At 63.4% G+C, this 113,890-nt stretch carries 107 protein-coding genes, 1 pseudogene and 1 riboswitch (2 of these 109 only partly in view); of the genes and pseudogenes, 28 read left to right on the plus strand and 80 right to left on the minus strand.

Annotated features, from left to right (window positions below):
• The 9 genes from CGLAU_RS07975 to gdhA all read right to left on the minus strand — a co-directional run.
• Positions 1-222: the 5' end (the start) of an alanine/glycine:cation symporter family protein gene (locus CGLAU_RS07975; RefSeq protein ID WP_095660233.1), read on the minus strand. Its footprint begins 1,335 nt before the window's first position; 222 of the gene's 1,557 nt are visible here — the first part of the coding sequence; it begins with the start codon at positions 220-222; its stop codon lies beyond the left edge, outside the window.
• Positions 223-274: 52 nt separating this feature from the next.
• Positions 275-736: a protein-export chaperone SecB gene (locus CGLAU_RS07980; RefSeq protein WP_095660234.1), complete on the minus strand. Its 462-nt coding sequence runs from the start codon at positions 734-736 to the stop codon at positions 275-277.
• The gene (locus CGLAU_RS07985; RefSeq protein ID WP_095660235.1) at positions 737-1,162 is read right to left on the minus strand and encodes a helix-turn-helix domain-containing protein; all 426 of its coding nucleotides are present in this window, start codon (positions 1,160-1,162) and stop codon (positions 737-739) included.
• A 71-nt stretch (positions 1,163-1,233) separates the two neighbouring features.
• Positions 1,234-1,581: a type II toxin-antitoxin system RelE/ParE family toxin gene (locus CGLAU_RS07990; protein WP_157731295.1), complete on the minus strand. Its 348-nt coding sequence runs from the start codon at positions 1,579-1,581 to the stop codon at positions 1,234-1,236.
• A gap of 43 nt (positions 1,582-1,624) precedes the next feature.
• Positions 1,625-2,446 (minus strand): bifunctional DNA-formamidopyrimidine glycosylase/DNA-(apurinic or apyrimidinic site) lyase, encoded by an 822-nt coding sequence (gene mutM / locus CGLAU_RS07995; RefSeq protein WP_095660237.1) that lies wholly within the window; start codon positions 2,444-2,446, stop codon positions 1,625-1,627.
• Positions 2,446-3,216 carry a ribonuclease III gene (gene rnc, locus CGLAU_RS08000; protein ID WP_095660238.1) on the minus strand — a complete coding sequence of 257 codons (771 nt, stop codon included), beginning with the start codon at positions 3,214-3,216 and terminating at the stop codon, positions 2,446-2,448. Before rnc ends, mutM begins: the two co-directional genes overlap by 1 nt.
• Positions 3,213-3,749, minus strand: a complete 537-nt coding sequence (locus CGLAU_RS08005) for a YceD family protein (RefSeq protein ID WP_095660239.1) — start codon at positions 3,747-3,749, stop codon at positions 3,213-3,215. The genes rnc and CGLAU_RS08005 overlap by 4 nt, the downstream gene beginning before the upstream one ends.
• A gap of 78 nt (positions 3,750-3,827) precedes the next feature.
• Complete coding sequence (locus tag CGLAU_RS08010; RefSeq protein WP_095660240.1) at positions 3,828-4,658, minus strand: DivIVA domain-containing protein; 831 nt, start codon at positions 4,656-4,658, stop codon at positions 3,828-3,830.
• Between the two features lie 59 nt (positions 4,659-4,717).
• Positions 4,718-6,064: an NADP-specific glutamate dehydrogenase gene (gdhA, locus tag CGLAU_RS08015; RefSeq protein ID WP_095660241.1), complete on the minus strand. Its 1,347-nt coding sequence runs from the start codon at positions 6,062-6,064 to the stop codon at positions 4,718-4,720.
• Positions 6,065-6,282: 218 nt separating this feature from the next.
• Between gdhA and CGLAU_RS08020 the strand changes: the two genes are divergently transcribed.
• Positions 6,283-7,488, plus strand: coding sequence for a glycerate kinase (locus CGLAU_RS08020; protein ID WP_095660242.1), 1,206 nt, complete (start codon positions 6,283-6,285; stop codon positions 7,486-7,488).
• Here CGLAU_RS08020 and CGLAU_RS08025 read toward each other — a convergent pair.
• Complete coding sequence (locus CGLAU_RS08025) at positions 7,458-7,856, minus strand: hypothetical protein (RefSeq protein ID WP_095660243.1); 399 nt, start codon at positions 7,854-7,856, stop codon at positions 7,458-7,460. The two genes, CGLAU_RS08020 and CGLAU_RS08025, sit on opposite strands and share 31 nt — an antisense overlap.
• A 44-nt stretch (positions 7,857-7,900) precedes the next feature.
• Here CGLAU_RS08025 and CGLAU_RS08030 point away from each other — a divergent pair, with 44 nt between their 5' ends.
• From CGLAU_RS08030 to CGLAU_RS08060, 7 genes are all read left to right on the plus strand, one after another.
• On the plus strand, positions 7,901-9,247 hold the full coding sequence (locus CGLAU_RS08030) for a DUF4921 family protein (protein ID WP_198304875.1): 1,347 nt from the start codon (positions 7,901-7,903) through the stop codon (positions 9,245-9,247).
• On the plus strand, positions 9,244-10,479 hold the full coding sequence (locus CGLAU_RS08035; RefSeq protein ID WP_095660245.1) for an amidohydrolase: 1,236 nt from the start codon (positions 9,244-9,246) through the stop codon (positions 10,477-10,479). The genes CGLAU_RS08030 and CGLAU_RS08035 overlap by 4 nt, the downstream gene beginning before the upstream one ends.
• Before the next feature lie 64 nt (positions 10,480-10,543).
• Positions 10,544-12,961 (plus strand): glycogen/starch/alpha-glucan phosphorylase, encoded by a 2,418-nt coding sequence (locus tag CGLAU_RS08040; RefSeq protein WP_095660246.1) that lies wholly within the window; start codon positions 10,544-10,546, stop codon positions 12,959-12,961.
• A 3-nt stretch (positions 12,962-12,964) separates the two neighbouring features.
• On the plus strand, positions 12,965-13,435 hold the full coding sequence (locus CGLAU_RS08045; RefSeq protein ID WP_095660247.1) for a nucleoside deaminase: 471 nt from the start codon (positions 12,965-12,967) through the stop codon (positions 13,433-13,435).
• 35 nt (positions 13,436-13,470) lie between these two features.
• A complete protein-coding gene (locus CGLAU_RS08050) occupies positions 13,471-14,238 on the plus strand; it encodes a hypothetical protein (protein WP_095660248.1) in 768 nt (255 codons plus the stop codon).
• 29 nt (positions 14,239-14,267) lie between these two features.
• On the plus strand, positions 14,268-16,166 hold the full coding sequence (locus CGLAU_RS08055) for a chorismate-binding protein (protein ID WP_095661124.1): 1,899 nt from the start codon (positions 14,268-14,270) through the stop codon (positions 16,164-16,166).
• Positions 16,159-16,914, plus strand: coding sequence for an aminotransferase class IV (locus CGLAU_RS08060; protein WP_095660249.1), 756 nt, complete (start codon positions 16,159-16,161; stop codon positions 16,912-16,914). The genes CGLAU_RS08055 and CGLAU_RS08060 overlap by 8 nt, the downstream gene beginning before the upstream one ends.
• Here CGLAU_RS08060 and CGLAU_RS08065 read toward each other — a convergent pair.
• The 15 genes from CGLAU_RS08065 to hisD form a co-directional block, all read right to left on the minus strand.
• Complete coding sequence (locus tag CGLAU_RS08065; protein WP_157731297.1) at positions 16,904-17,425, minus strand: hypothetical protein; 522 nt, start codon at positions 17,423-17,425, stop codon at positions 16,904-16,906. The genes CGLAU_RS08060 and CGLAU_RS08065 overlap by 11 nt on opposite strands.
• Before the next feature lie 81 nt (positions 17,426-17,506).
• Positions 17,507-19,930 carry an excinuclease ABC subunit UvrA gene (locus CGLAU_RS08070; RefSeq protein WP_095660251.1) on the minus strand — a complete coding sequence of 808 codons (2,424 nt, stop codon included), beginning with the start codon at positions 19,928-19,930 and terminating at the stop codon, positions 17,507-17,509.
• 113 nt (positions 19,931-20,043) lie between these two features.
• Positions 20,044-21,471 carry a pyruvate kinase gene (gene pyk / locus CGLAU_RS08075; protein WP_095660252.1) on the minus strand — a complete coding sequence of 476 codons (1,428 nt, stop codon included), beginning with the start codon at positions 21,469-21,471 and terminating at the stop codon, positions 20,044-20,046.
• A 72-nt stretch (positions 21,472-21,543) separates the two neighbouring features.
• On the minus strand, positions 21,544-22,539 hold the full coding sequence (gene lgt, locus CGLAU_RS08080; protein ID WP_095661125.1) for a prolipoprotein diacylglyceryl transferase: 996 nt from the start codon (positions 22,537-22,539) through the stop codon (positions 21,544-21,546).
• Positions 22,540-22,594: 55 nt separating this feature from the next.
• Positions 22,595-23,413: an indole-3-glycerol phosphate synthase TrpC gene (locus CGLAU_RS08085; protein WP_095660253.1), complete on the minus strand. Its 819-nt coding sequence runs from the start codon at positions 23,411-23,413 to the stop codon at positions 22,595-22,597.
• Positions 23,414-23,487: 74 nt separating this feature from the next.
• Entirely contained in the window at positions 23,488-24,153 is a 666-nt protein-coding gene (locus tag CGLAU_RS08090) for a TIGR02234 family membrane protein (protein WP_232507083.1), read from the minus strand.
• Positions 24,150-24,503, minus strand: a complete 354-nt coding sequence (hisI, locus tag CGLAU_RS08095) for a phosphoribosyl-AMP cyclohydrolase (protein ID WP_095660254.1) — start codon at positions 24,501-24,503, stop codon at positions 24,150-24,152. Before hisI ends, CGLAU_RS08090 begins: the two co-directional genes overlap by 4 nt.
• A complete protein-coding gene (hisF, locus tag CGLAU_RS08100; protein WP_095660255.1) occupies positions 24,504-25,277 on the minus strand; it encodes an imidazole glycerol phosphate synthase subunit HisF in 774 nt (257 codons plus the stop codon).
• Positions 25,278-25,311: 34 nt separating this feature from the next.
• Complete coding sequence (locus CGLAU_RS08105; protein WP_095660256.1) at positions 25,312-26,118, minus strand: inositol monophosphatase family protein; 807 nt, start codon at positions 26,116-26,118, stop codon at positions 25,312-25,314.
• A 1-nt stretch (position 26,119) separates the two neighbouring features.
• The gene (priA, locus tag CGLAU_RS08110) at positions 26,120-26,854 is read right to left on the minus strand and encodes a bifunctional 1-(5-phosphoribosyl)-5-((5-phosphoribosylamino)methylideneamino)imidazole-4-carboxamide isomerase/phosphoribosylanthranilate isomerase PriA (RefSeq protein ID WP_095661127.1); all 735 of its coding nucleotides are present in this window, start codon (positions 26,852-26,854) and stop codon (positions 26,120-26,122) included.
• 18 nt (positions 26,855-26,872) lie between these two features.
• On the minus strand, positions 26,873-27,517 hold the full coding sequence (gene hisH / locus CGLAU_RS08115; protein WP_095660257.1) for an imidazole glycerol phosphate synthase subunit HisH: 645 nt from the start codon (positions 27,515-27,517) through the stop codon (positions 26,873-26,875).
• 45 nt (positions 27,518-27,562) lie between these two features.
• Positions 27,563-28,894, minus strand: a complete 1,332-nt coding sequence (locus CGLAU_RS08120; protein ID WP_095660258.1) for an MFS transporter — start codon at positions 28,892-28,894, stop codon at positions 27,563-27,565.
• 6 nt (positions 28,895-28,900) lie between these two features.
• Entirely contained in the window at positions 28,901-29,527 is a 627-nt protein-coding gene (gene hisB / locus CGLAU_RS08125; protein WP_095660259.1) for an imidazoleglycerol-phosphate dehydratase HisB, read from the minus strand.
• Complete coding sequence (locus CGLAU_RS08130) at positions 29,520-30,614, minus strand: histidinol-phosphate transaminase (protein WP_095660260.1); 1,095 nt, start codon at positions 30,612-30,614, stop codon at positions 29,520-29,522. Before CGLAU_RS08130 ends, hisB begins: the two co-directional genes overlap by 8 nt.
• On the minus strand, positions 30,611-31,921 hold the full coding sequence (hisD, locus tag CGLAU_RS08135; protein WP_095660261.1) for a histidinol dehydrogenase: 1,311 nt from the start codon (positions 31,919-31,921) through the stop codon (positions 30,611-30,613). Before hisD ends, CGLAU_RS08130 begins: the two co-directional genes overlap by 4 nt.
• A gap of 93 nt (positions 31,922-32,014) precedes the next feature.
• On the opposite strand from hisD, the gene CGLAU_RS08140 reads away from it, so the two are divergent.
• Positions 32,015-33,052 carry a YbjN domain-containing protein gene (locus tag CGLAU_RS08140; protein ID WP_095660262.1) on the plus strand — a complete coding sequence of 346 codons (1,038 nt, stop codon included), beginning with the start codon at positions 32,015-32,017 and terminating at the stop codon, positions 33,050-33,052.
• Here the strand turns inward: CGLAU_RS08140 and CGLAU_RS08145 are convergent.
• Positions 33,049-33,597 carry a hypothetical protein gene (locus CGLAU_RS08145; protein ID WP_157731299.1) on the minus strand — a complete coding sequence of 183 codons (549 nt, stop codon included), beginning with the start codon at positions 33,595-33,597 and terminating at the stop codon, positions 33,049-33,051. The two genes, CGLAU_RS08140 and CGLAU_RS08145, sit on opposite strands and share 4 nt — an antisense overlap.
• Before the next feature lie 22 nt (positions 33,598-33,619).
• Entirely contained in the window at positions 33,620-34,345 is a 726-nt protein-coding gene (locus tag CGLAU_RS08150) for a nuclear transport factor 2 family protein (RefSeq protein WP_095660264.1), read from the minus strand.
• A 132-nt stretch (positions 34,346-34,477) separates the two neighbouring features.
• On the opposite strand from CGLAU_RS08150, the gene CGLAU_RS08155 reads away from it, so the two are divergent.
• The 6 genes from CGLAU_RS08155 to CGLAU_RS08180 are packed head-to-tail and all read left to right on the plus strand — an operon-like array spanning position 34,478 to position 42,844.
• On the plus strand, positions 34,478-35,029 hold the full coding sequence (locus tag CGLAU_RS08155) for a TetR/AcrR family transcriptional regulator (RefSeq protein ID WP_095661128.1): 552 nt from the start codon (positions 34,478-34,480) through the stop codon (positions 35,027-35,029).
• A gap of 40 nt (positions 35,030-35,069) precedes the next feature.
• Complete coding sequence (glgX, locus tag CGLAU_RS08160; protein ID WP_095660265.1) at positions 35,070-37,244, plus strand: glycogen debranching protein GlgX; 2,175 nt, start codon at positions 35,070-35,072, stop codon at positions 37,242-37,244.
• Positions 37,245-37,296: 52 nt separating this feature from the next.
• Positions 37,297-38,670 carry an exonuclease domain-containing protein gene (locus CGLAU_RS08165; protein WP_095660266.1) on the plus strand — a complete coding sequence of 458 codons (1,374 nt, stop codon included), beginning with the start codon at positions 37,297-37,299 and terminating at the stop codon, positions 38,668-38,670.
• Positions 38,671-38,713: 43 nt separating this feature from the next.
• Positions 38,714-39,259, plus strand: coding sequence for a hypothetical protein (locus CGLAU_RS08170; RefSeq protein ID WP_095660267.1), 546 nt, complete (start codon positions 38,714-38,716; stop codon positions 39,257-39,259).
• Between the two features lie 23 nt (positions 39,260-39,282).
• Positions 39,283-41,802, plus strand: coding sequence for a malto-oligosyltrehalose synthase (gene treY / locus CGLAU_RS08175; RefSeq protein ID WP_095660268.1), 2,520 nt, complete (start codon positions 39,283-39,285; stop codon positions 41,800-41,802).
• A gap of 7 nt (positions 41,803-41,809) precedes the next feature.
• Complete coding sequence (locus CGLAU_RS08180) at positions 41,810-42,844, plus strand: GTP pyrophosphokinase (protein WP_198304877.1); 1,035 nt, start codon at positions 41,810-41,812, stop codon at positions 42,842-42,844.
• A 45-nt stretch (positions 42,845-42,889) separates the two neighbouring features.
• Here CGLAU_RS08180 and CGLAU_RS08185 read toward each other — a convergent pair whose 3' ends face one another.
• The 3 genes from CGLAU_RS08185 to CGLAU_RS08195 are packed head-to-tail and all read right to left on the minus strand — an operon-like array spanning position 42,890 to position 44,159.
• Positions 42,890-43,273, minus strand: a complete 384-nt coding sequence (locus CGLAU_RS08185; RefSeq protein WP_095660269.1) for an RNA-binding S4 domain-containing protein — start codon at positions 43,271-43,273, stop codon at positions 42,890-42,892.
• A gap of 3 nt (positions 43,274-43,276) precedes the next feature.
• Positions 43,277-43,510: a hypothetical protein gene (locus CGLAU_RS08190; protein ID WP_095660270.1), complete on the minus strand. Its 234-nt coding sequence runs from the start codon at positions 43,508-43,510 to the stop codon at positions 43,277-43,279.
• A 10-nt stretch (positions 43,511-43,520) separates the two neighbouring features.
• Positions 43,521-44,159: an IMPACT family protein gene (locus CGLAU_RS08195; RefSeq protein ID WP_095661130.1), complete on the minus strand. Its 639-nt coding sequence runs from the start codon at positions 44,157-44,159 to the stop codon at positions 43,521-43,523.
• A 28-nt stretch (positions 44,160-44,187) separates the two neighbouring features.
• Between CGLAU_RS08195 and treZ the strand changes: the two genes are divergently transcribed.
• Positions 44,188-45,906, plus strand: coding sequence for a malto-oligosyltrehalose trehalohydrolase (treZ, locus tag CGLAU_RS08200; RefSeq protein WP_095660271.1), 1,719 nt, complete (start codon positions 44,188-44,190; stop codon positions 45,904-45,906).
• Between the two features lie 21 nt (positions 45,907-45,927).
• Here treZ and ilvA read toward each other — a convergent pair whose 3' ends face one another.
• Positions 45,928-47,208, minus strand: a complete 1,281-nt coding sequence (ilvA, locus tag CGLAU_RS08205; RefSeq protein ID WP_095660272.1) for a threonine ammonia-lyase IlvA — start codon at positions 47,206-47,208, stop codon at positions 45,928-45,930.
• A 115-nt stretch (positions 47,209-47,323) separates the two neighbouring features.
• On the opposite strand from ilvA, the gene CGLAU_RS08210 reads away from it, so the two are divergent.
• A complete protein-coding gene (locus CGLAU_RS08210; RefSeq protein WP_157731301.1) occupies positions 47,324-47,800 on the plus strand; it encodes a hypothetical protein in 477 nt (158 codons plus the stop codon).
• 35 nt (positions 47,801-47,835) lie between these two features.
• On the opposite strand, the gene dnaE is transcribed toward CGLAU_RS08210, so the two are convergent.
• The 7 genes from dnaE to lspA all read right to left on the minus strand — a co-directional run bounded on the left by dnaE (position 47,836) and on the right by lspA (position 57,401).
• Entirely contained in the window at positions 47,836-51,399 is a 3,564-nt protein-coding gene (dnaE, locus tag CGLAU_RS08215; protein ID WP_095660274.1) for a DNA polymerase III subunit alpha, read from the minus strand.
• Positions 51,400-51,432: 33 nt separating this feature from the next.
• Positions 51,433-52,704, minus strand: coding sequence for an ABC transporter permease (locus CGLAU_RS08220; protein ID WP_232507084.1), 1,272 nt, complete (start codon positions 52,702-52,704; stop codon positions 51,433-51,435).
• Between the two features lie 5 nt (positions 52,705-52,709).
• Positions 52,710-53,405, minus strand: coding sequence for an ABC transporter ATP-binding protein (locus tag CGLAU_RS08225; protein WP_095661132.1), 696 nt, complete (start codon positions 53,403-53,405; stop codon positions 52,710-52,712).
• Between the two features lie 250 nt (positions 53,406-53,655).
• Positions 53,656-55,326, minus strand: coding sequence for an efflux RND transporter periplasmic adaptor subunit (locus tag CGLAU_RS08230; RefSeq protein ID WP_095660275.1), 1,671 nt, complete (start codon positions 55,324-55,326; stop codon positions 53,656-53,658).
• A 110-nt stretch (positions 55,327-55,436) separates the two neighbouring features.
• Positions 55,437-55,979 carry a hypothetical protein gene (locus CGLAU_RS08235; protein WP_095660276.1) on the minus strand — a complete coding sequence of 181 codons (543 nt, stop codon included), beginning with the start codon at positions 55,977-55,979 and terminating at the stop codon, positions 55,437-55,439.
• A 1-nt stretch (position 55,980) separates the two neighbouring features.
• Complete coding sequence (locus CGLAU_RS08240; protein WP_198305099.1) at positions 55,981-56,862, minus strand: RluA family pseudouridine synthase; 882 nt, start codon at positions 56,860-56,862, stop codon at positions 55,981-55,983.
• Positions 56,863-56,906: 44 nt separating this feature from the next.
• On the minus strand, positions 56,907-57,401 hold the full coding sequence (lspA, locus tag CGLAU_RS08245; protein WP_095660278.1) for a signal peptidase II: 495 nt from the start codon (positions 57,399-57,401) through the stop codon (positions 56,907-56,909).
• Positions 57,402-57,536: 135 nt separating this feature from the next.
• Here lspA and CGLAU_RS08250 point away from each other — a divergent pair, with 135 nt between their 5' ends.
• Together CGLAU_RS08250 and CGLAU_RS08255 are read left to right on the plus strand one after the other, a co-directional pair.
• On the plus strand, positions 57,537-58,487 hold the full coding sequence (locus CGLAU_RS08250) for an oxidoreductase (protein WP_157731303.1): 951 nt from the start codon (positions 57,537-57,539) through the stop codon (positions 58,485-58,487).
• A complete protein-coding gene (locus CGLAU_RS08255) occupies positions 58,488-60,185 on the plus strand; it encodes an ABC-F family ATP-binding cassette domain-containing protein (protein WP_095660280.1) in 1,698 nt (565 codons plus the stop codon).
• A gap of 12 nt (positions 60,186-60,197) precedes the next feature.
• Here the strand turns inward: CGLAU_RS08255 and CGLAU_RS08260 are convergent, their stop codons facing one another.
• Positions 60,198-60,845, minus strand: coding sequence for a WKL family lipoprotein (locus CGLAU_RS08260; protein ID WP_095660281.1), 648 nt, complete (start codon positions 60,843-60,845; stop codon positions 60,198-60,200).
• Positions 60,846-60,939: 94 nt separating this feature from the next.
• Here CGLAU_RS08260 and CGLAU_RS08265 point away from each other — a divergent pair, with 94 nt between their 5' ends.
• Positions 60,940-61,851 carry an asparaginase gene (locus CGLAU_RS08265; RefSeq protein WP_095660282.1) on the plus strand — a complete coding sequence of 304 codons (912 nt, stop codon included), beginning with the start codon at positions 60,940-60,942 and terminating at the stop codon, positions 61,849-61,851.
• Here CGLAU_RS08265 and CGLAU_RS08270 read toward each other — a convergent pair.
• The 5 genes and pseudogenes from CGLAU_RS08270 to CGLAU_RS08285 form a co-directional block, all read right to left on the minus strand.
• On the minus strand, positions 61,840-63,213 hold the full coding sequence (locus CGLAU_RS08270; RefSeq protein ID WP_095660283.1) for a DNA polymerase IV: 1,374 nt from the start codon (positions 63,211-63,213) through the stop codon (positions 61,840-61,842). The two genes, CGLAU_RS08265 and CGLAU_RS08270, sit on opposite strands and share 12 nt — an antisense overlap.
• Before the next feature lie 78 nt (positions 63,214-63,291).
• The gene (locus CGLAU_RS08275) at positions 63,292-63,438 is read right to left on the minus strand and encodes a hypothetical protein (RefSeq protein WP_232507085.1); all 147 of its coding nucleotides are present in this window, start codon (positions 63,436-63,438) and stop codon (positions 63,292-63,294) included.
• Between the two features lie 6 nt (positions 63,439-63,444).
• Positions 63,445-63,510 (minus strand): annotated as a pseudogene (locus CGLAU_RS12590) (HNH endonuclease); the annotation flags it as partial.
• A gap of 106 nt (positions 63,511-63,616) precedes the next feature.
• Positions 63,617-63,946 (minus strand): ArsR/SmtB family transcription factor, encoded by a 330-nt coding sequence (locus CGLAU_RS08280; protein ID WP_095660285.1) that lies wholly within the window; start codon positions 63,944-63,946, stop codon positions 63,617-63,619.
• Positions 63,947-64,250: 304 nt separating this feature from the next.
• On the minus strand, positions 64,251-65,486 hold the full coding sequence (locus CGLAU_RS08285) for an MFS transporter (RefSeq protein WP_232507086.1): 1,236 nt from the start codon (positions 65,484-65,486) through the stop codon (positions 64,251-64,253).
• A 530-nt stretch (positions 65,487-66,016) separates the two neighbouring features.
• Here CGLAU_RS08285 and CGLAU_RS08290 point away from each other — a divergent pair.
• Positions 66,017-66,697, plus strand: coding sequence for a metallophosphoesterase family protein (locus tag CGLAU_RS08290; protein WP_095660287.1), 681 nt, complete (start codon positions 66,017-66,019; stop codon positions 66,695-66,697).
• Positions 66,690-67,178, plus strand: coding sequence for a carboxymuconolactone decarboxylase family protein (locus CGLAU_RS08295; RefSeq protein WP_095660288.1), 489 nt, complete (start codon positions 66,690-66,692; stop codon positions 67,176-67,178). The genes CGLAU_RS08290 and CGLAU_RS08295 overlap by 8 nt, the downstream gene beginning before the upstream one ends.
• On the opposite strand, the gene ileS is transcribed toward CGLAU_RS08295, so the two are convergent.
• From ileS to CGLAU_RS08400, 21 genes are all read right to left on the minus strand, one after another.
• Positions 67,179-70,337 carry an isoleucine--tRNA ligase gene (gene ileS, locus CGLAU_RS08300; protein WP_095660289.1) on the minus strand — a complete coding sequence of 1,053 codons (3,159 nt, stop codon included), beginning with the start codon at positions 70,335-70,337 and terminating at the stop codon, positions 67,179-67,181.
• Positions 70,338-70,552: 215 nt separating this feature from the next.
• Positions 70,553-71,548, minus strand: coding sequence for a DivIVA domain-containing protein (locus tag CGLAU_RS08305; protein ID WP_095660290.1), 996 nt, complete (start codon positions 71,546-71,548; stop codon positions 70,553-70,555).
• Between the two features lie 71 nt (positions 71,549-71,619).
• Positions 71,620-71,931 carry a YggT family protein gene (locus tag CGLAU_RS08310; RefSeq protein WP_095660291.1) on the minus strand — a complete coding sequence of 104 codons (312 nt, stop codon included), beginning with the start codon at positions 71,929-71,931 and terminating at the stop codon, positions 71,620-71,622.
• A 47-nt stretch (positions 71,932-71,978) separates the two neighbouring features.
• Entirely contained in the window at positions 71,979-72,470 is a 492-nt protein-coding gene (locus CGLAU_RS08315; RefSeq protein WP_095660292.1) for a cell division protein SepF, read from the minus strand.
• Positions 72,471-72,516: 46 nt separating this feature from the next.
• On the minus strand, positions 72,517-73,218 hold the full coding sequence (locus CGLAU_RS08320; RefSeq protein ID WP_095660293.1) for a YggS family pyridoxal phosphate-dependent enzyme: 702 nt from the start codon (positions 73,216-73,218) through the stop codon (positions 72,517-72,519).
• The gene (pgeF, locus tag CGLAU_RS08325; RefSeq protein ID WP_095660294.1) at positions 73,215-73,943 is read right to left on the minus strand and encodes a peptidoglycan editing factor PgeF; all 729 of its coding nucleotides are present in this window, start codon (positions 73,941-73,943) and stop codon (positions 73,215-73,217) included. The genes CGLAU_RS08320 and pgeF overlap by 4 nt, the downstream gene beginning before the upstream one ends.
• A gap of 10 nt (positions 73,944-73,953) precedes the next feature.
• Complete coding sequence (gene ftsZ, locus CGLAU_RS08330; protein ID WP_095660295.1) at positions 73,954-75,216, minus strand: cell division protein FtsZ; 1,263 nt, start codon at positions 75,214-75,216, stop codon at positions 73,954-73,956.
• 156 nt (positions 75,217-75,372) lie between these two features.
• Positions 75,373-76,107 (minus strand): cell division protein FtsQ/DivIB, encoded by a 735-nt coding sequence (locus CGLAU_RS08335; RefSeq protein ID WP_095660296.1) that lies wholly within the window; start codon positions 76,105-76,107, stop codon positions 75,373-75,375.
• A gap of 10 nt (positions 76,108-76,117) precedes the next feature.
• The gene (murC, locus tag CGLAU_RS08340) at positions 76,118-77,554 is read right to left on the minus strand and encodes a UDP-N-acetylmuramate--L-alanine ligase (RefSeq protein ID WP_095660297.1); all 1,437 of its coding nucleotides are present in this window, start codon (positions 77,552-77,554) and stop codon (positions 76,118-76,120) included.
• Positions 77,555-78,649 carry a UDP-N-acetylglucosamine--N-acetylmuramyl-(pentapeptide) pyrophosphoryl-undecaprenol N-acetylglucosamine transferase gene (locus CGLAU_RS08345; RefSeq protein ID WP_095660298.1) on the minus strand — a complete coding sequence of 365 codons (1,095 nt, stop codon included), beginning with the start codon at positions 78,647-78,649 and terminating at the stop codon, positions 77,555-77,557.
• 22 nt (positions 78,650-78,671) lie between these two features.
• Positions 78,672-80,225, minus strand: a complete 1,554-nt coding sequence (locus CGLAU_RS08350; protein ID WP_095660299.1) for an FtsW/RodA/SpoVE family cell cycle protein — start codon at positions 80,223-80,225, stop codon at positions 78,672-78,674.
• A 46-nt stretch (positions 80,226-80,271) separates the two neighbouring features.
• Positions 80,272-81,639, minus strand: coding sequence for a UDP-N-acetylmuramoyl-L-alanine--D-glutamate ligase (murD, locus tag CGLAU_RS08355; RefSeq protein ID WP_095660300.1), 1,368 nt, complete (start codon positions 81,637-81,639; stop codon positions 80,272-80,274).
• Positions 81,636-82,742 (minus strand): phospho-N-acetylmuramoyl-pentapeptide-transferase, encoded by a 1,107-nt coding sequence (mraY, locus tag CGLAU_RS08360; RefSeq protein ID WP_095660301.1) that lies wholly within the window; start codon positions 82,740-82,742, stop codon positions 81,636-81,638. Before mraY ends, murD begins: the two co-directional genes overlap by 4 nt.
• Positions 82,743-82,753: 11 nt before the next feature.
• Complete coding sequence (locus tag CGLAU_RS08365) at positions 82,754-84,292, minus strand: UDP-N-acetylmuramoyl-tripeptide--D-alanyl-D-alanine ligase (protein WP_095660302.1); 1,539 nt, start codon at positions 84,290-84,292, stop codon at positions 82,754-82,756.
• 4 nt (positions 84,293-84,296) lie between these two features.
• Positions 84,297-85,814: a UDP-N-acetylmuramoyl-L-alanyl-D-glutamate--2,6-diaminopimelate ligase gene (locus CGLAU_RS08370; RefSeq protein WP_095660303.1), complete on the minus strand. Its 1,518-nt coding sequence runs from the start codon at positions 85,812-85,814 to the stop codon at positions 84,297-84,299.
• Between the two features lie 61 nt (positions 85,815-85,875).
• A complete protein-coding gene (locus CGLAU_RS08375; RefSeq protein ID WP_232507262.1) occupies positions 85,876-87,789 on the minus strand; it encodes a peptidoglycan D,D-transpeptidase FtsI family protein in 1,914 nt (637 codons plus the stop codon).
• Between the two features lie 143 nt (positions 87,790-87,932).
• A complete protein-coding gene (gene ftsL / locus CGLAU_RS08380) occupies positions 87,933-88,655 on the minus strand; it encodes a cell division protein FtsL (protein WP_095660304.1) in 723 nt (240 codons plus the stop codon).
• A 5-nt stretch (positions 88,656-88,660) separates the two neighbouring features.
• Positions 88,661-89,671: a 16S rRNA (cytosine(1402)-N(4))-methyltransferase RsmH gene (rsmH, locus tag CGLAU_RS08385; protein WP_095660305.1), complete on the minus strand. Its 1,011-nt coding sequence runs from the start codon at positions 89,669-89,671 to the stop codon at positions 88,661-88,663.
• 191 nt (positions 89,672-89,862) lie between these two features.
• Positions 89,863-90,297: a division/cell wall cluster transcriptional repressor MraZ gene (gene mraZ, locus CGLAU_RS08390; RefSeq protein ID WP_095660306.1), complete on the minus strand. Its 435-nt coding sequence runs from the start codon at positions 90,295-90,297 to the stop codon at positions 89,863-89,865.
• A 440-nt stretch (positions 90,298-90,737) separates the two neighbouring features.
• Positions 90,738-91,130, minus strand: coding sequence for a DUF3040 domain-containing protein (locus CGLAU_RS08395; RefSeq protein ID WP_095660307.1), 393 nt, complete (start codon positions 91,128-91,130; stop codon positions 90,738-90,740).
• A 128-nt stretch (positions 91,131-91,258) separates the two neighbouring features.
• Positions 91,259-91,693, minus strand: coding sequence for an SAV_6107 family HEPN domain-containing protein (locus CGLAU_RS08400; RefSeq protein ID WP_095660308.1), 435 nt, complete (start codon positions 91,691-91,693; stop codon positions 91,259-91,261).
• Between the two features lie 138 nt (positions 91,694-91,831).
• Here CGLAU_RS08400 and CGLAU_RS08405 point away from each other — a divergent pair, with 138 nt between their 5' ends.
• Positions 91,832-92,398 (plus strand): GNAT family N-acetyltransferase, encoded by a 567-nt coding sequence (locus CGLAU_RS08405; RefSeq protein ID WP_095660309.1) that lies wholly within the window; start codon positions 91,832-91,834, stop codon positions 92,396-92,398.
• A 64-nt stretch (positions 92,399-92,462) separates the two neighbouring features.
• Positions 92,463-93,554, plus strand: coding sequence for a polyprenyl synthetase family protein (locus CGLAU_RS08410; RefSeq protein ID WP_095660310.1), 1,092 nt, complete (start codon positions 92,463-92,465; stop codon positions 93,552-93,554).
• Here the strand turns inward: CGLAU_RS08410 and CGLAU_RS08415 are convergent, their stop codons facing one another.
• Complete coding sequence (locus tag CGLAU_RS08415) at positions 93,555-93,917, minus strand: Rv2175c family DNA-binding protein (protein ID WP_415877125.1); 363 nt, start codon at positions 93,915-93,917, stop codon at positions 93,555-93,557.
• A gap of 59 nt (positions 93,918-93,976) precedes the next feature.
• Here CGLAU_RS08415 and CGLAU_RS08420 point away from each other — a divergent pair, with 59 nt between their 5' ends.
• Positions 93,977-95,236, plus strand: a complete 1,260-nt coding sequence (locus tag CGLAU_RS08420; RefSeq protein WP_095660312.1) for a protein kinase domain-containing protein — start codon at positions 93,977-93,979, stop codon at positions 95,234-95,236.
• 24 nt (positions 95,237-95,260) lie between these two features.
• On the opposite strand, the gene CGLAU_RS08425 is transcribed toward CGLAU_RS08420, so the two are convergent.
• The 14 genes from CGLAU_RS08425 to ctaC all read right to left on the minus strand — a co-directional run bounded on the left by CGLAU_RS08425 (position 95,261) and on the right by ctaC (position 109,200).
• Positions 95,261-96,649 (minus strand): class II 3-deoxy-7-phosphoheptulonate synthase, encoded by a 1,389-nt coding sequence (locus tag CGLAU_RS08425; RefSeq protein WP_198304881.1) that lies wholly within the window; start codon positions 96,647-96,649, stop codon positions 95,261-95,263.
• A 30-nt stretch (positions 96,650-96,679) separates the two neighbouring features.
• Complete coding sequence (locus tag CGLAU_RS08430) at positions 96,680-97,213, minus strand: polyadenylate-specific 3'-exoribonuclease AS (RefSeq protein ID WP_095660314.1); 534 nt, start codon at positions 97,211-97,213, stop codon at positions 96,680-96,682.
• A gap of 2 nt (positions 97,214-97,215) precedes the next feature.
• A complete protein-coding gene (locus CGLAU_RS08435; protein WP_095660315.1) occupies positions 97,216-97,437 on the minus strand; it encodes a hypothetical protein in 222 nt (73 codons plus the stop codon).
• Positions 97,438-98,184: a lysophospholipid acyltransferase family protein gene (locus CGLAU_RS08440; protein ID WP_095660316.1), complete on the minus strand. Its 747-nt coding sequence runs from the start codon at positions 98,182-98,184 to the stop codon at positions 97,438-97,440.
• 14 nt (positions 98,185-98,198) lie between these two features.
• On the minus strand, positions 98,199-99,143 hold the full coding sequence (locus CGLAU_RS08445; RefSeq protein WP_095660317.1) for an ROK family protein: 945 nt from the start codon (positions 99,141-99,143) through the stop codon (positions 98,199-98,201).
• Between the two features lie 2 nt (positions 99,144-99,145).
• Positions 99,146-100,300 carry a glycosyltransferase family 4 protein gene (locus CGLAU_RS08450; RefSeq protein WP_095660318.1) on the minus strand — a complete coding sequence of 385 codons (1,155 nt, stop codon included), beginning with the start codon at positions 100,298-100,300 and terminating at the stop codon, positions 99,146-99,148.
• A 13-nt stretch (positions 100,301-100,313) separates the two neighbouring features.
• Positions 100,314-101,342: a C40 family peptidase gene (locus CGLAU_RS08455; protein ID WP_095660319.1), complete on the minus strand. Its 1,029-nt coding sequence runs from the start codon at positions 101,340-101,342 to the stop codon at positions 100,314-100,316.
• A gap of 174 nt (positions 101,343-101,516) precedes the next feature.
• Positions 101,517-102,278 (minus strand): C40 family peptidase, encoded by a 762-nt coding sequence (locus CGLAU_RS08460; protein WP_232507087.1) that lies wholly within the window; start codon positions 102,276-102,278, stop codon positions 101,517-101,519.
• Positions 102,279-102,291: 13 nt separating this feature from the next.
• Positions 102,292-102,496, minus strand: a riboswitch (cyclic di-AMP (ydaO/yuaA leader).
• 346 nt (positions 102,497-102,842) lie between these two features.
• Positions 102,843-104,483 (minus strand): cytochrome bc1 complex cytochrome b subunit, encoded by a 1,641-nt coding sequence (qcrB, locus tag CGLAU_RS08465; RefSeq protein ID WP_095660320.1) that lies wholly within the window; start codon positions 104,481-104,483, stop codon positions 102,843-102,845.
• A complete protein-coding gene (gene qcrA / locus CGLAU_RS08470) occupies positions 104,483-105,703 on the minus strand; it encodes a cytochrome bc1 complex Rieske iron-sulfur subunit (RefSeq protein WP_095661135.1) in 1,221 nt (406 codons plus the stop codon). Before qcrA ends, qcrB begins: the two co-directional genes overlap by 1 nt.
• The gene (gene qcrC / locus CGLAU_RS08475) at positions 105,700-106,548 is read right to left on the minus strand and encodes a cytochrome bc1 complex diheme cytochrome c subunit (RefSeq protein WP_095660321.1); all 849 of its coding nucleotides are present in this window, start codon (positions 106,546-106,548) and stop codon (positions 105,700-105,702) included. Before qcrC ends, qcrA begins: the two co-directional genes overlap by 4 nt.
• A 47-nt stretch (positions 106,549-106,595) precedes the next feature.
• Positions 106,596-107,216: an aa3-type cytochrome oxidase subunit III gene (gene ctaE, locus CGLAU_RS08480; protein ID WP_198304883.1), complete on the minus strand. Its 621-nt coding sequence runs from the start codon at positions 107,214-107,216 to the stop codon at positions 106,596-106,598.
• 440 nt (positions 107,217-107,656) lie between these two features.
• Positions 107,657-108,088: an aa3-type cytochrome oxidase subunit IV gene (gene ctaF / locus CGLAU_RS08490; protein ID WP_095660322.1), complete on the minus strand. Its 432-nt coding sequence runs from the start codon at positions 108,086-108,088 to the stop codon at positions 107,657-107,659.
• 17 nt (positions 108,089-108,105) lie between these two features.
• Positions 108,106-109,200: an aa3-type cytochrome oxidase subunit II gene (gene ctaC / locus CGLAU_RS08495; RefSeq protein ID WP_095660323.1), complete on the minus strand. Its 1,095-nt coding sequence runs from the start codon at positions 109,198-109,200 to the stop codon at positions 108,106-108,108.
• Positions 109,201-109,600: 400 nt separating this feature from the next.
• Between ctaC and asnB the strand changes: the two genes are divergently transcribed.
• From asnB to CGLAU_RS08510, 3 genes are all read left to right on the plus strand, one after another.
• Positions 109,601-111,523, plus strand: a complete 1,923-nt coding sequence (gene asnB / locus CGLAU_RS08500; RefSeq protein WP_095660324.1) for an asparagine synthase (glutamine-hydrolyzing) — start codon at positions 109,601-109,603, stop codon at positions 111,521-111,523.
• 346 nt (positions 111,524-111,869) lie between these two features.
• A complete protein-coding gene (locus tag CGLAU_RS08505; protein WP_095660325.1) occupies positions 111,870-112,877 on the plus strand; it encodes a S41 family peptidase in 1,008 nt (335 codons plus the stop codon).
• Between the two features lie 68 nt (positions 112,878-112,945).
• On the plus strand, positions 112,946-113,890 hold the 5' portion of the coding sequence (locus CGLAU_RS08510) for a S41 family peptidase (protein ID WP_157731305.1). Its footprint extends 105 nt past the window's final position; 945 of the gene's 1,050 nt are visible here — the first part of the coding sequence; its start codon is at positions 112,946-112,948; the stop codon falls past the right edge of the window.

Consider the following 113,890-nt stretch of genomic DNA (forward strand, 5'->3'; position numbering starts at 1 on the left):
AAAAGCGGAGATGCCGCCGTACTCCTCGTCCAGGTCGCGGCCTTGGCGGTCCTTGCCCTTCGGGGTCTCTGCAATCGCCTTGAACATGTCAGGCAATAGGCGCACCTGCACGAACAGGGTGCGCAGGCCGAAGTAGAGGCCAGCGGCGATCAAGAACCAGGGGACAAGGGTCCAGACGACGCCGTTGAGGGTTCCGTCGACGAATTTGAAGGCGTTCTCCACGCCCGCGATACTAGCGGAGTGGTTCTCATTTTCCCCACACCGGTGGAGACTTCTACGGCTTGAACAAGTCGAGAACTAATGTGGGCAAGCCGAGGCGCCTCGTGCAGTCCGAGATGTATTCGCGCGCGTAGGGGTAGAGGGCAAACAGTCCGGTGGTGTTGGCGAAAGCCTCCAGTTCCTCATCGCTGGCCTCGTCGAAAAGGGTATGCGTGAAAGCGGCAGTGAACTCACTCTGCAGCGTAGCGACCGAGTCTGTGACATCCTCCGCGTCGGAACTGATGGTCACGCTGAATCCGCAACTAACCAAAAGCAGCCCGGCTGAATCGCCGATGGCAGGAGCGATTTCTGCTTCGGGCGAGATGTCCAGCTCGACCGAAAGCGACGCGGTTGGATTGGGCACGAAGTGCAAACGCACGTCTGACTGCGTCAGTCTGATGTCTCGCAAGTTCGCGTTGCCGGCGATACGGCCGGCCTGCACTCTCAACTCATCCTGTGGCGCGCAGTTGATCGCCATTTAACTCACCTTGATGTCTGAGTAAGAAGAGGAGACTTCGCGCAGGCATGCCCTATGGGACGTTTCCCGAGTGGTAGTCGAAGTGGACACACAGCGGTAGGGGGAAATGACGGACGCGGCGCTTCCAGGAGCGTCGACCACGAGTCGAATTCTTGCCCCGACAGCTCGCGCGTACCGCTGCATAGTGGACAGCTGCGGATCTGTTTCGCCGCGCTCAAGGTCGGAGATAGCGGATTGGGTGGTTCCCATGGCTGCCGCAACATCTTTTTGGGAAAGTTTGCCATTCTTGCGCGCCTCACGGAGGCGATCAGCCACTTCACTACGGACGTGCGCGTCTTCAAACGCTTCACGGATCTCCGGGTCGTCCAAGAACTCTTCGACCTCAAACTCGACCGAATTGGCTCTGATGTAATCGTCCGATTTCATCGGTACCCCTTTCGCTTCCCCTAAGTTAATCGGTTTGGACCGATACTAACTCGCAACGGTCTACAACGCAATTACTCCTTACGGGCTTTCCACGTCTTGCTCCGCTCCACCGCCTTGTCGATCTCCATCATCGGCGTCTTTTGCGTGTTCTTGTAGAAGCAAGAGAGGATGATGATGTGCACTGGCGAGTCCTGGATTGCCATCGCGCGGTAGTGGTTGTTGCCAACCTGCGCCCTTATCTCAAAAATGTCATCGCGGATGGATCTCAAATCCCCGCTTCGGGACTTACCTCGCTTGAGCCGGTTGATTTTCTCAAGCAACGCCGCTTGCCCCTGCTTGTCTAGTGACTGCAGTTCTTTCTTGCTCACCGGCATGGCATCGCCGCCCAGCGCGAACCAGCGGACCTGCATTCGCGTCATTGCCCCTCCTTCAACCTTGCGATATGCCATTAAGGGTACGTTGTCACCGAACCTGGCACACTCGACAGAAGTAACTGGAGCGCTGCCCCACCACGACCCGTTCAATCGGCGTGCCACAGCGAGCGCAAGGTTTACCGGCCTGGCCGTACGCGTTCAAGGAGCGCGAGAAGTACCCGGAAGCACCGTTGACGTTCACGTACAAAGAATCGAAGCTCGTCCCACCTTCCTCCAGCGAGCGTGCCATCACGGCCTTCGACGCATCGAGCACCGCGACCGCGTCGCGTTGGCGCATCGTGCGGGCTGTGCGCCACGGTTTCAGCCTCGCCGCCCACATCGCCTCATCCGCGTAGATGGAGCCGATACCTGAGACCACCTCTTGGTTGAGCAACACCGACTTCAGCGGGGAGCGCTTTGCGCGCATTGCTCGAGCCACCGCGTCCGCATCGAAGGCCGCCTCAAAAGGATCCGGTGCGATGTGGGAGATCGTCTCGGGGATGCCGTCGATAAGCGAAGCGTACTGCCATACCCCGAACGTGCGCTGGTCAACAAAGTCGAGCTCCCTATCCCCCATGAGTGCGCGAATGCGCAGGTGGGGGCTTTGGAGGAAGCCCAGCTGGCCGACGAGCATTTGGCCGCTCATGCGCAGGTGGACGACCAGCGCGTTGCCGTCGGAAAGGGTCAGCCACATGAATTTGCCGCGCCGGCCGGTGCCGGTGACAGTGAGTCCGGGCAGCACTTCGGTGAGGTCGACCGCGTTGCCGCGCACCGCGCGCGGGTGCAGCACTTCAACGGAGTCGAAGGTGCGGCCGACGACGTGGGTGTCCAAGCCGCGGCGCACCACCTCAACCTCTGGAAGTTCAGGCATTACTGCTGGGCCCCGAGCACTGCCTCAGCCGTGTGGTCGCGCAGGAACAGCACCGCCTGATGCGCCGCCTCTTGCTCCGCGAGCTTCTTGTTCGGGCCGGTTCCAGTGCCGCGAACCACGCCGTCCACCAGGACTTCTGCGGTGAAGATCTGGTTGTGGTCCGGGCCTTCGGCCTCCGCGCGGTACTCAGCGACCGGCAGCTTCAGCTCCGCTAGGCGTACCTGCAGCGTGGTCTTCCAATCCTGGTGCTTTGTGGTCGCGGTGGCGCTGCGCAGCTTGGCGTCGAAAAGCGTGAGCACTACCTTGCGCGCAGTTTCAAAGCCATGCTCGAGGTAGATTGCGCCGAGCAGCGCCTCGGTGGTGTCGGCGAGGATCGACTCCTTCTCGCGGCCGCCGGTGAGCTCTTCACCGCGGCCGATGAGCATGTGCGGGCCGAGGTCGATCTCCCGGGCGATGTCCGCGAGCCCGTAGCGCGACACGATCGCTGCGCGCATCGGCGAAAGCTCCGACTCCGGGCGCGATGGGTAGAGCTCGAAGAGCTTGTGCGCCACCGACAGTCCGAGCACCGCGTCGCCGACGAACTCGAGGCGCTCGTTGTTCGGCAGGTGGTTGTGCTCGTTGGCGAATGAGCGGTGCGTGAGCGCGAGCTTGAGCATCTCCGGCGAGATCTGTGCGCCTACAGCCGTGAGCAGCGGCGCGTGATCGACTGCGTCGTATGCCTGCTGCCACGCGTCGTCGTCACTGATCCGCTTCTTGCGGGCGCGGCTCACAGAAACTTCTCCAGGCCAGCCCAGCGCGGGTCCACCCGGTCCTGCTGCTCCCCCGAAACCCCGTCCGGAGACGGCACGTCGGTGTCGCCCTCGCACTCCGGCTCGCAGGTCGGGTTGAACGGCAGGTTTAGACCAGCCTCGTCGACAAAGGCCTGCTCCAGGTCCACCTTGTCATCCACCACGCGCATGATCTCGTCGCCGGAGCCGCGATCCTCATCGGCCTCGTCATCGCCGGAGATGAATGCATCAGACGCGGAGAACACCTGCTCCACGCGCAGGGTGTGCTCCGGGGTGAGCTCCTTCAGGCAGCGCACGCACTGACCGGTCAGCTGCGCGGTCGCAGTCGCATCCACCATGACACCGCTTCCGAGCGGGATGATGGTCGCTTCGACCTCGACCTCTTGGCCTTCTTCGATGGCGATCATTGCTGGCCCGATTCGCGAGGGCGAAGGGCCGGTCTGGGTGACGGTAATGGGCAGACCGTCGCCGTTCATAGCCTCGGCGACGTTGATGATGAACGGATTTCCAGACATAACAATCCCTAACCCTACAGTCTGTGGCGTCCACCGCCGACTTCGTTCGCCAACGGCGATTACAGGCCGAACACCGGCTTAGTAGTCCTCTGAGTAACCGTCAGCAGGCGCCTGCTCGGTGCGCGGGCGGCGGCGCGGGGTGCGCTCGATTCGCTCGCCCCGGTCCATCCGCTCACCACGGTCACCGCGGCGCTCGTAGCCGCCCTCAGGACGCTGCACGCCGGACGCGCCCGCACCGCGGCGCAGCGCGGAGCGATCAGAGGAAACGGTGCGAAGCACCGAGGAGAGCGACTCCTCGAACTCCGCGAGCTTCGCATCCACGTAGTCGTCGCACTCCGCACGCAGGCGGGCGGACTCGGTGTGCGCCTGCTCCACCAGACGGTGCGCCTCCTCGTCCGCGCGGCGCATCACCTCAGATTCGGAGATCAAGCGCTCCTGCTGCGCAAGACCTTCGTCCACGCTGCGCTGGTACTCCTGGTTACCCGACTCGACCAGGCGCTCCGCCTCCTGACGCGCGCGGCCCACAGTCACGTCGGCCTCCTCGCGGGCGCGGCCAACCATGTTGTTCGCGTCTTCCTCCGCGTTGGACACCAACATGGTGGCCTGGGACTGCGCATCCGTCAGCATGGTTTCGGACTGCGCATGCGCGTCATCCATCAAGCGACGCGACTCGTCCTCCGCGTCCATCACCAGCACGTCCGCGCGCTCCTGCGCACCACGCAGAATCTCGTCCTGCTTATCCAGCACGTCCTGGGCATCGTCGAGTTCTTCCGGAATGGCGTTGCGCAGATCGTCGAGAAGCACGAGCATCTCGTTGCGCGGCACCATGCAGTTCGAGGTCATGGGCACGCCGTACGCCTGCTCCACGGTCTGGACGAGTTCATCGAGGGCTTCGAATACGCGGTACATGGCACTCAGCGTACGGCGCAAAAAGAGCTTTTCGCTTTACGACGCGACCCCCGCCGCGCCTAGATCACACCCTGCGCGAGCATCGCGTCCGCAACCTTCTTGAAGCCCGCGATGTTCGCGCCGACAATGTAGTCACCCTCGTGGCCGTACTCGGCAGCGGTCTCGGCCGAGAGCTTGAAGATGTTGCTCATGATGCCGTGGAGGCGCTGGTCGGTGTAGTCGAACGTCCACGAGTCGCGGGAAGCGTTCTGCTGCATCTCAAGCGCGGAGGTGGCCACGCCGCCGGCGTTGGCCGCCTTGCCCGGGCCGAAGTTGATCTTGTTGCTACGGAAGATCTCCACAGCCTCCGGGGTGGACGGCATGTTCGCGCCCTCAGCGACGTAGCGGACACCGTTGTCCACCAGGGTGCGGGCGTGCTCAGCTTCCAGCTCGTTTTGGGTTGCGCACGGCAGCGCCACGTCTGCCTTGAGATCCCAGATGGAGCCGTCAGAGTGGAAGGTCGTGCCCTGGGCTTCTTCCACGTAGGTGGAGACGCGCTCGCGGCGCTTTTCTTTCACGTCGCGGAGCAGCTCGACGTCGACACCGTTCGGGGTCTCAACCCAGCCGGAGGAATCGGAGAAACCGACGACGGTAGCGCCGAGCTCTTGGGCCTTCTGGATGGCGTAGGTAGCGACGTTGCCGGAACCGGAGACGATCACCTTCGCACCGTCGAGGGACTCACCGTTGGCCTTCATCATTTCCTCGGTGAAGTAGACGCAGCCGAAACCGGTTGCCTCGGTGCGTGCGAGCGAGCCGCCCCACTCCAGTCCTTTGCCGGTGAGCACGCCGGACTCGTGCTGGTTGGCCAGGCGGCGGTACTGGCCGAAGAGGAAGCCGACCTCGCGGCCACCTACGCCGATGTCACCAGCCGGGACGTCGCGGTACTCACCGATGTGGCGCCACAGCTCAGTCATGAAGGACTGGCAGAAGCGCATGACCTCACCCTCGGAGCGGCCCTTGGGGTCGAAGTCGGAGCCGCCCTTGCCACCGCCGATCGGCAGGCCGGTCAAGGAGTTCTTGAAGATCTGCTCGAAGCCCAGGAACTTGATCACGCCGAGGTTCACGCTCGGGTGGAAGCGCAGACCGCCCTTGTAAGGGCCTAGCGCGGAGTTGAACTGCACGCGGAAACCGCGGTTCACGCGGACCTCGTTGTTGTCATCCATCCACGGGACGCGGAAGATGATCTGGCGCTCCGGCTCACAGAGACGCTCGATCAAGCCGTAGTCGGCGTAGTGCGGGTCCTTCTCAAGGACGATTTTCAGCGATTCAAGCACCTCAGCGACCGCCTGGTGGAACTCCGGCTCCCCAGCGTTGCGCTTCAGCAGTTTGTCGTAGTAGCCAGCAACTTCCTGGTCGATTGCGCTCATGAGCGTCTCCTCCGGAATCCATATCTATTGGGCGGCAGATTTACCACATGGCATGATACAAAACATTTCACCGCCATGCCCAGTGATGCCTGTCCCAAGCTACGTCCAGCCGTTGCGGGTTTTTGAACCGGGGGCGGAGCTCATCCCCCCCCCGCGCCGTTAAACTGGGCCGTCACACGCCTAACCGCCCCGCACGCTTTGCACTCGAGGTCACAAACATGAGTTTCACTTCCTCCCCCCGCCCAGTGAATGCCACCGACGCTGCCGATGCAGCTGGTACTGAACGTTCCACCAAGGTGGTCATCGCCCCTGACGCCTTCAAAGGCACCGCCTCCGCACAGCAGGCTGCCCAGTGGCTTGGCGAAGGCATCCGGGAAGTGATCAAGGACGCCGACATTTACCTCGCGCCGATGGCCGACGGCGGTGAAGGCACCTCGGAACTCTTCGCGGGCGAGCGCATCACCCTGCCCACCACGGACGCGGCCGGGCGCCTGACAGAGGCAAGCTACACTTACGACGCTTCGACCACCACTGCATTCATCGACGTCGCGGCCGCGTCGGGCTTGCCCGCAGTCGCCGACAACCCCGTGCCGATGACCGGAGATACGTACGGCACCGGCGTACTCATCGCCGATGCGCAGACCCGCGGCGCGACTCGCATTGCACTCGGCCTGGGCGGCTCCGCCACCATCGACGGTGGCACCGGCATCCTCGTCGCGCTTGGAGCGAACCCGATCGATGCACACGGCTACCAGCTCAAGCCGGGAGGCGGCGCACTGCGTGACATCGCGGTCCTCGACACCGCGAAGGTCAACATCCCCGCCGGCGCCGTCGACTGGCTTCTACTTGTCGACGTCGCTGCCCCCGCCACCGGCGACCACGGCGCCGCAGCGGTGTTCGGCCCGCAAAAAGGGGCCTCAGAAGAGGAGGTGCAGGTTCTCGACGAAGGGCTTGCAAAGCTTTGCGACGTCGCGGGCGTGGATCCCACTACCCCGGGCATGGGCGCCGCGGGCGGAGTTGGCATCGGCTTGACCTGGCTCTCCACCCTGCTTCATGGCGACGCCTCGCATGTGCAGATCGTGCCCGGCGCGCGCATGGTCGCGGACGCGAACGGGCTCGCAGACCAGCTGGCCGATGCAGCGCTGGTGATCACGGGCGAGGGCCGCTTCGACTCGCAGACTGCCGCTGGAAAGGTCGCGGCCACCGTCTTCGATCTCGTGGAGGAGCACAACCCGGAGGCGGTGGTCGCCGTGGCCTCAGGCGAGTTCCAGGACACGCCTCGCGAAGTTGCCAGCAACGAGGTCATCGCCGTGACGTTGCCCGACCCTTCCGAGGCAGGCGAAGCCGGCACCGCCGAGCAGCTGCGCCGCGCCGGCGCAGAGATCGCAGTCGCCTACCTGCGGACCTCGACGGTCCAGGGGTAGATCGAAGCAACCTCAAACTGGTCCTGCTGTTCGAGGGCGGCCGGGTCATTCGGCAGCGTCGCTTTCGGAGTGAGAATGCGTGACAGCCCCATTGCGAGGCGGTTGTAGCTGTCTGCGCCCTCGGCGGTGATCACGTAGCGGTGGACCTGCGCGCCGTCATCTGCCGGATCGGTACCGCGGTCCGCTTCATAGGTAGAGGTTAGCTGGGCGTGCACGGTGGCGTCGATAAGCAAGGTACCCTCCTGGACCACCGACCCAGCGGTGAGTTTGCCGCGACGAACGAGGATGTCGAGCGCTCGCTGAAAGGCCGCGCCGACTTCGGCAGCGGTGGCGGGCGGGACCAGGACGTCGAACACAATGGCTGGCATGCCTTCCAAGGCTAGCCTTCGGTGGCGCGAGTAGGGTGCAAAGCATGCCTTTGGACGTGCAATCGCCGAAACATGCCTTGACCACGATGGCTGACGGCACGATCAAACAAGTCAGCCCGTTTTCCGGAACGCAGGTGTGGACCGTGCCCGGGCGGGGCAACCGGCCGCTGTCGAACCGCGCGAAGGAACCCGAGCTCTTGGCAGAGGACGCGTTCACGCACTCGTGCAACTTCTGCGAGGCGAAGCAGCTGGCTACCCCACCGGAAAAAACCCGCACATTCCGCGGCGAAGATGGCCGGTGGCAAATCCTGCGCGACCAGATGCCGCACCAGCTTGGCGAGACTCGCGCGGAGTTCCGCCGCGTACCCAACCTGTTCGAGATCGTCTCCTACGACTACTGGGTGCAGAACTACGGCTACGAGATGCCGGAGGGCCGGCGCCGGCACATGGAGACCTACTTGGCCGACTCGGCTGGCCGCGAGCACGTGTATGAGATTGCGCGCACGCGCATGCGCGCTTCTGGTCTGGGCGAGGCAGAGAGCGAAGATGAGCTTTTGGCCCTTGCGCCCGCGTATTTCGGCGGCGGGCACGACGTGATTATCGCGCGGCGGCACTTCGTCGACGGTGCGACGGATGATTCGCAGTTGGCCAGCTCCGGCACGCTGACCCCGGACGAGCACCATGGCTTCACCGCTTTCACTATCGACGCCCTGCGTGACCTGCTCGAGGCGAACCGCTACGCGCCGTACGTGGTGGTGTTTCAGAACTGGCTCTCTGCTGCCGGTGCCTCGTTCGACCACCTGCACAAGCAGCTGGTCACAATTGATGAGCGCGGCGTGCAGGCCGAGATGGAGATTGCGAAGCTGCGCCGCAACCTCAACATGTACAACGAGTGGGGCGTGAACTACGCGTCGTATCACAACTTGGTCATCGCAGAGAACGACTATGCGGTGGTGGTTGCTGGCATTGGGCACCGCTACCCCACTACGGCGATCTACTCGAAATCCGCGACGTGTGAACCGTGGCGCCAATCGGAGGAAGAGGTGCGCGGCTTCTCCGACTTGTTGCATGCCGTGCACGCCGCGACCGGGCCCGAGGTTGCCTGCAACGAGGAGTGGCATTACCGCCCGGTGGATTTGGACGTACCGATGCCGTGGCGCGTGAACATCAAGTGGCGCCTCTCCACCGTCGCGGGGTTCGAGGGCAACACGAAGATCTACGTGAACACGCTATCCCCATTCGACGTGCGTGACCGCCTAGTAACCAACCTCTATCGGCTGCGCGATGAGGGCCGTGTTGCGGGCGATATCCGCATTGCCGCCGAGTGCACCCCCGCGCGCAACGTGCTGCTCTACAACCCGATGCTGAGTAAGGAAGGGCAAGACCGATGACCACCGTGCCGATGAACCAGCTGCTTGAGACCTACGAGATCGATGCCGCGTGGCAGCGCGAGTTTTACGAGTGGATGCACGCCAACCCGGAGCTGGCGATGCAGGAACACGAAACCCACGCCCGCATCCTGAAGGAGCTTGAGCGCTTCGACTGCGAGGTGATCGCACCGATCGGCGGCACGGGTATCTGCGCGGTGTTCACAAACGGCGACGGCCCGGTCGTGCTGCACCGCGCCGACTTCGATGCGCTCCCAGTCACCGAGGCGACCGGCGTGGACTACGCGGCAACCACCGGCACCATGCACGCCTGCGGCCACGACATTCACACCGCTGCGCTGCTCGGGGTCTGCGACTTTATGGACCACACCCGCGAGCATTGGGCTGGCACGTTCATCGCGCTGTTCCAGCCGGCAGAGGAGACCGCCGAAGGCGCTGCGGCAATGGTCGAAGACGGTTTGGTGGACCGCATTCCGCACCCGGATGTGTGTTTCGGACAGCACGTGATGCCGGGGCGCGCTGGCGAGGTCATGAGCAAACCCGGCCCGCAGTTCGCCGCGTGCGATTCGATCCGCATCACCATCCCGGGCCGCAGCGCGCACGGCTCGATGCCGCACAATTCGATCGACCCGACGTTCACCGCGGCGATGATCATCGCGCGTCTGCAGGGCATCGTCGGCCGCGAGGTCAACCCCGCCGATTTCGCAGTGGTCACCGTTGCCAGCGTGCACGCCGGCAGCACCATCAACATCATCCCGGCGGAAGCCGAGCTGGTGCTCAACTGCCGCTTCTACTCCGACAAGGTCAAGGCGAAGGTGTACGCATCCATCGAGCGGATCGTGCACGCTGAGGTCGCAGCCTCAGGAGCCGAGGGCGAGGCCACCATCGAGTTCTTCGCCCACGGGGAATTGCTCACTAACGACGAGGCGTTGTACGAGACCGTCCGCGCTCGCTTCGACGAGGCGTTCGGAGAGACTTCCGTCACCGCAGATCCGAAGACGGTCTCCGAGGACTTCCCCACCATCCCAACCGCCTTTGGCGTGCCCTACCTGTTCTGGCTGATCGGATGCACGCCGCAGGATGTGTGGGATAAGGCGGTCGCGGAGGATCGCGTTGACTTAGACGTGCCGGTAAACCACATGCCGGCATTCCTGCCGGAGTACGAGCCAACGATCCGAGCGGCGACGGATGCTGGAGTGGTGGCAGCGTTGACGCTGCTCGCTCGCGCTGAGTAAGCGCGCGTGGGTAGGTAGGCTTGGCCGGGCATTGGCTGCACAGCTTCTCCGAAAGGTTTGATGAATGGACACCCACGTACACACCCCTGAGCTGAAAGACACTCTCGCTGGCCACGTCAAGGGCTTTTCCGGCAAATCACCTTCGAACTCCACCGTGGAGAAATTCTGGACCGGCCTCTCGGCCGCAGTGGTCGAGCAGATTGCCGATAACTGGGAGGAGACCCGCAACACCTACGCCGGCGCCCGCCAGGCGGCATACTTCTCCGCTGAGTTCCTCCAGGGTCGCGCTCTGCTGAACAACCTGACCAACCTTGGCCTCGTCGAGCACGCGGAGGAAATCACTCGCGAACTCGGCCACGAGCTTTCGGACGTGCTTGAAGCTGAAAGCGACGCAGCGCTGGGCAACGGCGGCCTTGGCCGCTTGGCCGCCTGCTTCCTGGATTCCGCAGTCACCCAGGATTACCCGCTCACCGGTTACGGCCTGCTCTACCGCTACGGCTTGTTCCGCCAGGAGTTCGTGGACGGCTTCCAAAAGGAGCACCCGGACGCGTGGAAGGAAGCCTTCTACCCGTTCGTCGTCCGTCGCAACACGCAGCAGCGCTTTGTGAAGTTCGACGACATGCAGGTGCGCGCTGTTCCCTACGACATGCCGATCACCGGCTACGGCACCGACAACGTGGGCACCCTGCGCCTGTGGGACGCGCTGCCGATGCACGAGTTCGACTACGACGCGTTTAGCTCCCAGCGCTTCACCGACGCAATCCTGGAGCGCGAGGCGGTGCACGACATCACCCGTGTGCTCTACCCGAACGACTCCTCCTACGCCGGCAAGCTGCTGCGCGTTCGCCAGCAGTATTTCTTCGTGTCCGCCTCGCTGCAGGAGCTGGTGGAAAACTACGTCACCCACCACGGCGACGATCTGAGCCGTTTCCACGAGTACAACTCCATCCAGCTCAACGACACCCACCCGGTGCTGGGCATCCCCGAGCTCATGCGCATCCTGCTCGACGAGCACGACATGAGCTGGGAGGACGCCTGGAACGTCACCACCAAGACCTTCGCGTACACCAACCACACCGTGCTGCAGGAGGCACTGGAGACGTGGGAAGAGTCCATCTTCAAGCAGCTGTTCTGGCGCATTTGGGAGATCGTTCAAGAGATCGACCGCCGCTACCGCATCGACATGGAAGCCCGCGGCATCGAACCGGAGCTTGCGCACAAGTACTCCCCGGTGCACGACGGCACCGTCCACATGGCCTGGATCGCTTGCTACGCCTCGTACTCGATCAACGGTGTGGCTGCAATCCACACCGAGATCATCAAGCGCGACACCTTGGGCTACTGGCACGAGCTCGCGCCGGAGAAGTTCAACAACAAGACCAACGGTGTCACCCCGCGCCGCTGGCTGCGCATGTGCAACCCGCGCCTGAGCGAGCTGCTGGACCGTCTCGCCGGCAACGACGACTGGGTCACCGATCTGAGCAAGCTCAAGGAGCTGCGCCACTTCGCCGATGACCCGGAGGTCATGCGCGAGCTGCGCGAGATCAAGAACGCGAACAAGCGCGACTTCGCCGAGTGGATCAACGAGCGCCAGGGCGCAGAAATTGATCCGGACTCGATCTTCGACGCGCAGATCAAGCGCCTGCACGAGTACAAGCGCCAGCTGATGAACGCGCTCTACATCATCGACCTGTACTTCCGCATTAAGGAAGACGGCTACACCGATGTGCCGAAGCGCACCTTCATCTTCGGCGCCAAGGCAGCGCCCGGCTACGTCATGGCTAAGGGCATCATCAAGCTGATCAACACCGTCGCGGACTTCGTGAACAACGACCCGGAGGTTTCGAAGTACATCCACGTCGTGTTCGTGGAGAACTACAACGTCTCCCCTGCTGAGCACATCATCCCGGCCTCGGACGTCTCGGAGCAGATTTCCACCGCCGGTAAGGAAGCTTCCGGCACCTCGAACATGAAGTTCATGATGAACGGCGCTCTCACGCTGGGCACCATGGACGGCGCGAACGTCGAGATCGTCGATTCCGTCGGCGAGGAAAACGCCTACATCTTCGGCGCGCTCGAGGATGAGCTGCCGGAGCTGAAGCGCAACTACAACCCGCGCGAGGCAGCTACCGAAACGCCTGGCCTCATGCGAGCGCTCGATGCGCTTGTCGACGGCACGTTGGACGACCAGGGCACCGGCATGTTCCACGACATCCGCGAGTCCCTGCTCAACGGCTTCGGCTACGACGCCGCCGATGTCTACTACGTGCTCGGCGACTTCGCTTCCTACCGCGAGACCCGCGACCGCATGGCGCAGGAGTACTACGCCGATCCGGACCACTGGGCACGCATGTGCTGGATCAACATCTGCGAGTCCGGCCGCTTCTCCTCCGACCGCACCATCCGCGACTACGCGGAGGAGGTCTGGAAGATCCAGCCGACCCCGATCCACCCGGAGCACTCGAACACCGAGGTGAACTAACCAGTGGCCGCGTCCGCGAACCAGCACCTCGACCGAGCAATCGAGCTCGCCACCGAGTCAGCCTCGAACGATGGCGGCCCGTTTGGAGCGGTCGTGGTGACGGCAAGCGGCCGGGTCTACGAAGGGCGCAACACGGTCGTTTCATCCAACGACCCCAGCGCTCACGCAGAGATCAACGCAATTCGCGCTGCATGTGCAGCTGAATCAACCCACGACCTCTCCGGTGCCGTCCTCTACGCCTCCGCCCAGCCGTGCCCGATGTGTGCCGCCGCCATCTACTGGTCCGGTATCGCACGGGTCGAGTACGCCGCCACCGAGCAGCAGGCTGCGGCAGCCGGATTCGCCGACGCCGACATCGCCGAGTACTTGAAGGGCACCCGCGAAAGTCCGGTTCCCTTCACTCACCAGGAGCATTCGCTTAGCGACGCCCCGTTCACCGCGTTCCAGGCCAACCCCAACGCCGTCGAATATTAACCGCGGGGCGAGCGCGCCCGGGCTACGCTGCATTTGTGAAAATTTCTGAACTCGTCTCGCTCGCGCAGCGCCATGCTGGCGCAATCCTCGCTGTATTGACGGTGCTCATCGGCGTAGCGACCGCGATCGCACTCCCCACCCAGCACTCCTCGGATCGATCAGCCGAACCTGGATCCTCTATCGGTGGAGACATCGGTCATCGTCTCGGCTACGGCCTGATGAGGGGTGATCTCGACCTGCGAATGCCCAACGATTCCACTGTCGAGCTTTCCTTCACCACGGGTAACGCAAACTGCCACGAGCCGTTTACCGAATTGGAGGAGTCTGAAGAGGACGTCACTATTCGTTACGGAACTCGGTATCACAGAAGGGGCGAGATAGGTCACTGCACCAAAGAAGGCGTAGGCACCACCCAAACCGTCAACCTTTCGCGGCCGCTTGGCAAACGCCCTCTCTACATCGAAGAAGTGGGTATCGGTGGCCTCGTCGCCGCGCCGGAGGACTTCAGAGCGAACTTTGAAGTAGAAGATTTTGATTCCTCATTCCGCGTCGATCTGGAGTATGCCACCGGGAATCCGATTTGCTTCCGCCCCAAGGTCACCGTCAAGGAGACCGCGTCACGCGTCGACATCCACCTGCGCGTGGTCGATCACCCGCGCCCCAAGTACGTACAGTGCCATCCAATCACCACCGTCGGATACGAGGACGTCTTTTTCGACAAGCCGCGAGACGGTCGTCAGGTCAACGTCGTCATCGATGACTTTTCCGGTCGCACGACGGGAAGCGCACCGGCAACTCGTTAACACCCGTACGCTACGCTGCCTCTGTGACCATGCCCGAGGGTGCGACGCGTCGCCAAAAGATCCTCCTCGTTGACAACAACGACTCGTACACGTTCAACCTCGCCCACCTCATCGCGAAGGCGTCGGGCAACGAACCACTCGTCGTCGCCGCCACCGAGGTCGATGCACTCAACCTCCGAGCACGCATCACAGCCGGCGAGTTCAGCCACATCGTCATCTCCCCCGGCCCCGGCACGCCGGAGAACGACGCGGACTTCGCCGGCTCCCGCCGCGTAATCGAAGCCGCCGCCAGCATCCCGCTACTCGGCGTCTGCCTCGGCCACCAGGGCCTCGCTGCGCTCGCAGGCAGCCGCGTCACCCGCGCCCCGCAACCGCGCCACGGCTTCGTCAGCCAGATCACCCACTCCGGCGAAGGCATCTTCGCGGGCCTGCCCCAAAATTTCGACGCCGTGCGCTACCACTCGCTGCACATCACCGAAGTCCCCGGCATCACCGTCCACGCACGCAGCGAAGACGGCATCATCCAGGCCCTCAAAGTCGACGACCGACCGCACTGGGGCGTGCAGTTCCACCCGGAATCAATCCTCACCCAGCACGGTGAGCAGCTCATCAGAAACTTCCTGGGAGCACGGTGGCACATCGAGCATGTGCTTATCGACGCCCTCTTGAACCCGCAGCACACCTTCAACGCACTTCGGGCCAACGGGAACCACGCGTTTTGGCTCGACTCTGCGGATGCGCGCGGGCGGTACTCCATCATCGGCGACGCCACAGGGTCGCTCAGCCGCGTCATCCCCTACCGCCTCGGCGACGATCCGGACATTCTCACCGCGTTGGAACAGGAACTCGACGCGGGCATCGCCAACCCGCCAGACCTGCCGTTCACTGGCGGGCTCGTGGGATACCTGGGCTACGAATGCGCGCAGCTGACGCTGCCGTACACCTCGCGCCACCACGCCGAAACCCCAGACGCGTACTTCGTGCGGCCGCAGTCCTGGATCGTCATCGACCATCAAGAACACGTCGCGCACCTCTGCTGCCTGCACGAAGGCACGCCGACGGAAGAAACCGCGCGACTGCTCGCCCGGCTGGAGAGGGCGCTGGAGGGTGTGGATGATGGGTTCAAGGGGGCGTCGATAAGCAATGGCTCCTGGCGAACCGACGGTTACCTCGACCGGATCGAGCAAGCCCAGGAGAGTTTGCATGCGGGCGAGAGCTACGAGGTTTGCCTGACTGACACCTACGAGGCGGAGGCGAGCGGCGAGCTTTACCCGGCGCTGCGCGCGCACAATCCCGCGCCGTACGCCGCGCACCTGTGCTTCGGCGAGGTGGAAGTGCTGAGTGCGTCGCCGGAGCGATTCCTCACCGTGCGCGATGGGGTGGTTGAGGCGAAGCCGATTAAGGGCACGATCGCGCGGGATCAGGACCCGGCGCTTTTGACCAGCGACCCGAAGACGCGCGCGGAGAACCTAATGATCGTGGACCTGCTGCGCAACGACCTGTCGCGGGTGTGCGTGCCCGGCACGGTTGAAGTGCCGAAGCTGATGGCGGTGGAGACCTATGCCACGGTGCACCAGCTGGTGTCCACGGTGACCGGGACGCTGCGCAACGATGCTGGCCTAGTGGATCTGCTGCGCGCGGCATTTCCGCCGGGGTCGATGACGGGCGCGCCGAAGCTGCGCACCTGCGAGATCATCGACGCGCTCGAGACCGGTCCGCGTGGCGTGTACTCGGGTGCGCTGGGCTACCTCGGCTTCGACGGTCAGGCTGACTTAAGCGTGGTGATCCGCACGGCGGTGCGCACCGGTGAGAAGCTCACCGTCGGCGCGGGCGGCGCGATCGTGCTGGACTCGGATCCTGACGCAGAGCTCGCTGAGAGGAACCTGAAGGCGCAGGCAGTCCTGGGTGCGTGGTCGGGCAATGCGTAGCTACCGTTGGGCCGACGGCGGGCTCGTCGCGTGCGACTCCACCCAGGGAACGTTCACCGTCGCCGACTCTTGGCGGCACTCCCGCGGCCGCGCCCACGGCCTCGCGGAACACATCGCGCGCTTCGAAGCCACCGCCGGCCCGCTCCCCCGAGGCTTCCTCGACGCTCTGTTGGGTGTGCTCGACCCATCGCTCGAGCTCTTCCCCCGCATCGCACTCAGTCAGGGGCAATTGCTTGTCGACGTTCGCGTTGCACCCACCGCACGCACCCACACAACCCTAACGTATGTCCGCGCCGCTACCGACACCGCAGATCCCCGCACGCAGCCGCTGGTGAAAGGCCCCGACTTCCCAGCACTCGCCACATACCGGGAACGCCATCAGGTTGCGGGCACCGATGACACGGTGATCACCGACGCCGACGGCTCGCTTCTGGAGACCACCACCGGCGCGCTGGTCGCGTGGGTTGACGACGCGCTGGTTGCTCCCGACGGCGTGTGGCTGCCCAGCATCACCCTTGCGCAGGTGGCGGAGCGGGCGAGGGCGTTGGGCCTAGGCGTCGTCAAGCAAAAGCTCTCTTTGGAACTGTGTGCGAGTGCTCCGCTGTGGTTTTTGAACTCCCTGCATGGTGTGAGCCCGGTGAGCGAACTGCGCGCGGGTGAGCAAACGGTAACCCCTCCCGCGCACCCGGACGCTGCCGACTGGCAGGCCTGGTGGTGGGAGGGGTTTGAGAGTGTAACTACGGCTTAGCTACCTGGACAACCTTGCGGTCACCCAACGGTGCCTTGAGCGGCACGACCATGCTGCCTTCGAGGGCAATGGCGATGCAGGCTTCCGGCGCGTTAGGCAGGGCACCCGAGTAGAGGCGTACCTTCACCTCGGTATCGGTCTCTTCAACATCGGCGTATTGGCCGTAGCATTCCGGAGTGCCGGTGGTGTAGAAGATACGCACGGCGTTGCTACCTTCGACCTTTTCCCACTTCGACCACGCGGTCTCTTGAGCTTGCTTGATCGAGCGGTTCGGAGTGATGTCGGAGTCGCGCGATGCGGGACCGGTTCCAGTGCCAGGCTCGGTGGTTGGCGTAGTGGAGGTGACCGGAGTCGAGGTGACGGTGGTGGCGGTGGAGGACGACTTATCGGAGGAACCCGACCCAGTGCCGGCGTTCAAGCCGACAATGAGCCCAATCACGGTGAGCAGGCCGACGATGCCGGCAATGATCTGCTCGATAGGGAGCGGAAGCTGTGGAAGGCGCATACTCATGTTGTACACCGCACGAAACTATCGCACAACCCTATCAATCAGGTTTTTCTCAGGGGGATGCGACCCCCTCAGTGGCTGGAGCTACCCCGCCCGCTGCGCAAGCACCTGTCCGGTCGCGGTGTCGCACTCGGCGAGTTGTGCCGGAGTGCCTTCGGCGACCACTTGCCCGCCGTCGTTTCCGGCGCCGGGACCCATCTCGATGACGCGGTCCGCCTGCGCGATTACTGAGAGGTCGTGCTCAACTACGATCACGGTCTGGCCTGCATCGACGAGACTGTTGAGCTCCTTGACCAGCAACGCCACGTCCGCAGGGTGGAGACCGGTGGTGGGCTCGTCGAGGAGGTAGACGGTGTGACCTCGGCGCGAGTTGCGGGAGCGCTGCAACTCAGTCGCTAGCTTGATGCGCTGCGCCTCGCCGCCGGAGAGCTCCGGAGCACCTTGCCCGAGCCGCAGATACCCCAGTCCGACTGCTTGGAGGGTCTCCACAGCGCGGCGGATCCTCGGCTCGTCGGCGAACACGCCTGCGGCTTCGTCGACGGTCAGCTCGAGAACCTCGGCGATGTTCAGGCCCTCCCAGGTGACTTCGAGTGTCTCGTCGTTGTAGCGAGCACCGTGGCAATCCGGGCAGGTGGTGTAGGACCCGGGCAAGAACACCAGCTCCACCTCGATCTTGCCGGCGCCGCCGCAGGTCGGGCACTGCCCCTGCTTCACGTTGTAGGAGAACCGCGACACGCTCCACTTACGCTGCTTCGCCTCGGTGGTGTCCGCGAAGAGTTTGCGCACACCGTCGAACAGCCCCGTGTACGTGGCCAGCGTCGAGCGCGGGGTACGTCCGATCGGCTTCTGGGTGATCTGCACGACTCGGCTGACAGCGTCGAAGCCCTCGCGCTTATCGACGGCCCATCCGTTATCCCCCGCTATCGCCTCCGACTCGGCCTCGTCGTTGTCCTCATCCACGACTGCAGAGGCAGCCTCGCGCAGCACACCAGCGAGCACGGTGCTGACCAACGTGGATTTGCCGGAGCCGGACACACCGGCCACAGCGGTGAACTGCCCGAGCCCAAACTCAACGTCCAAGCCGCTGATGGAACGGGCTTCCACCCCGGAAAGCGTCAGGGTGCCGGTGGCGGAGCGTGGGGCGTCGTTCAGCGTCAAGGTACGGTTGGCCAGCGCCGTCGCGGTGGGCGCGTCGCCGGTGTAGTCGCTGGTCGGTCCGGAGTAGACAACCTCGCCGCCGCGTTCACCGGCGAGCGGGCCGACGTCGACAAGCCAGTCAGTCTGCGCAACGAGTTCCATGTCGTGCTCGACCAGGAACACCGAGTTACCGGCGTCGATGAAGCGCCGGCAGATGTCCAGCACCGCGCCACGCTCAGCTGGGTGCAGGCCGGCGGAGGGCTCGTCCAGCACGTATGCCACCCCGAACAGGCCGGAACGGAGTTGGGCGGACAGGCGGATGCGCTGCAGCTCACCCGCGGACAGTGTCGGTGCGGGACGATCCAAGCTCAGGTGTGCAAGACCCAGGTCAAGTGCAGATTGCAATGCCGGGAGGATCTGTTTGAGCAGCAGGTCCTCGGCGGAACCCGCCTGAGGCTTTTGCGCGGCAAGGGTCTCGTGAACGCGGTCCAGAGGCAGGGCGCCGAGCTCGTCGATAGGCATGCCCGCATAGGTGACCTTGAGCGCCTCGGGGTTGAGGCGCCGGCCGTTGCAGGTCTCGCACACTCGCGATTCCATGTAGGACAGCACGCGTTTGCGCAGCGTGTCGGACTGGGTTTCGGCGAGTGTATTGGTTAGATACGAGGCCACCGAGCGCCATGTGCCCTGGTAGTTTCGCTGAATCTGGTCCGCACCGCGCAGGGGTTTGACGGTGACCACGGGGCGTTCGTCGGTGAACAGGATCCACTCCCGGTCCTTTTCCGGTAGGTCCTGCCAGGGGGTGTCGAGGTCGTAGCCCAGCGTCTGCAGGATGTCGTGGAAGTTCTTGCCTGCCCAGGCTCCCGGCCACGCTTGGATTGCACCATCTTCGATGGACAGGGTCGGATCCGGCACCATGGATTGCTCCGTCGGCTCGTGCACCACGCCCGTACCCTGGCACGTCGGGCACATGCCCTCGGGTGTGTTGGGTGAAAACGAGTCGGAGTAGAGTCCCTTCGGGTTCTCGCCGGAGCGCGAGTACAGCAGGCGGATGCTGTTGGACAGCGCGGAGACGGTGCCCACCGTGGAGCGTGCTCCGCCGCCTGAGGTGGACTGCTCCAAAGCGACGGTCGGCGGGAGGCCCTCAACTGAGCCGACCTGCGGGTCCACCGCAGACCCGATGAGGCGGCGTGCGAATGGCGCTACCGATTCTAGGTAGCGCCGCTGCCCCTCCCCGTGGATGGTGCCGAATGCCAGCGAGGACTTGCCCGAGCCGGAGACTCCGGTCACCGCCACGAGCTGCCCGCGCGGGATGTCTACGTCGACGTTGCGCAGGTTGTGAAGGTGGGCATCGCGAATCTCAATGTCAGCCATGCCCACCGAGGGTAGCGCCTCCCCCCTAGAGCTCTCCCGCTAGCACGGGGTCGGGATAAGGCCGGTGCACACCTGATCCGGCCTTTTTGGGTGCTAGAACAACTCTGCTCGCACTACTGCGGGTTCCGGGTGTCCTCACCGAGCTGGTGCACGTGAATCGTGTTCGTCGTGCCGGAGACCCCTGGCGGGGTACCGGCGACAACCACCATGGTGTCGCCCGGGTTGTACTTATCCACCGCGAGCAGCTGCTCATCCACGGTGCGGATCATGTCATCTGTGGAATACACGTCCGGGCACAGGAAGGTCTCTACGCCCCACGTCACGGCCAGCTGCGAGCGCACCTGCTGCACCGGGGTGAAGACCAACAGCGGCAGATCCGGGTGCAGGCGCGCAACACGACGCGCGGTGTCACCCGAGGTGGTGAAGGTGACAATCGCCTTCGCGTTCAGGCGGGTAGCAATGTCGTTCGCGGAGTACGAGACCACGCCGCGCTTGGTGCGCGGAATGTGGTTGAGCGGCGGCACGGAGCCCATCGTCTCCGCAGAACGCACGATGCGAGCCATGGTGCGCACCACATTGTGCGGGTCCACACCCACCGAGGTCTCACCGGACAGCATCACCGCGTCCGCACCATCGAGAACCGCATTCGCCACGTCGGAAGCTTCAGCACGAGTTGGGCGGGAGTTCTCGATCATCGAGTCGAGCATTTGCGTTGCGACGATCACCGGTTTGGCGTTCTCACGCGCAATCTGAATCACACGCTTTTGCACCAGCGGCACCTGCTCAAGCGGTATCTCCACACCCAGGTCACCGCGAGCAACCATGACCGCGTCGAAAGCGAGCACGATCGACTCGAGTGCGTCGACGGCTTCCGGTTTCTCCAACTTCGCGATCACCGGAACGCGGCGGCCGACCTCGTCCATGATCTCGTGGACCAGGTCCACATCAGACGGAGAGCGCACAAAGGAGAGCGCGATCATGTCGACGCCGAGACGCAGCGCGAAGCGGAGGTCTTCCTTGTCCTTCTCGCTCAGCGCCGGAACCGAAATGTTCATGCCCGGAAGGGACACACCCTTGTTGTTGGAAACGGGCCCACCTTCGGTCACCTCGCAGACAACATCGTTGCCGTCGACTTCGAGGCAGACGAGGCCGACCTTGCCATCGTCGACAAGCAAGCGATCGCCCGGCTTCGCATCCTGGGCCAGGTTCTTGTACGTCGTGGAAACGCGTTCGTGCGTGCCCTCGACGTCGTCGACGGTGATGCGGACAACCTCCCCGGTCTCCCAAACCGTCTTGCCGTCGCCCTCAAAGCGGCCAAGACGAATCTTCGGGCCCTGCAGGTCAGCCAGGATGCCGACGGCGTGGCCGGTTTCATCCGTGGCCTCGCGCACCCAGCGGTAGTTTTGCTCGTGGTCGGGGTAGTCACCGTGGGAGAAGTTCAGACGGGCAACGTCCATGCCGTCGCGAACAAGTCCCAGAATTGCATCCTTATTGGCCACTGCCGGGCCAAGCGTACATACGATCTTTGTTCGTCTATCCACGTCGTTTAAACCTAATTCCTGTCGGCGGTTTCCACAGACCTAGCGCGGATAAAGTAGCGCAGTTACGAAGCTTTAGTCCCGCGCGTGCGGCCCGTCTTCCACTCGCCCACCATACCGATTTTCACGCTCGTGGCGCGTGGCCGAAGTGCTCCCCGTTGCCGTGGACTGCGTGCTCTCAGCCAACTCCTCTGGGTGCTGTTCCCGGTAAAAACCGGGGTCGACTTCCGCCGGGGTCTCCCTCCCCTTCGGTGCCCGAAGGAACAGAATCAGGCCCACGATGAACATGATTCCGGATACCCAAGTGTTCACCCGCAGTCCGAGGATCGTGTTCGCCTCGTCGGTGCGCATGAGCTCGATGAAGAAGCGGCCGAAGGTGTAGCCGGCGACGTACAGCCACATCACACGGCCGTGGCCGAGTCGGAACTTCTTGTCTGCCCAGATCAGCACAAAGAAGATGAGGACGTTCCAGATCAGCTCGTAGAGGAACGTCGGGTGGACGCTGGCGATCACCTCGCCGGTGGAGATACCGGTGATCGGCGCGTAGTTGCCCGCCTCGTCCACGCGGTAGTACAGATCGAGTGCCCACGGCACGTCCGTCGGTGCGCCGTAGAGCTCTTGGTTGAACCAGTTGCCCAACCGCCCGATGCCTTGCGCGAGGATCACTCCAGGCGCCAGGGCGTCAGCGAGCGGGAAGAACGGCAGCTGCTTGTAGCGCATCAGCCCCCACAGTGCGAGCGCGCCGAGCGCGACTGCACCCCAAATCCCGAGTCCTCCGGCGGAGATGTTGAACGCCTGCCAGGGGTTCTTGCCCTCGCCGAAGTACTTGTCGTAATCCGTGATCACGTGATACAACCGGCCGCCGATAATGCCGGCGGGAATGCACACGATCGCCGCGTCCAGCACGGTTTCCGGGTTGCCGCCGCGGGCTGCGTAGCGGCGCATCCCGATTCGCATCCCGACGATGATGCCTGCGATGATGCACAGCGCGTAGGCACGAATGGGCACGGGCCCGAGGTACCAGACGCCTTGCGGCGGCGACGGAATGTTGGCCAGGATCATGGTTTCCACGCCCAACAGTATGCCCTACGCCAATCTTGGCTCTCGGGCTGAGTGAGGCTCAGACCTAGCGACGAGACGGGCAGGAGGGGTGCTGGCCTGCTGCGGCCAGCTTACGAGTAGCCGCAAAAATGTCCTCGCCGCTCATGATGGCCTCAGCGGCGAGGACAGCATCGGCACCGCACGACGCGGCGTCGATCAGGTCGCGCACTCCGCGCACACCTCCGAGCGAAATCTTGATGACCTCGCTGGGTAACCCGGGCACGATTTCGGCGAAGGCGCCGCGCTGCAGATCGTTGGTGTCGAAGGTCCAGGAGTTCACCGCGACCACACTCGCCCCTGCGGCAAGCGCTCGGTCCGCTTCTTCCGGCGTGCGCACCTCCGCCATTACGACCATGCCTAGCGACTCCGCGCGGTCTAAAAGCGCGCAGAGCCTCGCTTGCTCCAAGATTCCCACCTGCAGCGGCACAGCATCCGCGCCGTAGCAGCGGGCTTCGTGGATTTGGTACGGGTCCACGATCACGTCGCGGCACACCATCGGCAGCTCGACTGCGTCGCGGGCCTCGGCCATGTCGTTGAGCGAGCCGTCGAAACGCAAGCGCTCCGTCTGGCAAGCGATGAGGTGAGCCCCACCCTCTTCGATCGCGCGGGCGACATCCGCGATGTCGCGGCGTTCCACACCGGTGGGACCATAGACCGGGGAGTTCAGCTTGATCTCGGCGATGACACTGCAGCCGTTGCGCAGTAGTGCGGCTCGGGCATCGCGGGTGGGTGCCATGGCGCGCGACCGCGCTTTGATGTCCTGGAAAGACACGAGAGCTTCACGCTTGGCGACGTCTCGCAGCACGCCGGAGACGACCTCGTTCGCCGCGCTCGGGGCAAGCATGACCACCTCGCTTCACGTGTCGGACGAACCTCTACTTAGTTTCAGGGTAGTTCGCGGGCTGCGACATCACGAAATCACCCTTTGGTATCGGTCGAGTAATCCGTCGGATCGATGTCCGCATCGAGCGCGTCCCACATCACGCGGCCCGAATCCGGCTTGGTCTCCATGTCCTCTCGGAGGTGCTCGCGGCGCACCGCCTCCTTCTCGTACTTGTTCTGTTTCGGGGCGTCGGCGCCCGGGCGCAGAGCTGCCACAATCCCGCCTGTCAGTGCGAGTAAGCACCCAAGCACCGCTACCATGGGCCCGGTGCTGGGCACGTCGACGGCGGTGATCTCCGCCCACTGCCCGATCGTGTCGCCGACGTTGGTCGAAGCGACTGCCTCGGAGCGGGAAGTCAAGATCGCATGCACGCGTTCTGGATCCGCTCCCCGGATGAGCAATTGGAGGGGCGAGATGGCAACCGCCGCGGCGGCGATGGCGCTGACGGTGCCGACGATGCGGCGGCCAAGGCGTCGTAAAGCAAACGCTCCAATCATGCCGACCAGAAGCAATAAGGCGACTGCTGTGGTCTCGAGCGACCAGTCTGCGCCTGGCAGCGAGACGGTGCCGTTGCCGCTGAGCTCATCGGTGTAGCCTGCGGAAACCCAGGTCAAGCGCGAGGCGATCCACAGCAGCGCGGCACCGAGGCCGATGAGCGCGGCGCCGGTGCGGCTCAAACCCTTGTCGACGGCCTGGGTCACGGAAGCAACACATCCTCGTCGAAGCAGGTGCGCGCGCCCGTATGGCAGGCGCCGCCGGTTTGGGTGACGGTGACAAGCAGGGTGTCGCCGTCGCAGTCGAGCGCCACTGCTTCGACGTGCTGGACGTTGCCGGAGGTCTCGCCCTTAATCCAGTACTCGTCGCGCGAACGCGAGTAGTAAGTGCCGCGGCGGGTGGCCAGGGTGTGGGCAAGGGCGTGATCGTCCATCCAGGCCATCATGAGGACCTCACCGGTGCTGGCGGCCTGCACAATTGCGGGAACGAGACCCTGGTCGTTGCGCTTGAGGCGCGCGGCGATTGCTGGGTCGAGCTTGTAGTCACCTGGCTGCATCTAGCGCACCTCGTGACCGGCGTTTGCGAGTGCCGTTTTCGCCTCGGCGATGGTGACCTCGCCGAAGTGGAAGATGGATGCGGCGAGCACCGCGTCCGCGCCCGCGTCGACGGCCGGCGGGAAGTGCTCGGCGCTGCCGGCTCCGCCGGAGGCGATGACGGGGATGGAGACCGCGTCGCGCACAAGGCGGATCAGTTCAAGGTCGAAGCCGGACTTCGTGCCGTCGCCGTCCATGGAGTTAAGCAGGATCTCGCCGACACCTAGGTCTTCGCCGGTGCGGGCCCACTCGATCGCGTCGATGCCGGCGGAACGGGTGCCGCCGTGGGTGGTCACCTCGAAGCCGCTGGGTTGCGGGGTTGCGCCTTCGGGCACGCGGCGAGCGTCGACGGAAAGGACGATGCACTGTGCTCCGAACTCGTCTGCCAGCTCGCGCAGCAGCTGCGGTCGCGAGATCGCGGCGGTGTTGACGCTGACCTTGTCCGCGCCGGCGCGCAGCAGCTCGCGGACATCGTCGGCTGAGCGCACTCCGCCGCCGACGGTGAGCGGGATGAAGACCTGCTCGGCGGTTTGGCGCACCACCTCGAGCATCGTGCCGCGCCCCTCCTTCGAGGCGGTGACATCGAGGAAGGTCAGCTCGTCTGCACCTTCCTCGCCGTAACGCTTTGCCAGCTCAACCGGATCGCCCGCGTCGCGAAGGTTCTCAAAGTTGACGCCCTTGACCACACGCCCGTTATCCACGTCCAGGCACGGAATGATTCTTACGGCGACGGCCACGGCTTACCCTTTCGGTTGCGTTCGCCCGCGCGTCTCACAAGCGCGGTTGCTGTACCTGCAACATGGTACTCAGCGCGGTTGCGTGCGCTTCCGGGGTGCCCACGATCGCGCCGGTGGAGTTGACGGTCCACGGGTTGCCCTCGGTGTCCGTGACCACCGCGCCGGCGCAGCGTGCGAGCAAGACACCCGCAGCGTTGTCCCAGATGTACGGGGAGAAGCTCACCGCCGCCTGGTAGATCCCCAACGCAACGAAGGCGAGGTCCACCCCGACCGAACCGGAGATGCGCGGACGTAAATCAGTCTCGGCCAGCGCACCGATGAGCGCAAGACGCTGCGAGGCGGGAAAACGGCGGCGGTCATCCGAGCCGACGGAGCCGATACCGACCTGCGCCGCAGCGGCAGACTCCTGCCCCACTGGCGGCAGCGCCTCACCGTTGCAGACCACCGGCCCACCAGCGACCGCGTGCACGTGGAGGTTGAGCAGCGGGATATCCGTGAAGGCCACCACCGGTTCACCGTCCAGGATCAGCGAGACCAGGATCGCACTATTCGGGTTGCCCGACGAGTAGTTGGAGGTGCCGTCGATCGGATCGAGCACCCAGCACGCATCCGGGTTGAACTCGCCGCCGCGCTCCTCGCCGTACACGCCGATGCCGGTCGCGAGTTCCAAGTCCTCGCGCAGCATCGCTTCGATCGCAAGATCCGCATCGGTGGCGAAGTCTCCCGGGCCCTTGCGCAGCGCAGGGGCCGCACCGAGTTCGGAGACAAAGTGCTCGCGCGCACGCGCCACCGCGTCGACGGCGGCACGCGTGTAGCGCTCGAGCTCTTCAGGGTGTGGCATACTACTCCGCCACCGCGTCCAGCGCCTCGCGCAGGGTGAAGCGGCGTTCATAGAGCGCCTTGCCGATGATCGCGGAATCGATGCCCTCGTCGGCGTAGCGCGACAACTCCACCACGTCGTCAAGCGTCGCGATGCCACCAGACGCGGTCACCTGCGCATCGGTCGCCGCCGACACATCCCGCAGCAAGTCCACGTTCGGCCCCTCGAGTGTGCCGTCCTTGCTCACGTCGGTGACCACGAAGCGGGCGCACCCCGCGGCGTCGAAACGCTCGAGCACCTCCCACAGGTCCCCGCCGTCCGAGGTCCAGCCGTTGCCCTTCGTGCGCCAAGTACCGTCCTCCTCGCGCACCGCGATGTCGATGGCCACCTTATCGCCATAACGCGCGATCACCGATTCCATCCACTCCGGGTTCTGCAGCGCCGCCGTGCCGATGTTCACCCGGCGCGCGCCGGTAGCGAGAGCGCGTTCCAAAGATTCGTCGTCACGAATGCCCCCGGTGAGCTCCACCGCAATGTCGAGCTTGCCGGTGATTTCCGCCATCAGCTCGTGGTTCGAGCCGCGACCGAACGCCGCGTCCAAATCCACGAAGTGCAGCCACTGCGCGCCTTGAGCCTGCCACTCCAGCGCCGCCTCGAGTGGTGTGCCGTACACCTTCTCGGTCCCGGCCTCCCCCTGATCGAGGCGGACGGCTTGCCCGTTCACAACATCAACGGCTGGCAGCAGTTCAAACTTCATGCGCTTCATGGTAACCGGCTACGCCAGCGTCTTCACCCAGTTCTCCAGCAGCGCAAGGCCCGCGTCGCCGGACTTCTCCGGGTGGAACTGCGTAGCCCACAACGGGCCGTTCTCCACCGCGGCGACAAACCTGCTCGGCCCGTGCGTCGCCCAGCTCACCTTTGGGTACGCAATGAACTCGTCTTCCTCCATTGCGAACTTACGCACCCCGTAGGAGTGCACAAAGTAAAAGCGGGTCTCCGCATCAAGACCGGCAAACATCTCGCTCTCAGGGTGGATGTCCACAGTGTTCCAGCCCATGTGCGGCAGCACGGGAGCTTCGAGCTTATCGACGACTCCGTCCCACTCGCCCAGACCAGGAGTATCCACGCCGTGCTCCACCCCGCGCTCAAACATGACCTGCAGCCCCACGCAGATCCCCAAGACCGGACGGCTCCCGGCCAAACGCTGCCCGACAATGCGCGGCCCGCCAACCGCCTTGAGTCCGCGCATGCATGCCGGGAAGGCACCGACTCCAGGCACCACCAAGCCGTCGGCTTCAACTGCCAGGTGGGGATCCTGGGTGACCTCGACGTTCGCACCGACGCGTTCGATTGCGCGTTGCGCCGAGCGAAGGTTGCCGGCGCCGTAATCGAGCAATGCCACGCGGGGTTGAGTACTCATGGTGTGTGAGTGTAGCGGCCCCCGCACAACTACTAGCCCGAAACGCTAACGATCGGTGCGGGGCTCGCCGCGGCGGTACCGGATCGGGGGCTGCACCGAGCGCATTCGCACTGCGAGGTTGTTCACTTCCACTACCCGGTGACGTCCCAGTTGGCGATCGAGCAGAGTCACTACCAGGCCCAGCAGAATGACGGCGCTGGCCAGACCGAACATCGGCGCAAACACCATGGTGGTCAGCACCGCGCCGTAGAACGTGGAGCCCAGCCCCGTACCACCGTCAAACGCGATGTTCCAGATCGCGGACGCTCGCGATGCCTTCGACCGTGGCAACCGGTAGAACATCATCGTCAACGACTCGTTTTGCACAGCGCCGAAACCCGCACCGTAAAACAGTGCCGCGATGGTCATGGTCCACACCGGCAGCTCAAGGAAGAGAATGATCGACATCATGAGCACACCTGCAGCGGCGGCGATCTGGAACGGGATGAGCACGCTGCCTGGCTGCCCCTTGCGGTCCATGACCCGGCCTGCGAAGTAGCGCGAAATCATCGCCGCGAAGTTCATTACGCCGAGCATCACACCGGCCAGGGCCGCACCGTACACCGGATCGAGATCGCGCATCGATGCCGGCAGAAAGTTCGTGATCGCTCCGTAGGCGGTAGTGACAAACATGAGCGCGAGCGCAGGCACGAGCACCAGATGCCATGTTGGGGCCCGCACCGCACTGGCTTGTGTCTGCTCGTCCTCGTCGGGTGTCGGAATCCCCGGAATCAACATGGTGGCCACAAGCGCGACCAAACCAATGCCGCCGCCGATGGCGTATACCGCGTCGTATCCTACGATTCCGACTAGCGCGAGACCCGAGGGAAGCGCAATCATCTGGGCGGCCCCAACCACAAGGCCGAGCGCACCAGTCGCGCTTCCGAGCAGCCGCAATGGCACAAGCTCCGCAATGATCGCCGCCTCGGCGACGGACAGCGCACCGAAACCGATGCCGCGGATGGCGCTGACTGTCAAGAGCGGTGTCGGATCCATGCCCAGCATGTACCCGAACGTCGGACCGCCGAGCAAAAGTGCTGAGACAGCTATCACCGCGCGGTAGCCGATGGTGCGAAGAAGCCACGGCGTGAACACCTGCGTGATCACAGTTGCCAGCATGAACACGCCCGTGCTCAGGCCCGCAAGCGTCTCGCTTTGCCCGGCATCGATGACCGCGGTCGGTACCACTGGCAGCAGTAGCGACCACGCCCCAAACGCGGCTCCAACTGCGATCAACACCGGGACTAAACCGCGGGCCCGCCACACGCTCGTGAGCGAATCGATCTCCGCGGGAGACAGTGGTGCCCGTGAACGTGCCGCCCAGCCGAATCCAGCCATACCGGGTTAGAGCGCTCCCTTCGTCGACGGAACGCCGGTGAGCTTGTCGTCGTGGCTCACGGCTTCGCGGATTGCGCGGGCGACGGCCTTGTACTCGGCCTCGGTGATGTGGTGCGGGTCGCGCCCGTAGCGCACATTGACGTGCAACGTGGTGCGCGAGTTGTACGCGAGCGTCTCAAAGAAGTGGCGGTTGATCACGGTGGCGTAGTGGCCGCCGATGATCTGCCAGGTCATGTGCTCGGGCTCGCCGTTCATCACGAAGTAGGGGCGGCCGGAGAAGTCGACCACGGCTTCCACCAGAGTCTCGTCCATTGGCAGCAGCATGGAGCCAAAGCGGCGGATTCCGGCCTTGTCCCCGATCGCGTCTGCGAGCGCCCAGCCGAGCACGATGGCGGTGTCCTCCACCGTGTGGTGCGCGTCGATCTCAGTATCGCCGTCGGCGTGCACGGTCAGATCGAACGCACCGTGGGTGCCAAAGGCGGTGAGCATGTGGTCGAAGAACGGCAAGCCGGTCGAAACATCGACCTTGCCGGTGCCGTCGAGGTTGATCTCCACAGAGATGTTGGATTCGCTCGTGGTGCGCTGCGCGCGCCCGATCCGTGCTGCACCATTATCCGAGTCAAGCTCAGCCATTGATGACCTCCTTCGCCGCTGCCAAAAACGCGTCGTTTTCCGAGTCCAGTCCGATGGTCACCCGCAGCCTTCCAGACACGCCGACGTCTCGGATGAGCACCCCGCGGTCCAGGAACTGCTGCCACGCAGTGTGCGAGTCGTCGAAGTGGCCGAAAAACAGGAAGTTGGACTCACTCGGCACGACATCGTAGCCCATTGCGACCAGTTCGGCTTGGACACGCTCACGCTCGCTGGCGAGCTTGTCCACGTTGCCCAGAGTCTCGCCGGCGTGACGCAGCGCCACGATCGCCGCGGCCTGGGAGAGCACGGAGAGGTGGTACGGCAGGCGCACCAGCATCACCGCTTCGATGAACGCGGGCGCAGCCACGAAGTAGCCCAGGCGTCCGCCGGCGAAGTCGAAGGCCTTGCTCATAGTGCGCGAGACCACGAGCTTCGCCGGATAGGTCTCCAGCAGCGTGCACGCCGACGCGGAGGGAGAAAACTCGCCGTAGGCCTCGTCCACGATCACAATGCCAGGAGCGGCCTCGATGATGCGAGCGATGTCCTCCAATGCGGTGACATCACCCGTCGGGTTGTTCGGCGAGGTCACAAACACCACGTCAGGGCGGTGTTCGCCAATCGCCTCAACCGCGCGGTCCACGTCAATCCGGAAATCGGCCCCGCGCTCCACGGCAATGAACTCAGTCTGAGTACCCGAGCTCAAAATCGGGTGCATGGAGTAGCTGGGCACGAAGCCCATCGCGCTGCGTCCCGGCCCGCCGAACGCCTGGAGCAGTTGCTGCAGGATCTCGTTCGACCCGTTCGCCGCCCACACGTTGTCGCGGGTCACGGCCACACCGGTCTGGCCGCTGACGTACTCCGCCAACGCATCGCGCAGCTCCACCGCGTCGCGCTCTGGGTAGCGGTTCAGGGCGGAGGCAACCTTGGTCACGGCCTCCACCAAGTCATCGATCAGCTCCTGCGACGGCGGGTACGGATTCTCGTTGGTGTTCAGCGCCACCGGCACCTCGAGCTGGGGCGCGCCGTACGCGGACTTGCCGCGCAGCTCGTCGCGCAGCGGCAGCTGCTCTAGCTTTAGGTCGTTCATTTCTGCTCCATCCGTGCCGCGATCGCTTCGCCGTGCGCCGGCAGTTGCTCGTCAGCCGCGAGCGCAATGATGTGCCCGCCGATCTCTTCCAGCGCCGCGCGGTCGTACTCGATCAAGTTCACCGGCTTCAAAAAGGTGTGCGTAGACAGCCCCGCATTGAACCGCGCCGTTCCCGACGTCGGCAGCACATGGTTCGATCCGGCCGCGTAATCCCCCAGCGGCACCGGCGAGTAGTCCCCGACAAAGATCGCGCCTGCATTCGTAATGCGTTCTGCCACAGCCCGGGCGTCGCGCGTGTGCACCTCCAGGTGCTCCGCGGCATACGCGTTGGCAACCAGGATTGCGTGCTCCAGGTCGTCGACAAGCACAATGCCCGACTGCGAGCCCCCGAGCGCCGACGCCGCACGCTCCGCGTTGAGCGTTTGCGCAGCACGCTTATCGACGGCCCTTTCAACCGCCTCGGCAAGCTGCGACGAAGCGGTAATGAGCACGCTCGCTGCGTTCTCGTCGTGCTCAGCCTGGGAGATCAGGTCGAGCGCGACGAATTCCGGGTTGGCGGAGTCGTCGGCGATGATCGCGATCTCGGACGGGCCTGCCTCAGCGTCGATGCCAACCACGCCGTTGACCAGGCGCTTCGCGGCTGCGACGAAGATGTTGCCGGGGCCGGTGATCATGTCCACCGGCTCGAGCTCGTACGCATCGTCGCCGTAGGCCATGAGCGCAACGGCTTGCGCGCCGCCGACTGCCCACACCTCGTCGACACCCAGCAGCTTGCACGCGGCCAGGATCGTCGGGTGCGGCCAGCCGCCGAATTCCTCCTGCGGCGGGGTGCACACCACCATGGAAGACGCGCCGGCTTCCTGCGCCGGAATCACGTTCATGAGCACGCTCGACGGGTACACAGCCTTGCCGCCGGGCACGTAAAGGCCGACGCGCGCCACGGGAATGAACGTCTCGGTCACAGTCGCCCCCGGGCCCAGCGTGGTGGTGTGCGCGGCGGGCTTCTGCTCCGCGTGCACCTTCCGGATGCGCGCGATCGCCTCCATCAGCGCCTCGCGCAGCGCCGGATCCAGCTCGCGCTCAGCCTTATCGATGATGTCGCCGGGGACGCGCACAGTCGCCGGGCGAATCCGGTCAAACTGCTCACCGTATTCCAAGGCTTTCTCGGCGCCGTGTTCGCGAACGGCCTCCACGATTGGGCCTACGGTAGGAAGCACCGAATTCACGTCAGTGCCACCGCGCGGCAGCACCCGGCGCAGTTCAGCTGTGGTCGGGGTTGTGCCCCGCAGGTCGGTCACGTTGAGCATAAGCGTCATTGTATTCCCCGGTCATCGCCGCACCGGAACGGGTATAGACTCGACAAACAGTGGCAACAATCGCAGGACAAGGGGTCACACACCATGGGCAAGCACAGCAAGCCGGCACACGCCGCCGGCGCCCGCGAGCCCGTCACCGAAGTCACCTTGCAGCGCGTCGCCGCCGCGATTGAAGGTATCGGGCTGGAGCCCCTTGCGCGCCCCGACAGGCTGGTGGTCGGCCTTCCCGCCTACACCGCCGCGGTCTGGATTGACTACGAGCGCCCGCTGACCCTAGTCATCGATTTCACCGACCGCGTGCCCGTCGCGTTCGACCACGGCCGCGCGTTAGCTACCTTCCTAAACCATTGGAACCACGAGGAGCTCGGCGCGGTGGCTTCCTACCGACTCACCGATTCCGGCGATTTCAGCGTGCGCATGCGCCACGGCATGCTCATCCGTCACGGTTTGTCGGACTCGCAGCTCATCGCTTCGCTTATCGACGGCTTCGAGCACGCCGCGTCATTTTTCACCCAGCTCCGCGCTCAGTTCATACCGATTGAGTTCGACGCTCCCCTGCCCCCGACGCTGCTGCGTTCCCTCGACCACACCACCCTGGTGGGGCGCCACCCGTCGCATATGCACCTCCCGGCCGGGGAGCGGCGCGACGTGTACTCGGCGCCGGACTACTTCCAGGGCGGCGAGGGCACCATTTCCGAGGTCTCGCTGCTGGACCTGCAGCGCGTACTCAACGGGTTGGACTTCGCGTACACAAAAGCCGACGACGTCATTGCGACCGGCGCCAACGGCGTGCCGTTTGCCATCACCTTGGAAACCGCCGGTTTCTCCCGGGTGGCCGCGATGTGGAACTCAAACCAGAACGCTGAAACAGCGTTTCTCCCGCTGTGGCTCGCCTGCAACGAGGTCAACCAATCCAGCACGCAACTCAGCGTCTATCTCCACGAAACCGAAGGCATCATCCAGGTCCACGCCGAAACCACGTGCCTGGTCACCGAGGGAATGACGGACGCGCAGATCGACGAGTTCGTCATCTCCTCGCTCCTGTCGGGGTTGAGCGCCATCGACCACATCACCACGCAGGCTGAAGGGGCCTCGGTGGTGGACTGGCCGCCGACGTCCTAGCGCGAGGCCCCGCCCCTTCTCGATCGCTCGGCGGACAGTGCGAAGAAGTTCAGCATCCAATACAGCAGTGCCGAGACAAACGGCGCCACCAACCAGGCCACGTGCGGGTTCACGGCCGGGGCAACCGTGAACGTCCCGCTTGTTGCGTGATCTGGGGGCACGTCGTGCAACGCCTGGGCGACCACCTGGCCGGTGGCAACAATCGTGAAAGCCGCTGCAGCCGCGACAGCCATCACCCAGATCAGTGTGCCGATTCCCCCGCCGCCGGTTTTGAACCAAGCGACGAGCGCGAGTGCTGCACCAACAACCGCGCTCAAGATGGTGAGCCAGCCGATGGCGGTGAATTCCGCGCTCTCATCACTCGCCTCAGCGTTGATCATCGCGGTGCCATCGGTGATCTCGATGACGTACGTCGGGTGAAGAAAGCCCCAAAGCACACCGGCGAGCAGCCCGAGTACCAGCCCAAATGCAAGCAACCCCGCACCAGCTCCGATCGCCTTCGGCGAGCGGGTGGTGGGGGTTGGAGACGAAGTATCTAAAGGCATCGCCCCTAGAGACTAGTAGAAGCTAGCCGGTGCAGACCTTCCAGCGGCCCTCTTCCTTGGCGAAGAGCTGCACCGAGGTGTGGGTGCCTTCCTGATCCGTCGAGGTCACCGTCGCGGATGCGCGGTCCCCGTCAACACGCACGTCAGACACGCTGACCTCTGCGCGCGGCACCGGAGCGGGGCCGTTGATCTTCTCGTCCTGGCGCATGACCTCCTCGAGTACATCGAGGTTGAGGCCCTGGCGGCTCAGCTCCGCCATCGCAGGGTCGCGCACAGCGGCGCAGGAGTTGTCCAAAATGGTACGGGTCCAGGTCACCATGGAGTCCGGGTTGGTGATGGTGTGGACCACGGACTCCATCTCCTTGCGGTCCGCATCGGAGCCGCCCTGGCCACCAGCGATCGGCTCGTAGGTGCGAACCTCAATCTCACCCTCGCCGAACGGGTTGGCGATGGTCGGGATCGGAGCTGCAGCCGCGTCACCCTCGGCCGGCTTCTCGCCCTCAGGCTTCTCGCCCTCCTGGCCCGGCTCCTCAGTCTTGTTCTCCTCACCCTCGGCAGCCTCGCCGTTTTCACCCTTAGCCGCATTGGTGCTGGCGGCATCGTTGGTTGCGGGAGACGACTCGACTGTCGCAAGCCCCCCGTTTGCGGAGGTATCGGCGTCAGACCCGCAGGCAGTCAGCCCGATTGTCAAGGCGAACGCCGACAGGGTCGCCGCAGCGATCTTGTGCGATGTAGAAGGAAGCGTCACGATCAATTCTCCTGGCTCGGGATTTGTACATCGGGCAGTCTAGCAACACTTATCTGTGTTAAATGTCTAGTGACGTTTCGAAGCGTCTGGACAAAGGCTGTGAACTTCACGTTCGAACTACAGTTGGTTTCCATGCAATTGTCACGCGAAGCGATCGTCGCCATCGCCCTGGACATTCTGTCGCAGTACGGCCTCGCCGACGTGTCGATGCGACGCATCGCGGGAGCATTGGGGGTCGCGCCGGGCGCCCTCTACTGGCATATCGAGAACAAGCAGGAGCTCATCGCAGCACTTGCCGACGCGATCATCGCCCCAGTGGTCACCGCCCCACCGGAGGATCCGGAAGCGTTGTGTGCGGCACTGTGGAACCACGTCCTGGCGACGCGCGATGGCGCCGAGATTGTCATCGCAGCGATTGGCCAGCCGGATGCGCCGGTGCGCCGCACCCTCGAGGAGACATTCGCGTTGGTGGTGGGGAGGTCGGCACCAGAGGGGGCGTCGATAAGCGATGCGACCGTGGCTGCGAACGGCCTGCTTCATCTCACCCTGGGTGCTGCTGCCGTGCAGCAGTCCGCAACCCAGCTGGCCACCGCGACCGGCGAGCGCGGTTTGCGCCCCGTTGACGAGGCCGCCGCTGAGCATGCTGCCGCAGTGAAGCTGCTGCTCACGGGCATGAAGCGTTGATACGGCGGAACCGGCGAGCTTTGCACTAAGATTCGTCGTCATGACTGAAACAACCACGCAAAACCCTTCTCCTGAGGCCCCGGAGAAGTGGCCTGGCTCCGCCTACCCGCTCGGATCCACCTACGACGGCGCGGGCACGAACTTCGCGCTGTTTTCCAACGTGGCAGAAAAGGTTGAGCTGTGCCTCATCGACGACGAGGGCGCTGAGACCCGCGTCGAGCTCGAGGAGCGTGACAACTACGTGTGGCACGCGTATCTGCCTGGTGTCACCCCCGGCCAGCGCTACGGCTACCGCGTGCACGGCCCGTGGGACCCGCACAACGGCAAGCGCTGCGACCCGTCCAAGCTGCTCGTCGATCCCTATGCGCGTGCATTCGAGGGCGACTTCGACCAGCACTCCTCGCTGTTCTCCTACGACATCGAAGCTGAGCCTGCGGGCTCTGGCCGCAACGAGGAGGACTCCCTCGGCCACACCATGCTCTCCGTTGTGGTCAACCCCTTCTTCGATTGGGGCGATGACCGCCGCCCCAACATCCCGGATGAAGAATCGGTGATCTACGAATGCCACGTGAAGGGCATGACGCAGACCCACCCGGACATTCCGGAGAGCCTGCGTGGCACTTACGCGGGCATGGCGCACCCGGCGATGATCGAGTACCTGCAGGACCTCGGCGTGACCTCCATTGAGCTGCTGCCGGTGCACCAGTTCCTGCAGGATGACCGCCTGCGCGACCTCGGCCTGCGGAACTACTGGGGCTACAACACCTTCGGCTTCTTCGCGCCGGAGAACCACTACGCCTCCTCCGACAACCCGTCGGACACCGTTGCGGAGTTCAAGCAGATGGTGCGCGCCTACCACGAGGCGGGCATGGAGATCATCCTGGACGTGGTGTACAACCACACGGCCGAGGGCAACCACCTCGGGCCAACGATTGCATTCCGCGGCATTGACAACGAGGCCTACTATCGCCTCGTTGACGGCGATCGATTCCACTACATGGACTACACCGGTACCGGTAACTCGCTCAACGTCCGCGACCCGCACTCGCTGCAGCTGATCATGGACTCGCTGCGCTACTGGGTCACCGAGATGCATGTCGACGGCTTCCGCTTCGACCTCGCCTCCACCCTCGCGCGAGAATTCTCCGACGTCGACCGCCTCGCAACCTTCTTCGATCTGGTGCAGCAGGACCCGATTGTCAGCCAAGTCAAGCTCATTGCCGAGCCGTGGGATGTCGGCGAGAACGGCTACCAGGTGGGCAACTTCCCGTCGCTGTGGAGCGAATGGAACGGAAAGTACCGCGACACCATGCGCGACTTCTGGCGCGGCGAGCCTGCAACGCTCGGCGAGTTCGCCTCTCGCCTCACCGGTTCTTCCGACCTGTACCAGCACAACGGCCGCCGCCCGTCGCACTCGATCAACTTCATCACCGCCCACGACGGCTTTACGCTCAACGACTTGGTGAGCTACAACGAAAAGCACAACGAGGCGAACGGCGAAGACAACCGCGACGGCGAGAGCCACAACCGCTCCTGGAACTGCGGTGTGGAAGGCCCGACCGAGGATCCGGAAATTCGCCAGCTGCGAGCCCAGCAGCGCCGCAACTTCCTGACCACCTTGCTGCTCTCCCAGGGCACCCCAATGATCGCGCACGGCGACGAGTTCGCCCGCACCCAGGGCGGCAACAACAACGTCTACTGCCAGGACAACGAAATTGCCTGGATGAACTGGGACCGCCTGGAAGAAGCCGAAGACCTCCACGGCTTTACCAAGCGCCTCATCGCCATCCGCAAGGCTCACCCCGTGTTCCGTCGCCGCCGCTTCCTCGAAGGTGGGGCGCTTGGCGCTGACATGGAGAAGCGCGAGATCGCTTGGCTGGTTCCAGACGGTCAGCTGATGACCCCAGAGGATTGGGATTCCGCGTTTGGCAAGGCCCTCATGGTCTACCTCAACGGTGACGCCATCACCGAGGCAGATCGCCGCGGCCGTCAGGTCACCGACGACTCCTTCGTGCTCATGTTCAACGCGCACTATGAGGACATCGATTTCACCACCCCGCCGAGCGAGTTCGGCTCGCACTGGGAGGTCCTCATCGACACCACCGAGCCGCTCGGATACCCGGTGGAGAAGCAGGTGCTGGCTGCCGGCGACAGGGTCTCGGTGGCTGCCCGCTCGACCCTGGTGCTCAAGCAGGTGGAGCAGCCGGCTGAGTAGCCGTGGGATGGCGGCGGTTCCCGCTCCACGCCTAAGCGCTACCCTTTAGAGCATGATTGCATCGCACGGCGCACGCGTTTCGGTGACCAGCGAGGAGATCATCCTCACCCCAACGGCCCTCGCTGCGTCGCTGCGCGGCGACGCTACAGAGCGTCGCATCGCGCTGGCAGAGATCACCGGTGTCGAACCCGTCCCAGGCGATGCGTGGGCGCCCGGGTTTTTGCAGGTGACCACCAACGATGGCGTCCACGTCATCGAGTTCAGCCCTGGTGACACCCAGGGACCCGCCGAGCTTGCAGAACTCATCTCCGCGGCACAGCACGGCGACGTCCCTGACACGGTGAGCGTCGACGGTGCCGCGGGCATCCCTGGGTTCAGCTTCGTCGCGCTCGACGTGGAGACCGCGAACCAGAACTGGGGCTCGATCTGCCAGATCGGCGTGGTCAAGATCGTCGACGGCGAGGAGGTCGAGCGCGCGTCGTGGCTTTGTCAGCCACCGGCGGGCATCGACGAGTTCGACCCCTTCAACGTGGAAATCCACGGAATTACGGCTGAGGCGGTGGCTAAGGAGCCGAGCGTCGCCGAGCGTATCGACGCGGTGGCGGAGTTCGTCGGCGATCTCCCGATCGTGGCCCATAACGCCCAGTTCGACGCGTCGGCGCTGCGCTACGCCTGTGTGGCCGCAAAACACACGATCCCGCCACTGATGTTCGCGTGCACCCTCGCCCAGGCCCGCGCCACCAAGCTCGACGTGGTCAACCACCGCCTGCCTACCTTGGCGGAGTTCTTCGGCGTCGCGCTGGACAAGCACCACGACGCGTGCGCCGACGCGGCCGCCTGCGCTGGGATCATGGTGGGTTTGGCGCGGCGTGCGAAGCACGAGGGTTCGCTGATGAGCTTCGTCCACGACACCGGTTTTGCCCTCGGTTCGATCGACAGCGACCGGGTCACTCCTGTCCTGCGCGACCGCTCGGGTGCCACACGCGCCTTGCAGGTAAAACGAGTCGCGAACGGCAACATGAATCTCGCGGTCGATGCGGTTGTGGAGCCACAGGGAAGTAATCAGGATGGGCGGACAAACGAGGCGTCGACAAGCAAAAAAGCCCCCTGGCAAGCGGTGGCGACTCCGGATACCGTGCCCGAGCCGAACCCCCAGGCCGACCCAAACTCTCCGCTTTTCGGCGAAAATGTGACGCTGACCGGCGACTTTGAGCCGTACGACAAGGGCGAGCTGTGGAATGGCATCGCGGAGATGGGCGCGACGGTGGGCAAGAACGTGACCAAGAAGACGACTATTCTTGTCGCCGGCGAGTGGGCGACCATGACCACGAAGGAGAAGCGGGCGCGCGAGCTGCAGGAAAAGGGCCAGGACATCCAAATCTGGTCCGCTGACCAGCTGCTCGAGGCACTCGGACTCAAAGCTTAACGACGGACGGAACCGCGACAGGCTCGCGTACGTCTAAATCCGTATGCAGCCAGAGAATCCTCCATACCGCCGCCTGCGCCCGCGGCTTGCCCGGCGCGATGACGTCTCCGATTCCACAGCGTTCATCAGCCTCTCCCCTGGGCTGGTGAGCGTGTTTGATATCCCGGGCAGACGCGGGTTGAGCCACCCGGAGATTGGGCGCATGGGGATGACCCCGCAGTCCGCTTGGAACGCTGCCGCGGCGGGGCTGGTGGCCTCCGCACGTACGAAAACCGGGGTGGAGTTCTTAGCCCGCCCCGCCTACGTGGCGCTCGGGCCTGACGCACCCCGCGGCTACGAGGTACGCGGCAAAGGCGCGACGGCGGCGGCGTGGCTGGCGCATCCGCGAGCGTTCTCGACGCTGCGCACCCACTTCACCTCCGTGATCGAGCCGGCCGGCGAGCTGGTCTACTTCACCCGGGACTGCCACGAGCTGTTCGTCTTCGATGTTGGAGAGGATGAGGTTGCCGCCGCACTGGGGGCTAACGGGGTGGTGCGGTATTCGCTGGGGTTTCCGCTGCTGCTCACGTGTGACTCCGCCATGGTGTAGCGCGCCGAACTAGGGTTAGGTGCATGCGTCGACCGATTACTTCCACGTATCGTTTGCAGCTTCGCGGACCACATGCGGACCCCTCCGGACGGGCCTTCGGTTTCGCCGAAGCAGCCGAGCAGGTGCCGTACCTGCGCGCGCTGGGGGTCTCCCACATCTACCTCTCCCCCATCTTCGCCTCCGCACGCGAGTCGAACCACAACTACGATGTCATCGACCCGACCGAGGTCAACCCTGAGCTCGGCGGCATCGACGGTCTGCGCGAGCTCGCTCGCATCGCGCACGAGGCAGGCCTGGGCCTGGTCTTGGACATCGTGCCGAACCACCTGGGCGTGGAGGTCCCGCGCACCAACCGCTGGTGGTGGGACCTGCTCAAGCACGGCAAGAATTCGGAGTTTGAGCCTTACTTCGACATCGACTGGCATGAGGACAACGGCGCCGGCGGCAAGCTGGGCCTGCCTGTGCTGGGCAAAGAGGGGGACGAAGACAAACTGCGCCTCACGCACCTCGGCCCCGAGGAGTTCCCCGAAGGCGCCGCCCCCGAGGGCGAGGACGTGCTCCAATACTTCGACAAGTGCTTCCCCCTGGAACCCGGGAGCTATTCATCGCTTGAGGACGACCCCGTGGAGGTCTACTCCCGCCAGAGCTACCGCCTGATGTATTGGCGCGACGGTGTGATCTCCTACCGCAGGTTCTTCTCCGTCAACGGCCTCGCCGGCATCCGGCAAGAAGACCCGCTGGTCTTCGAGCATTCGCACCGGGTCCTTCGCCAGCTCATCGCGGAGGATCTTATCGACGGCATCCGTGTCGACCACCCCGACGGCCTCACCGACCCGTTCGACTACCTCACGCGGCTGCGCGATTTGATCGGCCCGGACCGCTGGTTGGTGGTGGAGAAGATCCTCGGTGTCACCGAGCCACTCGATCCGCGTTTGAACGTTGACGGCACCACGGGTTACGACGCCATGCGCGAGCTCGACGGCGTTTTCATCGACCGCTCCGCCGAAGACCAGCTAGGCATGCTCGCGCTGCAACAGTCAGGTTCCACCTGGGACGAAGACGCCATCACCGCCGCCGAGCATCAGCTCAAGGGCAAGGTGGCCAGGGATGAGCTCGACGCGGAGGTGCGTCGCCTCGTTCGCGCGATTCGCCGCGACAACTTCTCCACGGCTGGGCAAGACGTTTCCGAGGCAGATCTCGCCGAGACGGTAATCGAGCTGATCGCCGCGATCCCCGTGTACCGCGCGGACTACCGCTCTCTGTCGCGCATCACCTCCTCTGTGATCGCCGAGATGTCGCGCCGCTTCCCCGAGCGCAGCGACGCGCTCGACTTGATCTCCGCCGCGATGCTCGCCGAAGGCGAAGCCAAGACCCGCTTCGCCCAGGTCTGCGGCGCGGTGATGGCAAAGGGCGTCGAGGACACCCTGTTCTACCGCGCAAGCCGCTTGGTCTCGCTGCAGGAAGTCGGCGGCGCGCCGGGACGATTCGGCGTCGGCGTCGCTGAGTTCCACCTGTTGCAGCAAGAGCGCGCGCAGTTGTGGCCGCACGCGATGACGTCGTTGACCACCCACGACACCAAACGCACCGAAGATACCCGCGCCCGCATGGGCGAGATCACCGAGCTGCCCGGCGAGTTCGCAGAGCTCACCCGCCAAGTCGTCGCCATGGTGCCGCCGCCGGACACCGCCACCGCCCACTTCCTCTTCCAGAACCTGCTCGGCGTGTGGCCCGCCGACGGCGTCATCACCGATGCCCTGCAAGAGCGCCTGCACGCTTACGCCCTCAAGGCGGTGCGCGAGGCGGGTGTGAACTCCACCTGGTTCGACCAGGAACCCGCATACGAGCAAGCGATCTGCGATTGGATCGACGCCCTGCTTTACGGCCCGGTCGCTCCGACCCTCACGGATTTCGCCGCCAAGCTCCACCGCGGCGGGGTTCAAGTCTCGCTCGGCAGGAAGGTGCTGCAGCTTGCCGGCGCCGGCGTCCCTGACACCTACCAGGGCCAGGAGTTCATTGACTTTTCCCTGGTGGACCCGGATAACCGCCGCTTCATCGACTACACCGCGAGGGCACAAACCTTGCAGCAGTACCTCGAAGCCCGCGAAGACGAGGCCTTCGATCTGGCCGCATATCTCACCGACACGGACGACGGCACCATCTCCGCCGATCGCGCGAAGCAGCTTATCATCCGCGAAGGCCTTCACCTGCGCCGCGAGTTCGCCGACGTGTTCTTGAGCGGCGAGCACCAGGCAGTCTTCGCCGTGGGCGAAGCGCACGACCACCTTGTCGGTATCGCCCGCGGCGATGCATCGGTATCCGGCACCGGTGGCCTCAGCATCATCGCTCTCGCCACACGCCTCCCCCTCGCGCTGGAAAGCCGCGGCGGCTGGGGTGAAACCACCGTGCAACTTCCCGAGGGCGAGTGGACCGATCGCTTCAGCGGTCGTACTTTCAGCGGCGTCGTGCCCGTCGCCGAAGTGTTCTCCACCCTGCCCACCGCGCTGCTGGTGGCAAACCGCCTCACCGAAGCGGGGCGCTTGTAGGCCCACGATGAGCACTAAAAAGATCCACGACGACACCGTCGCACGCCTCGGCTCCACCTACTTCACCTGGCTCGACGCGAACGAAGATATTGCGGTCACGTTCCGCAACGCGCTGCACGAGCTCATGCTCGACGCCGGCATCAACTTCGACAGGGTCGATGTCAGGGTCAAAACTTGGCCTTCACTCAAAGCCAAGGCGCGAAAGCTTAACGACGACGGCGAGCTCCTCTACCCCGATCCTTGGCACGACATCCGCGATATCTTGGGAGCGCGCGTCACCGTGCTTCACTCCACCGAGATCCCCGCAGTGCAGCGTCTCCTGGCTGACCAGTTCGACGTCCTCCGCAGCATCGACAAAGCACAGGAAACTCGCATCGCCGGCGGCTTCGGATACGGCTCGCACCACCTGCAGGTCCGCGTGACCGATCGATCGGAGGGCCTGGAAGCCTACGTGGGCACGGTTTTCGAGGTGCAGATCCGCACCGTGCTGCAACACGCGTGGGCCGAGTTTGAACACGACATCCGCTACAAACGCGGAGGCGCCGACGGCGGCGTGCAGCACAGATCTGACCCACAAATCGACCGAGCATTCACCCTCGCCGCCGGATTGATCGAACTCGCGGACCAGCAGTTCGACCAGATCGCTAGCATCGCCAATCCGCACCACGAGCTCCCAGGACTCGGTGCGGCAGATGCCGACCTCTCCCCCGAGACGCTGCCCGGCATCCTCACCATCCTGCTTGGTCCAAAGTTCCCGCTGTCCCGCGCAGACGACTACAGGTTCCTACTGGAGCTGCTGCGCACCCACGGCATCGAAGAGGTCGGCCAGCTGCGCGACCTCATCAATCCGGCAGACATCGAGGCACTATTCAACTCCCTTGAATACGCTTTCGAACCCGGCCAAGTCCGCATCGTGGACGATCTCCTCCTCAACCGCTACGGCACCGACCACATCGAGCGAACCTGGGACGCGGGCAACCGTCCGAAAGTCCGCCGGACCCGCCTCAACCGCAGACTGGCTCGCCTCCGCGGCACGGATTAGCCGCACCTGTCCGCCTCGCGGACAACCCTCGACTAAAGCTTGACGTTAACGTTCGCGACCAAGTAGGCGGTCGGTCTCGCGGCGTTCCTTCTTTGTGGGTCGGCCTGCGCCTCGATCGCGCTTCGGCATCGTTGCGAAGATGTCCATCGGCGGTGGCGGCGGGGATTTATCGATGTAGCACTGCCTGGCAATCGGCGCGCCGACGCGCTTACGCACCGTAGCGGTGACCTCGAACTCGAGGTAGCGGTGGTCTTTCCACACGCGCACGTGGTCGCCGGGGACGACCTGCGTCGCGGCTTTCACCGCCTGTTCGTTGAGTTTGGCGTGCCCGGCGCGCACGGCTTCAGCGGCCTGGCTGCGGGTCTTGAAAATGCGCACCGCCCACAGCCACACATCGATGCGGACGGCAGATCCGTCGGGTTGGGTCATAAATTAGTACTCGTCGACGTGGTTGACGATCTTCTGCGCCTTGTTGTAGTTCACGAATCCGCCGACCACAGCCACCACGAAACCGAGGATGAACAGCGGCCACGAGCTGAAGATCAGCCCGAGCGCGACACCGCCGGCCACGCCGCCGCCACCCCACGCAAGGGCGGCGTTCATGTGCTTGCGCATCTCTTGCTTGCGTCGCTCGATCGGGTTGTTCGGACGGGGCTGCATGGTCATGCCCACGAGTTTAACCCAGCTCGATCCAGCGTTGGCCCGCCGCCTTAGCCTCGGAGGAGCCGTGGGTGGCGGCGGCCAACGTGGCGTCGACAAGCGATTGGTCTCCTGGATTGAAAGCGAGCGTGTAGCGGGCCATCGAACCGTACTCGACACCGACGATCTCGATGCCGGCGCCGCGTAGCTCGGCCTCGATGCGGCCTGCTTCTCCGTGCGGCAGGTCGACAGTGGCCAAGTCTTTCACCACCCGCGTGCGCCGCTGGACCAGCTCGAGCGCTTCCGACACCGAGTTGGTGTAGGCGCTAACCAGGCCGCCGGTGCCCAGCTTGACCCCGCCAAAGTAGCGGATCACCACGGCGGCGACATCGAGCATTCCCGAGCCTTTGAGCACCTCGAGCATCGGCTTGCCGGCGGTGCCTGAAGGCTCGCCGTCGTCGGAGGAGCGCTCGATCGGCTGCGAATTTTCTACGTGCACAATGAACGCGGAGCAGTGGTGCCGCGCGTCCGGGTACGCCTCACGCGCACGCGTGACCAGTCCGCGTGCTTCCTCTTCACTGCGCGCGCGGTCAACCCAGGTGATGAAACGCGAGCGCTTTATCTCAAACTCGTGGGTGACCAGCTCCGCGGCGGGCAATTCATAAGACGTGCGCATTGGGTTGAGGATAGTACGCTGGGTGCGCATGCAGCGTTTCCAAGTCTGGGCACCCCACGCGCGCGACGTGCGCATCACCATCGACGGCGCCACGCACGACATGCGCGCCGAGGACCGCGGGTGGTGGTTCTGCGATGAGGTTCCGCAAGCCGGTCAGCGCTACACATTTTCGCTTTTCGACGGCACCGAGTGGACGAAGCCCTTGCCCGATCCGCGAACCCGCTCGCAACCTGACGGTGTGCACGGCCCGTCGGAGGTTGTGGCGGACGACTTCGAGTGGACCGACCACGATTGGGCCGGCATTCACCTGCGTGACCAGGTGATCTACGAGCTCCACGTGGGCACGTTCACTCCGGAGGGCACGTTCAACGCTGTCACCGACAAGCTGGAGTACCTCGCCGAGCTTGGTGTAAACGCCATCGAACTCATGCCGGTACAGCCGTTCGCCGGCACCCGGAATTGGGGCTACGACGGGGTGGACTGGTTTGCGGTCCAGCACTCATACGGCGGCCCAGAGGGCCTAAAACGGCTTGTCGACGCGGCCCACGCCGAAGGCATCGCCGTGATCCTGGACGTGGTTTATAACCACTTCGGCCCGGAAGGCAACTACAACCCGCTATTCGGCCCCTACACCACGCACGGCCGCACGGGATGGGGCGACGTGGTGAACATTTCCGGCCCCGGCTCGGACGAGGTGCGCGCCTACATCCTGGACTCCGTGCGCCAGTGGCTGAGTGAGTTCCACGTCGACGGCCTTCGTCTTGACGCGGTGCATGCTTACGACGACCGCCGCGCGTACTCGCTGATGGAAGAGATCCGCCGCGTCGCCGACGAGGTTGCCGACGAAACCCAGGTGCCGCGCACGATCATCGGTGAGACAGACCAGAACGACCCGCGCATCGTCAACGATGAATCGCGCGGCGGCTACGGCCTGTCCGCACAGTGGCTCGACGACGTGCACCACTGCGTGCACACCCTGATCACCGGCGAGCGCCAGGGCTACTACATCGACTACGGCACCGTCGAGCTCCTCGCAGACACACTGCGCAACGCCTACCGCTTCCGCGACACGTGGTCCGAGTTCCGCGCCCGCACCCACGGCCGCCCCTTGGACCTCAGCCAAGTGGCGCCTTGGCGCATGGTCACGTTTACCACCAACCATGACCAGACTGGGAACAGGGCTGCGGGTGACAGGCCGTCGCAAAGCTTGAGCCCCGAACAACTCGCCCTGCGTGCCGCGACCATCCTGCTGAGCCCTTTCACTCCGATGCTGTTCATGGGCGAGGAGTTTGGGGCGCGCACGCCGTTTCCGTTCTTCGTTTCGCACACCGACGATGAGCTTGCGCGAATGACGCGCGAGGGCCGCCTGCAGGAGTTCGCCCGGCAGGGCTGGAACTACGCGGACGTACCCGACCCGCTCGATCCTAAGACCTTCGAGTCCGCACGGTTGGATTGGGAGTTTGAGAAGGAGCAAGTCTTGCTTCACGACGCCTACCGTGAACTGCTTGAAATCCGCCGCACCCGAGGCTTCAACCGCGAAGATCTGCGCGAGCTTCAGGTGGAGCACGGAGAAACGTGGCTGACCATGCGCGACGCGGCTGAAGGTTCGGTGACTTTCGCGGCGAACTTCTCGGACGCGCCGGTAACCGTGCCGGTGGGTGGCGAGCTGGTGTACTCGTTCACCACTCCGAAGGTAGGGGCCGAGGAGACCGTGTTGGACCCGTGGGGGTTTGCGGTGCTGGCGTAGCTGTTGGCTTATTGCAATGGCTTACCCGGAGACGATGTACTCGTACTCCGGGGTGCCCGGCTCGAGACGGCGACATTCGATGGGCGAATCCGCCATGCGTTCCAGCAGCGGTTCCAGGTCGCTGGCGCGGGTGAGCTCCAGGCCCACGAGGGCGGCACCGGTCTCGCGGTTGTTCTTCTTCAAGTACTCGAAGAGGACGATGTCGTCGTCTTTGCCGAGGATGTCCGTGAGGAAGGTGCGCAGCTGGCCCGGCTCCTGCGGGAAGTTGACCAGGAAGTAGTGACGCAGCCCCCGGTGCACCAGGGAGCGTTCCATGACCTCGGCGTAGCGCAGCACGTCATTGTTTCCACCAGAGATAATGCACACCACGGTGGTGTCCGGCTGGATTTTCATATTGCTCAGCCCCGCCACCGCGAGTGCACCGGCAGGCTCGGCAATAATGCCCTCGTTTTGGTACAGGGAGAGCATCTCGGTGCATACGGCACCTTCGTCGGCAAGCAAAAGGTGGGTGCGGCCCTGGTTGCGCTCGATGACTTCGTAAGGGAACTCTCCGATGCGCTTGACCGCGGCGCCGTCGACGAAAGGGTCGATGTCGGTGAGGGTGACCGGGCCCTCGTTTTCCAGCGCAGCGGTGAGCGATGCGGCGCCGCGCGGCTCGACGCCGACTATGGCGGTGCGGGGCGACATGTCCGCGAAGTACGAGGTCACGCCCGCGAACAGCCCGCCGCCGCCGACCGGCACAACCATCGTGTCCAGCTGACGGCCTAGCCCGGTGAGCTGCGCGAGAATCTCCGCGGCGACGGTGCCCTGGCCGATGACGGTGTCGCGGGAGTCGAACGGCTCAATGATTGTGGCACCGCGGGCCGCTGCGTCCTCTCGCGCCGCCTGGGCGGCCTCGTCAAAGGTGTTGCCGGTGACCACTAGCTCGATGTTGTCACCACCGTGTACGCGGATTCGGTCCCGCTTCTGCTTCGGAGTGGGCTTGGGAACGAAGATCTTGCCCTGGATATTCAGCGCCCGACACGCGTACGCCACGCCTTGCGCGTGGTTACCGGCGGACGCGGCGACAACGCCAGCGGCGCGGTCCCCCTCCGACAGCCCCGAGATGCCGTAGTAGGCGCCCCGGATCTTGTACGAACGCACGTCCTGCAAATCCTCACGCTTGAGGTATATCTGCGCGTTGTACTGCTCCGACAGTCGCGGACAGTACTGCAGGGGCGTCGGCTCAATCACCGACGAAATCCTGGCCTGCGCTGCTTGGATGTCTGCGGCGCGAACTGGCTGGAACGTGCTGGAGGTCATGGTGGCTAATACTAATTCCCAGCTGGTTTCAGCGGGAACGCGGGCTGTGCTCAGCTGAGAAACCTGATAGATTTTTCAGCTATCTGAACCGTTGCTTATGCGAGGAGACTGACGCATGAAATCACGTACCGCACTTGCCGTCTTGACTGCCACATGCCTGTGCATGGGCGGAGTTGCAACCGCGCAAGCGCAGAGCAGCTCCTCGTCTGAAGGCAGCTCACTGTCGACCGGCAGCCGCTCCTCCGATGGCGGCTCGTCGCAGGGTGAAGGTTCTTCGCGCAGCGGCGGCTCCTCCGACGACGGGAAATCGCCGATCACATCCACTGTGCGGGTCACCGCACCGGCAGTGACGGTCACTGCTTCGCCGACTACCTCCCCCGCCCCGACCTTTACCCCGGGTGGTCCGAGCTCGGATTTCATCGCCCGCGGCATTCTCGATGACGAGACCAAGGAGATTTTCGACGGGATTCAAGCCGTCATCCTGCTCGGCACCGGCCTGCTCCAGCTCGGCGTCATTCTGGTCGAGATCTCGCCTCGCTGGAAGGCCGCCATGGAGCAGTGGCTCGCCTCGCTGAACATCAAAGTCGGGTAACTAAGCGCTCGGCGGGCTACTACCCGCCGGCCGCCCTAACCCAAGATGCCCGGCCCCATGGACGCCTTCAGGTCGCCCATGAGCGATGCTGAGCGTTCAATACGCAGGTGATCCCCGAGGACCATCAGCTGACTGTGCTCCCCGTTGACCAGGTTCAGGTAGACATCGGTGTCACCAGGGTTGTTGACCAGGACCTGCTTGAGCTTGGAAATGTTGTCCACCGTGCACTGATCGGTGCGCATGGTGAGCCGTAGCGGTAGACCCGCACCGTTTCCCGGGCCAAGGTCGGGGACCTTCACGTCGTCGCCGAACAAGCTCATGCGATCATCGCGCCACGACACGTGCGCCTTCACCAGAATGATGTTGTCCTCCACGATCTGCGGCGCGACAAGCGCGTAAACCTTGTTGAACAACAGCACCTCGACCTGCGCACCGTGGTGATCCTCGATGGTGACGATGGCCCACGGTGAGCCGTCCTTTTTGGAAAAGCGGCGATCCACCGAGGAGATCAGACCACCGATGGTCACCTCCGCACCGTGCCGGAGCTCGCCTCCCAGGATGGTGGTGAGCTCGGTGTCAGTTTGCATGTCGATAGCCTCTTCGAAGCCGTCGAGCGGGTGGCCCGAGACGTACAAACCGAGCATCTCGCGCTCGAGGGCGAGCTTGTGCTTGCGATCCCATTCGTCATCCGGCACCTCGATGGCAAACGCGGAGACCGCACCCTCAGCTTCGTCCCCGCCAAAGGCCGCGAAGAGGTCGAACTGACCCTTGTCAGCAGCCTTCTTTGTCGACAACACCGAGTCGACCGCATCCTCCTGGATGAGCATGAGGCCTTTGCGTGGGTGGCCGAGCGAGTCGAAGGCACCGGCCTTGATCAGGGACTCCGTAATGCGCTTGTTGCAGGCGGCGAGATCGATCTTGTCCAAGTAGTCAGAGAAACCGGTGAACTGCCCCTTGGTGCGACGCGTTTCCTTGATGGACTCGACCACCTCGGCGCCGACGTTGCGGATTGCGGCGAGACCGTAGCGCACGTCCTCACCAACTGCGATGAAGTTCTCCTCCGACTCGTTGATGTCCGGCTGCAGTACCGAAACACCCATGTGGCGGCAGTCTGCGAGATAGATCGCGGATTTATCTTTCTTGTCACCGACCGAGGTCAGCAGCGCCGCCATGTACTCCGCGGTGTAGTTCGCCTTCATGTAAGCAGTCCAGTACGACACCAGGGCGTAACCGGCAGCGTGCGACTTGTTGAACGCGTAAGACGCGAACGGCTCGATCGTGCCCCACAACGCATCGACTGCGGCCTTGGAATAGCCGTTCTCAAACATGCCGGCCGAGAATGTCTCGTACTCCTTGGCCAGCACCTCGGGCTTCTTCTTACCCATCGCCTTGCGGAAGCCATCTGCTTGGCCGGCAGTGTAGTTCGCCACCTTCTGCGAGATATTCATGATCTGCTCTTGGTAGACGATGAGGCCGTAAGTCTCGTCGAGAATTTCTTTGAGTGGCTCTTCGAGCTCTGGGTGGATGGGGGTGATGGGCTTGCGACCGTTCTTGCGGTCCGCGTAATCCCAGTGCGCGTTCACACCCATCGGTCCCGGGCGGTAGAGCGCCAGCGACGCGACAATATCGTTGAACCCGGTCGGCTTCATGCGCTTGAGCAGCTCTTGCATGCCGCCCGAGTCGAGCTGGAAGACACCGAGCGTATCGCCGCGCGAGAGGAGCTCGTAGACCTTCTCGTTGTCGGTGGTCAGGGCCTCCAGGTCGATGGTTTCGCCCCGGTTCTTTTCGACGTTCTCGAGCGCATCTCCAAGCACCGTGAGGTTGCGAAGCCCCAGGAAGTCCATCTTCAGCAGACCGATGGCCTCACATGCCGGGTAGTCCCAGCCTGTGATGAGTGCGCCGTCGGCAGGGCGCTTCCACATCGGGATGTGCTCCATGAGCGGCACGGACGCCATAATCACTGCACACGCGTGGACACCAGCTTGGCGCACCACGCCCTCGAGGCCCCGTGCCGTCTCATAGATCTTTGCGACGTCCGGGTCCGTCTCAATCAGCGAGCGCACTTCAGCCGCCTCGGCGTAGCGCGCGTGCTCCGGGTCGGTGATGCCGGACAGCGGAATGTCCTTCGCCATAATCGCCGGCGGTAGCGCGGCGTTGATGCGGTCGGCCATCTGGAAACCCGGTTGTCCGAAGTTCACCTTGGCCGAATCCTTGATCGCCTGTTTGGTCTTCACGGTGCCGAAGGTGATCACCTGAGCGATCTTGTCCTCGCCCCAGCGCTCTGCGGCGTAGGTGATCATCTCGCCGCGGCGGCGATCGTCGAAGTCGATATCGATATCCGGCGCACTCGGGCGCTCCGGGTTGAGGAAGCGCTCGAAGAGCAGACCGTGCTCCATCGGGTCGATGTTGGTGATGGTGAGCGCGTACGCAACTAGCGCGCCAGCGGCTGAACCACGGCCAGGACCGACGCGGATGCCAATCTCGCGGGCGTGCTTGATCAGCTCCGCGACGATGAGGAAGTAGGACGGGTAGCCCTTCATGTCGATCACGTCGATCTCGTAATTCGCGCGCTCGATGTAATCCTGGGGCACCTCGGCGCCATTGAACCGGTCCTCCAGCCCGCGCATGACTTCTTTGCGAAGCCACGTGGTCGGGGTCTCGCCCTCCGGTACGTCGGCGATTGGCATGCGGTCGTGCGGGTGCTCTTCCCACAGCTCGGAGTAATCACCGACGCGTTCAGCGATCCACAGGGTGTTGTCGCAGCCGTCGGGTACTTCCGAGTCCCACAGCTCGCGCATCTGCTCTGCGGATTTGATGTAGTAGCCCGTGCCGTCGAACTTGAAGCGGTCCGGGTCCATCAGTGTCTTACCGGTTTGCACGCAGAGCATCGCCTCGTGCGCGGGTGCCTGAGATTCAAGCACGTAGTGGCAGTCGTTGGTGACCAGCGGAGGGAGGTCGAGCGCTTCGCCGATACGTAGCAGGTCTTCACGAACGCGGCGCTCGATGTGCAGGCCGTGATCCATCAGCTCGAGGAAGTAATTGTCCCTGCCATAGATGTCCTGCCACATCGCGGCAGCCTCGAGCGCAGCGTCGAATTGCCCCAGACGCAAGCGCGTTTGCACGTCACCCGACGGGCAGCCCGTCGTAGCGATGATTCCGTCAGCGTGCTCCGCGATGAGCTCGGCATCCATGCGCGGCCACTTACCCAATTGCCCCTCATAGGACGCGAGGGAAGACAGCTTGAACAAGTTGCGCAAACCGGTGGCGTTCTCGGCCAGCATGGTCTGGTGCAGGTACGCACCGGAGGCAGACACGTCGTCAGACTTTTGATCGGGCGTGCCCCAAAGTTGGCGCTTCTTATCGAAACGGCTTCCGGGTGCCATGTACGCCTCGATGCCGATGATCGGCTTGATGCCAGCATCGACCATGCGGCGATAAAACGCGTTTGAGCCGAACATGTTGCCGTGGTCGGTCATTCCGACTGCAGGCATGCCCTGGCGGGTGACCTCCTCGGCGAGCAAATCCACCTTCGCCATCCCATCGAGCATGGAGAATTCGGTGTGATTATGCAGATGCACGAAGGAGGAGTTCTTGGCCATGCGGCTCATTGTATCGGCCGCGCCAACACTCCCCTATTCGTAACGAAGTGCTTCGACTGGCTCCATTTTCGCCGCTCGCGATGCCGGGTACGCGCCGAAGAAGACGCCGATGGCCAGCGAGAAGAACAGCGCGAGAAGCACCGCCACAATCGACGGCGTCGCAAACGCGTCGAACGCTGCGGTTCCAGCCATACCGAGCAACCCACCGAGCACGACGCCAATGATGCCGCCGAGCAAGCACACCATCATCGCTTCGATGATGAATTGCATACGAATGTCGCTTTGGGTAGCCCCGAGTGCCTTGCGGACGCCAATCTCCCTCGTGCGCTCAGTGACGGTAATAAGCATGATGTTCATCACGCCAATGCCACCGACCAGGAGCGAAATACCCGCGATCGCGGAGAGCACCGACGTCATGATGGCGAACACCTGCGTCAGTTCCTTAATCGCGTCAGACATGTCGAGTACCTCTGCCGTGTACTCGTCATTTCCCCTGTAAAGGCGGTCGAGGTAGGTCTGCAGATCCGATTGGAACACCGCGGTTTCCTCCTCCGCGCTCGAGCGCACGGTGAAGAAATTGAACCATTCGGCGTCCATACCAACGCGGTTCGCGCCGCTGATCGGGATATAGATATCCGCGAACGACTGCGGCCCCATCTGCATGCCGCCCTCGTTAACGTCCTTGGCGATGCCCACCACGGTGAAGACCGCGATCTGCCCGTTCGCCTCGACATCAATCCGGCTGCCCAGGGCCTCCTGCGGATTGCCGCCGAACACCGCATCCACGAGCGACCAAGTCACCACCGCGAGCGGACGTTGCCCATCGATGTCGTCTTGGGTGATCCCGCGACCGTATTCGATGTCGATGCCCCGCATCTCCAGCGACGCAGGCAACACTGGGTTGATCCCGGTGCTCACAGGCGTGTCTTCGAACAAGACTTCGCCGTTACCGGAGTTCTCTATGTCGATGCCTTCGACGCGCTCGCCAAAGTGCGCTTGAAGATCTTCGAAATCCTGAAGCGACATCGCGTTTTCGGCATCCATGGCTGGCGCGTAGTCTAACGCCGCGAAAGGATCGTCGGAAACTTCTTCTTCGTCAGGCCGCTCGTGCACCATCACCATGTGCGTCGTGGTGCCAATGCCCTGCATGCCGCTCATCACCTGGTTCTGGAGGCCACGACCCAGGGTGGTGATGACAATGACGGCGGTGATACCGATGATGATGCCCAGCAGCGTCAGCAGCGAGCGCATCTTGTTGTTGTTCAGGCTTGACAGCGCAAGCCTGAGCGATTCTCCGATGTTCACGCAGCTTACGCCCCTTCGTGTCGCATGCCCGAGGGTTCACGGATGTCGTTGATGCGCCCGTCGATAATCTCCACGATGCGCTCCGTCTCCTCGGCGAGTTCTGGGTTGTGAGTGATCAGCACGATCGCTTTGCCAAGCTCATCGTGCAACTGGTGGAACAGGTCCATCACCAATCGGCCGGTTTTGGTATCCAATGCGCCGGTGGGTTCGTCGGCAAGCAAAAGGTCCGGGTCATTCGCTAGCGCGCGAGCAATCGCGACGCGCTGCTTCTGACCACCGGAGAGCTCATTCGGCTGGTGGTGAATGCGCTCGCCCATGCCCATCATGCCGAGCAGCTCCTCAGCGCGAGCTTCGCGGGCTTTCTTGTCCACGCCCGCGTACATCATCGGCATTGCGACGTTCTGCAGCGCGTCGATGCGTCCCACCAGGTTGAAGTTTTGGAAGACAAAACCGATGTTGTGGCTGCGGTAAGTTGCCAGTTCCTTGTCGCTCTTCGCGTACACCGGCTCGCCGTTGAACGCGTAGGCACCCTCGGTGGGTCGATCCAGCATGCCGATCAAGTTCATCAACGTGGACTTGCCGCCGCCGGACGGGCCGACGATGGATACGAACTCGCGCTGCTGTGCCTGGAACTCGACACCGTGCAGCACAGTGAGCTCGCTCGGCTCGCCCACGTTGTAGGTCTTGACAATGTTGCGCATGTCAATGAGCAAGCCGGTATCGGCAAGTTGTGGGCCCGCCGGTGCCGCCGGTGCCGCTGGTTGCTCTGGAGCCACCGCTAGCTGCTCTGGGGCCACCGCCGGTTGCTCACCGGTCGCAGGTTCCTCACCGAAGAAGAACGGATCGTTGTCGTGTTGGGGCTGTGGCTGTGGCTGTGGCACAGACTGCACCTGTGGCTCCGCTTTCTGCCGGGATTTTTTGCGCCAGAATGGGGTACTCATACACTCTCCCCTACTTCGACGCTGCGGGGCGGGTGCTGGTGACCGTGACCGTTGCCGTCGACGATGTCTTAGTGTTCTTCGCATCCTCAACCGACGCCGGATCGAAGCTCGGATCGGTGATCGAAACGGTCTCGCCAATGCGGTCGCGGTACTCGTCCGGCCAGTTAATCACGATGTCGCCGGCCTTCAAGTCACCGCCGGTGACGGCGATATCAACGTCGTTGGCGGTGTCGGTCTTCACCTCGCGCTCTTCGACCTTGCCGGAGCGGGCGTCATCGCCATCGGTGGCCAAGACGAGGACCTTGTCCTTGCCGCCGTCTTCGTACACAGCATCAACCGGCACATTGAGTGCCTTGTCAGTTTCCGCGGTGATGATCTCCGCGCGCACCGAGCCGCCCAGCAGCAGGCCTTCTTTATCGCCGGTGACCTCAATCTCCACCGGGAACATCACGGTGGAGCCTTCGCCGCCGCCAGCACTATCTCCGCCGCCCATCACGGCAGCCGGATCCACGCTGGCGCCGCCGGAGTTTCCGGCGGGAGAGATGCGAGTTACGCGACCCGCGTACTCCTTCTTGCCGGTGGCGGTGGAAGTGAAGGTCACTCGGTTGTCTTTGGCAATCGATGCGACGTCGGCTTCGCGTACCTCGGCGCGGATGATCAGACGCGAGTCGTCGGCAATGCTCAAGATGCGTCCCTGCGGCACATCACCTTCCTGCACGTCGACCGAGGTGACTAAACCGTTGATCGGCGAGTAGATCGTCGCTTCCTTGACCTGGTACTCCAGGGTGCCGTCGCCGGCTTCGAGCTCGGAGTTCTCCATTGCGCGCCACGCGGAGTCCACCTGCCCCTGCAGCTGGATGCGCTCTTGCTCCACCTGCGAACGCGCGGCCGCGAGTTCAGCCTGCGCATCCTGCAGTGCCGCGTATGCCTCCTGCGTACTCATCCCCGCGGACGGCGCGTAGTTCCCCTCCAACGCCGGAACCTCAGCGGGGTACCCCTGCACCTGGTCTCCGGGAACCGGAACTGGAGCGGGCTCGGGAACAGGCACAGGGGCCGGAGCGGGTGCGGGCGCTGGCGCCGGCTGCTGCCCGCCATTGCCGTGCACCTGCTGGTCGAGCCAACTGGAGACTTGTCCGGCCATGTCGGTGGCCACGCGCACCGCGCGGGTCGCCGCGCGCACCCCACCGTTGGCAGCCACCGCTGCGTCGTACGCCGCCTGCGCCTGGTTCACCTGCGCCTGCGCCGCGCGAATCGACGGGTGCGTGCCATTAGCCACGCTGGCGTTGAGCGCGTCAAGCTGCGCCTGAGCCTGGTCCACACCCTGCTTCGCTTCTGCCTGGGCGTTGGCCTGCTGACGCTCCTGAATCTGCAGCTGGCGGTCCAGCTGCTCTGTGTTCATCGAAGCGAGCAGCTGCTCGGTACGCACGCGATCGCCGGGCGCAACCTCGATGCGCTCCACCTCGGACTGCACGGAGGACGTAATGCTCACCGCACGGATCGGCGCGATCTTGCCGCTGACCACCACGCTGTCGCGCACGCCCTCAGCGGAGGCGATGGTGTAGTCCCCCGGCGCGAGACCGTCCTCGCCTCCCCCATCGCCGCCGCCCGGCATCCCGCAGGAGCCGAGGAAGAACGACGCGGCCACAACCGCTGAGAGGGCTTTGAACTTGGTGGAAGCCAAGGTGTCTCCTTACGTACCGTGCCTGAAAAACCGGCTAGAACCTCAGCAGACTATACACGCCCAACCTGTGTCACTCTGGCCGAAACGGGAAAAATAGCACCTCGGTCAATCTAGTTGACAGGCCGAATCGCAAACGAACCCCACACCGCATCCGGTGGCAGCGCCTCGAGCGCCCGCACCCCCTCGGCATCCGCGAGCGCCCGCAACGTCGCGCCGTTGTCGTAGACCACCACCGCCGCAATCGCCCCCGGGTCCAGCTGGATGCCGTTGGCTCTGCCTTGCGCCGCCAGCCGCTCAGCTTCGCGCTGGAACACATCTGCCCGGTTTTGGCCGGTTGTGGGTTCGGGAATGGGCTGAAATGGGGCGTCGATAAGCAAAAGTGCATTGACCCTCCGCACCTCCCGCACGATGGCTGCGGCCTCCTCCGCGCGGCGCGCCGTATCAAAGGTGACCAGGGCAAAGGAGGAGCTTTCGCTTATCGACGGCTTCGTGCGCGACGCATATTCCTCCCAACTTTCCCCTTGGTGACGCCCAAGGGTGTCGCCCTGGAGGGTTGGTGCGTGCGGTTGGGTGCGCAAACCCACGACGTAGACCCCGGCGACGACGAGGATGATGCCAAGCGCCGTGGCGAGTGCCGTTGCGAGGCGGCGCATCCTACGACTGCCTCATCGCGTCGAGCGCGTGCTGCAAATCAGTCGGGTACGGCGACTCCACCTCCACGTAGTCGCCGGTGCGCGGGTGGGTGAAGCCGAGCTTGGTGGCGTGGAGCCACTGGCGGTTCAGGTTCAGCTCCTTGGCCAGGTTGGGGTCGGAGCCGTACATCGGATCGCCCACGCACGGGTGGCCAATGGCGGACATGTGCACGCGGATCTGGTGCGTGCGGCCGGTCTCCAGGTGCACCTCGAGCAGGCTCGCGCGGCGGAAGGCCTCGAGCACCTCGTAGTGGGTGACGGACTGGCGGCCGTCGTCGGTGACCGCGAACTTCCAGCCGGACGACGGGTGGCGTCCGATTGGCGCGTCGATGGTGCCCACTATCGGGTCCGGCAGGCCCTGGACCATGGTGTGGTAGGTCTTGTCCACCGTGCGCTCTTTGAATGCGCGCTTGAGCACGGAGTAACCGGGGACGGATAGCGCGACGACCATGACGCCAGAGGTACCGACGTCGAGGCGCTGCACGATGCCTTTGCGCTCGGGCGGGCCCGCATCCGGCAAGGTGAAGCCCATTGCCTGCAGCCCGCCAACGACGGTTGGGCCTTCCCAGCCCAGGGTGGGGTGCGCGGCGACGCCGACGGGTTTGTCCACCGCGATGACGTCGTCGTCCTGGTAGAGGATGGTCAGACCCTCGACGTGCTCCGCGACCGGCTCGGGCGCGCGCTTCGGCTCCGGCAGGGTCGCTTCGAGCATGGTGCCAGGGGTGACGCGGTCGGACTTCTGCACCGGCTGGGCATCGATGAGGACGTCACCCGCCGCAATCATGTCCGCGGCGGCGGCGCGGGAGACGCCGAAGAGCTTTGCAATCGCCGCGTCCACGCGCATCCCGTCAAGGCCCTCAGGCACGGGCAGGGAGCGAAATTCCCCGCTCACTGCTTCTGCCCCAGTTCGGCAACGAAAATAGCGATCAGCAGCACGACCACGCCGACGCTGATGCTGGCATCCGCGATGTTGAACACAGCGAAGCTGCGCACTGAGATGTAGTCCACGACGTGCCCGAACCAGAACCCCGGCTCGCGGAAGAGGCGGTCGCAGAGGTTGCCTAGGGCGCCACCGGCGATGAGGCCGACGCCGAGCGCCTCGAAGCGGCTCGTGATGCGCGGGGCGTAAATGAGCGCGCCGATCACGAACGCGAGCTGGATGGCAGTAAACAGCCAAGTGACGTTCGTGCCCATAGAAAACGCGGCGCCCGGGTTGAACAACAGGCGAAACTTCAGCCACTCGCCGAGCACGTAGACCGTCTCACCGGGCTCAAGCCATGAGAGCATGAATTGCTTCACTGCCTGGTCCACCGCCGCGATGGCCACCATCGCGACCGCCACCGGCGCGAGGTAGTTGCGGGTGGATACTGTCTGCGCTGTCATCACCGACTCACTGTAGCCGGTTCGGCACAGTGCTTCGGAATAGTGCTTCTCTACTGGTGCGCTTGTGCCGTGGGGTAGGCTCAAAGCGTGTTTACCTTGCGTCGGTTCCCTGTAGTTACGTTGGCGTCCGCCGCATTGTCCAGCCTTGTCCTGGGCCTGGTGGCGTGCTCGACCGAGGAGCCCGACCCGATGGCGGACGTGCCCGCCTTTCCGGTGGACGCCCCGGTAGTCACGGTTTTGGAGCAAGGCGAGAACCCGCAGCTGTTGGAGTACACCTACGCTTCGTTTGAATCGCCGGAGGCGAACTGGCACACCACCTTGGAGGTCGCGGGCGGCATCGACCAGGCGGTCGCGGCCGAAGGCGAAAACGTTGACCCGGAGGCACCGGCTGGCGGCGATGTGATGACCACGACGCTGCCGGTGACCATCACCTTCCCCGCCGGCCCGGCCCCCGAAGAGGCAGCTGATTCGACGCGCAGTGTACGGATCACCGCTGGTGCCGGCAAGCACTCCGATCTGGCGCTGGGCCAGGAGGTTGCCGCCAACGAGGGCTTCATGCTCAGCTGGTGGGGCGATGACACCGGCGCCATCGATGCCGTGAAACTCCTGCCGCCTGAGGAATCCCCGGAGGCCGGTCGCCAGGTGGTGGAGCAGGCGCTGCTTTCAGTCATGTCCGCTAACGTGGTGTTCCCGGCTGAGCCGATCGGCGTCGGCGGCTCGTGGTCCGTGGAGGCGCGCACGACTGGCGATACCTCCATGATCCGCACCACCACATACACGGTGCGCGACATCACCGACGGCCCGGACACCGCAGTCTCGCTCGACGTAAAGGTGGACGAGCGCCCCGCCCAGCAGCCGCTGCGCATCGACAATCAGGTCGCGGGTGCCCTCGACGGCCAGACGCTACAGGTTGAAAACACCTCAGCCACCTCCGACGGCGAACTCACGGTGGAATTGAACTACCCGCTTCCCACCAGCGGCAACGTCGCCTCCACCACGCGCCTGACCTACTCCGGCGGCGAGGGCAGCTCATTCCGCATCGTCCAAGACGTGACCTCCGGGGTCACCTTTAAAAAGGAGGGCTAGATGGTAGCGCCCTTACACATTGGCCTCGACGGCATCTCGTTTTCCTACCCCGGCGGCAACCGTGTGCTCACCGACATCTCGTTCGCCGTGCCGTCGGGATCCGTCACCGGCTTAATCGGCGAGAACGGCGCGGGTAAATCAACGCTCCTCGGCATCATCTCCGGGGAGCTCACACCGGACGTCGGCACCTTGATCACGCCGCCGGTCACCGGGTTCATCGCCCAGGAAACCTCACTGCCGTTCACGGAGCCCGCGAGCACGCTTATCGACGCCGCTGTGAACGAGTTCCGACAAATCGAAACCGACATCGCAACGTACTCCGAGAAAATGGCAGAGGAGCCGGAGAACCAAAAGCTGGCGGAAGCCTTTGACCGCGCGCTTGCCCGCGCCGAGAACTCCGGCGTGTGGGAGCTCGACGCCCGCATTGCCACCGTGCTCGCCGGCCTGGACTTAGCCAACGTGCCGCTGGAGACCCCGCTTGGGGAGATGTCGGGCGGCCAACGCCGCCGTTTCGCTCTGGCGACGCTTCTGCTGCGACCAGTCGATGCGATGGTGCTGGATGAGCCAACGAACCACCTCGATGACGAAGCTGTGGACTTCCTCATCGGTGAGCTCGAGGCGTTCAAGGGACCGGTGCTCGCAGCCTCCCACGACCGTTACTTCCTCGACTCCGCGTGCGACGGCATCGTCGATCTTGACCCCGGCTTGGGCGCCGAAGGCGGCTACGGCGAGGCGACCCGCCAAGGTGCGCGCTTCACCGGCGCGTTCACCGACTACCTCAAGGCGCGCGAGGACCGACGCCGCCGCTGGGAAACCGACTACGCCGCCCAAGAACACGAGCGCGTCCGGCTGGAAAAGGCCGCGGAGCAGACCGCTGAGGACGTCTTCAACTCGCAGGAAAACAAGACGGAAACTCGCGCGGCGGCGAAGTTCTACGCCGACCGCGCGGCGAAGACCGTCGGCTCACGCCGCCGCGCCGCCGAACAAAGGCTGGACAGCCTCGAACGCAGCGCTATTCCGGCCCCGCCGCAACGTCTGCGCTTCACCGGTGTGCCGCCGCACACGGCGACGTCGATAGGCGTGCCTGCGGTGACAGCCGTGAACCTGCGGGTGCCCGACCGCCTAATGCCCCTTTCCCTGAAGGTGCAGCCCGGCCAGCACCTTCTGGTGGAAGGCCCGAACGGCTCCGGCAAGTCCACGCTGCTGAAAATCATCGACGGCACCATCACCGACTACGAGGGCGAGCTGCTCATCCCCGAAGAGCTCACCATCGCCCGCCTCGAGCAGGACGACGCCTGGCACGACCTTGAGGCCACCGCCGCGGAGATCTTCGAAAGCCACACCCCCGACGGCACGCCCGACCTGGTGGAAATGGGGCTCATGACCCCCGAACAAGCGGTGAAAAAGCTCGCAGATCTCTCGCTCGGCCAGCGCCGCCGCGTCTCGCTCGGCATCATCTTGGCCTCGCCGCCGGATCTTTTGCTTCTCGACGAGCCGACGAACCACCTCTCACTCGTCCTCGCGGAAGAGCTCGAGCATGCTTTGCTCGACTTTGCGGGCACCGTGATCATCACCAGTCACGACCGTTGGGTGCGCCGCCAGTGGCGCCGCCGCATCGAGCAAAACGATCCTCGCGCCAGGATTCTCACCCTGTCCACCATGTGGACGGGCGAACTCTGGCGCGAGGATCGCTTGTAAAGCCGAGCGTTCCTACAGCCCCGGCGCCTGCTGGTAGCCCTGCTCAGGTGCAGGTGCTGCAGGTGCGGCAGGCGCTGCCGGCGCTGCGGGTGCTGGCGCGCCACCCTGGCCCGGATCAACCGGAGCCGGCGCGACCGGCGGATTCGCGCTGCACATTGCCGGCACCTGCTCCGGCGGCAGGGTCGAGGAAATCAGGTTGCAGGCCCACATCTGGGACAGCTTCCAGTGGCCGCCCTCGTTGACGAAGGTGACGTCGTTGATCAGCGTCGGCTCCTGGCCCGGCGCGGTGAGGTTCACCGCAGCCAGCACCTGGTTCGGCTCGAAGTCCGGCAGCACCGGCTCCACGACCTGGAAGTTCGCGCCGGATTCAACCTGGGACTGCGTCATGACGTCGAAAAGCTCCGGCACGTTCTCACCGCCTTGGACGGTGAGCATGCGCTCTTGAATCGGCAGGTTCGGATCCGCCGCGCGCTGAATCACGGAGTTGAGCTCCGCCACCGTCGGCATCTCCGCCACCGGAGCGGCTTGGGTCTGCTGTTCACTCGACGGCGCAGCGGCAGTCGTGGTCTCCTCCGCCGCATCCTGCTCATCGGAGCAGGCGGCCAGCCCCACGCTCAGGCCAATCGCAGCAACAGCAGCGGCAATTTTTTGTGTATGCACGTGTTCTCCCTTTCACATGTGTAACACCACGAGCGTACCCATAGCCCCACGCCGAACCCCAAACGACACCGCCACTTCTGGCACGCTAGTGCACATGGGCAACTTTGTTCTCGTGATTTCCACCGGCGGCACCATCGCGTGCACCACGGATGCTACCGGCACGCGCCGGCCAACGCTCACCGCCGCTGAGCTTGTCGAACAGTCCGGCACCGCCGAAAGTGTCGGGGTCTATGACGCAGCCAACCTCGACTCCTCAGCCATCACCCTCGCCGACATCGACACGCTCGCAGAGTTCATCGAGCAATCGCTTATCGACGACTCCGTGACCGGCATCGTCCTCACCCACGGCACCGATTCGCTGGCAGAAACAGCCCTGGCGCTCGACCTCATTCACCACGATCCCCGACCCGTTGTCCTTACCGGGGCGCAGCACCCCTCCGACCACCCGCACACCGACGGACCGGAGAACCTGCGCCGCGCCATCGACGTCGCCGCTGACCCGCTGCGCCGCGGCCAGGGCGTCCTCGTGCACTTCGACGGCGACACCCTGCCGGCCCGCGGCCTGTACAAGGCCTCCACTGCGGACCTCGGCGCGTTCGCGTTGACCACCGAGCGTCCGCAGCCGCGCCCCGCCCCAGTGCCGCGCGCCACGCTCAGCGGCATCAACGTACCCATCCTGCGCGCCTGGCCCGGCGCCGACGGCACGCTGGTCGAGCTCGCCGCGAACACCAACCCAGACGGCATCGTCGTCGAAGCACTCGGCTCTGGCAATGTCTCCCCCGCCATGGGCGAGGCCCTCGGCCGCGCCATCGAGCGTGGCATCCCCGTTGTCGTTTCCACCTCGGTTCCGCGTGGCGGCGTGGAATTCGCCTACGGCGGGGGCGGCGGTGGCGCCACTCTCGGCGAACTCGGCGCCCTCCCCGCCGGCTCCCTCTCCCCCGGCCAGGCCCGCATCGCGCTCATCACCGCGTTGGCCACAGGAACAGACCCGAGCTCACTGCTCTAGCCAATCACCCCAGTCCAAGCTGTCGAGGGGGTCTGCTGGGTGGAGCAGTGGGTCGTCGGCACGCATGCTTTTGATGCGACCTGGACCAGTGGCTCGGGTTTCAAACCGCACGGTGACCCATCCTTTGCCCGCGCCCTGCACCCAGCCGTGGCCGTGCTCTTCGTGGTAGACGTCCTGCGTGGCCTGCCACTGCCCCGCCTTCGGCGCAGCATCAGCGATGACCTCCACCTGCGGCCCGCCGGCGCGGTCCGATACCCCGGACTCGTAATCCGTTTGCACTGGTTTCACGATTGTTTGGTCGAGCTCGGGAAACAGGACGTCTTGCAGCGAATCCTCCAGCCCCGAATAGCTCACACCCACCAGCCGGATCGGGCCGACTTCATCCGGGTAGCGCATGATACGAAACGCGGTGGCCAAGAGCGTCTCCTCATCATCGGTGGCGTACGGCAGGGTCGCCGAACGTGACTCGGTGTGGAAGTCCGACATCTTCAGCTTCACTGTCACTGTGCGCGCGCCGCGGCCATCCTTGCGCAAGCGTCGATGCGACTCTGCGGCCGCTCGCTTGAGTGCTGCGTCGACCTCGGGCGCGGTCGTGAGATCCTTTGGATAGGTGTGCTCGGAGGAAATCTGCTTCGACTCGGCGCGGGGCGCGACTGCACGGTCATCGTGACCGCGCGCGAGGTGCCACAGCTGCTTGCCGACGACACCCCCGAGCGCGATCTCGACCTCCTTCTCAGTCAGCGCTGCGAGATCACCGATCGTCTCAATACCTGCCGCTTTCAGCTTTGCGCCGGTCACCGGCCCCACTCCCCACAGCTCGTTAACCGGCAGCGGGTGCAGGATCTCCAACTGCTCCTCGTGCGGGATAACGAACACACCGTCTGGTTTCGCCAAACCGGAGCCGATCTTCGCGTACTGCTTGCCGCTGCCCGCGCCGATCGAGCTCGGCAAGCCGGTTTCGCGTTTGATTTCCGCGCGGAGCTCGTTGGCCCATTCGGTAACCGCGTCGGGTGAGGCGTCGAAAAGCACCGATGGCTCCATGAAGGCCTCATCGATGGAGAGCTGCTCGAACACATCTACGTGGCGCGCGATGATCTCGAATACCCTGCGGGAGGCTGCGGAGTAGACGGGACGCCGGGGTGCGACGAGTACTGCTTGCGGTCCGACGAGCCGCGCCGCCCGGTGGGTGGGCATTGCGGAGCGGGCGCCGTACTTGCGGGCCTCATAGCTCGCGCCTGCGACTACCCCGCGGCCCGAGACCCCCGCCACGAGCACCGGGCGACCTTTGAGCGTTGGGCGGGTGAGCTGCTCCACGGATGCGTAAAACGCGTCCATATCGATGTGCAGCACCCAACGTGACATGTCCCTCACGGTACCTGGAGCCCCGCTGGCCTCCGCTGATTGCTCATCGCATCACCGGCGTGTGCCGGGCGCGGTTGGCTAGGCGAAGGTGAGGTCGTCCCGCACCTCAGCGGACTCCACCCGCTCCGGAAGCCCTCTGACGCTGGCCAGAAACCGCGAGCCGTCGATAAAGCTGAGTTCGATGGCTGAACCCCGAGCCCGGATCTCCACAAGGCCGTGGCTCACCTTCGAGTGGCAGCTTGAACACAAGGGGATGAGGTTGTCGATGTTGGTTTCGCCGCCCTCTGCCCACTCGATTTAACGCAGCAGGTAGCGCACCGTGGTGCACTTTGGACAACGCCACCCAATTGGAAGGAGGTAGACAAAATCCCATTGAGTCCAAGACCCAATCTTGAAGTCTTTATCACTCCAGCTGGCCGCCTCCACTCGAGATAATTATCTGGTCCAGCAAGCCGGGGAACGCTTTCTCAAGATCAGTTCTGCGCAGACGCGTCATGCGTCCATTTCCCACGTCACGCTGCCAGACCAAACCGGCATTGCGCAGAACTTTGAAGTGATGTGTTCGCGTCGAAGGCGCCCATGGGGTACCGAATTCTGAACAGAATTGTTCAGTACCATCGGGCTGAGCAGCCAATTCTACGATTACTTTGCGTCGGTTAGCGTCTGACAGCGCATGCAAAATCTTAGAGAGGTCAAACTCGTCGACACTTGGGTGGCCATCCTGATCAGCCATGCGGTCTCCCATCAAGGAATGAAGCAACTAACAAAATAGTAGCTATTCAGAGTCTTGCAACATCATTCCAGGTTGAATAGACCACGCGAACTATTGGAAAGAAATCTTTTACTTTCAAGCCGTAATACGGGGCGATGCACTCATACTCCCGTGTCCCAGTTGATGTTCTCAGGGGTCGCTGCTGGAGAAAACGTCGGCAGCTGTTCAGCCAGTTCGGCAAAATGACCTCCATCGAATCACCCCAGAGACCGGGAACGACTCGGATATCGAATAAACGAATAGCTGAGCCTATTGTTCCTTACTCCTATCCATTTGACCGAGAGTTGGATCTACGCCTTACGAGTACAACAGACACGGTCACAAGCAAGACAAGGACCGTCAGTATGAGCGCGCTGGTCCCGAAAGCGTCGGCATAGACATCTGGATGGCCCGGTTGCCCAGCTGCGGTATTCGTCGCGGCTTCACCGGAAAGCTGGTGTCGAATTTGCACAGAAAGTATGAACGCGTACCCGGCGACGAACAACGCCTCACTACCCACACGGAAAAAGTTGAGCACGCCAGCAGCTGTACCAGTCCTTTCAGGAGGAACTACCTCCAGTGCGTGTCCATCTACAAGGCCAATGGGTAGGCCGAAACCCAATCCAAGCAAGATCATCGGAGCGATAACGAGCCCGATTGATCCCTCGGGCGTGAGCAACACAAGTCCAAGGTCTCCGACAATTAGGCAGATCAGACTGAGGTACACCACAAAGCCAACCGTGATCCACGAGACCTTCTCAATTAACTTAGCCACCAGAATTGGCGCAACTACGACGGGGATTGTCATTGCAAGCATGATCAGGCCAGCTCGTCCCGGACCGATACCTTTAATGCCACTGAAGGCAGAAGGTAAATAGGTCAGCATTGTAACGAATCCGATTGAGCCCGCAATCGGCACCAAACACATGGCGAGAAACTCTCTGTTCTTAAGAATGGAGAGGTCAAGCAGAGGTGCCTTCGTCTCTTTCGGGTCCTGCACAGCGCCGCTGGCTGCAGGAAGGAATCTTGTATTCAGACTAACCAACGCAAGAATCGCGCCATGAACAGCAAAAACTCCCCGCCAACCGAAGCTCGAAACCAGAATTCCTGAGATAGTCGGACCTAATGTCAAGCCCAATCCGTTGATCGTTCCAAAGAGGGCGAATGCTCGGCCTCGCGCGTTGCCTTCATAAGCGTTAGAGAGCATAGAGCTGGCCCCAGTGAGGACGGCTGCCGCCCCGAACCCTGCGATAATTCGCATGCAATCAAGCAAAAGCAGCGACGGGCTAGCCGCACTTATCAGGCTAGACAGCGAGAAAAGGGTCGATCCGATGGCGAAAGTCATGCGATAACCAATACGGTCACTTACAGCTCCCCAGCCGAGAACACCGAGTGCAAACGCGGCGTTAAAGCCGTTCACTACCCATTGAAGTGCTGTCGTATTTGCTCCAAGGTCAGTGGAGATTTGCGGAAGAGCGATGCCCGTACCGGCAATCGACATCGGCGTAATGAATTGCGCCACAAGGACTATAGGCAAAGTCCATCGACTTGGGGCGGTGTCCGCCACGACTTTCTCTTCTGACATAACTGCTACCATCCTGCCTGTCTCGCTAGATACTATACTTATAGTAGCTACTAAACTTTTAGTACCTGCGCAAGCGGAGGGGCGGTACTTCGCCGAAAATCAGGGCCAGATTGAATTGGTTAAACTCTGCGATTTTTGCGGCGGCGTTTGCACCTGAGCCGAACTCGAAAGGCGATGAAGTCCAAGGATCCTGTCGGCGATCGCCCGCACCCCGATTGGGTACCGACCTCGGTTTCAAGTGGTGCAGGCCCTCGAATCTAGATTCGCTTGCACACCTCATTGACCCTCGCCCACTTCCCTAATTCGAGTTGCCGTTTATTGTGTTTGCGCTCCGGGTCCACCTCTGGTTGTCCGCCGCGCGGACAACCCTCAACCCCCGCTTGACTCTCCTCCGCCGCGCGGACGACCCTCAACCACCGCTTCACAGTTGTCCGCCTCGCGGACAAGCACCCACTACCGTGGACCCCATGGATCCCATTCTCGCGCTCGCAGACATCCACCTCGGCCGCAAACAGTCCGGCGACAAGAAAATTGGGCCAGGCCTCGCATGGGCCCTCGACGCGCTCGACCAGGGTGCCAAAGCGGGCGCGCGCCACTTGATCATGGCGGGCGACATCATCGACCGGAAGCGCTTCACCGAAGTCACATACGACGAGGTAAACCAGTTCTTCGAGCGCGGCCTTTCGCTTTTCGACACCGTCCTGTTCACCCCCGGCAACCACGACACCCACCACAACCTCGACCTCCCCACCGGCGTCACCGTCGCCTCACCCTCCCCCGCCACCTACCTAATGGGCAGCTGCGCAGTGCACACCGCAGGGGTTGAGGTCGACAAAGACCCGCGCGAGCTTGTCGGGAGCTTTCCTTTGCTTATCGACGGCACCGTCAACCTCGGCATCCTCCACACCAGCCTCACCGGCGAGCATTCCAACAACCCGTGCTTACCATGCACTCGGGAAGAGCTGCTTGACTACGGCTGCGACGCGTGGTTGCTTGGGCATGTGCATCAGCCCGTTTCGGTCAATGAGTCTCCGTTCATCGGCTGGATTGGCATGGGGCGCGCACTGATTGTGCGCACCGCCGAGCCGCAAGCTGAATCGAAGGTGACAGTCGAGGAACTGACCACAGTACGTTGGAAACATGCCTAGTCGAAACCGCAAACCCATCCCCAAAGTCGCTTACGCGCCGATGGTTGGTTTGGAAACCTTCGTGCGAGCGCGAGTGGACAAGGACATGTCGCACCTGGTGCAGCTGCGCGCATCCGCGCTAAACCAATGCGTCTACTGCCTCGCGATGCACCGCCGGGATGCGCGCAAGGATGGCTGGTCGAAAGACCGCATCCGCCAAGTTGAAGCGTGGACGGATCACCGCGACGAATTCAACGCCGCAGAAGCCGCTGCCCTCGAGCTCACAGACGCGGTGACGCGCATCCACGGTGACGAGTCGGTTCCGGACGAGCTGTGGAACCGCGTTGAGGCCGAGCACGGCGAGAAGAACGCCCGCAACCTGCTGATGGCGATCGTGACCATCAACGCGTGGAACCGAATCGGGATTACCACCCGACTCGATCCCACAAGTCTCTCGGGCGTGGACGCGTTCGACCTCGGAGAAGAGCAGGGCGAAGAGTAGCTAGCCGTTCTTTTCGACGGTCGCGGTGACGCCGTCGATGACCTCTACCGCCCCATCCAGAGGCTCGGACACGACCGTGAAGTCGGTCGCAAGCGTCTCGCCAGCGATGTGCGACGCGTGGCGCTCCGCCCACTCGACGCGCTCCGCGGGCACCGACAGGCGTACCGCAATGCGGTCGGAAACGGCCAGACCTGCCTGCTTACGCGCATCCTGCAGGCCGCGGATCACGTCCGCTGCCCAGCCCTCAGCTTCCAGCTCCTCGGTGACTTCGGTGTCCAGAACAACCAAGCCGACGGTGCCGTTCGGGCCCTCGACGCGCGCCGTGGACTCCGGGTTCTCGGCCACGAGACGCTCGGTGTAGAGCTCCGGGGTCAGCACGATATCACCATCGACCACGACGTTCTCGCCATCGCGGACGTAGTTGCCAGCCTTGACGTTCTTGATCGCCCGCTGCACGTCTTTGCCCAGTTTCGGGCCAGCCACCTTGGCATTGACAACCACGTCGAAGGAACCTGCGGCGTCCACATCGTCGCTAAGCACAAGCTCCTTGACATTGACCTCGTCGCGGATGACCGAGGCGAAGTCCTGCAGCTGGCCTGCGTTCGGCAGCGCGACGGTGAGCGCGGGCAGCGGCAGGCGGTTGCGCAGCTTACGCGCCTTGCGCACCGACGACGCTGCGGAGCACACCGCGCGGGTGGCGTCCATGGTGGCGACTAGCTCTTCGTTCGACGGCAGATCCGAGGCCTTCGGGTAGTCGGTGAGGTGCACGGAGCGCTCGCCGGTGAGGCCGCGCCAGATCACCTCGGTGATGTACGGCAGCAGCGGGGCCGCGGCGCGGCAGGTGACCTCAAGCACGGTGTACAGCGTGTTGAAGGCCTCCGGGTGCGCCTCCTGGCCCTCCCAGAAGCGGTCGCGGGAACGGCGCACGTACCAGTTAGTCAGCGTGTCGGCGAACTGGCGAAGCTCCTCGCAGGCATCGGCAATGCGGACCTCGTCGAGCGCGGCACCGACACCGGCGACCATGTCGTGTGTCTTGGCCAAGATGTACCGGTCGAGCACGTCGGTGGAATCCACCGACCACTGCGCCTCCTCCGACGAATAGAGCTGCAGGAAGGTGTACGCATTCCAGATCGGCAGGATCGCCTGACGCACGCCGTCGCGGATGCCCTGCTCGGTGACGATGAGGTTTCCGCCGCGCAGAATCGGCGAGGACATGAGGAACCAGCGCATCGCGTCGGAGCCGTCGCGGTCGAAGACCTCGTTGACGTTCGGGTAGTTGCCCTTCGACTTGGACATCTTCTGCCCGTCGCTGCCCAACACGATGCCGTGCGCGACGACTTTCTTGAACGCGACGCGGTCAAACAGCGCGGTCGACAGCACGTGCTGCACGTAGAACCAGCCGCGGGACTGGCCCGAGTACTCCACGATGAAGTCCGCCGGCTGGCGCACGTCGTGCTCCTCGACGTTCTCAAACGGGTAGTGGTACTGCGCGAACGGCATCGACCCGGATTCGAACCAGCAGTCCAGCACGTCCGGCACGCGGCGCATCATGGATTGCCCCGTCGGGTCGTCCGGGTTCGGGCGCACCAAGTCGTCGATATACGGGCGGTGCAGCGACTTGGGGCGTTCACCGAAGTCGCGCTCCAGCTCCTCCAGCGAGCCGTAGACGTCCACGCGCGGGAACTCCGGGTTGTCCGACACCCACGCCGGCACCGGTGAACCCCAGTAGCGGGTGCGCGAGATGTTCCAGTCGCGCGCACCCTCGAGCCACTTGCCAAATTGGCCGTCGCGCATGTGGGACGGGATCCACTCGATCTCCTGGTTGAGCTCCACCATGCGGTCGCGGATCTCCGTGACCTTCACAAACCACGCCGGCAGCGCCATGTAGATCAGCGGCTCGCCCGAGCGCCACGAGTGCGGGTAGGAGTGCTCGATCGTCTGGTCGCGCACCACGCGGCCGCGCTCCTTGAGGTCGCGGATGATGTCGCGGTTCGCGTCAAACACCAGCTTGCCCTCGTAGTCCGGCACGAGCGAGGTGAACTTGCCGTCTGCGTCCACGGGAATGACCAGCGGGACACCGTAGCGTTCGCAGATGAGCATATCGTCCTCACCGAACGCAGGGGCCTGGTGCACGACACCGGTGCCGTCTTCGGTGGTCACGTAATCAGCGGTAAGCACCATGAATGCATTCTCGGTGTCCCTGAAGTAGTCAAACACCGGCTCATAGGTCAGGCCCTCGAGCTCTGCGCCAGCAAACGTCGCCAGCACCTCGTACTCGCCCAGCTCCTTCGCGTACGCACCCAGCAGGTCAGTTGCCAGGAGCAATTGCTTATCGACGGTCCGGACAACGCTGTACTCCACCTCCGGATGCACCGCGAGCGCCAAGTTTGACGGCAGAGTCCAGGGAGTAGTGGTCCACGCGATTGCGGCGGCGTCGTGAAGCTCTGGGTGCTCTTCCCATGTCTTTTGGGCGGGGAAGCCTTCGCGCGCGCCGGTCAGCGGCATGGTGACGGTGACGGTCGGGTCCTGGCGCATGCGGTAGGAGTCGTCCAGGCGGGTCTCCTGGTTCGACAGCGGGGTGTGTTCAGCCCACGAATACGGCAGCACGCGGAAGCCCTGGTAGATCAGGCCCTTGTCGTAGAGTTCCTTGAACGCCCACATGACGGACTCCATGTACTCCGGGTCCATGGTCTTGTAGCCGTTTTCAAAGTCCACCCAGCGGGCCTGGCGGGTGACGTATTCTTCCCACTCGTCCGCGTAGTGCATGACGGACTGGCCACAGTACTCGTTGAACTTCTCCAAGCCCATGTCTTCGATCTGGGCTTTGTCGGTGATACCGAGCTGCTTCTCGGCCTCGAGCTCCGCGGGCAAGCCGTGGCAGTCCCAACCAAACACGCGGGGGACGAAGTAGCCCGCCTGCGTGCGGTAACGCGGGACGATGTCTTTGACGTAGCCGGTCAGCAGGTGGCCGTAGTGCGGCAAGCCGTTGGCGAAAGGGGGGCCGTCGTTGAAGACGTACTCCTCGCACCCTTCGCGGTTTTCAAGGGAAGCTTGGAACGTGTTGTCCTCGTTCCAAAACTTCAGCACCTCTTGTTCCATGTCCGGGAATTTGGTGCTGCCCCCGGTGAGATCGACCTTGGGATAGACGTTGCCTACCATCACGCATTCCTCCACATCCAACGCAGGGACGCTTGCGATGCGCGGTACCACCCTGCTTGAGCGCGTAGCGCGCTCCGCTTCGTTGTGGAGGAAGTGACGTCTTCCCTGATACGTCCGGTTCTACTGAGCGTGGTGCTGTTCTTCCGGAACGCTCCCCGGTGATGGCCGGATCATTGCGTGTGTGCGCTTATCGTAGCGCACAGTTGTCGAGCGGACTATTTCTCGTTTGGTGCGAAGCTGCCGCGGGACTCCAGCTCCTCGAGCTGGGAGGTCAGCATCGTCTTCAGACGGGTGCGGTACTCGCGCTCGAAGGTGCGCAGCTCTGCGATGCGGTTCTCCAGCGCGGTCTGCTGCTGCTTCACCGTGTTCATGATCTCGGTGTGCTTGCGCTCTGCCTCAGCCTGGAGCTGCTTCGCCTGCTCCTCCGCCTGGCGGATCTGTGCCTCCGCGCGGGAGGTGGCATCGCTAGTGGTCTGCTCAGCCTTCTTCTGGGCATCCAGCACAAGCGTGTTGGCGCGCTGCTCGGCCTCGCGGGTGGTCTGATTTGCGCGCTGCTCGGCGTCGCGGGTGGTCTGCTCCGCGCGCTTCTGCGCATCCTGGAGCTGACGCTTCGAGTTGGTGTCCGCCTCGGTGAGCTGCTTGTCGGCGGCGCTGCGCGCCTCGGTGAGCATGCTCTGCGCCTCGGCCTGTGCGTCGGAAGTCAGGCGCTCTGCCATCTCCTGCGCGAGACCAAGCACCTTAGCGGCCTGCACGTGGGTGTCCGCTGATGCTGTACCCTCGGTTCGCGACGACGCAGCGGCCTTCACCTCGGTGTTGGAGTTGCCCGAGGCCTTCCTCGCTTCCTCCGCCTGCTGACGCGCCTTCTTCGCCTCGTCACGTGCAGCGGCAACCTGGGACTCAGCCTGCTCCTGGGCTTCCTTCGCCTGGCGCAAACGGGCTTCGTAATCAGCGCGCAGCCGCTCCTCGACATCGCGTCGGATCGCCGACTCGTCGACATCAGAGCGGATCGGGGTAGCTGCAGCCGACGATGCCTCGCCGTTGCTGAGCTCCTCGACGCGAGCGCGCAGGTCGTCGTTCTCGTCCTGCAGCTGCGCGAGCGTGTCCTCTACTAGGTCGAGGAACTGGTCGACCTCGTCCTCGTTATAGCCACGCTTCCCGATTGGCGGCTTGCTGAAAGCTACATTGTGCACGTCTGCGGGTGTCAGCGGCATGAGCGTTCCCTTCGGTTAAGAATTCGGTTCAAGAATTATTTATACCCTGAATCTACACCAGACATTGAACTTTATGCCCGGATACCTGGCATGATCAACAGCCCATTGATGAGCATTTGGATGATCATTAGCACGATGAACAGCACAATTACGCTGATATCGATCCCAATCCCCCCGCCCGCCTGAAGCGGTGGAATCATGCGGCGAAGGGCCTTGACAGGTGGATCAGTGATCACGAAAAGTGGCTCAGCCACAACGAAGAACCACGACGGTGGATCAAACTGCTTGGAAAACCCCTGAATCATCTCGATGATGATGCGGATGACCACCACGAGCGAGTACAAGCCCACCAAGGCGTAAAGAATTGCTCCTACGAATGCCACGGCTACCAACCCTACCTACCGCGCCCCCTTGCGCGGTATCGCGCCAACTAGGCGAGGCGGGCCGCGCGCTTGAGCTCGTCGGTGGTGATGCGAGCGTTCTCCGGCACGATCGCGAACACGCGGCGACGCGAGCCGGTATTACGAGCCAGGTTGAGCATGCTGCCACGCAGTGCGAAGCACAGGCCAGCGGCAAAGTCGACGACGCGCTTGGCATCAGCGGTGTCGAGATCGGTGAGATCCATGATCACGGCGTCGCCATCCCGGAACGGCTCGCCGATCTCCTTGGCATCGTTGTAGGAACGCGGTGCGGTGCTGACAATCTCCGGGGTGAAGGAGCGGGACTCGTAGGCGGTGTAGCTTGCGCCGCGCTGAGCGGAGTGGGCAGAGTGGGCGGAGTGAGCAGAGTGGGCGGAGCGGGACGTCTGCGGTACCTGCTCGGCGCGCGGCTCGCGGTAGCTCCGCTCGTCGTAGTAGGTGTCCTCAACCTCGTCGTACGGGCCGAAACCGAAGAACTCTTTTGCGCTGCCAATGAAGGACATTTGATGCTCCTAGCTGGGGTGTATTGGGCAAGTGCTCGCGTTTCGCTCAGACTACGGGGCGCGGGCCGAACACCGCAGTACCGACACGCACGATGTCGGATCCGCATGCAATTGCCGTCTCGAAATCACCGCTCATACCAGCCGACAGCACGAGGTTTCGGCCGACGCGTTCGGAGTATTCGTCGGTAAGCGAGCGAAGCTCTTCGAACACCGCGCGGGGCTCAGCGTCCAGCGGTGGGACAACCATGAAACCTTTGAGACGGAGGTGCGCTGCGCCCTCGGTGGCGGCAACGAGTTCGTCGAGACTCTCGCGGGTGATGCCGCCGCGAGAGGTGTCGCCGTCGGCGGAGACTTGAATGAGGCACGGCAGGGTGTCGCTCGTGCGGTCGCCGCGCTCCAGCGCGAGCGACATGCCGCGGTCGAGGCCGTTCGCGAGCTTGACGGAGTCCAAAGAGTGCACCTCGGAAGCCCAGCGTGCGACCGAGTTCGCTTTCTTGGACTGGATCTGGCCGATCATGGCGATCCCGCAGGCGTCGTCAAGCTTTTCTGCTTTCTCCCTTGCCTCCTGCTCGCGGTTTTCTCCCACCATGGTGATGCCGTGCGCCGCGACGTCGCGAATGGCTTCGACCGGGTGGAATTTGCTGACCGGCAGGAGGGTGACGCTGCCAGATTCGCGGCCGGCTGCGCGCTCGGCCTCGCGGATCTGGGACTGAACACGCTCAAGGTTGTCGGCGATCATGCTGCTCATGCTGCCCCCGTCAACCAGATCACGCCGGACTGGCGGCCGGTGGTGCCTTCGCGGCGGTAGGAGAAGAAGTCGGTGTCCGTAATGGTGTCGCGCGGATCAGCGTCGACGTTGGTAACCCCCAGGCTGAGAAGTTGGCGAACGAGGCCCGCGCGGATGTCCAGGCCGGTGGTTCCCTTGCGGGTTGTGGTCAAAGCACCGGGCAAATGCTTCTCGACGTCTTGCGCCATCTCTTTGGGGACCTCGTAGGTCTCCCCCGCCGCGGCCGGTCCGAGCAGTACCTGGATGTTGGGAGTGGTAGCTCCGAGCTCCAGCATGGTCTCCACCGTCTTTTTCACAATGCCGTTGCGTGCGCCAAGCCGGCCCGCGTGCGCGGCGGCGACTACGCCCGCGGAGTGGTCCGCGAGCAACACGGGGACACAGTCGGCGACGAGGACGCAGAGGGCAAGGCCGGTCTCGCGGGTGACTATGGCGTCAGTCGCCTCCACAGGTTCGGACTGCGGGCCGTCCACCACCGTGACCGTGTTGGTGTGGAGCTGCTCCATCCAGACAAACTGCGCTGCGTTGAGGCCGAGGATGCGCGCGAGGCGGGCGCGGTTGGCGGCGACGTGGGTCGGGTCATCGCCGACGTGATCGCCGAGGTTGAACGAGCCGTACGGGGACGACGACGCCCCGCCGGCACGGGAAGTGAACACCATGCGGACGGGGCGATTGGAAAGATCTGCCATGCGGGCCAAACTAGCGCATGAAGTCAGGCACGTCGACGTCGAAGTCGTCGTCAAAACCGCGGGTGTCGCGGGTGTCGCGGGGTTCGCGCGAGTCACGGCCGTCGCGATCCGTGAATAGGCCTCCCGAGCGCGGAGAGTCGGAACGGTGGCGGGCCTGGTGTCCGCCGTTGTCGCTGCCGGCGCTGCTCGAGGTAGTCGCGCTGTCGGCGCGGCGATCGTCGAACAACGAGCCGCGTGCGGGTGCCGGGGTGGCGGTCTCAGCAGCGTGCTCCGACTCGACCACGGTGGAACCCGCCGATTCCATGTTCGGCTCCGGCAGCTTGTTGGCCTTCTCGTCGAAGCCGGTGGCAATGATGGTGACGCGGACCTCGTCGCCCAGGTTGTCGTCGATAATGGTGCCGAAGATGATGTTGGCATCCTCGTCGGCCTTTTCGGCGACGATGGTGGCCGCGGTGTTGACCTCGTTGATGCCCAGGTCCGAGCCGCCGGCGATGGAGAGCAGGACGCCCTTCGCGCCTTCCATGGTGGACTCGAGCAGCGGCGAGTTGATCGCCTGCTCGGTAGCGGTGGTGACGCGGTTGTCGCCGCGTGAGGAGCCCACACCCATGAGCGCGGAGCCAGCGTCGGCCATGACGGAGCGCACGTCCGCGAAGTCCACGTTGATCACGCCCGGGGTGGTGATCAAGTTGGTGATGCCCTGGACACCGTTGTGCAGCACCTCATCTGCGGCGCGGAACGCGTCCATCATTGACAAGTCGGCGTCGCCAAGCTGCAGTAGGCGATCGTTCGGGATGACGATGACGGTGTCGCAAACCTCCTTGAGGTTCTCGATGCCCTCCATCGCCTGACGGGTGCGGCGCTTGCCCTCGAAGGTGAACGGGCGGGTAACCACGCCGATGGTCAGCGCACCCATCTTCTTGGCGATGCCGGCCACCACCGGCGCCGCGCCCGTACCCGTGCCGCCACCCTCGCCGGCGGTAACGAAGACCATGTCGGAGCCCTTCAACGACTCCTCAATCTCCTGCTTATGGTCCTCCGCGGACGTCCGGCCAACCTCCGGGTTCGCGCCGGCTCCGAGTCCGCGGGTGGCCTCTCGGCCGATGTCGAGCTTGGTATCAGCGTCGGTGAACAGCAACGCCTGCGAGTCGGTGTTGATGGCAACGAACTCGACGCCCTTGAGACCTTCCTCGATCATGCGGTTCACGGCGTTGACGCCGCCGCCGCCGACACCGACAACGCGGATCATGGCGAGGTAGTTGGCTGGAGAGGTCATGGTGGTGGATCTCGCCTTTCAAAGTGGATGGGTTTTGCAGTGCTTCCCATCTTTAGGGACGAGGCGAGTTTTTTCGTGTTCTGGGTCGGCGTGTCACAACCCTCAACCTCTACTTTAGGGTTGTGACCAGGGGTTTTGCTGCCGTTTAACGCTGCCCTACTTCGACGTGACCAGCTGCGGGTTGGTGATGTTGAACTCCCTGCCCTCCATCTGCAACACCGCCTCGAGCGCGTATGCCTTGTTCTGGTTGTCCTCCGACGCACCCCAGTAAATCGTGCGCCCATCGTGCGTCTTCAACACATGGTTAAAGGGTCCCACTTCAATCACGGCAATCTCGCCGCGAGCTTCATCGCTTATCGACGAAGCGATGTCGACCGCATCCGCCATGACTTGCTCGTTATCCGCTTGGGCCCCAACGAGCTCCACGGCGCCGGCGGGCGGCTCGGCGACAAGAAAAGCCTTGCCGTCGCGGTCGATGAGGTGCGCGCCATCCGACTGCTTGAGATAGGCAACGGCGACATGCTCCTCAAGCGCGACGTCGACGGTGTTCGGCCAGTTGCGTGCCACCGTCACGGTTTTGATCCACGGATCGGAGGCGACGCGGTGTGCTGCGTCGTTGACGTCGACGCGGCCCATCGGAGTGTCCGGCGCAATGCCCGCCAGATCCCGGACCTGGTCCGCAGAGAGCGTGCGGTTTCCTTCCACCGTGACTTCTTTGACCCCCATGACCGGGGTGAACGGTGCAATCGCGGCCAAGGCGGCAACGATTGCCACGCATCCTGCTGCAATGCCGATGGTGCGACGCCGGTTCTTCGGGCGCTGCTCCTCAGGCTGCCGTGGCTGGCGCTCCTCCGCCTCCTCGGGTGGCGGGACACTGATTTTCGTCGACATGGGGCCGCGCTTAGCTTTCCTGGAGGGCGTAGAGGATTTCGTCGGCAAGCAATGTGACATTGCCCGCGCCCATGGTGAAGACGATGTCGCCCGGCTTTGTCAGCGCGGCAACGGTGCGCGGGGCCACCGAGAAGTCCGGCTCGTAGCTGACGGTGGTGCCGGAGTCGTCGGAGATGCGGTCCGTGATGATGCGCGAGTCGACGCCTTCGACCGGCGCCTCGCGGGCCCCGAAGATGTCGAGGACGACCACTGCATCTGCCAGCGAGAGCGCGTCGGCGAATTCGGCGGCAAACTCCTGGGTGCGCGAGTAGAGGTGCGGCTGGAAGCACACCACCACGCGGGCGCCGTCGCCTTCCGAGACCGCCTTTTCGCGCGCTGCGGTGAGCACCGCCGCGACCTCGGTTGGGTGGTGGGCGTAATCATCGTAGACGCGGGTGCCGTCGGGCGCTTGGCCTTTGAACTCGAAGCGCCGGCGCACCCCGGTGAAGTCGCTTAAGCCCCCGGCCAGCTTGACCGGGTCAGCCCCGGTAAGCGAGCCTGCGAGCAGCGCCGCCGCGGAGTTGAGCACCATGTGTCGGCCGGGAACGCCCAGCGTGTAGGTGACGGTGCCGAATTCTGCGAGCTTTATGGTGACATCGACGTTGGAACCGTCAAGCACCTCTCCGGTGATCACGGCGCTAGCGGTGAGGTTCGGGTGGCGCGCGGCGGCTTCTGCCGTGCCGTATCCCTTGACCGTGATGCCGCGCGCCGCTGCGCGTTCACCGCACGCCGCTGCATTGTCGTCGTCCAGGCACACCACGAGCGCTCCCTCGTCCGTGACGCGGTCAGCGAAGTCGTCGAAGACCTTGAAATACGCTTCGCGGGTGCCGAAATAGTCGAGATGGTCCGGCTCAATGTTGGTGATCACGGCAATATCAGGCTTGTAGCGCAGCAAGGAAGCGTCAGATTCGTCGGCCTCTGCGACAAAGACATCGCCCGCGCCGTGGTGGGCGTTGGTGCCGGCGCGGTTGAGCTGGCCCCCGATAGCGAAGGACGGATCTGCCCCGGCCGCCTGCAGCGCCACAACTGCCATTGAGGTGGTCGAGGTCTTGCCGTGAGTGCCAGCGAGGAGCACCTGGGTGTAGCCCTCCATGAGTTCGCCGAGCAGATCCGAGCGGCGAATCACCGGAATGGAAGCCTCCGCGGCGCGGAGCAGCTCCGGGTTGTCTTTCGGGATCGCGGCGAAGCTGGTCACCACGACGGTGGGCAGCTCGCCGGCGAGTTCGAGGTTCTCCGGCGCGTGGCCGATCGCAATCGTCGCGCCCTGGCTGCGCAGCGCACGCACCGGGCGGGAGTCTTTCACATCGGAGCCGGTAACCACCGCGCCGCGGTCCAGCAGGATGTGGGCGACACCGGACATACCGGCACCGCCGATGCCGATGAGGTGGACACGAGACAGGTCGTACATCTACTTGCTCCCCACTGCTTGATCGGTGTTACTTGCGATGTCGTGGATGATCCGAGCGGCGAGGTCTTCCGCGACGTTGCCTGCACCGGACTGGGCCAGGGCTGCGCGCATGTCGGCGAGGCGGGTGTCGTCGCCAAGGATCTCGCTGACCGCGGTGTACAACGACTCCGGCGTCAACGCGGCGTCGTCGATACGCACTGCGGCCCCGGCGGACACGAGGTGCGCCGAGTTGAGCCCCTGCTCACCGTTGCCGTGCGGCAGCGGGACGTAGACCGCGGGCAGGCTGGCGGCGGAGTTTTCAGCGACAGTCATGGCGCCGGAGCGGCACACCACCATGTCGGCGACTGCGTACGCGGCCTCCATGTCATCGATGTACGGCACCGCCGTGTAGTGCTCGTGCGCGGCGGGCGCGTCGTTCTTGCGCCCGTAGGCGTGCAGGATCTGGAAGCCATCTGCGACAAGGCGCTCTACGGCGCCGGCGAGCGCCTCGTTGATGCGCACCGCGCCCTGCGAACCACCGGTGACCAGCAAGGTCTTACGGTCCGGATCGAGGTTCCACATCTTCAGGCCGCGCTCGGCCTTCGCGCCGTCGGGGTCGACGCCCACACCGGGACGCACCGGAATGCCGACCACGTCACCGGGCATGCCGGAGTTCGCCACGGCGTTGAAGCCGGTGCCACCGAGGCGCACGCCGAGCTTGTTCGCCATGCCGGCAAGCGCGTTGGTCTCCAGCACGTAGAACGGGATGCCGAGCGAGCGCGCGGCGAGATACGCCGGAGCTGCGACGTAGCCGCCGGTACCAAAGACCGCCTGCGCACCGGTGTCTTTGAGGATCCGGCGCGTCTGGCTCACCGACTTGTTCAGCTTGAACGGCACGCCCGCGAGTAGCCACGGCTTGGAGCGCGGGATGGGCACCGGGTCGATCAGCCGTAGTTCGAAGCCGCGGGCCGGCACGATGGAGGTCTCTAGACCGCGTTCGGTGCCCAGCGCCACAACGTTCGCGTTATGGGCGTCGCGGAGGACTTCACCTACCGCCAACGCCGGTTCGATGTGTCCTGCGGTGCCGCCACCTGCGACAACAACGCTTGGTGCCATGTTTCACTTGCCCCTTACTTCGCTAGCTGGCTCTGCGCATGTCATCGTAACGCGGGGGCTCGCGGCGGCTCGAGCGGCTCCCGGTGACCGGGGTACCGAAGCGGGCCTCGCGCTCAGCATCGGCCACGGTACGGCCGGGGCGGCTGGGGCGAACAGGCCGGGCGGGACGCGCGGTTCCGGCAGAGCGGCCCGGGTCGGCGGCACTGCGGCGCGGGCGCTGGCTCGCGTTGCGGCTTTGCGACGGTGCCTGCGGTTCCCCGATTCCAAGTACCCGGTCGAAGGCGGGACGGCCGTAGTTCTGCATTGCGGAGATGGCATCCGGCTCGTGGCGCGCCACCGAGGCGAGCACACCCATGCCGGCCAAGGTGATGATCGCGGAGGTGCCGCCGGCGGAAAGCATCGGCAGCTGGATACCGGTCACCGGCAGCAGTCCGATCACGTAGCCGATGTTGATGAACGCCTGCGAAACCACGCCGGCCGCCAGTGCCGCCGCCATCAGGGACTGGAACTGGTTCTGCGCTCGGCGCGCGGTGCGCAGCCCGAAGTAAGCGAGCAGCGCGAAGAGGATGATGACCAGCGCGCCGCCCCACAGGCCGAGCTCCTCGCCGATGACGGCGAAGATGAAGTCGTTGCGTGCTTCAGGCAGGTAGAACCACTTCGCGCGGGATTGTCCGAGGCCTACGCCGAACACGGAGCCGTCGGCAAGCGAAAGGAAGCCCTGGTGCGACTGGAAGGCCACGCCGCGGGTGTCGTGGAACCGGCCGAAGAATGCGTCGAAGTAGACGGTGAAGCGGTCGGATCGGAAGCCTCCCGAGAAAAACTCGTAGACCAGCACCAAGGCGCCGCCGAACGCCGCGAGCCCGACGGCTTTCCAGGACACCCCTGCGAACAGCAGGATGAGTGCCACGACGACGGCGAAGGACACGGCCATGCCGAGGTCACCCTGGGCTGCGATGAGCAGGATGCACAGTGCTGCGACGGAGAGGAACAGCGGGAAGCCGTTGTTGGCTTGGAAGAGGCGCTTCGGGTCGCGGCCGGCAAGCACCTGGGCGCCCCAGATCGCGATGGCTACGCGTGCCACCTCAGAAGGCTGCAGGCGCAGCGGTCCCATGACAATCCACGACTGCGAACCAACCTCTGCGCGACCGGTACCGATGCCCGGGATCAGCACGGCGATCAGCAGAAGCACGGCGCCGAGCATGATCCAGCTGGACCAGCGCCGCAGCCGTTCGGGCGGGGTCTTCAGGGCGCACCAGAACGCGATCAGGCCGAAGGCGACCATCACCGTTTGACGGATCGCCAGCGACCACACGGACGAAGACGCGGCAAACGAGGTCGCCATCGAAGAACTCATCACCATGACGATGCCGAGGCCGGCGAGGATGAGCACGATGGTGCGCACCATGGTGTAGTCGAGCAGCGGACGCGCCTCCATTGCCTGGTGTAGCTTCTGCGTGGCGCGCGCGATGCCGGACTCGGGTGCACGGCGCGGTTGCTGCGGCGCTGGCTGTGGCTGTGGTTTGGCGGGCTTGCGCGCAGCGCTCGGGGCTGGACGACGGGTGCCGCGGACCGTCATAGGTGCATCACGCCTCTCGGTCGGGGTCTAAAGCTCTACTTGATGCTTAGTAGTGTCTCATTGCGGCAGCGGCAAACGCGTCGCCACGCGCAGACATTCCCGAATACATGTCGAGGCTTGCAGCAGCCGGCGCGAGCAGCACAGTGTCGCCAGGCTTTACGACGGTTGCGGCATAGGCGATAACTTCGTCCATTGCTTCTTCCGGGTCGGTGGAGTCTGTGACAAACACCGGGACCTCAGGGGCGAGGCGGGAGAGGGCTTCACGCAAGATTTCGCGGTCTGTGCCCAAAAGCGCGACGGCGCGGAACTGGTCGGCGTGAGCGGCGATGAGCTCATCCACGGCGGCACCCTTGAGCTGGCCACCGGCCACCCAGACGACGCTGCCTGCCCCGGTGAGCGCGGAATCCGCGGCGTGCGGGTTGGTGGCTTTGGAGTTGTCGACGAAGTCCACTCCGCCCGCCGAGTGCACGATCGCGCCCCGGTGGCCCTCTACGCGGTACTCCTGCAGTGCGGTCTGGATGTGCTCCGGCCGCGCGCCTTGGGTAAGCGCCACCGCGGAGGCTGCAAGTGCGTCGAGGATTCCCGCCGCGCCAGCGGGTTCGATGCCGTCCGCGGAGGCGAGGTCAGTGAGACGGCCGCTGCGGTTATCCACCAACCGGCCATCCACCACGCCGAGCTGGCCCGGCGCAGGTGCGCCGAGGGTGAAGCCGATGATGTCCTCGCGGCCGGTGCGGGCGACGAGGTCTCGCACGTGCGAGTCGTCGATACCTGCGACAGCGTGGGGTGCTGTGAGCACCCGGGCCTTGGCGGTGGCGTAGTGCTCAAAGCTGCCGTGCCAGTCGATGTGGTCGTCGGCCAAGTTGAGCAGGACCCCGGCGTCCGGGACGAGCTGCGGCGACCAGAAGAGCTGGAAGCTCGACAGCTCCGCGACCAGGACGTCGACGCGCTCGGGTGCGGTGAGAGCGTCTGCGACCGCAAGGCCGATGTTTCCGCAGGCCTGCGCACGTTTGCCGGTGTCTTCGCCGAGCTGGTGCATCATCGCGGCCAGCATGCCGGTGGTGGTGGTTTTACCGTTGGTGCCGGTGACCACCAGCCAGTCCCGCGGCGGGCCGAAGATCCCTGCGCGGTCGAGGCGAAAGCAGGCTTCGACGTCTCCGAGTACTTCGAGGCGGGCAAACGAGGCGTCGACAAGCAATGGTGAATTCGGGCGCCAACCTGGAGATGTGACAACCGTACCGACCTCTGCAAAGTGGTTTCGGGCTTCGGCTGTGGTGACGATACCCTCGCCGGTGGCGTTGTCGTCGGCAATGAGGACGGGGACGTCGAGTTGGCGGAAGAGCTTGGCAACGCCGGTACCGGAAACGCCAGCGCCGGCGACGATGACGCCGCGCTCGAATGCTGCCGGCAGGCTCACAGGTGCACCCCGACTTGACCGAGCCACTCGCTGTAGAACGCGGCGGTGCCGAGCGCCACCGACATGCCGGCGATGAGCCAGAAACGGATGACCACCGTGGTTTCGGGCCAGCCGCCGCGCTCAAAGTGGTGGTGGAACGGGGCCATGCGGAAGACGCGCTTGCCGGTGGACTTGAAGGAGACGACTTGGATGACCACGGAGGCGGCCTCGCAGACAAACAGCGCGCCGACGATGATCATCAGCAGCTCCGTGCGCGAGCAGACGGAGAGGCCGGCGACGAGGCCGCCCAGGGCGAGCGAGCCGGTGTCGCCCATGAAGATCTTGGCGGGTGCAGCGTTCCACCACAGGAACCCGATGCTGGCACCGAGACCGGAGACCGCAAGCACAGCCAAATCGAGCGGGTCGCGCACCGAGTAGCAGCCCGGGGCGGCGCCCGCGGCGCAGGAGTTACGGAACTGCCAGAACGTGATGAAGGTGTATGCGGCCATGACCAGCGCGGTGGTGCCGGCCGCAAGTCCGTCGAGGCCGTCGGTGAGGTTCACGGCGTTGGACCAGGCCGCGAGCAGGATGTAGCTGAAGACGAGGAAGAGGGTCGTGCCTATGATGCCGCCGCCGGCGGCGATGTCGATCGTCTCGATGTCGCGGGCGAAGCTCAAAAACGTCGACCCAGGTGTGAGACCGTTCTGGTCCGGGAACTGCAGGATAAGCAGGCCGAAGATCAGCGCGATCGCGAGCTGCGCGAGCAATTTCGCCGTCTTATTCAGACCCAGGTTGCGTTTGAAGAAGATCTTGATGCCGTCATCGGCAAAACCCACCAGGCCGAGCGACAGTGTCAGCCCCAGCACGATCAATCCGGACGCGGTGAAACTTTCGTGACCGCTGAACACGGCGTACAACCCGCTGAAGAAGTAGCCCGCGGTGATGCCGAGCAAGATGGCGATGCCGCCCATGGTCGGCGTGCCGCGTTTGCTGGCGTGCCACTTGGGCCCGTCCTCGCGGATCTCCTGGCCCATTTCGCGGTGATGGAAGTACCGGATCAGCAGCGGGGTGGTGAAGATGGCAACGAGGAAGCTAACAATTCCTGCGATGATGAGCTGAATCATGTGGTGTCCTTTTAAGCTTTGTCGCCATCAAGGGTATGCCCTGGCAGCAACCGTTCAGCCACTGCCCACAGACCCAGCGCGTTTGATGCCTTGACCAGCACAACATCGCGGTGCTCGCGGGTGTGCCAGCCGTCAATGCCAGCGGGAGCAGACGCCACAAGCTTATCGACGACACCGGCAGCCGCTTCGGCATCCTCCACCTCAGTAGTTTCAATGCCGTGCTCGCGGGCGCAAGTCGCCAGCGCTTCTGTGGCATCGTTGAAGCCAACCGTCACAAGGTGGGTGACCCGGTAGCGCGAAAGTTCGTCGGCAAGCGATGCGTGCGCGGCGACCGAATCCTGTCCCAGCTCCCCCATTTCACCGAGGACGGCGATTGCGCGCGCACCCGGGCGTGCGGCTGCGGTGAACCCGAGCGCGGCGATAGCGGCGCGCATGGATTCGGGGTTCGCGTTATACGCGTCGTTGATGACGGTGACGCCGTCTGGGCGAGTGTTCACGTCCATACGCGCGACGGATACGGAGTGGGCGCTGCTCAGCGCGTCTGCGACTTCGGGTGCAGCGATGCCGCACTCCATGCCCACCGCTGCGGCGGCGAGCGCGTTGGAAACTTGGTGCACACCGAAGACGTTCAGGCGCACGCGCTGCGGCGGGTTGGCCGGGCTGTGCAGCGTGAAGGTGGCGCGGGCCAGCTCATCGAGTTCGACGTCGGTGGCGTAGTAATCCGCCTGGGCGCCTGCCGCTGAGAAAGTGACCACGCGGGCTTGGGTGCGCGAGGCCATCGCGGAAACGAGCTCGTCGTCCGCGTTGAGCACGGCCACTCCCCCGTCGGCGGCGGCAGGCAGCGCCTCAACGAGCTCACCCTTCGCGCGCGCAATGTTTTCTCGCGAGCCGAATTCACCGATGTGCGCCGAGCCAACGTTCAGCACAACACCCACCTGCGGCGGCGCAATCTCTGCCAAGTGCGCGATGTGGCCGATGCCGCGGGCGGACAGCTCCGCAACGAGGAACTTCGTGTCCTCGGTGCAACGCAGCACCGTGTACGGGTGGCCGAGCTCGTTGTTGAACGACCCCGGAGGCGCCACCGTCTCACCGCTGCGAGAAAGCACCGCGGCAATCAGATCCTTGGTCGAAGTCTTGCCCGCCGAGCCGGTCACGCCCGTGATGCGCAGGCCGTGGTGGGCCACGAGCTCGCGGGCAACGTGAGCCGCCAGTTTGGACATGCCCTCCACGACACCAGCTGCGGAGCCGTCTGGGTCGTTCGCGGCGAGATCAGAGTTGTCGCCTTCCCGTGGCTCGGTTTTTGGGACCACGATGGCAGGCTCCCCCACCTCACGAGTAACAAGCGCTGCAGTTGCACCTTGCTCCACAGCTTTAGCAACGAAGTCGTGGCCATCAACTCGCGTGCCAGGCAGCGCGATAAAAAGTCCGCCTGGGGTGATTTTGCGGGAGTCGAACTCGACGAAGCTAGTCACCAGCGCGCCGGGGTCGGCCTCCGGGCTCACGACGCCGCCGGTAACGTCGGCGATCTGCTGCAATGAAAGCGTAATCATTCCCTTACTCCCCGCCGCCTGTGAGTGCGCGGCGCATTTCTTCCCTGTCGTCGAAGTGGTGCGTGGTATCGCCGATAATTTGGCCGACCTCATGCCCTTTGCCAACCACGATCACCGCGTCGCCGGGCCTGGCCCAAGCTACGAGCTGTTCGATGGCATTTCTGCGATCCCCGACCTCCCGCACTTCGGTGCCCGGCTCGGCTGCCTCTCGGGCGCCGGCTAGGACAGCGGCGCGGATCGTCGCCGGATCTTCGGTGCGCGGATTGTCATCTGTAACAATCACCAGCTCGGCTCGTCGCGCAGCCTCCGCACCCATGAGTGCGCGTTTCGACGCATCGCGGTCGCCTCCCGCGCCGACTGCGACAGCGACGCGCCCCTGCACCTGGCCGCGCAAAGTGTCCAAGACTGCCGCCACGGCTGCGGGTTTGTGGGCGTAGTCCACAACGGCGACGAAGTCTTGCCCGCAGTCGATGCGCTCCATACGCCCCGGCACGGAGGCCGCTTCGAGCCCGGCAATGAACTCACCAGCCTTGACACCCACCGCGTCGGCAAGGGCGACAGCCAGCGCCGCGTTTGCCACATTGAACGCGCCAGGCATGGGCAGCCGGAACGTATGGCGCGTGCCGCGGAGCTCTATCGCGATTTCCTGCGCACCCGTGTCTTCAACGGCGAGCTGCTGCGCGGACACGTCGAGGTCGGCCTGGCCGCGGGTGCCCACCCGCACCGGGCGCTCAGCCACCTGCGCCATCTTTTCGCCCCACTCATCATCCACGCACACCACGGCGCGCCGCGCCGCAAGCGGTGAGGCAGGGTCGAAGAACATCGCCTTTGCGGAGAAGTACTCCTCCATCGTCGGGTGGAAATCAAGGTGATCTTGGGAAAGGTTAGTGAATCCAGCGACATCGAACTGGGTCCCGCCGACTCTGCCCAGCACCAGTGCGTGGGAGGACACCTCCATCACCACGTGCGTGACCCCTTCGCGCACCATGCGGGCAAACAGCGCCTGCAAGGTTGGCGCCTCCGGCGTGGTCAACGAAGTGCGCACGTCCACCCCGTTGATCTTTGTGCCGGTGGTGCCAATCAACCCCACCTTGCACCCTGCGGCGGTTAAACCGCGCTCGAGCAGATACGTGGTGGTGGTTTTGCCCGAGGTGCCGGTCACGCCGATCAGCGTCATTCGCTCGGAAGGGTGCCCGTAGATCTCGGCCGACACCGCGCCGAGCACGGCACGCACATCATCGACGATGAGGACAGGACGGCGGTTGTCGGTGCCGTCGATAATGGCAAAGCCCTCGTCGTCGGTGAGGATGGCCCCGGCCGCAGCACCGGCAGCAAAAGTTGCTCCGTGGACGCGAGTGCCGGGTAGCGCAGCGAACATGCCGCCGGGCTCGAGCGCCTGCGAATCGAGACTGATTGAAGGCACCACTATCTCCTCGGCAGGCGCGTTCACAACCCTGGCACCTGCGATTTCTGCGAGACGTCGCAGCGTTGGCCCGTCACCCGGGTGGTGCAAATTGGTCATAGGTACGCCTCCTTCTCTCCCACTGCTCTTAGCCATTTCCTAAACAGTTGTAATTTAATGTCTAGTCCGCTTGCAGAATATAGGGATCAGCGGGGGGAGACGGGGGGACGTTCTCGCGGTTGAGCAGCCAGTTTGCGATCTGCGTGAACACCGGCGCAGCGGACTGACCGCCGGCACCCCCTTCGAGCGGACCGCGCTTTGGTTCGTCGAGCATGACTGCCACGACAAAACGCGGATCGTCCGCAGGCGCGATGCCGGCGAAGGTGATCCAGAATTGGTGCTGCGAGTACGCCCCGGTCTCCGAATTCACCTTTTGTGCGGTGCCGGTCTTGCCCGCGAGCTGGTAGCCCTCAAGCTCGTTGCCACCCGCGGTACCCGACTGTACGCCCGCCGGATCGGACTGGAAGACGGAGCGGAACATGTCCACCACAGTGTGCGCGGTTTCTTCACTGACCACACGGGTGTGCTCAGGCTTGGGTTGGTCCACCTCTTGGCCGTCCGGGCCGATGACACGGGAAATCACGCGTGGCTCGATGCGCTCGCCGCCGTTGGCAAGCGCTTGGTAAACGCTCGCCATCTGCAGCGCGGACCAGCTCATGCCCTGGCCAATCGGCAGGTTGGCAAAGGTGCCGCCGGACCACTGCTCGCGAACCGGCAATAGGCCAGCAGTCTCGTTCGGCAGCTCAATGCCGGTCGTCTGGCCCAGGCCGAAGCGCTGCAGGTAGTCCCAGTAGCGTTCCTCCCCCAGCCGCTGCGCAAGCTGCAAGGTGCCCACGTTGGAAGACTTTCCGAAGATACCTGCAGTGGTGTACGGCACGACACCGTGCGGCCACGCGTCCGAGACGGTCACGCCCGCCATATCGATGGAGCCGGGCACCTGATGCACTTCGAACGGATCGGTCAGCCCCTCTTCGATCGCGGCGGCCGCGGTGATCACCTTCGCCACAGAACCCGGTTCGAAGGGGTGGGAGATCGAGTCGTTCTCAAAATCGCGGCCTTCGGAGAGCTGCTTTTCCAGGTCGCCGTTCGGGTCGATCGTGCCCGTGTTCGCCATTGCCAGCACCTCACCGGTTCGCGCGTCAAGCACCACCGCCTGCGCGTCAAGCGCCTGCGAGTTCTCCTTCGCCTGCTCCAACGTCTGCTGCACGTACGTCTGCAGATCCAGATCGATGGTCAGCTCGACGCGCGACCCATCCACCGCGGGCACCACATCGCGCAGCGTGCCGGGAATCGCCTGGCCGTCGCCGGAGACGTCCTCGCGGGAGCTTCCGTTAATGCCCGTGAGCATCGAATCACCCGACGCCTCCAGGCCGAACTGCCCGTGGCCGTCCATGGAGACCCTGCCCAGGACGTTCTCGCCGATCGCCCCGTTCGGGTACTGGCGGATATCTTGGTGATCTGCCGCTACCCCGTGGAACGTCTGCGCAATGGTCGCCGCCACGTCCGGGTCGACGTTTCGCACCAGCACCTCATAGTCGGAGTCAGCATGCAGCTTGTCCAGAATTTCTCGAGAGCTCACGTCGCCCACCTTGCGGTTGGAGCTTTCGCTTGACGACGCAGCGTCCTCCTCAACCACGCCATCCCCAATCATGCTGGGGATCTCGTTGGCCATGGTTCGAAGCACGTCTTCCACACGAGCGTCGATCTGGGCGTCGATGGAGTCCCGAGACAGCCCGTCGACACGCATTTGTAGCTCCTGCTGCTGGCGGATCTCGTTGCGCAGCGTGACTGGGGAGACGGTAAGCGATCGCGCCTGCATCGTGTAAGCGAGCTGGTTGCCCTCGCGATCTACGATTTCGCCTCGGCGCGCAGGCTCGGTGTAGACGCGTGCGCGCTGAGCCTGCGCTTGCTCGCGGAGTTCTGGCCCCCACACCACCTGGACCCAGAAAAGGCGCCCGATCAGCACAGCGGCGAGTACAAGGAAAGCGACCGCGAACCAGGACGACCGGCGGTTGGTGATTTGGGATTGACGCACCGGTACATTCGCAGTCTCGCGCTTTCGAATGCGGTTGTTTGGCTCAGCCGGCCTGACCACGAGCGTGTGTCACCTACCTTGCACTAGTTGTATCGACCCCCCCATACTGCACGTTGACGGTCGGTTCCAGCGTGCGCCACACGCTAGAACGCGGTGGGAACGTTCGGCTGGTAGGGCGCCACGTTGTCGAGGTGCGGACCAGCGGTATCGGGGACGTTGGCCGGAGCCTCGGCGCGTGAATGTTCCTCTCCCAAGACGTTGCCGCCCGGGACTTGGGTGAGGTTGTCCGCGACCTCGTCGACCGCCCGGCGGTTGGAGGTCGCACGATCTGCACGGGTCGGGGCACCATTGACGTCAACCACTGGCGCAACCGCTTCCGGATTCGGTTCGCGGCGCTGTTCGAGCGCCCCGTCGGCAGTGACTTCCATGATGCCCGGCTGGGCCGCAACGACCATGCCTGCGTCTGCGGCACGCTGCGCAATTTCGGCAGACGAGCGCAGATCCTCCAGATCACGGTTAAGCGACTCGACCTCGTTTTGCAGCATCCGCTCCTTCGACTGGAGCTGCTGGATAGTGAAGGTCTGCGTGGTGGACACGCCCGAAAGCACCATCGCCACTGCCACACCGATCGCGAGAATGGTCAGGGCGATACCGCCAACGGCGAAGATCGGGTGCTTCGGTTTGACCGGGGCTGCAACGCGGCGACCGCGGACCGAGACAACCTGCTGCGAGCCGAGGCGACCGCGAGATTTGCCGTGCGGGACGTGGGGACGCACCCCAGGCCGCGCGGGTGCGCGACCCGGGGCCGGTGCCGGGGCCGTGCGAGTGCGCGGCAGCGTCATTGTGTTGGAGTTGTGTACTGCCATGGTTCTCACTGTCCTTCGGTCTGGTTGTCGTTGGTTGAGGCAAGCTTTTCGATCCCGCGAACACGCACCGGTGCCGCCCGTGGATTGCGTTCAATCTCCGCTTCCGGGGCCTTCTCGGCACTGTGGGTGATCGCTGCGAATTTTGGCGCCGTTCCGGGAAGGTCCATCGGCAACCCAGGCGGAGTTTTCGACGTGGTCAGCTCCGCGAACGCGGATTTGACGATCTTGTCTTCCAGGCTCTGGTAGCTCATGAAGACAGCTCGCCCACCCACGCCAAGCATCTCGGTGATGACGGGCACCGCATTCTCGACGGCCTCGAGCTCGCGGTTGACCTCCACACGCAACGCCTGGAAGGTGCGTTTGGCAGGGTGTCCACCAGTGCGTCGCGACGCAGCGGGGATGGTGTTGTAGAGCAGTTCCACGAGACGCGCACTGCGCGAAAACGGTTCGCGTTCCCGCTCTTTCACCACGGCGCTGGCGATTTTGCCGGCGAACCGTTCGTCGCCGTAAGTCTTGAGAATCCGCGCAATATCACCGTGGGAGTACGTATTCAGGATGTCCGCTGCTGTGACTTCCGTAGTCGGGTCCATGCGCATGTCCAGCGGCGCATCTACTTTGTACGCAAAGCCGCGCTCTTCCTGGTCCAGCTGCATCGAGGAAACACCCAGATCGAACAGTGCCCCCGCAACCCCACTTTCGCGAACTGCGTCGAAGGCTGGACCTACACCAGCCGCGATGGGTTCCGTAATCCGGTCGAACCTCGCCTGCACCGACGAAAATCGGTCCCCGAACCGAGCGAGGCGGTTCAAAGCGATGGCGAGGGCTTGAGGGTCGCGATCCACACCAATCACACGGACGTTGGGGAACACCTCGAGGAAGTGCTCGGTGTGTCCGCCGGCACCGAGAGTGCCATCGACAATGACGGCAGTATCGCCGAAAGCTTCAACAGCAGGGGCGAGCAGCTCGGCCATGCGGTCGCGCATAACGGGGACGTGGCCGTGGTCTTCGGTAGCCATCCTGGGTGTCACCCCCTGCCGTCGTTAAGTGCCTCGCGTATGGGTTTCCCTCGTTGGGGGAGCGAGTAGAGCCCTGCCCGGGGCGGCTGATCTGATGTCGGGGAAGTACACCAGAGAAGCTTCACACCCCGGACAGAGTCCGTACACGCTCTCCGTCAGTAGTCGGGTGCCCGCTCTTCGGGTAGTCAGTCCTAGAGCAGACCGGAGAGAATGTCGTCGTCGTCCGCCGCGGAGAACGCGGCTTCCGTCTCTTGTTGGTAGTTAGCCCAGGACTCTGCGTCCCAGATCTCGAGAAAATCAACCGAACCAATGACTACGCACTCCTTCGACAGGTTTGCGTACTCGCGGTGCGCCGGCGACAGCGTGATGCGACCTGATCCGTCAAGCGTTTGCTCATCTGCACTGGAAGCCAGGTTGCGGATGAACGCTCGCGCTTTCGGGTTCGTGCGAGAAGCGGCCGCCGCTTTACGCGCGCGAGCAGCGAACTCCTCACGGGGGTAGACCGCAAGCGAGTGATCCTGCCCCTTGGTCACCATCAGCCCGTCCGCCAATTCCTCTCGAAACTTGGCGGGCAGCGTCAGGCGCCCTTTGTCGTCGAGTTTGGGAGTGTAGGTTCCCAGAAACATCGGGCGACCTACCTTTCCTTCACCGTCTGACCATGAGCTCTGAAGTTTTCTCGGCTTCGATCCATGGCTTTCACGTAGTCAAAATGAACACCACGTCTCTCCGCTGCGCCCCACTTTAACCCACTTCAACCCACAAAAGCTAGAAGGCGCGCAAAATTCTCCGCACATTTCAGAATCTCCGCAGGTGAAAAGCCATGATAGTCGTGGGGAGATTTTCCACAATTTTCGTCTCTCGCCTAACTTGAACCCCTTTATTCACACAAAATCAACGACGCATCAGCCCTACCCACCCAGCCTCCACAACCCCTACGCCGCCCGACCTGGCAATATTGTTGCAGTGGGGCGCGGTGGGTGAAGAAGGTGGGTGAAAGTGGGAGCCCTGAAGAGGGCACGAAAAAGTGCCCCTCCGAATCGGAGGGGCACTTTGCCTACAGCCTTACCTATTGGCGATCTTCGAAACGGCGACGGAAGTTCTCTTCCATCGCGACACTGCGCTGGGATCGCTGCCGCTCCCCTGTCGACGCAACCCGACTTGGCCCGGGATTCGACACCGGGGCACGCAGGGCCATGACACCGCCAGCCATCATCACCCCGAAACCGAGCACGCTGATCACGATTGCCCACATGCTCATCGACGCAAGTGCAACACCGCCAATCAGCAGCACGAGGCCGAGTACCATGAGAGCGACGCTGCGCATCGTGAGCTGGCCGGTTCGCGGCGCGTCGCTGAATCCAACCTCGTGGGCGACATCGCTTCCGAACTTCGGATCCTCTGCAAGCAACGATTGCTCGATCTCGCGTAGCGCTTGCTGCTCCTGCTCAGAAAGAGACACTAGTTTACTCCACAGCTAATGGGCGGACATTGTTTCCCTAATAACGGCCATAGTATCGGTTTTGTTCCCGCCACTGATATTCGTCCTGGGATTCGCCCTTCCCACCAAACGTCCCTTTACAGTCTCGGCTATGCAACTAGGGGCAGATCCACCGGATGGACATCCCTATAGAACTCCTCGACGTCTGCAAGTAACCGAAGAACCAGTTTCGGATCGGGGGCAGTATCAATACCAGATGCGACACGACCTCTCGTCCGAGAGTAAGTCTGGAACCGTGCCGCCCAGCGCTTCCCATCATCGCCCGTAAGCGCCAGTTTCTCCCACGCGCTGGACGGGTGCCGTTTACGCTTCCGTAAGTCCGGCGAATCGGCGTTGGCCGCACCGGCAACTCGGAGCGCGCCTCGGTACGCATTTTCTAGGGCGAGATCAAATTGCCCCGCCTCGATCTCATCGTGAGCCGCAGCAATCAACGTCTCCGCAGAGGCCAAGAACTGGTCCCTGCGCGAAAGCGATGCAGTAGCGCCATACGTTGCCCGAGTGGTTGCCGAAACAATGCTGCCCATGTTTTCCCCTTTGTGTGCGTTCAGATTTGTTGCACCTGAACCTAAAACATCCGTTCGACATTCCGTGCGGCTCTATAGAACATGTTTTCGAATCGTTTAAATACCACACATCCCCACTCATCGTGGTTAGGTGATGGGGTGACCGTTGAAATCCGTCGCCTTAGCCCAGCCGAATTTACAATGCTGGCACCCGACCTGGTCGACATCTATCTAGAAGCCATGGGTTACGACCCATCTATACGACAACAGCGCATCAACGTTTGGCGCCGAGAAATCATGTGGGAAGGCTTCACCGCAATCGCAGCAGTGGAGCAGGAAGATGTTGTCGGCGTTGCCTACGGCTTTCTTGGCACCCGCGAGCGTTGGTGGGACCGGCAACTACTTCGCAGCATGCGACAATCAGGCGGCATCACTGAGCAGCGCCAGCAGATCCTCAACAGCTACTTCGAAATCGCCGAGATCCATGTCTCGTCGTCTCGCCAGGGCCACGGTATCGGCGCCGCACTTCTAACGGAACTGCTACGCTTGGCCCCCGCCGAGTGGGCACTGCTCTCTACGCCGGAAGTGGACGGTGAAGCGAATAGCGCGTTTGGGCTGTACCGCAAGTTCGGGTTCACCGACATCGCGCGCGACTACCTTTATCCCGGCGACCACCGTCCGTTCGCCATCCTCGGCCGACCGCTACCGCTCTCACCCAAGAAATAGCTTCACTGTAGGGTAGGTGGCCGAATAGCGCACTATCTGCGCCTCTACATATAAAGGAGCACTTGTGGATTACCGCAGTGTCGACCTCGTTGAGGTTCCGGCAGCTGTCAACGCCCAGCTTGCTGAGTACTTCTCCTACCGCGCACCCGAGGTGGCCGCGCTGGGTTCACCTTTCCAGAAGTCGGTCTCGTACCTCGAGCAATTCGTGCTCGGAGGAGGCAAGCGAATCCGTCCGCTGTATGGGTGGGCAGGGTTCGTCGGCGGCGGCGGACTCGAGACAGGCGAAGAGGATCCGCAGTCCGTGTTGCGCGCAGTCAGCGCTCTAGAGTTCATCCAAGCCTGCGCACTCATTCACGATGACATCATCGATGCCTCTGATACCCGCCGTGGACAACCAACGGTGCATCGAGCTATTGAGGCAGAGCACCAGCAGCGCGATTTCTTGGGCAGTTCGCCAGCGTTCGGCGAGCACGCTGCAATTCTCATCGGTGATCTTGCCCTGGTCTGGGCGGAGGACATGTGGCGGTCGTCTGGTGTGTCGAACGCCGCGCTTGATCGCGCAGCAGAGCCATGGCAGGGCATGCGCACTGAAGTCATTGGAGGCCAGCTCCTCGACATCATGCTGGAAGCTGAGGGAAGCGAGTCGGCCGAAGCGGCGAATACGGTCAACCGCTACAAGACCGCGGCCTACACCATCGAGCGTCCGTTGCACCTGGGCGCGGCCTTGGCCGGAGCAACAGACGCCATCATCGAGGCGTTTCGAGGCTACGGTCGCGATATCGGGATGGCGTTCCAGCTTCGCGACGACATGCTCGGGGTCTTCGGCGACTCAGCGATCACCGGTAAGCCCGCCGGCGACGACCTGCGCGAAGGCAAACGGACCGTGCTTTACGCCACCGCACTTAAGCTCCTAGATGAGTCCAGCCCCGGTCAGGCAGCTAAGCTGCGCGCCGGCATCGGTACTGTCGAAGATCCCGACGCTGTACACGAAATTGCATCCATTATCGCGGGCAGCGGCGCTGTGGAAGCGGTCGAAGAGGAGATCGATCGACTGAGCACCTCCGGTCTCGCTCACCTCGACAGCGTCACCCTCAGCGACGAAGTCGGAGAAATTCTGCGCACACTCGCGATCAAATCAACCGCTCGACGCAGTTAACTAAAATGCCATCGCTTGCGCGCGGCGGATCACTTCGCGCGCACCGTGACCATGCAGCGCGTCAATCGGCCTACCCGGTAAGGATTCGTCCTCCGTGAACAAGAACTGGAGGATCTCTGCAGGCTCGTAGCCGCCGTCGGAAAGCACTGTAATCGCTCCACCGACAAACTTGGACAGCTCACCGTCGTCAAGCAATGCCGCCGGAATCGTGTTCACGCCATCCTTGCGGTAGACCACCAGCTTGCCAGCGCCCACCATGTCGTGCACCTTCGTCACCGGCACGCCGAGGATCTCAGCTACGTCTGGAAATGGAAGAAGCTCCTCGTTGACAAGGAGCGCATCAAGATTCTGCTGGGAAGTCACGGCTCCCAAGTTTAGCGCGCCGTTGGCCTTCAGCTTGCGCGGTGAGCATACTGAAACGCATGCAATTGGCAGTGGGCGACTCCCTAGACAACCGCTACGTGATCGATCGGCCGATCGCGCGCGGCGGCATGGCGACGGTGTACCGCTGCGTGGACACCCGACTTGGGCGCGAAGTTGCTGCCAAGGTCATGCACGAACAATTCGTTCACGACCCAGTGTTTCGCGACCGCTTTCGCCGTGAAGCTCGGGCAATGGCACAGCTCTCCCACCCCAACTTGGTCAATGTCTACGATTTCTCGGCGCAGGGTAATGCCATTTTCCTCATTATGGAGCTAATCACTGGAGGCACACTGCGCGAGCTTCTCGACGAGCGGGGGCCAATGCCTCCACACGCTGCAGCTTCAGTCATGCGGGGCATGCTCACCGGCCTCGCAGCTGCCCACGCCCGTGGGCTAATCCACCGCGACATCAAGCCGGATAATGTGCTGATTAACGCAGATCACCGGGTAAAACTCGCCGATTTCGGTCTTGTGCGGGCGGCAGCTGAAGCCACGCATTCGACCGATCAGATCGTGGGCACGGTGAGCTACCTGTCACCGGAGCAAGTTGACGGCTCCCCCATGACGCACGCTTCTGACGTTTACTCGGCGGGGATCGTACTCTTCGAATTGCTCACCGGACGCACCCCTTTCGCTGGAGACACACCCATTGCTCACGCGTACGCCCGGTTGCGCGGGGATGTCCCTCCCCCGTCAGCGTTTATTGCGGGCGTGCCAAAGCTTTTCGACGAGCTGGTTGCCACCGCGACCGCCCGGGCACCCGAAGACCGCTTCCGAGATGCGACGGAATTCCTCCACGCACTCGACGATGTCGCTGAAGCATTGCGCCTACCCGCGTACACCGTGCCGGTGCCTACAAATTCCGCGGCGACCCGAGCCGCCGCGCACCCCACCAACGTCGACATGCGACCTTCGCCGGCACCGGAAGAAGGTCCGCAGCGTGCTCCCGCCGCGGCGAATGTAGCAGAGACCCGGGTGGCCACACCCCGCGCCAGCGAGGAACGCCTCTTCCCCGAAGGCCAAGCGCAGATGCCGGCGCAAGCGCCGCCTGCTTATCACGCTCCCGCCCAGCAAATGCCGCCCGCCCAGCCCCCGGCACAACCGCAAAAGCCCCGCATCAACCCAGTGACGAACCGGGGTGGTGTGGGGTTAGCAGTGTTTGTTGTACTCGCCTTCGCCGTGATCGCTGCGGTGGCGATCGGCGGCTGGTGGTTCGGCTCTGGCAACTACGGCCAGGTGCCACCGCTTATCGCTGTGTAGCACGCAGCGGTGGTTTGAGAGCTCTTAGTACCGCAGCATCTCCGCAACTAAGAAGGCGAGCTCCAGCGCCTGCTCGGTGTTTAGGCGCGGGTCGACCGCAGACTCGTAGCGGCCCGGCAGATCCACATCGGTGATGTCCTGCGCTCCGCCGAGGCACTCGGTGACGTTCTCGCCGGTCGCCTCCACGTGGATGCCGCCCGGGTGGGTGCCCAGCTCGCGGTGCACCTCGAAGAAACCCTGCACCTCGTCGATGATCTTGTCGAAGTGACGGGTCTTGTAACCGTTGGACGCGGTGAAGGTGTTGCCGTGCATCGGGTCGGACTGCCAAACGACCTTGTGGCCGGATGCCTCGACCGCCTTCACAATGCCCGGCAGGACGGAGCGCACCTTGTCGTGGCCCATGCGCGCGATCATGGTGAGTCGGCCCGGCTCCCGGTCGGGGTCGATCTTTTCCGCGTATGCGACGGCTTCCTCTGGCGAGGTGGTTGGGCCGAGCTTGATACCGACCGGGTTATCGATGAACGCGGCGAAGTTCACGTGGAAGTCGTCGATGCCGCGGGTACGTTCGCCGATCCACAGCTGGTGGGCGGAAAGGTCGTAGATCTTCTGCTCGCCGCGCTCGCTCTCGTGAAGTCGCAGCATCGCACGCTCGTAATCCACCAGAAGCGCCTCGTGGGAGGCGTAGAACTCAGACGTGCGCAGGTTGTCGTCATTGACACCGCAGGCATCCATGAAGGCCAGCGAACGAGTGATCTCGCGGCCGAGTGCTTCGTAGCGTGCGCCAGCTGGGGACTTCGCCACAAACTCGCGGTTCCAGTTGTTGATGTTGTGCAGGTCGGCGGTGCCGGAGCTCACCAGAGCACGCACGAGGTTCATTGCAGCCGAGGAGTTCGCATAGGCGCGGATCATGCGGGCAGGGTCGTGGCGGCGAGCTTCCTCGGTCGGCTCGACACCGTTGACGATGTCGCCACGGTAATTCAGCAGACCGTTGTCATCGCGGTCGGCAGAGCGCGGCTTCGCGTACTGGCCCGCGATACGGCCGATCTTCACCACCGGCAAGGACGCACCGTAGGTCAGCACAGCAGCCATCTGCAGCAAGGTACGGATGTTGGCGCGAATGTGCGGCTCAGTGTTGGACTCGAATGTTTCCGCGCAGTCGCCGCCCTGGAGCAGGAAGGCGTTGCCCAGTGCGACGTCGGCAAGCTGTGCTTTGAGTTTTTCCACCTCGGGGGCGAGCACGACCGGCGGCACCGACTCGAGGATCTTGCGAACGTAGTTGGCCTGGTCGGTGTCCCAAGACGGTTGCTGTTTCGCCTCCCGGGATAGCACGTCAAGCCATTGCTCGTTCAGATCACCCGGCATCGGAGGCAGATCAGGCAGCACTTCTTTGGGAATATCAACAGTCCAACTCACGGCTTTAGTTGTACCACGTCAGAAGGGCGTTCACCTATTGAAAGGGCGATCTCGCGATACGGACACCCGGCTCGAGGAGTCGAGAGGAAGAAACTCAGCGCAGGCACGGAATTTTCGACGATTGTGCCGTGCGTCTACCAACGCATCGTGGTTCCCTTCCGGCAACCTTGGCAGACGCGGACGCCCCGCCATGATCCAATACTGCTTTAGCTCGTTGGTGTAACGCGGCAGTTCTGCAGGCAGGCCTCGCATGTCGCCCCACAGCTGCGCCAGTACCACATGGTCATAAGCGCCAACCCACGCCCACAACTCCGGCTTATTGCCCGGGGCAGTGAGGAACTCGAATACCTCCGTGCGAATCGTCGCAAGTGGCTTCCACGCAGCGCTCCCACGATCAGGGAGCTTGTCCAACACGTTGGCTTTGACCCAGTCGTTGGCGCGGTCCGGATCGAACTCGGAGGAAACTGCGTAGTACTCGCGGCCATCTTCGCCGACGATGCCAATCGAAACCAGCTCGATAGTGGCGCCGTCTTCGATGAACTCGGTGTCGTAGAAGAACCGCACGGCTACCGCTGCGTTTCTTCGCGGAGGTGCCGGATCTCTTCACGGGTGCTGGTCGTGGTCGTGTCTGCCGCTTTAGAGCGCCGCGGCCAGAACATGATGACCGCAACAACTATCACCGCGACGGGAGCGACCACAGTCGGATAGAAATCCACACGCGTTGCAATGAGGTAAAGCACCACCGTGGCAATCACGAGGCCTACCCGGGTGAGAAGGTCTTTATCCATTTATCGTTCCAGCGCTCCTCCCGGCTCGGTGCCCTCCGGGTACTCTCCCGTTTCCTCGAGTGTCTTTTTCACCTCTGAGGCGTACGCGTCGACGTAGGGGTAGCCCGAAAGCCCAGAGAGTTCGTGCATGACATAGTCCGTAAATGGGCGAATGACCTCACGCGACTCGGGGTCATACCCGTTCTCGCGAGCCCACTCGTGCGGGTCGATTGGCTCGCTGATTTTGATGCGCACCTTCGCGGGGCGCGGAATTGAGGTGCCAATCGGATTCGCGTCACGAGTACCGATCATCGCAGTGAGAACTACCGGAGCCCCGGTGGCCATGGCGACCCGAGCGACACCGGTTCTGCCCTTGTAGATCCGGCCATCCGGCGAGCGGGTTCCCTCCGGGTAGATGCCGAACACGTCACCGTTGTCCAATACGCCACTAGCGGCGTCGAGCAGCGCCTGCCCCGCGTCTTTGCTGGTGCGATCCATGGGGATTTGGCCGACGGAGGTAAAGAAGAACTTCTGCACCCGCCCTTTCAGACCAGGGGTAGTGAAATACTCCTTTTTCGCCGGGAACTGGATCTGCCGCGGCATCATGAGCGGCAGGTAGAACGAATCCATGACTGCCTGGTGGTTTGAAACTAGAATCACCGGGCCCTCTTCAGGCACGTGCTCAGCGCCTTCGATGGTGGGGCGGTTATAGACCCGCAATGGCGGCCCAAAGATCGCTTTGAAAAACGAGTACCACTTGTTTTGCATATTTTGTACTCCCTTTAGGCATCGGCGCGGGCCAGATCAGCTACGCCGATCATACCTGCCTGCGGACCGAGCTCCGCTGCAAGCACCTGCGGCACCGGCCGGTAGCCGGCGCCGACCATGTTGGCTGCCATTTCCGCACGCGCCTCGTCGAGGAACAGGTCTGCATCTGCGCTGACTCCCCCACCCACAACGATGCAGGCGGGATCAAGCACATCGGCAACAATGGACAATCCGCGCCCGAGCCAGGTTCTGAAGCTTTCCAGCGCCGCAAGCCCCAGTGCGTCGCCGCCGCGCGCCGCTGCCATCACATCGTGGCCATTCGCCCGCTTATCGACGACCTTGCGGTACAAAGCGCAATCCTCGTAATTGCCCTGCGTCGCCTTCTCCAGCGCACAGTCCACCAGCGACGTGCCGGAGGCGTAGCGTTCGAGACAGCCCTTCTTTCCGCACGAGCACACACGGCCACCTGGTACCACCGTGATGTGACCGAATTCGGGCGCGGTACCGAAAGAGCCACGGTAGATCTCACCGCGATCCACCAACGTAGCGCCAATGCCCGTGCCGACGGCGAAGAACACCCACGTCTCCGCGTCCTGCGCTGCCCCGAAGCGGTATTCGCCCCAGGCGGCGGCGTTCGCGTCGTGCTCTAGCCGCACCGGAAGCCCGATCGCAGCCTCCAGCTCGCGGCGTACCGGCCGATCAGCGCGCCACGGAAGGTGCGGCGCAAATCGCACGATTTCGCACTCTGGGTCGAGAAACCCCGCAATCGCCATACCCACGGCCGAGATGTCGAATTCATCCCGCAGATCCGCGACCAAGTCGACAATGGTCTGCTCAAGCTCAGCATCCACGTGCGGGGTCTCGGTGGAGCGCACTGCCAGCACGTTGCCGTGGGCATCTACCACGCCGGCGCGAGTGTTCGTCCCGCCGATATCGAAGCCGATGGTATGAGAAGCCATAACTAGCTATCGTAGACCGCCGGCGTTTCGCCTCGGAGCACTTCCACCAGCCTGTCCCCTAGCACCTTCCATGAGTACGCCTGCGACACGTGGCACCTGCCGGCTTGGCCCATGCGGGCGGCCAAGGGGGCGTCGATAAGCAATAAGCTCAGCTTGTCGACGAGCTCTTGGATGCTGTGACCGTCGACGACGAAACCTGTGTCTTTTGTGACCGTTTCGGGTGCGCCGCCGGAGTCGCCGGCGATGACCGGGATGGCGCAAGCTTGCGCTTCGAGGTAGACGATGCCCAGGCCTTCGATGTCGAGACCTGCTTTGCGAGTGCGGGCGGGCATGGCGAACACATCCGCGGCTGCGACGATGTCGCGCAGTCGTTCGCGCGAGACGGCACCGGTGAACGTGACACCCTCGACGTCGCGCGCGAGTCGCTTCAGCTTGTGACGGAACGGGCCGTCGCCGACGATGATGAGCTGGGTGCCCGGGACGCGCTCGCGGACAGCTGGGATAGCGCGGATGAGCTGATCCTGGCCCTTGCGGGCGACCAGGCGTGAGCTGCAGACAACTAGTGGAGACTCGCCAACGCCGAGAGATTCTCGGGTGGCGCGGCGCTCGACTGGTTCCGCGGGGCGGAAGAATTCCGTATCCACGCCCGACGGCAGGGGGACGAAGTCGGGGTCTCGTCCAAAGGCGTCCTTGAGACGTCCGAGCGTGAAGTTGGAAATGTAAGTGATGGTGTCAGCGTGCTCGCCGATGCGCTGCAATGAGCGGCGTGCACCCGGCACGAGCGACCAGCCGACCTCGTGGCCGTGCGTGGAGGCGACAACCCGTGCTGCGCCTGCGCGCTTCGCGGCCGCCCCCATCGCTGCGAACGGGGCGGCAGCACCGAACCAAACTGTGTCGATGTTGTGCGCGCGAATCAACTCTTGCATCTTTCGCGTCACCCGGACAGTCGGCAGCAAAAAGTAATGGGGCCAGCGCACGACCGTGTATTCGCGGGCCGCATCCCAGGCAGCAGCCTCCTCTTTGTTCGGAGTCGGTGCGAAAACGAAGACGGACTCCGGCCCCTCACGCCGCACGATCTCGTCGACAAAATCGCGGACGTAGGACTGAATCCCCCCGATGGCCGGAGGGAAATCATTGGTAACAATAAGCACGCGCATAGCGCGACAGAGTCTAGTACCGAACCGCCCCGCTGATTGGCATCGAGTCGTACGCGACCACCTGAACTGGGATGCCGTAATCCGAAGCGTGGACCACCATGCCATCACCGATATACATGCCGACGTGCGTGGTTCCCGGGTAGTAGCCAATGATGTCGCCGGGCTGAAGCTGACTCAACGGCACCGGCGTGCCTCCGGCAAGCTGCGCCTGGGATGTGCGCGGAATCGACTTTCCGTTCTGTGCGTAAGCGAAGACCATCAACCCCGAACAGTCGAACGCGTTTGGTCCAGTTGCACCCCAACCATAGGGCTTACCCACCTGAGCCATTGCCGAGGACACCACACCCGAGCCAGCCCCCGGAATATTGATGCCATAAGGGTCAATCGGATTGTCCTTGTTGATCCAGCGCTGCATGCCCTCAGGGCTCAGGGCATCCACCTGTGCTTCTAGGTCGCTTACCTGGGACTCCAGGTCCTTGCGCTCTCGTTCAAGCTTGCCGCGCTTCGCTTTGAGATCGTCTCGGGTCTTCTGCGCCTCGGTAACGGCCGCCACCGCTGCGTCGTTCCGCTCCGTCGCGCTGCGGCTAGCCTTGTCCAACCCCTGCAGTGTGCGCTCCGCATTGCGTGACAGCGTGCTCAGGAATGCAGCTCGGTCAATCGCGGCCTGCGGGCTGCCTGACTCGAGTGTGGTGAGGAGACGCTCATTGTTGGTGTTGCGGTAGCGCGATTGCGCGATGCCGTTGAGATTCTGCTGGAAGCCGACACGCTCACCGTTTGCGCGGTCTGCCGCACCACGGGCTACCTCCGCCTCGCGCGACAGCTGCGTAACGCGGCCCTCGGCCGCGGCGATCTCATCTTCGAGACCTTTGATCTCCTCAGCCTTCGCGGAAACCTCGTGGGAGACATTCTCAAGCTTGTCAATCAGCTCATCCACGTCGTCGGCGCCGGCAACTGGTGCCACCACGGAGGAAAGCACTGCGCCGAACGTTGTTGCCGCAACCGCACGTCCGACTCCGACCTGACGCTTTGAGTGCTTACCCACTTGTAATTCCTCCTGATGTTTCCAAAACCGCTATCACTATAACCCCCGGAATTCGGCGGTCAAAGGACTATTGGTCTAGGCGGGAAATGTTGTGACTCGAGTGAACCTAAGATGCCGCTGAACACGCAAAACCCCCGCACCAGGGTGGCTGGGCGGGGGTAGACTGCGCCAATTTTAGAAGCGCACCACGGAGTGGATCGGCATGTAGTTCAACGGTCGTTCGCCAACCGGAATGCCGGAGTTCAGCGCGTCGATCATCATGCCGTCGCCAGCATAGATTGCAACGTGGGATGCACCGCCGTAGTACACGACGATGTCACCTGGCTGGATCTGATCGAGCGGGATGTTCTGGCCTGCAGATGCCTGCGCCTGGGAGGTGCGCGGGATGGAGATGCCCGCCTGGGAGTACACCCAAGAAGTGAAACCGGAGCAGTCGAACGCATTCGGGCCGGCAGCGCCGTAGACGTACGGTGCACCCACCTTGCTGCGCGCGATGTCCACGATCTGCTGACCCTTGGAAGTCTCGACGACCGGGGCTTCCTCAACGATCTCTTCAACCGGCTCGGCGGGAGCTACGTACTGCTCAGCGGCAGCCACCTGCTCGGTGTACCGAACCTCCAGGTTGTCGAGGTACGCGCTGAAGCCCTGCAGGTTCTTAACGCCCGGAACAGCCTTCGCTGCCTTAACGGCTGCCAGGACATCGGCGTCAGCGTCGACACCCTCCAGCGACGGGATCCACTGTTCAATACCCGGAATAGCTGCGATTCCGGGGACGTTCTCGATGCCAGGAACTTCAACGGCAACCGGGGTGTTCGGAATACGTACCTCGGCCGCCTCGGCGGTCGGGACCATCAACGTTGCACCTGCAACAGCTGCAGTTGCAGCTGCCACGGTGCGTGCCACGGTGCTGGTCTCCTGGCGACGGTGCTTAGCCACGAAAAGTGTTCTCCATATCCTTCTCAATCGCCTACCGGGTTAGCTGACGGGTGGGGCTTGAGAATCAGCCCTGGCGCGCTCCGCGACAAGTAAAGCTGTCGTCCCTCACGGCCATTTACCCCAGGGGCGAAACTCCTTGGTTTCAGTTGGGCCCCCGGCTCCCGTTCCTGCGTGCTCATTGGGGGCACGCGGTGTCCGAGAAGCGGCGTATATGTTGTGTCTTCGTACCTTGCGTCAACGGTCGTTATCGCAATGTCTCGAACAGATTACGAAACGGCAAAGACGATGTCTACCCACTCGGCCGTTATCGATCCGTTATTTTTTCAAACTCCCCCAATCTGGGGTTACCTTAGCGCTGCCAATTCTTTGGCGCACGAACCGTCGATAAGCGAGGAACCGGTTTGTGAACTGGGCTTTCTCTCCAAGCCCTTCGGACCTGACCACGAGCGGGCCTGCACTCCCCCCGGAGCTATAGTGACCTTGCTCTCACAGAGGATTTTACCCGCTCGTAACAAAGAGATAAGGCCCCTTCCGCATTGGGAAAGGGCCATATCAATGACGGGATTAGCTGCGTGGCTTACCGTCGCTGTAGGTCGCGTCGCGGTCGGTGACGTTCTTCGTCTCCTCGAGCTGACGCATGGTCTCGACCTCCTCGTGGTGGTATTCGTCCGCCGCGTCTCGAACGCGCTCGGTGACGGCAATGTCGGCCGGGCTGAATGCACCAACAGTTTCCGCGTCGGCAAAACCGAGCTGGTTCATCTGCTTCGGCACGCGGGCACCGCCGTACTCGAGCGGGATCGGGTGTCCGTGCTCGTCCACCGGGCCCAGCGGCTGGTGGATTTCGACGAACGCGCCGTTCGGCAGCTTCTTGATCACGCCGGTCTCGATACCGTGCTCCAGCACCTCGCGGTCAGAGCGCTGCAAACCAACGCAGATGCGGTAGGTGATGAAGTACGCCAGCGGCGGCAGGACGACCAGGCCGATACGGCCAACCCAGGTCATCGCGTTCAGCGAGATCTGGAAGAAGTGAGCCACGTGGTCGTTTCCGCCAGAAATCGTAAGCAGCAAGAAGAACACGATGCCCATGACGCCGAGTCCGGTGCGAGCGGGTACGTCGCGCGGACGCTGCAGAAGGTTGTGGTGCGCACGATCGCCGGTGGCGGCAGCCTCGATGAAAGGGTAGGAGATCAAGAGGATCACCATAACGCCACACATCAGGGCCACCCAGAAGGCGCCCGGGATCGTGTAGTTGCCCAAGTAGAGCTCCCATGCCGGCATCACACGGGCGGCACCATCCGTCCAGAGCATGTAGACGTCAGGCTGTGAACCTGCGGACACCTGGGATGGGTTGTACGGACCGAGGTTCCAGATCGCGTTGATGGTGGTCAGACCAGCCATGCCGGCGAGGACACCAAAGACGATCATCATGAAGCCGACGGCTTTCACGGCGAACACCGGGAGAATGCGGATACCGATCACGTTGTTCTCGGTGCGCCCCGGGCCAGGGAACTGGGTGTGCTTCTGGAACCAGACGAGCAGCAGGTGCGCTGCGATCAGGGCGAGAATGATGCCCGGAAGCACCAGCACGTGGAGGATGTAGAAGCGGTCCAGCATCAGATCCGACGGGAAGTCGCCGCCGAAGATCGCCCAGTGGATCCAGGTACCGATGATCGGCACTGACAGGATGATCGCGGACATGATTCGCAGGCCGACGCCGGAGAGCAGGTCATCCGGCAGCGAGTAGCCCATGAAGCCCTCGATCATGCCCAGCAGGATCAGGGTCACACCGATCACCCAGTTCGCCTCACGCGGGCGACGGAACGCACCGGTGAAGAAGATGCGCAGCATGTGGGCGAACATCGCCATCATGAACATCAGCGCAGCCCAGTGGTGCATCTGGCGGACGAATAGACCACCACGGACATCGAAGGAGATGTCCAACGCCGTGGCGTACGCACGCGACATCTCTACACCGTTGAGCGGGAGGTACGCGCCGTCGTAAATCACCTTGGTGATCGACGGGTCGAAGAACAAGGCCAGGTAGACACCGGTCAGAAGAAGGATGATGAAGCTGTAGAGCGCCATCTCGCCGAGCATGAAGGACCAGTGGCTCGGGAAAACCTTGTTCAGTTGCGGCCGGAGAACACCGGCAATCGTGTATCGCGAATCAACGTTATCCGCGGCTTTAGCGAGTTTCGTGCTCATTAGGACTGACGCTCCCAGAATGCCGGGCCAACGGGCTCAACAAAGTTGCCCTTGGCGATGAGGTATCCATCTTCGTCGATAGTGACAGGCAGCTGCGGCAGCGCGCGAGCGGCCGGGCCGAAAATCGGCTTGCCGTACTGCAGCGCGTCAAACTGCGATTGGTGGCACGGGCACAGAATGCGGTTGGTCTGGGCCTCGTACAGAGATGTCGGGCAACCAATGTGCGTGCAGATCTTCGAGTAGGCGTAGAAGTCACCGTAGTGGAAGTCTTCCTGGCCTTCGCGCTCGACGACCTTTTCCGCGTCCTGCGAACGCAGGCGGATCAGCATGACCGCGTTGCGCGGACCGTGCAGAGAGTGCATGTGGTTCTCGTAGACATCGCGCTTCGGGTCGTACTTGTCGCCGTCGTTGACGTCTTCTTCGTACAGCGGGAAGATCGTCTCCATGGCACCGGCCGCAAGATCCTCTGGGCGCATACGCACCAAGCGCGAAACACCCGCGGTGCTGTAGTGCTCTCCAGCAGCACCAGCGTGCTTTTCCGCGATCGCGCCGGTGTCGCGAGCGAGGTAGATCTTCACCCCTTGGTCGTGCAGGGTCCAGCCGTGGGTCCAAAGCGTGCCGTCGCCGTGGTAGCCAAGGGCGTGACGCTCGCGCCACGGGTTCTTGATCAGACCACCGAGCGGAGCGATCACCACGAGACCGGCGAGGACACCGGCAGTGCCGAGAAGACCTTTCATTGCGGTGCGGCGACCGAGAGTGGAGGTCTCCCAAGCATCGTTCAGCAGAGCGGTAGTGGTACGGCGGTCGAGCTCCGAGGACCGGCCGTCGTGACGACGCTGTACCGAAATCTCCTCAGGGATGAACTTCTTCACGTACTGAACCATCGCAATGCCGAGCGATAGGAACGACAATCCGGCAGTCAAACCAAGCAGCGGGGTATATGCAGTGTAGATCCACAGGCCTTCATCACCGTGGAACTTCGGCTCCCACGGCCAGAAGAGGTAGATGCCGAGGAAGGCAATCGCGGTCACAACCGAAACTGCGAGCCACGCATTGATGCCTGCAGCAGCGGACTTCTCTCGCGGGTCACCCTCGACCGGAAAACGTTCCTTGCGGTAGGCGACGGTAACGTCGTCGAGCTCGGTGCCGAGCGCAGCGAGCTCCGCATTGCTCATGCGCTCAAGCTCCTGGTCGGTGTAGTTCTTTTTCACTTCACTCATGAGCGGGATCCAATCCAAATCGCGGCTGCGGCCACAAGGGTCACGCCAATCATCCACATGGCCATACCTTCAGACACCGGGCCAAGGCCACCAAGTCCCCAGCCACCCGGGCTCGGCGTCTCCTTTGACGACTTGATGAAGGCAATGATGTCCTTCTTCTCGTCTGCGCTGAGCTGACGGTCTGAGAACTTCGGCATGTTCTGAGGGCCGGTAAGCATCGCCTGGTAAATCTCCTGCTCATTCGCAGGGTCAAGCTCCGGAGCGTACTTACCGGAAGACAGTGCGCCACCCCGGCCGGTGAAGCTGTGGCACGATGCACAGTTCAGACGGAAGAGTTCGCCGCCGCGCGCGACGTCCGCAGCCTGAATCTGCCCGTCGTAGCCCTTGCCGCGCAGCTCCTCCATCGCTACGGTGCCGTCCTCGTTGTACACCAGCTCAGGGCCGCCGCCGTTAGCCGCGACGTAAGCCGCAAGAGCAAGCGCCTGCGACTCGGTGTAGCGCGGGCGCTTACGCTCAGCCTGCGCGTCATTCGACATCATCGGCATGCGGCCAGAGTTGACCTGGAAGTAAACCGCGCCTTCACCCGTGCCGATCAGCGACGGACCGCGATCTTCGACACCCTGCAGGTTCGCACCGTGGCAGGTGATGCAGGCCTGGTCGTAGAGGTCCTTGCCCTCCTGGATCATGGCCTGATCGTCGCGCTGGGCGGTTGCAACCTGTGCATTAGGGACGATTGCCGCGGCGAGGAAACCCGCTCCCGTCAGACCCAGGGTCAGGGCGGCGGCACCGGCGACAGTGCGCTGCGCCTTGCGGCGGCTGCGCTTCTTCTTAGGTGTGTTATCCATGTTGTTCCCTTTAGACATCTTTGAGAAATACGTTCGGGCCAACCGGCTTACTGAACGATGTAGAGAGTGATGAACACGCCGATCCAGATGGCATCGACGAAGTGCCAGTAGTACGAAGTCGCCATCGCCGCAGTCGCCTGCGCCGGGGTGAACTTCGACTTATGGACACGCAGGAGTACGACGATGAAGGCGAGGATTCCGGCTGTCACGTGCGCCATGTGGAAACCGGTGATGATGTAGAACACCGAGCCGTAGACGCTGGACTGGATGGTCACGCCCGCGTGCACCATTTCCGTCCACTCAAACGCAACGAGGCCAAGGAAGATGACGCCGAGGGCGATGGTTACGCCAAACCACTTGCGCAGGCCGAAGACGTCACCCCTCTCCGCCGCGAACACGCCGAACTGGGAAGTAAACGATGAAGCAACGAGCACCACGGTGATGATTCCACCGAACAGGATGTTTAGGTGCGCCGTCTGGTTATCCCAGTCGTTGGCTGCCAGACCGTTCGCACGAGACACGAAGTACATCGAGAACAGGCCGGCAAAGAACATCAACTCTTGGGCGAGGAACGCGATCGTGCCGACGCTGACGATGTTTGGTCGGTTCAGCGCAGAGACGCGATCTTGCGGAGTCGCCATGCCTTGGTTAGAAATTGCGGTCGTCACGCATGTGATTATTCCCCCTCACGACCGTAAAGTCACCTCGATTACCCCCGACTTTTTTCTGAGGCCACGGCTACAACCTGCCGTTTTTCCTGCCGCGCTGCGTTAAGCCCGTGGCTACCTTCGACAGCCTCCACCAGCCGGCGCGAGCGCGCTTGTCATCTCTGCAGGTCAACTGCCAATGAAATTTTCAGTTGTCCGCGTGGCGGATGCGACATCCTCCGGACTGCGAAACGAATCCGTCGGATGATGATCCCCCAGAGTTCCCGAACGTGTTGGACATCACAGTGCCTTTGCCTTTAACCCCACCCTGAACCAACTTTCGGATGACCCCCACGCCGTCGGCACTCCCCCTTCCCCGGAGGAGTGGGTGAGCGGATTCTGGACGACAAAACCCCGCCTCCGTCTTACGACGAGAGCGGGGCAACCCAAGCGCGAGATAGCTAGTGCTTCTCGCTCGGGATTCCGTACTGCAGATTCAGCTGGGTGGTTGTCCAGATCAGGAACACCGCACCGAAAGCCACAAGCCAGATCTGGTAGAAAGCGATGCCGAGTCCAAGGAAGAGGACCGCGCCAGCCATAGCGAACGGCCAGATCGATCCAGGCGAGAAGAAGCCCAGCACGCCAGCGCCGTCCTCAATCTCTGCCTCTTCCCAGTCCTCCGGGACGATATCCATGCGGCGCTCGGTGAAGTCGAGGTAGACACCCAGCATGAACGACATCAATGTTGCGAGCACGAGTGCGGCACCGCCGACCCACTCCATGCCACCTCGCCAGGCATCCTCCCCGATCCGCGACGTCGCGATGATGTAGAAGACGGCCATCAAACCCAAGAAGGTGCCGATAGCGTAGAAGACTCTTGCGCCAGTTCCCATTTTTCTACACTCTCTTTCTAAACAGTCGCGTTCGGGTCAACGGTGTTCTGGCCGTCGCGGGTACCCACGCGGTTAGAAACGAACGGCTTGGTGGAGGTTGCGTACGGCGCTTCCCCAATTTCCTGCAGTGCCGCCGAGTTCGGAGCCTGCGGGTTCTCGAGACGGAAGTCCATGTACTGCTTGAACTTTTCCGGGGTCACAGCGCGAACCTCGAAGTTCATCATCGCGTGGTACGTACCGCACATCTCGGCACAGCGGCCAACGAAGGCACCTTCTTCCTCGATCTTTTCGATCTGGAAGCGACGTTCCTGCTGGTTCGACTCCGGGTGAGCGTACGCATCGCGCTTGAACAGGAACTCCGGAACCCAGAACGCGTGGTTCACGTCAGCGGACGCGAGGCGGAACTCAATCGCCGTATCGGTCGGCAGTACCAGGACCGGAACCTCTTCGGTGCTACCGACGGTCTCGATCTGGTTGTAGTTCAGGTACGACAGGTCACCCATGGAGGTGCCGTGAATCGGGTTCGCGTTGTGCATCTCCTCGGGATCGTGCTTGGTCATCTCCGCGAGATCCTGGCGTTCCTTATCGCGCCCGTCGTAGTCCTGACCGTCCGCGGAGAGGTTGCCCGAAACGTTGGCGTAGCCGAACTTCCAGTTCCACTGGAACGCGGTCACGTCGACCACAACCTCCGGACCCTTGTTCAACGCCGTGGTTCGGGTCTGTGCCTGCACAGTGAAGAAGAACAGCACCATCACGATGATGATCGGCACGATGGTGAGCCCGAGCTCCAACGGGACGTTGTACTGGAGCTGCTTCGGAAACTCTGGTGCACCCTGCTTCTCGCGACGCTTGTTGCCCCAGGCGAAGATGGCGACCAAGAACAGGCCCCACATAATGATGCCGATGATCCAGGCAGCCACCCAGACCCACACCCAGAAGTTGTACATCTGGGTCGCCTCAGGGGTGACGCCGCTCGGCCACCCCATGTCCAGGACGCGCGCAATGCCTGCCGGAGGGGCAACCTCACAGCCCGCGAGGAACAAGCCCCCAAAGAGCAACGAGCCCGCGGCACCAGCCTTCTTGGCAAAGCTGCGGTTCTTTTGCTTTTCCACGTGTGTTTGCCTTCCTGTCCACACTTCAACCACGAACGTTCATGGAAATGCCAGAACATTCCTACCCAGACAGAATAGTTCATCGGGACTACGCCGCTGGAATTCTCTAAGGGTGACGCCCATCGCTTCACTATCGACGGGTGCGCCTTGCCGTTGCAGTCGAGTTTAACGCCCAAACGCTGCACAAAACCCAACCCACGAGGCGACTGACGCTCCACCCACCTTCGGTGCTCCAAAAACTTCCACCGAAAGTTGGCCCCCTTTCGGGGCACGGCAAAAGGTGGAGCGAACGCAGCGGACCCGCGCTCCCAACTGACGCGGCGCATCTCTATTGTTTAGGTGAGTACCGCGCCGGCCTGCACGCCCCGGCGCACCTTAATTAATAGGGAGTGAAGCAACGATGTGTGGCCTTATCGCGTTCTTGTCCGCCGATGGCACTGCCGAGAAGTACGTTGATGCTGTCGATCGGGCGATGACCTGCATGTATCACCGTGGTCCGGACGCAGCTGGAACTTGGCACGATTCCAGCGCCGTCTTTGGTTTCAACCGCCTGGCCATTATCGATATCGAACATTCGCATCAGCCGCTGCGGTGGGGACCGCAGGACAACCCGGAGCGCTACGCCATGACGTTCAACGGGGAGATCTACAACTACATCGAGCTGCGCGAGAAGCTCATCGAGGCCGGCTACGAGTTCAACACCGAAGGCGACGGCGAGCCGATCATTGTGGGCTACCACCATTTCGGCGAGAAGGTAGTTGAGCACCTGCGCGGCATGTTCGCATTCGTCATCTGGGACACCGAGAAGAAAACGATGTTCGCCGCCCGCGACCCGTTCGGCATAAAGCCGCTGTACTACGCCACTACCGAGGCCGGCACCGTCTTCGCGTCCGAAAAGAAGTCCATCCTGGAGATGGCAGAGCAGCTCGGACTGAACCTCGACCTCGACCAACGCGCCATCGAGCACTACGTCGATTTGCAGTACGTTCCAGAACCTGAAAGTCTCCACGCCCACATTCGCCGTCTTGAGTCCAGCTGTACGGCAACCTTGGAGCCCGGTTCAAACGTCAACGCCGAGCGTTACTTCAAGCCGACATTCCAACCGACCGCGGTGACGAAAGACGCTGAGCAGGATCTCTACGACCGGATTGCTAAAGCGTTAGAGGATTCCGTCGAAAAGCACATGCGCGCTGACGTGACGGTGGGCTCTTTCCTTTCTGGTGGCATTGACTCCACTGCTATCGCGGCGCTGGCTAAGCGACACAACCCCGACCTGCTGACCTTCACCACCGGCTTTGAGCACGCGGGATACTCCGAGGTCGACGTGGCCGCAGAGTCGGCCGCCGCGATCGGCGTCGAGCACATCGTCAAGATTGTCAGCCCAGAGGAATACGCCGACGCAATTCCGAAGATCATGTGGTACCTCGACGACCCGGTGGCGGACCCGTCGCTTGTGCCGCTTTACTTTGTGGCACAGGAGGCCCGCAAGCACGTCAAGGTGGTGCTCTCCGGCGAGGGCGCAGACGAGCTCTTCGGCGGCTACACCATCTACAAGGAGCCGCTGTCGTTGCGGCCGTTTGAGGTGCTGCCCACTCCCCTGGCTCGCGGCCTGAACCGCCTCAGCCGCGTGCTGCCGGATGGAGTGAAAGGCAAGAGCCTGCTCGAGCGCGGCACCACGCCGATCGAGGACCGCTACTACGGCAACGCCCGCTCCTTTAACTTCGCGCAGTTGCAGCGGGTGCTGCCGTGGGCGAAGGAAGAGTGGGACCACCGCGAAGTCACCGCCCCCATCTATGCTGGCTCGACTGAGATGGATCCGGTGGCACGCATGCAGAACCTCGACCTGTTCACGTGGATGCGCGGAGACATCTTGGTCAAGGCCGACAAGATGAACATGGCCAACTCCCTCGAGCTACGCGTGCCCTTCCTGGATAAGGAAGTGTTCGCGGTCGCAGAGACCATCCCGCATGAGTACAAGATCGCGCACGGCACCACCAAGTACGCATTGCGCCGCGCGATGGAGCAGATCGTCCCTGCGCATGTGTTGAACCGAAAGAAGCTCGGTTTCCCAGTGCCGATGCGCCACTGGCTCGCAGGGGAAGAGCTTTACGGTTGGGCTCAGGACACCATTGAGCAATCGCTTACCGACGACATCTTCAACAAACGCGAAGTCTTGGAGATGCTCAAAGAACACCGCGATGGCGTTTCCGATCACTCGCGGCGACTTTGGACGGTGCTGGCGTTCATGATCTGGCACGGTATTTTCGTCGAAAAGCGAATTGACCCTCAGATTGAGCACAAGGATTACCCGGTCAAACTGTAACGGGGGGGCCATGAGCAAGGGCAGCCGGAAGACGCTGCCGAGTACGCCGGCTCAGAGGAACCGTCGCACATATCACGTGTGGTGCTGGTGAACCTGGCAACCCTGACGGCGTTCGCTTCGGTAGGACTGCTCATGGTAGACACCGCGAGTGCGAAAGGCCTTGAAGCTTGGGGGACGGCGGTCATGTCGCTGGGTAGCTAACGGTGCGGTGCGGCTCCGGACTGCTTTGGACTGTGGGGGTAGTGCTGGCGCTACTCGCGTTGTAGCGCGAAAGGGATGGCTACCAGTGCTTCTAGTTGGGAGGATGAGGCAGAACATCGGAGCTCAACCAGACAGGAGCACGCATATGTCCCGTACAACCCGTACCCGGAAAGTCGGCGCCGTTGTTGGAGCGGTGCTTTTGGTGCTGGCTCTTCTCTTCGCTGCCGCCGCGTACTTTTTGGGGCCAGCACTGACGGCGCAGACTACGGGCACCGCGCGATTCTTCGGTACGGATACCCCGAAGCGCTACGCCCGGACAGTGCTCGACCTTTCGGAAAGCATGGGGCTGTACGGCGACTCTGAGGAGTTCGCCGCAGCGCGCGCCGAAGTCGAAGCGGCGATGGGGGATGCAGCCACCCGCGAAGAGCTTTACGACGTACTAGACAGCGCCGTGAGGGCAGCTGGCGGAAAACACTCCCGCCTCCTTCCGCCTGGCGTGGAGGGTGGAGGAGACGACGGCGGCGAAGATGAGCTACCGAGCGTCCGCGACGAAGAGGGCGTGACCGCGGCATCTGTCCCATCAGTCTCGCGCCTGGCGGACGGTCAAACTTACGCCGACATCTTGACTCGCGGCCTTGTCGAGGCGCGCGACAGTGGCTCATGCGGAGTCTTGGTAGACCTGCGAGGCAACGGCGGTGGCGACATGGGCCCGATGGTGGCAGGGCTCAGCCCGCTTTTGCCCGACGGCCCTGCGCTGCACTTCATCTTCAAGAACAGCGAGAACCCCGTCAACATCGACGGAAACAGTGCGACCGGCGGCGGGACCGCAACCTCAACCGAAGGCGGTAAGTGGGAGACACCGGTAGCAGTGCTTGTCGACGGCGACACGGCATCCTCAGGCGAAGCCACGATGCTGGCTTTCCGCGGTCTCGACTACTCGTCGAGTTTCGGCTCCCCAACCGCGGGCTACGCGTCAGCGAATATGATTTACGACTTCCCCGATGGATCCGCGTTGATGCTCACCGTCGCGAAAGATAAGGCGCGAACGGGCGAGGAGTTCTCGGAAGACCCGATCCAGCCGGACGTTGTCACCGATCAACCCGAGCAAGATGCCCGTGGGTGGCTGGCTGAGCGGTGCGGCGTGGCGTCGTAAAGCTAAAAACCTCAAGTCCCTGGGTGCGATAGTTGCGATCTGGAGAAGAGATGGGTGGAATATCAACCATGCCACGAACCGGAAAAATCTCCCGCACCAGAATGATCATCGCGACTTCCGCCGTCGCGGTGGTGGTGCTGCTCGCCCTCCTGGTGCTCTACCTGCTAGCACCCGTGCACTCAGCGCAGATGACGGGCACGGCAAGGTTCGGGGGAACCGATACTCCGAAGCGGTACGCAAAGACGGTGCTGTCGCTTGCCGATCACGGGGTGAACGGCAACTCTAAGAACTACGAGAAGGCGAAAGAAGAGGCGCTCGAAGCAGCTGAGGACGCGGAGACGCGCGAGGAGCTGTACGACGTGCTGGACAAGGCCGTCAAGGCCGCGGGTAGCAAACACTCCGGACTGCTCAAGCCTGAAGAAGACAAGCCTGAAGACCCCGACCTGCCGCAGCAGAACTCGCAGCCCGAAGAGCTGACACTGCCGGATGATCTGGAGGTGGAGATCGAGGGCGGCTGGGCGTTTGTGAACGTCCCGCCCTTAGCCGAAGACACGGATCGCGAGGAATATGCGCATACCCTGGCGACCGAGCTGGTGAAAGCCCGCGGCACGGGCGTGTGTTCCGCCATCGTGGACCTGCGCGGCACCACAGGCAGCGACATTGTCCCTATCCTTGGCGGACTCTCAATGTTTGTGCCGAACGGGCCGGCGTATTACACCGTCACCCGCGACAGGGAAGCATCCGTGATGGTGAACGGGACTTCCGTGAAGGGCGAGGACCTGGTCAAAGAGGACGTGGGTAAATGGGATCCCACGCTCGCGGTGTTGGTGGATGACACCACCACGTTTGCAGGTGAAGCCGCACTGTTAGCGCTGAACAGCGCAGATAACTCGAAGAGCTTTGGCGAGCCCACCGCTGGGTACACCTCAACCAACCGGGTGTTCAATTTCCCGGATGGTTCTCAGATGGTGATTGCCATGAGCAACGCCGTTGACGCCGAGGAAAACGAGTAC

This window comes from Corynebacterium glaucum (assembly GCF_002287505.1).
GTDB classification, from domain to species: domain Bacteria; phylum Actinomycetota; class Actinomycetes; order Mycobacteriales; family Mycobacteriaceae; genus Corynebacterium; species Corynebacterium glaucum.

Excerpts from the sequence above, each read along its gene's own strand:
- dnaE (WP_095660274.1), bottom strand. The coding sequence starts at position 51,399 with ATGGCCAAGAACTCCTCCTTCGTGCATCTGCATAATCACACCGAATTC.
- pgeF (WP_095660294.1), bottom strand. The coding sequence starts at position 73,943 with ATGGCAGATCTTTCCAATCGCCCCGTCCGCATGGTGTTCACTTCCCGT.
- CGLAU_RS08440 (WP_095660316.1), bottom strand. The coding sequence starts at position 98,184 with ATGCAAAACAAGTGGTACTCGTTTTTCAAAGCGATCTTTGGGCCGCCA.
- CGLAU_RS08435 (WP_095660315.1), bottom strand. The coding sequence starts at position 97,437 with ATGGATAAAGACCTTCTCACCCGGGTAGGCCTCGTGATTGCCACGGTG.
- qcrA (WP_095661135.1), bottom strand. The coding sequence starts at position 105,703 with ATGAGTGAAGTGAAAAAGAACTACACCGACCAGGAGCTTGAGCGCATG.
- CGLAU_RS08370 (WP_095660303.1), bottom strand. The coding sequence starts at position 85,814 with ATGACCAATTTGCACCACCCGGGTGACGGGCCAACGCTGCGACGTCTC.
- CGLAU_RS08255 (WP_095660280.1), top strand. The coding sequence starts at position 58,488 with ATGGTAGCGCCCTTACACATTGGCCTCGACGGCATCTCGTTTTCCTAC.
- CGLAU_RS08295 (WP_095660288.1), top strand. The coding sequence starts at position 66,690 with ATGCCTAGTCGAAACCGCAAACCCATCCCCAAAGTCGCTTACGCGCCG.
- CGLAU_RS08365 (WP_095660302.1), bottom strand. The coding sequence starts at position 84,292 with ATGATTACGCTTTCATTGCAGCAGATCGCCGACGTTACCGGCGGCGTC.
- CGLAU_RS08060 (WP_095660249.1), top strand. The coding sequence starts at position 16,159 with ATGCGTAGCTACCGTTGGGCCGACGGCGGGCTCGTCGCGTGCGACTCC.
- CGLAU_RS08170 (WP_095660267.1), top strand. The coding sequence starts at position 38,714 with ATGCAGCCAGAGAATCCTCCATACCGCCGCCTGCGCCCGCGGCTTGCC.
- CGLAU_RS08195 (WP_095661130.1), bottom strand. The coding sequence starts at position 44,159 with ATGCGCACGTCTTATGAATTGCCCGCCGCGGAGCTGGTCACCCACGAG.
- CGLAU_RS08225 (WP_095661132.1), bottom strand. The coding sequence starts at position 53,405 with ATGCGCAACATTGTCAAGACCTACAACGTGGGCGAGCCGAGCGAGCTC.
- CGLAU_RS08240 (WP_198305099.1), bottom strand. The coding sequence starts at position 56,862 with ATGCGCGTGGACGCGGCGATTGCAAAGCTCTTCGGCGTCTCCCGCGCC.
- rsmH (WP_095660305.1), bottom strand. The coding sequence starts at position 89,671 with ATGGCTACCGAAGACCACGGCCACGTCCCCGTTATGCGCGACCGCATG.
- treY (WP_095660268.1), top strand. The coding sequence starts at position 39,283 with ATGCGTCGACCGATTACTTCCACGTATCGTTTGCAGCTTCGCGGACCA.
- CGLAU_RS08055 (WP_095661124.1), top strand. The coding sequence starts at position 14,268 with ATGCCCGAGGGTGCGACGCGTCGCCAAAAGATCCTCCTCGTTGACAAC.
- CGLAU_RS08190 (WP_095660270.1), bottom strand. The coding sequence starts at position 43,510 with ATGACCATGCAGCCCCGTCCGAACAACCCGATCGAGCGACGCAAGCAA.
- glgX (WP_095660265.1), top strand. The coding sequence starts at position 35,070 with ATGACTGAAACAACCACGCAAAACCCTTCTCCTGAGGCCCCGGAGAAG.
- CGLAU_RS08155 (WP_095661128.1), top strand. The coding sequence starts at position 34,478 with ATGCAATTGTCACGCGAAGCGATCGTCGCCATCGCCCTGGACATTCTG.
- CGLAU_RS08335 (WP_095660296.1), bottom strand. The coding sequence starts at position 76,107 with ATGTCGACGAAAATCAGTGTCCCGCCACCCGAGGAGGCGGAGGAGCGC.
- CGLAU_RS08180 (WP_198304877.1), top strand. The coding sequence starts at position 41,810 with ATGAGCACTAAAAAGATCCACGACGACACCGTCGCACGCCTCGGCTCC.
- CGLAU_RS08040 (WP_095660246.1), top strand. The coding sequence starts at position 10,544 with ATGGACACCCACGTACACACCCCTGAGCTGAAAGACACTCTCGCTGGC.
- CGLAU_RS08290 (WP_095660287.1), top strand. The coding sequence starts at position 66,017 with ATGGATCCCATTCTCGCGCTCGCAGACATCCACCTCGGCCGCAAACAG.
- CGLAU_RS08165 (WP_095660266.1), top strand. The coding sequence starts at position 37,297 with ATGATTGCATCGCACGGCGCACGCGTTTCGGTGACCAGCGAGGAGATC.
- CGLAU_RS08020 (WP_095660242.1), top strand. The coding sequence starts at position 6,283 with ATGAGTTTCACTTCCTCCCCCCGCCCAGTGAATGCCACCGACGCTGCC.
- CGLAU_RS08025 (WP_095660243.1), bottom strand. The coding sequence starts at position 7,856 with ATGCCAGCCATTGTGTTCGACGTCCTGGTCCCGCCCGCCACCGCTGCC.
- CGLAU_RS08305 (WP_095660290.1), bottom strand. The coding sequence starts at position 71,548 with ATGCCGCTGACACCCGCAGACGTGCACAATGTAGCTTTCAGCAAGCCG.
- hisI (WP_095660254.1), bottom strand. The coding sequence starts at position 24,503 with ATGCAGCCAGGTGACTACAAGCTCGACCCAGCAATCGCCGCGCGCCTC.
- CGLAU_RS08140 (WP_095660262.1), top strand. The coding sequence starts at position 32,015 with ATGGGCAAGCACAGCAAGCCGGCACACGCCGCCGGCGCCCGCGAGCCC.
- qcrB (WP_095660320.1), bottom strand. The coding sequence starts at position 104,483 with ATGAGCACGAAACTCGCTAAAGCCGCGGATAACGTTGATTCGCGATAC.
- CGLAU_RS08235 (WP_095660276.1), bottom strand. The coding sequence starts at position 55,979 with ATGCGCCGCCTCGCAACGGCACTCGCCACGGCGCTTGGCATCATCCTC.
- treZ (WP_095660271.1), top strand. The coding sequence starts at position 44,188 with ATGCAGCGTTTCCAAGTCTGGGCACCCCACGCGCGCGACGTGCGCATC.
- ileS (WP_095660289.1), bottom strand. The coding sequence starts at position 70,337 with ATGGTAGGCAACGTCTATCCCAAGGTCGATCTCACCGGGGGCAGCACC.
- CGLAU_RS08265 (WP_095660282.1), top strand. The coding sequence starts at position 60,940 with ATGGGCAACTTTGTTCTCGTGATTTCCACCGGCGGCACCATCGCGTGC.
- ftsL (WP_095660304.1), bottom strand. The coding sequence starts at position 88,655 with ATGGCAGTACACAACTCCAACACAATGACGCTGCCGCGCACTCGCACG.
- qcrC (WP_095660321.1), bottom strand. The coding sequence starts at position 106,548 with ATGGATAACACACCTAAGAAGAAGCGCAGCCGCCGCAAGGCGCAGCGC.
- mraY (WP_095660301.1), bottom strand. The coding sequence starts at position 82,742 with ATGATTCAGCTCATCATCGCAGGAATTGTTAGCTTCCTCGTTGCCATC.
- CGLAU_RS08185 (WP_095660269.1), bottom strand. The coding sequence starts at position 43,273 with ATGACCCAACCCGACGGATCTGCCGTCCGCATCGATGTGTGGCTGTGG.
- lspA (WP_095660278.1), bottom strand. The coding sequence starts at position 57,401 with ATGACAGCGCAGACAGTATCCACCCGCAACTACCTCGCGCCGGTGGCG.
- hisD (WP_095660261.1), bottom strand. The coding sequence starts at position 31,921 with ATGCTCAACGTGACCGACCTGCGGGGCACAACCCCGACCACAGCTGAA.
- CGLAU_RS08120 (WP_095660258.1), bottom strand. The coding sequence starts at position 28,894 with ATGGCTGGATTCGGCTGGGCGGCACGTTCACGGGCACCACTGTCTCCC.
- CGLAU_RS08145 (WP_157731299.1), bottom strand. The coding sequence starts at position 33,597 with ATGCCTTTAGATACTTCGTCTCCAACCCCCACCACCCGCTCGCCGAAG.
- ftsZ (WP_095660295.1), bottom strand. The coding sequence starts at position 75,216 with ATGACCTCTCCAGCCAACTACCTCGCCATGATCCGCGTTGTCGGTGTC.
- asnB (WP_095660324.1), top strand. The coding sequence starts at position 109,601 with ATGTGTGGCCTTATCGCGTTCTTGTCCGCCGATGGCACTGCCGAGAAG.
- gdhA (WP_095660241.1), bottom strand. The coding sequence starts at position 6,064 with ATGAGCGCAATCGACCAGGAAGTTGCTGGCTACTACGACAAACTGCTG.
- ilvA (WP_095660272.1), bottom strand. The coding sequence starts at position 47,208 with ATGACCTCCAGCACGTTCCAGCCAGTTCGCGCCGCAGACATCCAAGCA.
- mutM (WP_095660237.1), bottom strand. The coding sequence starts at position 2,446 with ATGCCTGAACTTCCAGAGGTTGAGGTGGTGCGCCGCGGCTTGGACACC.
- CGLAU_RS08400 (WP_095660308.1), bottom strand. The coding sequence starts at position 91,693 with ATGGGCAGCATTGTTTCGGCAACCACTCGGGCAACGTATGGCGCTACT.
- CGLAU_RS08345 (WP_095660298.1), bottom strand. The coding sequence starts at position 78,649 with ATGGCACCAAGCGTTGTTGTCGCAGGTGGCGGCACCGCAGGACACATC.
- ctaF (WP_095660322.1), bottom strand. The coding sequence starts at position 108,088 with ATGGGAACTGGCGCAAGAGTCTTCTACGCTATCGGCACCTTCTTGGGT.
- CGLAU_RS08320 (WP_095660293.1), bottom strand. The coding sequence starts at position 73,218 with ATGAGCAGCATGATCGCCGACAACCTTGAGCGTGTTCAGTCCCAGATC.
- hisH (WP_095660257.1), bottom strand. The coding sequence starts at position 27,517 with ATGAGTACTCAACCCCGCGTGGCATTGCTCGATTACGGCGCCGGCAAC.
- CGLAU_RS07990 (WP_157731295.1), bottom strand. The coding sequence starts at position 1,581 with ATGACGCGAATGCAGGTCCGCTGGTTCGCGCTGGGCGGCGATGCCATG.
- murC (WP_095660297.1), bottom strand. The coding sequence starts at position 77,554 with ATGTACGACCTGTCTCGTGTCCACCTCATCGGCATCGGCGGTGCCGGT.
- CGLAU_RS08270 (WP_095660283.1), bottom strand. The coding sequence starts at position 63,213 with ATGTCACGTTGGGTGCTGCACATCGATATGGACGCGTTTTACGCATCC.
- CGLAU_RS08030 (WP_198304875.1), top strand. The coding sequence starts at position 7,901 with ATGCCTTTGGACGTGCAATCGCCGAAACATGCCTTGACCACGATGGCT.
- CGLAU_RS08085 (WP_095660253.1), bottom strand. The coding sequence starts at position 23,413 with ATGCTTGCCCCGAGCGCGGCGAACGAGGTCGTCTCCGGCGTGCTGCGA.
- CGLAU_RS08130 (WP_095660260.1), bottom strand. The coding sequence starts at position 30,614 with ATGAACGACCTAAAGCTAGAGCAGCTGCCGCTGCGCGACGAGCTGCGC.
- CGLAU_RS08315 (WP_095660292.1), bottom strand. The coding sequence starts at position 72,470 with ATGTCCTTCATTGGCAGCGCAAAAGAGTTCTTCGGTTTCGGCCCGTAC.
- CGLAU_RS08070 (WP_095660251.1), bottom strand. The coding sequence starts at position 19,930 with ATGGCTGACATTGAGATTCGCGATGCCCACCTTCACAACCTGCGCAAC.
- CGLAU_RS07980 (WP_095660234.1), bottom strand. The coding sequence starts at position 736 with ATGGCGATCAACTGCGCGCCACAGGATGAGTTGAGAGTGCAGGCCGGC.
- CGLAU_RS08035 (WP_095660245.1), top strand. The coding sequence starts at position 9,244 with ATGACCACCGTGCCGATGAACCAGCTGCTTGAGACCTACGAGATCGAT.
- CGLAU_RS08505 (WP_095660325.1), top strand. The coding sequence starts at position 111,870 with ATGTCCCGTACAACCCGTACCCGGAAAGTCGGCGCCGTTGTTGGAGCG.
- CGLAU_RS08010 (WP_095660240.1), bottom strand. The coding sequence starts at position 4,658 with ATGTACCGCGTATTCGAAGCCCTCGATGAACTCGTCCAGACCGTGGAG.
- mraZ (WP_095660306.1), bottom strand. The coding sequence starts at position 90,297 with ATGTTTCTGGGAACCTACACTCCCAAACTCGACGACAAAGGGCGCCTG.
- CGLAU_RS08005 (WP_095660239.1), bottom strand. The coding sequence starts at position 3,749 with ATGTCTGGAAATCCGTTCATCATCAACGTCGCCGAGGCTATGAACGGC.
- CGLAU_RS08450 (WP_095660318.1), bottom strand. The coding sequence starts at position 100,300 with ATGCGCGTGCTTATTGTTACCAATGATTTCCCTCCGGCCATCGGGGGG.
- CGLAU_RS08065 (WP_157731297.1), bottom strand. The coding sequence starts at position 17,425 with ATGAGTATGCGCCTTCCACAGCTTCCGCTCCCTATCGAGCAGATCATT.
- priA (WP_095661127.1), bottom strand. The coding sequence starts at position 26,854 with ATGAAGTTTGAACTGCTGCCAGCCGTTGATGTTGTGAACGGGCAAGCC.
- CGLAU_RS07985 (WP_095660235.1), bottom strand. The coding sequence starts at position 1,162 with ATGAAATCGGACGATTACATCAGAGCCAATTCGGTCGAGTTTGAGGTC.
- CGLAU_RS08280 (WP_095660285.1), bottom strand. The coding sequence starts at position 63,946 with ATGGCTGATCAGGATGGCCACCCAAGTGTCGACGAGTTTGACCTCTCT.
- CGLAU_RS08210 (WP_157731301.1), top strand. The coding sequence starts at position 47,324 with ATGAAATCACGTACCGCACTTGCCGTCTTGACTGCCACATGCCTGTGC.
- CGLAU_RS08420 (WP_095660312.1), top strand. The coding sequence starts at position 93,977 with ATGCAATTGGCAGTGGGCGACTCCCTAGACAACCGCTACGTGATCGAT.
- CGLAU_RS08105 (WP_095660256.1), bottom strand. The coding sequence starts at position 26,118 with ATGCCACACCCTGAAGAGCTCGAGCGCTACACGCGTGCCGCCGTCGAC.
- CGLAU_RS08350 (WP_095660299.1), bottom strand. The coding sequence starts at position 80,225 with ATGACGGTCCGCGGCACCCGTCGTCCAGCCCCGAGCGCTGCGCGCAAG.
- hisB (WP_095660259.1), bottom strand. The coding sequence starts at position 29,527 with ATGGCTGAGCTTGACTCGGATAATGGTGCAGCACGGATCGGGCGCGCG.
- CGLAU_RS08445 (WP_095660317.1), bottom strand. The coding sequence starts at position 99,143 with ATGGCTTCTCATACCATCGGCTTCGATATCGGCGGGACGAACACTCGC.